The sequence below is a fragment of the Arthrobacter sp. HY1533 genome (genome assembly GCF_027568515.1).
Taxonomy (GTDB): Bacteria; Actinomycetota; Actinomycetes; order Actinomycetales; family Micrococcaceae; genus Specibacter.
The window spans coordinates 1-106,208 of record NZ_JANKZF010000018.1; the positions used below are offsets into that span (position 1 = coordinate 1).

At 67.2% G+C, this 106,208-nt stretch carries 103 protein-coding genes and 1 rRNA gene; 27 read left to right on the top strand and 77 right to left on the bottom strand.

Features of this window, described 5'->3' with window-relative positions:
* The 4 genes from PCK14_RS13810 to PCK14_RS13825 form a co-directional block, all read right to left on the bottom strand.
* A 16S ribosomal RNA gene (locus tag PCK14_RS13810) occupies nucleotides 1-86 on the bottom strand; the annotation flags it as partial.
* 519 nt (nucleotides 87-605) lie between these two features.
* Complete coding sequence (gene tyrS, locus PCK14_RS13815) at nucleotides 606-1,916, bottom strand: tyrosine--tRNA ligase (RefSeq protein ID WP_269939086.1); 1,311 nt, start codon at nucleotides 1,914-1,916, stop codon at nucleotides 606-608.
* Nucleotides 1,917-2,019: 103 nt separating this feature from the next.
* On the bottom strand, nucleotides 2,020-4,260 hold the full coding sequence (locus PCK14_RS13820; RefSeq protein WP_269939087.1) for a HelD family protein: 2,241 nt from the start codon (nucleotides 4,258-4,260) through the stop codon (nucleotides 2,020-2,022).
* Nucleotides 4,261-4,381: 121 nt separating this feature from the next.
* A complete protein-coding gene (locus tag PCK14_RS13825) occupies nucleotides 4,382-4,906 on the bottom strand; it encodes an adenine phosphoribosyltransferase (protein ID WP_269939176.1) in 525 nt (174 codons plus the stop codon).
* 127 nt (nucleotides 4,907-5,033) lie between these two features.
* On the opposite strand from PCK14_RS13825, the gene PCK14_RS13830 reads away from it, so the two are divergent.
* The gene (locus PCK14_RS13830; RefSeq protein ID WP_269939088.1) at nucleotides 5,034-5,693 is read left to right on the top strand and encodes a GNAT family N-acetyltransferase; all 660 of its coding nucleotides are present in this window, start codon (nucleotides 5,034-5,036) and stop codon (nucleotides 5,691-5,693) included.
* Here PCK14_RS13830 and PCK14_RS13835 read toward each other — a convergent pair.
* Complete coding sequence (locus PCK14_RS13835) at nucleotides 5,632-6,297, bottom strand: DNA-3-methyladenine glycosylase (protein WP_269939089.1); 666 nt, start codon at nucleotides 6,295-6,297, stop codon at nucleotides 5,632-5,634. The genes PCK14_RS13830 and PCK14_RS13835 overlap by 62 nt on opposite strands.
* A gap of 35 nt (nucleotides 6,298-6,332) precedes the next feature.
* Here PCK14_RS13835 and PCK14_RS13840 point away from each other — a divergent pair, with 35 nt between their 5' ends.
* The gene (locus tag PCK14_RS13840) at nucleotides 6,333-7,274 is read left to right on the top strand and encodes a DNA-3-methyladenine glycosylase family protein (protein WP_269939090.1); all 942 of its coding nucleotides are present in this window, start codon (nucleotides 6,333-6,335) and stop codon (nucleotides 7,272-7,274) included.
* On the opposite strand, the gene PCK14_RS13845 is transcribed toward PCK14_RS13840, so the two are convergent.
* Complete coding sequence (locus PCK14_RS13845) at nucleotides 7,210-7,701, bottom strand: winged helix-turn-helix transcriptional regulator (protein ID WP_269939091.1); 492 nt, start codon at nucleotides 7,699-7,701, stop codon at nucleotides 7,210-7,212. The two genes, PCK14_RS13840 and PCK14_RS13845, sit on opposite strands and share 65 nt — an antisense overlap.
* Nucleotides 7,702-7,801: 100 nt before the next feature.
* On the opposite strand from PCK14_RS13845, the gene PCK14_RS13850 reads away from it, so the two are divergent.
* On the top strand, nucleotides 7,802-8,707 hold the full coding sequence (locus PCK14_RS13850; RefSeq protein WP_269939092.1) for a DMT family transporter: 906 nt from the start codon (nucleotides 7,802-7,804) through the stop codon (nucleotides 8,705-8,707).
* Nucleotides 8,708-8,848: 141 nt separating this feature from the next.
* Nucleotides 8,849-9,310 carry a hypothetical protein gene (locus tag PCK14_RS13855; protein WP_269939093.1) on the top strand — a complete coding sequence of 154 codons (462 nt, stop codon included), beginning with the start codon at nucleotides 8,849-8,851 and terminating at the stop codon, nucleotides 9,308-9,310.
* A 61-nt stretch (nucleotides 9,311-9,371) separates the two neighbouring features.
* Here PCK14_RS13855 and PCK14_RS13860 read toward each other — a convergent pair whose 3' ends face one another.
* From PCK14_RS13860 to PCK14_RS13870, 3 genes are all read right to left on the bottom strand, one after another.
* The gene (locus PCK14_RS13860; RefSeq protein WP_269939094.1) at nucleotides 9,372-10,106 is read right to left on the bottom strand and encodes a maleylpyruvate isomerase family mycothiol-dependent enzyme; all 735 of its coding nucleotides are present in this window, start codon (nucleotides 10,104-10,106) and stop codon (nucleotides 9,372-9,374) included.
* Between the two features lie 83 nt (nucleotides 10,107-10,189).
* Nucleotides 10,190-11,620 (bottom strand): argininosuccinate lyase, encoded by a 1,431-nt coding sequence (gene argH / locus PCK14_RS13865; RefSeq protein ID WP_269939095.1) that lies wholly within the window; start codon nucleotides 11,618-11,620, stop codon nucleotides 10,190-10,192.
* A 6-nt stretch (nucleotides 11,621-11,626) separates the two neighbouring features.
* Entirely contained in the window at nucleotides 11,627-12,832 is a 1,206-nt protein-coding gene (locus tag PCK14_RS13870; protein ID WP_269939096.1) for an argininosuccinate synthase, read from the bottom strand.
* Between the two features lie 274 nt (nucleotides 12,833-13,106).
* Between PCK14_RS13870 and PCK14_RS13875 the strand changes: the two genes are divergently transcribed.
* Nucleotides 13,107-14,564, top strand: coding sequence for an aminopeptidase P family protein (locus PCK14_RS13875; RefSeq protein ID WP_269939097.1), 1,458 nt, complete (start codon nucleotides 13,107-13,109; stop codon nucleotides 14,562-14,564).
* Nucleotides 14,565-14,679: 115 nt separating this feature from the next.
* Here PCK14_RS13875 and PCK14_RS13880 read toward each other — a convergent pair whose 3' ends face one another.
* The 6 genes from PCK14_RS13880 to argC form a co-directional block, all read right to left on the bottom strand.
* A complete protein-coding gene (locus tag PCK14_RS13880; RefSeq protein WP_269939098.1) occupies nucleotides 14,680-15,216 on the bottom strand; it encodes an arginine repressor in 537 nt (178 codons plus the stop codon).
* Nucleotides 15,217-15,218: 2 nt separating this feature from the next.
* Nucleotides 15,219-16,196: an ornithine carbamoyltransferase gene (gene argF, locus PCK14_RS13885; RefSeq protein ID WP_269939099.1), complete on the bottom strand. Its 978-nt coding sequence runs from the start codon at nucleotides 16,194-16,196 to the stop codon at nucleotides 15,219-15,221.
* On the bottom strand, nucleotides 16,197-17,489 hold the full coding sequence (locus PCK14_RS13890) for an acetylornithine transaminase (protein ID WP_269939100.1): 1,293 nt from the start codon (nucleotides 17,487-17,489) through the stop codon (nucleotides 16,197-16,199).
* Complete coding sequence (argB, locus tag PCK14_RS13895; protein ID WP_269939177.1) at nucleotides 17,489-18,385, bottom strand: acetylglutamate kinase; 897 nt, start codon at nucleotides 18,383-18,385, stop codon at nucleotides 17,489-17,491. Before argB ends, PCK14_RS13890 begins: the two co-directional genes overlap by 1 nt.
* A 393-nt stretch (nucleotides 18,386-18,778) precedes the next feature.
* Nucleotides 18,779-19,948: a bifunctional glutamate N-acetyltransferase/amino-acid acetyltransferase ArgJ gene (argJ, locus tag PCK14_RS13900; protein ID WP_269939101.1), complete on the bottom strand. Its 1,170-nt coding sequence runs from the start codon at nucleotides 19,946-19,948 to the stop codon at nucleotides 18,779-18,781.
* Nucleotides 19,945-20,991, bottom strand: a complete 1,047-nt coding sequence (argC, locus tag PCK14_RS13905) for an N-acetyl-gamma-glutamyl-phosphate reductase (RefSeq protein WP_269939102.1) — start codon at nucleotides 20,989-20,991, stop codon at nucleotides 19,945-19,947. The genes argJ and argC overlap by 4 nt, the downstream gene beginning before the upstream one ends.
* Nucleotides 20,992-21,147: 156 nt before the next feature.
* Here argC and PCK14_RS13910 point away from each other — a divergent pair, with 156 nt between their 5' ends.
* The 4 genes from PCK14_RS13910 (at nucleotide 21,148) to PCK14_RS13925 (ending at nucleotide 28,231) form a co-directional block, all read left to right on the top strand.
* On the top strand, nucleotides 21,148-22,122 hold the full coding sequence (locus PCK14_RS13910; RefSeq protein ID WP_269939103.1) for a quinone oxidoreductase family protein: 975 nt from the start codon (nucleotides 21,148-21,150) through the stop codon (nucleotides 22,120-22,122).
* 60 nt (nucleotides 22,123-22,182) lie between these two features.
* Nucleotides 22,183-22,809 (top strand): MBL fold metallo-hydrolase, encoded by a 627-nt coding sequence (locus PCK14_RS13915; protein WP_269939104.1) that lies wholly within the window; start codon nucleotides 22,183-22,185, stop codon nucleotides 22,807-22,809.
* Between the two features lie 84 nt (nucleotides 22,810-22,893).
* Complete coding sequence (locus PCK14_RS13920; RefSeq protein WP_269939178.1) at nucleotides 22,894-26,826, top strand: Pls/PosA family non-ribosomal peptide synthetase; 3,933 nt, start codon at nucleotides 22,894-22,896, stop codon at nucleotides 26,824-26,826.
* A 28-nt stretch (nucleotides 26,827-26,854) separates the two neighbouring features.
* Nucleotides 26,855-28,231, top strand: coding sequence for a M1 family metallopeptidase (locus tag PCK14_RS13925; RefSeq protein ID WP_269939105.1), 1,377 nt, complete (start codon nucleotides 26,855-26,857; stop codon nucleotides 28,229-28,231).
* Here PCK14_RS13925 and PCK14_RS13930 read toward each other — a convergent pair.
* Nucleotides 28,228-28,929 (bottom strand): 4'-phosphopantetheinyl transferase family protein, encoded by a 702-nt coding sequence (locus PCK14_RS13930; RefSeq protein WP_269939106.1) that lies wholly within the window; start codon nucleotides 28,927-28,929, stop codon nucleotides 28,228-28,230. The genes PCK14_RS13925 and PCK14_RS13930 overlap by 4 nt on opposite strands.
* 52 nt (nucleotides 28,930-28,981) lie before the next feature.
* On the opposite strand from PCK14_RS13930, the gene ppk2 reads away from it, so the two are divergent.
* On the top strand, nucleotides 28,982-29,866 hold the full coding sequence (ppk2, locus tag PCK14_RS13935) for a polyphosphate kinase 2 (RefSeq protein ID WP_269939107.1): 885 nt from the start codon (nucleotides 28,982-28,984) through the stop codon (nucleotides 29,864-29,866).
* A gap of 60 nt (nucleotides 29,867-29,926) precedes the next feature.
* On the opposite strand, the gene PCK14_RS13940 is transcribed toward ppk2, so the two are convergent.
* The 7 genes from PCK14_RS13940 to pheS all read right to left on the bottom strand — a co-directional run bounded on the left by PCK14_RS13940 (nucleotide 29,927) and on the right by pheS (nucleotide 37,241).
* On the bottom strand, nucleotides 29,927-30,934 hold the full coding sequence (locus tag PCK14_RS13940; protein WP_269939108.1) for a hypothetical protein: 1,008 nt from the start codon (nucleotides 30,932-30,934) through the stop codon (nucleotides 29,927-29,929).
* On the bottom strand, nucleotides 30,931-31,287 hold the full coding sequence (locus tag PCK14_RS13945; protein ID WP_269939109.1) for a GntR family transcriptional regulator: 357 nt from the start codon (nucleotides 31,285-31,287) through the stop codon (nucleotides 30,931-30,933). Before PCK14_RS13945 ends, PCK14_RS13940 begins: the two co-directional genes overlap by 4 nt.
* A 30-nt stretch (nucleotides 31,288-31,317) precedes the next feature.
* Nucleotides 31,318-32,277: an alpha/beta fold hydrolase gene (locus PCK14_RS13950; protein ID WP_269939110.1), complete on the bottom strand. Its 960-nt coding sequence runs from the start codon at nucleotides 32,275-32,277 to the stop codon at nucleotides 31,318-31,320.
* Nucleotides 32,274-32,834, bottom strand: a complete 561-nt coding sequence (locus PCK14_RS13955) for a CGNR zinc finger domain-containing protein (protein WP_269939111.1) — start codon at nucleotides 32,832-32,834, stop codon at nucleotides 32,274-32,276. The genes PCK14_RS13950 and PCK14_RS13955 overlap by 4 nt, the downstream gene beginning before the upstream one ends.
* A gap of 235 nt (nucleotides 32,835-33,069) precedes the next feature.
* A complete protein-coding gene (locus PCK14_RS13960; protein WP_269939112.1) occupies nucleotides 33,070-33,537 on the bottom strand; it encodes a hypothetical protein in 468 nt (155 codons plus the stop codon).
* A 91-nt stretch (nucleotides 33,538-33,628) separates the two neighbouring features.
* Nucleotides 33,629-36,172 (bottom strand): phenylalanine--tRNA ligase subunit beta, encoded by a 2,544-nt coding sequence (pheT, locus tag PCK14_RS13965; protein WP_269939113.1) that lies wholly within the window; start codon nucleotides 36,170-36,172, stop codon nucleotides 33,629-33,631.
* A 4-nt stretch (nucleotides 36,173-36,176) separates the two neighbouring features.
* On the bottom strand, nucleotides 36,177-37,241 hold the full coding sequence (pheS, locus tag PCK14_RS13970) for a phenylalanine--tRNA ligase subunit alpha (protein ID WP_442864724.1): 1,065 nt from the start codon (nucleotides 37,239-37,241) through the stop codon (nucleotides 36,177-36,179).
* 181 nt (nucleotides 37,242-37,422) lie between these two features.
* Here pheS and PCK14_RS13975 point away from each other — a divergent pair, with 181 nt between their 5' ends.
* The 4 genes from PCK14_RS13975 to PCK14_RS13990 are packed head-to-tail and all read left to right on the top strand — an operon-like array spanning nucleotide 37,423 to nucleotide 39,789.
* On the top strand, nucleotides 37,423-38,073 hold the full coding sequence (locus PCK14_RS13975) for a hypothetical protein (protein ID WP_269939115.1): 651 nt from the start codon (nucleotides 37,423-37,425) through the stop codon (nucleotides 38,071-38,073).
* Nucleotides 38,070-38,621, top strand: a complete 552-nt coding sequence (locus tag PCK14_RS13980) for a hypothetical protein (protein ID WP_269939116.1) — start codon at nucleotides 38,070-38,072, stop codon at nucleotides 38,619-38,621. The genes PCK14_RS13975 and PCK14_RS13980 overlap by 4 nt, the downstream gene beginning before the upstream one ends.
* Nucleotides 38,618-39,142, top strand: a complete 525-nt coding sequence (locus PCK14_RS13985) for a hypothetical protein (protein WP_269939117.1) — start codon at nucleotides 38,618-38,620, stop codon at nucleotides 39,140-39,142. Before PCK14_RS13980 ends, PCK14_RS13985 begins: the two co-directional genes overlap by 4 nt.
* The gene (locus tag PCK14_RS13990) at nucleotides 39,139-39,789 is read left to right on the top strand and encodes an SIMPL domain-containing protein (protein ID WP_269939118.1); all 651 of its coding nucleotides are present in this window, start codon (nucleotides 39,139-39,141) and stop codon (nucleotides 39,787-39,789) included. Before PCK14_RS13985 ends, PCK14_RS13990 begins: the two co-directional genes overlap by 4 nt.
* Before the next feature lie 82 nt (nucleotides 39,790-39,871).
* Here the strand turns inward: PCK14_RS13990 and PCK14_RS13995 are convergent, their stop codons facing one another.
* Nucleotides 39,872-41,371: a long-chain-fatty-acid--CoA ligase gene (locus PCK14_RS13995; RefSeq protein ID WP_269939119.1), complete on the bottom strand. Its 1,500-nt coding sequence runs from the start codon at nucleotides 41,369-41,371 to the stop codon at nucleotides 39,872-39,874.
* Between the two features lie 196 nt (nucleotides 41,372-41,567).
* Between PCK14_RS13995 and PCK14_RS14000 the strand changes: the two genes are divergently transcribed.
* Nucleotides 41,568-42,677, top strand: a complete 1,110-nt coding sequence (locus PCK14_RS14000; protein ID WP_269939120.1) for an Rv2578c family radical SAM protein — start codon at nucleotides 41,568-41,570, stop codon at nucleotides 42,675-42,677.
* A 12-nt stretch (nucleotides 42,678-42,689) separates the two neighbouring features.
* On the opposite strand, the gene PCK14_RS14005 is transcribed toward PCK14_RS14000, so the two are convergent.
* From PCK14_RS14005 to PCK14_RS14015, 3 genes are all read right to left on the bottom strand, one after another.
* A complete protein-coding gene (locus PCK14_RS14005; protein WP_269939121.1) occupies nucleotides 42,690-43,241 on the bottom strand; it encodes a DUF4870 domain-containing protein in 552 nt (183 codons plus the stop codon).
* 172 nt (nucleotides 43,242-43,413) lie between these two features.
* Nucleotides 43,414-43,605 (bottom strand): DUF5302 domain-containing protein, encoded by a 192-nt coding sequence (locus PCK14_RS14010; RefSeq protein ID WP_269939122.1) that lies wholly within the window; start codon nucleotides 43,603-43,605, stop codon nucleotides 43,414-43,416.
* An 86-nt stretch (nucleotides 43,606-43,691) separates the two neighbouring features.
* Nucleotides 43,692-44,111: a (deoxy)nucleoside triphosphate pyrophosphohydrolase gene (locus PCK14_RS14015; RefSeq protein WP_269939179.1), complete on the bottom strand. Its 420-nt coding sequence runs from the start codon at nucleotides 44,109-44,111 to the stop codon at nucleotides 43,692-43,694.
* Nucleotides 44,112-44,251: 140 nt separating this feature from the next.
* Here PCK14_RS14015 and PCK14_RS14020 point away from each other — a divergent pair, with 140 nt between their 5' ends.
* On the top strand, nucleotides 44,252-45,481 hold the full coding sequence (locus tag PCK14_RS14020) for an MFS transporter (RefSeq protein WP_269939123.1): 1,230 nt from the start codon (nucleotides 44,252-44,254) through the stop codon (nucleotides 45,479-45,481).
* 107 nt (nucleotides 45,482-45,588) lie between these two features.
* Here PCK14_RS14020 and PCK14_RS14025 read toward each other — a convergent pair whose 3' ends face one another.
* The 4 genes from PCK14_RS14025 to infC all read right to left on the bottom strand — a co-directional run bounded on the left by PCK14_RS14025 (nucleotide 45,589) and on the right by infC (nucleotide 48,482).
* Complete coding sequence (locus tag PCK14_RS14025; RefSeq protein ID WP_269939124.1) at nucleotides 45,589-46,500, bottom strand: TrmH family RNA methyltransferase; 912 nt, start codon at nucleotides 46,498-46,500, stop codon at nucleotides 45,589-45,591.
* Between the two features lie 58 nt (nucleotides 46,501-46,558).
* Nucleotides 46,559-46,942 (bottom strand): 50S ribosomal protein L20, encoded by a 384-nt coding sequence (gene rplT, locus PCK14_RS14030; RefSeq protein ID WP_269939125.1) that lies wholly within the window; start codon nucleotides 46,940-46,942, stop codon nucleotides 46,559-46,561.
* Nucleotides 46,943-47,050: 108 nt separating this feature from the next.
* Nucleotides 47,051-47,245 carry a 50S ribosomal protein L35 gene (rpmI, locus tag PCK14_RS14035; protein ID WP_038467906.1) on the bottom strand — a complete coding sequence of 65 codons (195 nt, stop codon included), beginning with the start codon at nucleotides 47,243-47,245 and terminating at the stop codon, nucleotides 47,051-47,053.
* A 103-nt stretch (nucleotides 47,246-47,348) separates the two neighbouring features.
* The gene (infC, locus tag PCK14_RS14040) at nucleotides 47,349-48,482 is read right to left on the bottom strand and encodes a translation initiation factor IF-3 (RefSeq protein WP_333474361.1); all 1,134 of its coding nucleotides are present in this window, start codon (nucleotides 48,480-48,482) and stop codon (nucleotides 47,349-47,351) included.
* 262 nt (nucleotides 48,483-48,744) lie between these two features.
* Here infC and PCK14_RS14045 point away from each other — a divergent pair, with 262 nt between their 5' ends.
* Complete coding sequence (locus PCK14_RS14045; RefSeq protein WP_269939127.1) at nucleotides 48,745-49,152, top strand: DUF1844 domain-containing protein; 408 nt, start codon at nucleotides 48,745-48,747, stop codon at nucleotides 49,150-49,152.
* A gap of 111 nt (nucleotides 49,153-49,263) precedes the next feature.
* Here PCK14_RS14045 and PCK14_RS14050 read toward each other — a convergent pair whose 3' ends face one another.
* The 8 genes from PCK14_RS14050 to PCK14_RS14085 form a co-directional block, all read right to left on the bottom strand.
* Nucleotides 49,264-50,583 carry an MFS transporter gene (locus tag PCK14_RS14050; protein WP_269939128.1) on the bottom strand — a complete coding sequence of 440 codons (1,320 nt, stop codon included), beginning with the start codon at nucleotides 50,581-50,583 and terminating at the stop codon, nucleotides 49,264-49,266.
* Between the two features lie 60 nt (nucleotides 50,584-50,643).
* On the bottom strand, nucleotides 50,644-51,534 hold the full coding sequence (locus tag PCK14_RS14055) for an SseB family protein (protein ID WP_269939129.1): 891 nt from the start codon (nucleotides 51,532-51,534) through the stop codon (nucleotides 50,644-50,646).
* Nucleotides 51,535-51,537: 3 nt separating this feature from the next.
* Nucleotides 51,538-52,272: a bifunctional 1-(5-phosphoribosyl)-5-((5-phosphoribosylamino)methylideneamino)imidazole-4-carboxamide isomerase/phosphoribosylanthranilate isomerase PriA gene (priA, locus tag PCK14_RS14060; protein ID WP_269939130.1), complete on the bottom strand. Its 735-nt coding sequence runs from the start codon at nucleotides 52,270-52,272 to the stop codon at nucleotides 51,538-51,540.
* Between the two features lie 78 nt (nucleotides 52,273-52,350).
* Nucleotides 52,351-52,500, bottom strand: a complete 150-nt coding sequence (locus tag PCK14_RS14065; RefSeq protein ID WP_269939131.1) for a hypothetical protein — start codon at nucleotides 52,498-52,500, stop codon at nucleotides 52,351-52,353.
* A complete protein-coding gene (gene hisH / locus PCK14_RS14070) occupies nucleotides 52,500-53,189 on the bottom strand; it encodes an imidazole glycerol phosphate synthase subunit HisH (protein ID WP_269939132.1) in 690 nt (229 codons plus the stop codon). The genes PCK14_RS14065 and hisH overlap by 1 nt, the downstream gene beginning before the upstream one ends.
* Nucleotides 53,186-53,806 carry an imidazoleglycerol-phosphate dehydratase HisB gene (gene hisB / locus PCK14_RS14075; protein WP_269939133.1) on the bottom strand — a complete coding sequence of 207 codons (621 nt, stop codon included), beginning with the start codon at nucleotides 53,804-53,806 and terminating at the stop codon, nucleotides 53,186-53,188. The genes hisH and hisB overlap by 4 nt, the downstream gene beginning before the upstream one ends.
* Before the next feature lie 180 nt (nucleotides 53,807-53,986).
* Complete coding sequence (locus PCK14_RS14080) at nucleotides 53,987-55,084, bottom strand: histidinol-phosphate transaminase (RefSeq protein WP_269939134.1); 1,098 nt, start codon at nucleotides 55,082-55,084, stop codon at nucleotides 53,987-53,989.
* A gap of 72 nt (nucleotides 55,085-55,156) precedes the next feature.
* Nucleotides 55,157-55,606: a LysM peptidoglycan-binding domain-containing protein gene (locus PCK14_RS14085; protein ID WP_269939135.1), complete on the bottom strand. Its 450-nt coding sequence runs from the start codon at nucleotides 55,604-55,606 to the stop codon at nucleotides 55,157-55,159.
* Between the two features lie 274 nt (nucleotides 55,607-55,880).
* Between PCK14_RS14085 and lexA the strand changes: the two genes are divergently transcribed.
* The gene (gene lexA, locus PCK14_RS14090) at nucleotides 55,881-56,624 is read left to right on the top strand and encodes a transcriptional repressor LexA (protein ID WP_442864729.1); all 744 of its coding nucleotides are present in this window, start codon (nucleotides 55,881-55,883) and stop codon (nucleotides 56,622-56,624) included.
* Between the two features lie 70 nt (nucleotides 56,625-56,694).
* Here the strand turns inward: lexA and PCK14_RS14095 are convergent, their stop codons facing one another.
* A complete protein-coding gene (locus PCK14_RS14095) occupies nucleotides 56,695-58,722 on the bottom strand; it encodes an ATP-dependent DNA helicase (RefSeq protein WP_269939136.1) in 2,028 nt (675 codons plus the stop codon).
* A complete protein-coding gene (gene hflX, locus PCK14_RS14100; protein WP_269939137.1) occupies nucleotides 58,715-60,382 on the bottom strand; it encodes a GTPase HflX in 1,668 nt (555 codons plus the stop codon). Before hflX ends, PCK14_RS14095 begins: the two co-directional genes overlap by 8 nt.
* A 197-nt stretch (nucleotides 60,383-60,579) precedes the next feature.
* Here hflX and PCK14_RS14105 point away from each other — a divergent pair, with 197 nt between their 5' ends.
* Entirely contained in the window at nucleotides 60,580-61,209 is a 630-nt protein-coding gene (locus PCK14_RS14105) for a class I SAM-dependent methyltransferase (protein ID WP_269939181.1), read from the top strand.
* Here the strand turns inward: PCK14_RS14105 and dapF are convergent.
* The 7 genes from dapF to PCK14_RS14140 all read right to left on the bottom strand — a co-directional run bounded on the left by dapF (nucleotide 61,206) and on the right by PCK14_RS14140 (nucleotide 68,352).
* Complete coding sequence (gene dapF, locus PCK14_RS14110) at nucleotides 61,206-62,126, bottom strand: diaminopimelate epimerase (protein ID WP_269939138.1); 921 nt, start codon at nucleotides 62,124-62,126, stop codon at nucleotides 61,206-61,208. The genes PCK14_RS14105 and dapF overlap by 4 nt on opposite strands.
* Before the next feature lie 75 nt (nucleotides 62,127-62,201).
* Entirely contained in the window at nucleotides 62,202-63,131 is a 930-nt protein-coding gene (miaA, locus tag PCK14_RS14115) for a tRNA (adenosine(37)-N6)-dimethylallyltransferase MiaA (RefSeq protein WP_269939139.1), read from the bottom strand.
* On the bottom strand, nucleotides 63,128-64,618 hold the full coding sequence (miaB, locus tag PCK14_RS14120; protein ID WP_442864733.1) for a tRNA (N6-isopentenyl adenosine(37)-C2)-methylthiotransferase MiaB: 1,491 nt from the start codon (nucleotides 64,616-64,618) through the stop codon (nucleotides 63,128-63,130). The genes miaA and miaB overlap by 4 nt, the downstream gene beginning before the upstream one ends.
* Before the next feature lie 192 nt (nucleotides 64,619-64,810).
* Nucleotides 64,811-66,118 (bottom strand): lytic transglycosylase domain-containing protein, encoded by a 1,308-nt coding sequence (locus PCK14_RS14125; RefSeq protein WP_269939140.1) that lies wholly within the window; start codon nucleotides 66,116-66,118, stop codon nucleotides 64,811-64,813.
* A gap of 71 nt (nucleotides 66,119-66,189) precedes the next feature.
* Entirely contained in the window at nucleotides 66,190-66,714 is a 525-nt protein-coding gene (locus PCK14_RS14130; protein ID WP_269939141.1) for a regulatory protein RecX, read from the bottom strand.
* Between the two features lie 8 nt (nucleotides 66,715-66,722).
* On the bottom strand, nucleotides 66,723-67,775 hold the full coding sequence (recA, locus tag PCK14_RS14135) for a recombinase RecA (protein WP_269939142.1): 1,053 nt from the start codon (nucleotides 67,773-67,775) through the stop codon (nucleotides 66,723-66,725).
* 355 nt (nucleotides 67,776-68,130) lie between these two features.
* Nucleotides 68,131-68,352 (bottom strand): DUF3046 domain-containing protein, encoded by a 222-nt coding sequence (locus tag PCK14_RS14140; RefSeq protein ID WP_269939143.1) that lies wholly within the window; start codon nucleotides 68,350-68,352, stop codon nucleotides 68,131-68,133.
* A gap of 70 nt (nucleotides 68,353-68,422) precedes the next feature.
* Here PCK14_RS14140 and PCK14_RS14145 point away from each other — a divergent pair, with 70 nt between their 5' ends.
* Nucleotides 68,423-68,896 carry a MarR family winged helix-turn-helix transcriptional regulator gene (locus PCK14_RS14145; RefSeq protein ID WP_269939144.1) on the top strand — a complete coding sequence of 158 codons (474 nt, stop codon included), beginning with the start codon at nucleotides 68,423-68,425 and terminating at the stop codon, nucleotides 68,894-68,896.
* Nucleotides 68,897-69,001: 105 nt separating this feature from the next.
* Here PCK14_RS14145 and PCK14_RS14150 read toward each other — a convergent pair whose 3' ends face one another.
* The 6 genes from PCK14_RS14150 to dapA all read right to left on the bottom strand — a co-directional run bounded on the left by PCK14_RS14150 (nucleotide 69,002) and on the right by dapA (nucleotide 76,396).
* The gene (locus PCK14_RS14150) at nucleotides 69,002-69,442 is read right to left on the bottom strand and encodes a helix-turn-helix domain-containing protein (protein WP_269939145.1); all 441 of its coding nucleotides are present in this window, start codon (nucleotides 69,440-69,442) and stop codon (nucleotides 69,002-69,004) included.
* 146 nt (nucleotides 69,443-69,588) lie between these two features.
* Nucleotides 69,589-70,083, bottom strand: a complete 495-nt coding sequence (locus PCK14_RS14155) for a CinA family protein (RefSeq protein WP_269939146.1) — start codon at nucleotides 70,081-70,083, stop codon at nucleotides 69,589-69,591.
* A 1-nt stretch (nucleotide 70,084) separates the two neighbouring features.
* Nucleotides 70,085-70,687, bottom strand: a complete 603-nt coding sequence (pgsA, locus tag PCK14_RS14160; RefSeq protein WP_269939147.1) for a CDP-diacylglycerol--glycerol-3-phosphate 3-phosphatidyltransferase — start codon at nucleotides 70,685-70,687, stop codon at nucleotides 70,085-70,087.
* 52 nt (nucleotides 70,688-70,739) lie between these two features.
* Nucleotides 70,740-73,628, bottom strand: a complete 2,889-nt coding sequence (locus tag PCK14_RS14165) for an FtsK/SpoIIIE family DNA translocase (RefSeq protein ID WP_269939148.1) — start codon at nucleotides 73,626-73,628, stop codon at nucleotides 70,740-70,742.
* 168 nt (nucleotides 73,629-73,796) lie between these two features.
* Nucleotides 73,797-75,488: a ribonuclease J gene (locus PCK14_RS14170; RefSeq protein WP_269939149.1), complete on the bottom strand. Its 1,692-nt coding sequence runs from the start codon at nucleotides 75,486-75,488 to the stop codon at nucleotides 73,797-73,799.
* On the bottom strand, nucleotides 75,485-76,396 hold the full coding sequence (gene dapA / locus PCK14_RS14175) for a 4-hydroxy-tetrahydrodipicolinate synthase (RefSeq protein ID WP_269939150.1): 912 nt from the start codon (nucleotides 76,394-76,396) through the stop codon (nucleotides 75,485-75,487). The genes PCK14_RS14170 and dapA overlap by 4 nt, the downstream gene beginning before the upstream one ends.
* Nucleotides 76,397-76,483: 87 nt before the next feature.
* Here dapA and PCK14_RS14180 point away from each other — a divergent pair, with 87 nt between their 5' ends.
* Nucleotides 76,484-77,326: an SGNH/GDSL hydrolase family protein gene (locus tag PCK14_RS14180; protein ID WP_269939151.1), complete on the top strand. Its 843-nt coding sequence runs from the start codon at nucleotides 76,484-76,486 to the stop codon at nucleotides 77,324-77,326.
* A gap of 14 nt (nucleotides 77,327-77,340) precedes the next feature.
* Here PCK14_RS14180 and PCK14_RS14185 read toward each other — a convergent pair whose 3' ends face one another.
* From PCK14_RS14185 to PCK14_RS14215, 7 genes are read right to left on the bottom strand one after another with little or no spacing between them, the layout of a single operon-like run.
* The gene (locus PCK14_RS14185) at nucleotides 77,341-78,141 is read right to left on the bottom strand and encodes an alpha/beta fold hydrolase (RefSeq protein ID WP_269939152.1); all 801 of its coding nucleotides are present in this window, start codon (nucleotides 78,139-78,141) and stop codon (nucleotides 77,341-77,343) included.
* Between the two features lie 5 nt (nucleotides 78,142-78,146).
* Nucleotides 78,147-78,608, bottom strand: a complete 462-nt coding sequence (locus PCK14_RS14190; protein ID WP_269939153.1) for a hypothetical protein — start codon at nucleotides 78,606-78,608, stop codon at nucleotides 78,147-78,149.
* A gap of 4 nt (nucleotides 78,609-78,612) precedes the next feature.
* On the bottom strand, nucleotides 78,613-79,371 hold the full coding sequence (gene dapB, locus PCK14_RS14195; RefSeq protein ID WP_269939154.1) for a 4-hydroxy-tetrahydrodipicolinate reductase: 759 nt from the start codon (nucleotides 79,369-79,371) through the stop codon (nucleotides 78,613-78,615).
* 10 nt (nucleotides 79,372-79,381) lie between these two features.
* Entirely contained in the window at nucleotides 79,382-79,891 is a 510-nt protein-coding gene (locus PCK14_RS14200) for a molybdenum cofactor biosynthesis protein MoaE (protein WP_269939155.1), read from the bottom strand.
* Nucleotides 79,881-80,381: a MogA/MoaB family molybdenum cofactor biosynthesis protein gene (locus tag PCK14_RS14205; RefSeq protein ID WP_269939156.1), complete on the bottom strand. Its 501-nt coding sequence runs from the start codon at nucleotides 80,379-80,381 to the stop codon at nucleotides 79,881-79,883. Before PCK14_RS14205 ends, PCK14_RS14200 begins: the two co-directional genes overlap by 11 nt.
* Complete coding sequence (moaC, locus tag PCK14_RS14210; protein WP_269939183.1) at nucleotides 80,378-80,872, bottom strand: cyclic pyranopterin monophosphate synthase MoaC; 495 nt, start codon at nucleotides 80,870-80,872, stop codon at nucleotides 80,378-80,380. Before moaC ends, PCK14_RS14205 begins: the two co-directional genes overlap by 4 nt.
* Nucleotides 80,873-80,925: 53 nt before the next feature.
* Nucleotides 80,926-82,236 carry a molybdopterin molybdotransferase MoeA gene (locus tag PCK14_RS14215; RefSeq protein WP_269939157.1) on the bottom strand — a complete coding sequence of 437 codons (1,311 nt, stop codon included), beginning with the start codon at nucleotides 82,234-82,236 and terminating at the stop codon, nucleotides 80,926-80,928.
* A 135-nt stretch (nucleotides 82,237-82,371) separates the two neighbouring features.
* Between PCK14_RS14215 and moaA the strand changes: the two genes are divergently transcribed.
* Nucleotides 82,372-83,445, top strand: coding sequence for a GTP 3',8-cyclase MoaA (moaA, locus tag PCK14_RS14220; RefSeq protein ID WP_269939184.1), 1,074 nt, complete (start codon nucleotides 82,372-82,374; stop codon nucleotides 83,443-83,445).
* Between the two features lie 2 nt (nucleotides 83,446-83,447).
* Nucleotides 83,448-83,729: a MoaD/ThiS family protein gene (locus tag PCK14_RS14225; RefSeq protein ID WP_269939158.1), complete on the top strand. Its 282-nt coding sequence runs from the start codon at nucleotides 83,448-83,450 to the stop codon at nucleotides 83,727-83,729.
* 10 nt (nucleotides 83,730-83,739) lie between these two features.
* Here the strand turns inward: PCK14_RS14225 and PCK14_RS14230 are convergent, their stop codons facing one another.
* Nucleotides 83,740-84,816, bottom strand: a complete 1,077-nt coding sequence (locus PCK14_RS14230; protein WP_269939159.1) for a helix-turn-helix transcriptional regulator — start codon at nucleotides 84,814-84,816, stop codon at nucleotides 83,740-83,742.
* Between the two features lie 115 nt (nucleotides 84,817-84,931).
* Between PCK14_RS14230 and PCK14_RS14235 the strand changes: the two genes are divergently transcribed.
* Entirely contained in the window at nucleotides 84,932-85,237 is a 306-nt protein-coding gene (locus PCK14_RS14235) for a hypothetical protein (protein WP_269939160.1), read from the top strand.
* Here PCK14_RS14235 and PCK14_RS14240 read toward each other — a convergent pair.
* From PCK14_RS14240 to truB, 9 genes are all read right to left on the bottom strand, one after another.
* Nucleotides 85,234-86,592, bottom strand: a complete 1,359-nt coding sequence (locus tag PCK14_RS14240; protein WP_269939161.1) for a M16 family metallopeptidase — start codon at nucleotides 86,590-86,592, stop codon at nucleotides 85,234-85,236. The two genes, PCK14_RS14235 and PCK14_RS14240, sit on opposite strands and share 4 nt — an antisense overlap.
* Nucleotides 86,593-86,595: 3 nt before the next feature.
* Entirely contained in the window at nucleotides 86,596-88,836 is a 2,241-nt protein-coding gene (locus PCK14_RS14245; protein ID WP_269939185.1) for a polyribonucleotide nucleotidyltransferase, read from the bottom strand.
* A gap of 356 nt (nucleotides 88,837-89,192) precedes the next feature.
* Nucleotides 89,193-89,462: a 30S ribosomal protein S15 gene (rpsO, locus tag PCK14_RS14250; protein WP_269939162.1), complete on the bottom strand. Its 270-nt coding sequence runs from the start codon at nucleotides 89,460-89,462 to the stop codon at nucleotides 89,193-89,195.
* Nucleotides 89,463-89,624: 162 nt separating this feature from the next.
* Nucleotides 89,625-90,008: a VOC family protein gene (locus PCK14_RS14255; protein ID WP_269939163.1), complete on the bottom strand. Its 384-nt coding sequence runs from the start codon at nucleotides 90,006-90,008 to the stop codon at nucleotides 89,625-89,627.
* Between the two features lie 83 nt (nucleotides 90,009-90,091).
* Nucleotides 90,092-91,033 carry a bifunctional riboflavin kinase/FAD synthetase gene (locus tag PCK14_RS14260; protein WP_269939164.1) on the bottom strand — a complete coding sequence of 314 codons (942 nt, stop codon included), beginning with the start codon at nucleotides 91,031-91,033 and terminating at the stop codon, nucleotides 90,092-90,094.
* Nucleotides 91,034-91,100: 67 nt separating this feature from the next.
* A complete protein-coding gene (locus tag PCK14_RS14265; protein WP_269939165.1) occupies nucleotides 91,101-92,297 on the bottom strand; it encodes a GNAT family N-acetyltransferase in 1,197 nt (398 codons plus the stop codon).
* Entirely contained in the window at nucleotides 92,294-92,716 is a 423-nt protein-coding gene (locus PCK14_RS14270) for a hypothetical protein (protein WP_269939166.1), read from the bottom strand. The genes PCK14_RS14265 and PCK14_RS14270 overlap by 4 nt, the downstream gene beginning before the upstream one ends.
* Nucleotides 92,713-93,138, bottom strand: a complete 426-nt coding sequence (locus PCK14_RS14275; protein WP_269939167.1) for a hypothetical protein — start codon at nucleotides 93,136-93,138, stop codon at nucleotides 92,713-92,715. Before PCK14_RS14275 ends, PCK14_RS14270 begins: the two co-directional genes overlap by 4 nt.
* Entirely contained in the window at nucleotides 93,135-94,124 is a 990-nt protein-coding gene (truB, locus tag PCK14_RS14280; protein WP_269939168.1) for a tRNA pseudouridine(55) synthase TruB, read from the bottom strand. Before truB ends, PCK14_RS14275 begins: the two co-directional genes overlap by 4 nt.
* A 123-nt stretch (nucleotides 94,125-94,247) precedes the next feature.
* Between truB and PCK14_RS14285 the strand changes: the two genes are divergently transcribed.
* Both PCK14_RS14285 and PCK14_RS14290 read left to right on the top strand, forming a co-directional pair.
* Complete coding sequence (locus PCK14_RS14285) at nucleotides 94,248-95,027, top strand: hypothetical protein (RefSeq protein WP_269939169.1); 780 nt, start codon at nucleotides 94,248-94,250, stop codon at nucleotides 95,025-95,027.
* Nucleotides 95,028-95,258: 231 nt separating this feature from the next.
* Nucleotides 95,259-96,368 (top strand): ScyD/ScyE family protein, encoded by a 1,110-nt coding sequence (locus PCK14_RS14290; protein WP_269939170.1) that lies wholly within the window; start codon nucleotides 95,259-95,261, stop codon nucleotides 96,366-96,368.
* A gap of 156 nt (nucleotides 96,369-96,524) precedes the next feature.
* On the opposite strand, the gene rbfA is transcribed toward PCK14_RS14290, so the two are convergent.
* The 5 genes from rbfA to rimP all read right to left on the bottom strand — a co-directional run bounded on the left by rbfA (nucleotide 96,525) and on the right by rimP (nucleotide 102,186).
* Nucleotides 96,525-96,962, bottom strand: coding sequence for a 30S ribosome-binding factor RbfA (gene rbfA, locus PCK14_RS14295; RefSeq protein WP_333474360.1), 438 nt, complete (start codon nucleotides 96,960-96,962; stop codon nucleotides 96,525-96,527).
* 104 nt (nucleotides 96,963-97,066) lie between these two features.
* Nucleotides 97,067-99,970 (bottom strand): translation initiation factor IF-2, encoded by a 2,904-nt coding sequence (gene infB, locus PCK14_RS14300; protein WP_269939171.1) that lies wholly within the window; start codon nucleotides 99,968-99,970, stop codon nucleotides 97,067-97,069.
* Nucleotides 99,971-100,145: 175 nt separating this feature from the next.
* Complete coding sequence (locus PCK14_RS14305; protein ID WP_269939172.1) at nucleotides 100,146-100,427, bottom strand: YlxR family protein; 282 nt, start codon at nucleotides 100,425-100,427, stop codon at nucleotides 100,146-100,148.
* A gap of 154 nt (nucleotides 100,428-100,581) precedes the next feature.
* Nucleotides 100,582-101,553 (bottom strand): transcription termination factor NusA, encoded by a 972-nt coding sequence (gene nusA, locus PCK14_RS14310; RefSeq protein ID WP_269939173.1) that lies wholly within the window; start codon nucleotides 101,551-101,553, stop codon nucleotides 100,582-100,584.
* Between the two features lie 3 nt (nucleotides 101,554-101,556).
* Nucleotides 101,557-102,186, bottom strand: a complete 630-nt coding sequence (gene rimP / locus PCK14_RS14315) for a ribosome maturation factor RimP (RefSeq protein ID WP_442864732.1) — start codon at nucleotides 102,184-102,186, stop codon at nucleotides 101,557-101,559.
* A 169-nt stretch (nucleotides 102,187-102,355) separates the two neighbouring features.
* Here rimP and PCK14_RS14320 point away from each other — a divergent pair, with 169 nt between their 5' ends.
* The gene (locus PCK14_RS14320; protein WP_269939174.1) at nucleotides 102,356-104,458 is read left to right on the top strand and encodes a DUF4439 domain-containing protein; all 2,103 of its coding nucleotides are present in this window, start codon (nucleotides 102,356-102,358) and stop codon (nucleotides 104,456-104,458) included.
* Nucleotides 104,459-104,517: 59 nt separating this feature from the next.
* Here the strand turns inward: PCK14_RS14320 and PCK14_RS14325 are convergent.
* A partial coding sequence (locus PCK14_RS14325; protein WP_269939175.1) for an HNH endonuclease signature motif containing protein occupies nucleotides 104,518-106,208 on the bottom strand: 1,691 nt, incomplete at its 5' end.

A 106,208-nucleotide genomic window follows, 5' to 3' on the forward strand; every position in this document is an offset into this window, starting at 1 on the left:
CCCGCAAGCGGGGTTCATCGTTCGACTTGCATGTGTTAAGCACGCCGCCAGCGTTCATCCTGAGCCAGGATCAAACTCTCCGTTAATAACTAAACAGACACACACAACCACACCGGAAAAAGATGATGGCCATGTGCACTAAATTCGAAACCAGCTAAACGGCCAGCCGTCACCACAGGGGCGGCAACAACCAACCAAATAACCAATTCAATACAATAAATTGGTATCAATAAAACTTGGCACACTATTGAGTTCTCAAACAACAACTGCATTCGAGTACTTGCAATCCGTATTCTCCGGACTGGTTTTCATCGTTGCGATGGTCTAACTTTATTTCAATGGAAACTATTTTGTCCAATCCGCATTGTGTGCGGCTTGTCACTTCATGTTTTCCATAAAACCGTATTTTCAATTGTTTGAATTCAAATCGAAGAGTCGACTGTATTCATTCAGTTTGTTTAGGTTTTTGGCTTCTTGCGAGGTGGTGGGCTCTGCTCCGTTGCCGGAGTGGCTCAGCGTTGCGCAAGCAACAGATAGAACAATACACAGATGCCCGCCCCCAATGCAAATCGGGGGCGGGCAGGGTCTCGATCGACCGGTGAACGTCAGCCGGCGAGTTCAACCATGGCGAGTGTTCGCTTGCCACGGCGCACCAGCAGGTACTTGCCATGCAGTGCCTCGGGTGCACCAAGAACGGCGTCAAGATCTGTGACCTTGGCATTGTTCACGTAGGCGCCGCCCTCCCCCACCGTGCGTCGGGCTTCCGAGTTCGTCTTGGACAGTCCCGAGGCAACCAGGAGCTCGACAATGCCCAGGCCCGCGGCCGGCGCCGTGGCATGCGGCAATTCGCGGGTTGCCGATTCCAGCGTTGCAACATCCAGCTCGGACAGTTCGCCCTGGCCAAACAATGCAGCGGATGCCGCAATGACCTTCAGCGTGGCGTCCACGCCATGGACCAGTGAGGTCACCTGGAAAGCAAGGGTGCGCTGGCCTTCGCGGGCCTGCGGCTTTTCGGCAACAGCATCGGCGATGGCGGCGATCTCCTCGCGGGAGAGGAAGGTGAAGACCTTCAGGCGGTCCACCACGTCGGCGTCGGCCGTGTTGAGCCAGAACTGGTACATGTCGAACGGGCTGCACATGGCGGCGTCGAGCCAAATGGCGTTGCCCTCGCTCTTGCCGAACTTGGTGCCGTCCGAGTTGGTGATCAGCGGCGTGCCCAGTGCGTGCACCGAGGCGCCCTCCACCTTGCGGATCAAATCGGTGCCGCTGGTCAGGTTTCCCCACTGGTCGGAACCACCCTGCTGCAGGACGCAGCCGTACTGGCGGAACAGCTCCAGGTAGTCCATGCCCTGCAGGATCTGGTAGCTGAATTCGGCGTAGCTGATGCCCTCGTCCGAGTTCAGCCGGGAGGCAACAATGTCCTTCTTGATCATGGTGCCAACACGGAAGTACTTGCCCACATCGCGCAGGAAGTCCAGAACCGACATGGGCTCGGTCCAGTCAAGGTTGTTGACCATGCGTGCGGCGTTCTCGCCCTCGAAGGACAGGAAGCGCTGCACCTGGCCCTGCAGGTAGCCGACCCACTCGGAAACTGTTTCCTTGGAGTTCATGGTGCGCTCTGCCGTGGGGCGCGGGTCCCCCACCAGGCCGGTCGAGCCGCCCACCAGCCCCAGCGGCTTGTGGCCGGCGAGCTGCATGCGGCGCATGGTCAGCAACTGGACCAGGTTGCCCAGGTGCAGGCTCGGCGCGGTGGGGTCAAAACCGCAGTAATACGTGATCGGCGCGCCGGCGAGCAGCTCCTCGAGGGCTGCCTCATCGGTGGAGACCTGGACCAGGCCCCTCCACTTGAGCTCCTGCCAAACATTGGCGAAGCTGGAGTCGTTCTGGGGGACGCGGAGTTCTGTTTGCAAAGACACACCCCAAAATTACCAGCACGACGGCGTTTCTTCGCCATTGTGCCCGGCGCCGCCCCGGGTGTGTGTCCGGGCCGGGAGACGGCTCCCCCGGCCCGTGGGCCCGCTAGTGTTCGATGCCTGCCGGGAGCGGCTGCGAGGTCACCATGCGCAGGCGCTGGGTGGGCCGGGTCATGGCCACGTACAGGTCCCCGACCCGGCCGTTGGCGCCGGCCAGCAGGGCCGCCGGTTCAACGATGACAACGCCGTCGAACTCCAGCCCCTTGGCCTCGTGCGGGTCAATCACGACAATGTCCTGCTCCAGTGATCCGGCACCGTGGCCGATCCGGGAGCCGTAGACGGCCCGGAGTGCCGCAGCAGTTTCCTGCACCATGGCCGGCGGGGCAATCACGGCGACCAGGCCGCCGCCCACCGCGGCGGTTTCCTCGGGCATGGCGGCGACAACCTGGGCAACCACATCGGCTGCGGCGACGCGGTCAACGATGGGTTCCCATTCGCCGTCGCGCACGGCCTTGGGTGCCGAAACAACCTGTCCGGCGGCGTTGGCCATGCGCACGGCCGCCTTGGCAATCTGGGACGGCGTGCGGTAGTTGACCGTGAGCTCCTCCAGGGTCCAGCGCTCCCCCATGAAGGGAGTGAGTGCCTGCTGCCAGGACATGGCGCCGGCAGCGGAGCTGGTCTGGGCGATGTCGCCGACAATCGTGAAGGATTTAACGGGGCAGCGGCGCACCAGCAGGCGCCACTGCATGGGCGAGAGTTCCTGCGCTTCATCCACCACCACGTGGCCGTAGGCCCAGGTCCTGTCCGTCAGGGCCCGCTCCGCGCTGGTCTGGGAGGCACCTTCAACAATGTTGTAGTCAGCCAGCTGCTCGGCAGTCAGGATGCCGTCCACGCCGGAGTCCTCCAGCTGCTGGTTCATGTTGGAGATGGCTTTTTCGGCGTTGGCGAGGTCGCGCTTGCGCTGGGCCTCGGCGCTGGCCTGGGCCCGCCCGCCCGTGGCGTCCATGTCGCCGAGGAGTTCGGCTGCCTCATCCAGCAGCGGCACGTCCGACTCGCTCCAGGGCGCGCCGGCGCTGCGCAGCAGCAGGTCCCGCTGGTCTTGGCTGAAGCCGGGCGTCACGGCGGCCAGGATTTCCGGCTTGCTGAACATGTCATCGATGAGCTTCTGTGCCGTCATGGGCATCCAGCACAGGTTCAGCATGACGCGCACGTCGCGGGAGGAGCGCACGTCCTCGGCCAGGTAGGACCGGTCTGCGTTGTTGCCGGCGCCGGCGGATTCGATGTGCTCGCGCAACTGGTCCGTCAGCTCGCGCAGCAGTGTCTTGACGAAGGTGACGCGCGCGTCGTTGTGCGGCAGGCCCGTGGCCCGCGCCCTGTCCCGGGCGCGGCGCACCTGGCGGACGGTGAGGATCAGGCGGGTGCCTTCGACGTCGAGCCTGACATCCTCGCGGGGCAGGCGCTGGCGGTTGGCAACGGCGTTGGCCACCACCTGGGCCATGACGGGCCGGCCCTTCAGTTCGGCCGCCTCGGCGGATTCAGGGGCGGTGGCGCGGACGCCGGGGAACAAGTTGCCCACGCTGGCCATGACCACGCCGGTCTCGCCCAGGGAGGGCAGCACGCGCTCGATGTACTTCATGAACGCATTGGACGGGCCAACGAGCAGCACGCCGGCCGACTGCAGGCGTTCGCGGTGCGTGTACAGCAGGTAGGCGGCCCGGTGCAGGGCCACGGCGGTCTTGCCGGTGCCGGGTCCGCCCTGGACCACGAGTGCGCCACTGAGCGGTGAGCGGATGATCCGGTCCTGCTCAGACTGGATGGTGCCCACGATGTCATTCATGCGGCCTGTGCGCTTGGAGTTCAGGGCAGCCAGCAGCGCACCCTCGCCCTGCAGGTGTTCACCCTCTACGAGCATGGAGTGGTCCAGGACGTCGTCCTCAATGGCCTTGACGGAGCGGCCCTGCAGGAGCAGGTGGCGGCGGCGGCGCACGCCCATGCGTTCGAAGGCGGTGGCCTGGTAGAACGTCCCGGCCTCGGGTGCGCGCCAGTCCACCATGAGCTGGCGGAGGTCTTCCGAGAGCAGGCCGATGCGGCCAATGTAGCGGACCTGGTCGTCGTCCAGGTCAAGGCGGCCGAACACGAGCCGGTCATCCACGGCGTTCAGCTGGTTCAGGCGGTCCTCATAGAGCGTGGCGAAGGCATCACGTTCGGAGCGGTTCTGGTGCGTGCCCATGGACTTGGCACGGCGCACCTCGCCCAGCTGCGCAACTTTTTCGGCGCGGAGTTCATCCAGGCGTGAATAGAGGCCATCAACGTAGCTGCGTTCTGTGGCCAATTCTTCGTCATACATGCAAAGCTCCTGAATACGTAAGGCATGCCACCAAAAGGCGGACCGTCCAGTCTATCCCCCGCGCGGCCGGCCCGCCGCCCCGCCGCGAAACGGCGGGGCGGACAGTCACCGGACGCTGCGGCTACACGTGCAACAGGGTGTGGACCTCGCGGCCGGGGAGGTTGGCCCGGCCGGGCAGCCCGTCAATCTCCATCACGACGCCGATGCCGGCCACCACGGCGCCCGTGCGCTCAAGCAGGGACGCAGCCGCGCCGAGCGTGCCGCCCGTGGCGAGGACGTCGTCGAGAATTAACACACGCGTGCCAGCTGGCACGTCTTCCTGGTGCAGTTCCAGGGTGGCCTCGCCGTACTCCAGCGCGTAGCTTTCCGCGTACACCTCGCGGGGCAGTTTTCCGGCCTTGCGGATGGTGATGACACCCGTCCCGGTGGCGTAGGCGGCGGCCGCCGCGAGGAGGAATCCGCGGGCCTCAACACCGGCCACGGCGTCGAACTTTCCGGCGAAGTTGGCGACGATCGAATCCACCACCAGCTTGAAGGCGGCGGCGTCGGCAAAAACGGGGGTTAAATCTTTGAAAACAATGCCCGGCGCGGGGTAGTCGGCGACGGTTGCGCACAACTGCTCAACAACTGCGGAAACATGCGGGATTTCGGCTGTTTCAGGGGTGTTGGAAATGGGTGTTTCTGGGGCACTGGAAGTCTGGTTCACACAACAACGGTACAGGCTCTTGCCGGAGGGGTTTTCGCGGCCCGAAAAAGGTGCTTATATATTCTCCGTGCAACACAACATTTCACTTCCCGGACACGGTGTCCGGCTTGTGCCGCTCAGGCGTCGTCACGCGGCAGATTTGTTCCCCTACATCGATGTAGACATGTGGGCAGGGATGGCCTCGGAACGGCCCACGTCCAAGCGTGCCCTGGAACGGTTGTTCGCCTCCAGGATCGCCGACCCCTCCATCATTGCCTTTGCCGTCATCGACGACGATACCGGCACCGTGGCGGGAACCACGAGCCTGTACGACTATGTGCCGGAGCAGTCGCGCATTGAGCTGGGCATGACGTTTTTTGGCCGCAACTACTGGGGCCGCAACGTCAACGCCGCCTCCAAGCTGGCCCTGCTGGCCTTTGCCTTCGAGGAGCTGCTGGTGCACCGGGTGACGCTGCGCTGCGACGTCCGCAATGTGCGCAGCGCCGCGGCCATCGTGAAGCTGGGAGCCTCACACGAGGGGGTCCTGCGCGGCTACCGGCGCGGCCACGACGGCACCCGGGTCGATTCCAGCGTGTACTCGCTGCTGGAACACGAATGGCCGGCCTCGCGCTCCGGGCTGGTCCAGCGCCTCACCCCGGCAGACCTGCTGCCCGAGGTGACGGAGCTCATTGAGTTCTCGGAGCAGCTGGTGCGCGCCGACGCCCAGCACGCACCGCTCCCGGCCTGAACTTCGAGACCGTGGGCTCGCCGTCGAGCCAGAACCGCCAGGGATACTGCTCCGTTCCACCTGGCCCGCTGATGCCCACACGCGGCCCCGAACTCACATGCGTGGCCGGGGCCGCAGGCAGGCTGACGGTGACGGCGCCGCCAAGTGCGCCGATGCCGTTGTGTTCGCGGGCAAATCCCATGGCCTTGGCCAGCCTGGCCGGCCCTTGTGCAAGCTCGATGTCCGTTCTTGCCGTGGGGCGGCGCCGGCGCGCCAGTTCCAGGCCCTGGACAACCTCACCGGCCCGCAACAGGCAGCCAGAGGAGAGTCCCTCCGGGCGGCACACCAGGTTCGCGCTGAAGTGCATGCCGTAGCTGAAGTAGACGTACAGGTGCCCCGGCGGGCCAAACATGGCCGAGTTGCGCTCCGTCATGCCACGGTAGCTGTGCGATCCGGGGTCCGGATCGGCTGAATCGGCCGGGCCAAGATAAGCCTCCACCTCGGTAAGCCGGACGACGACGGGACCTTCCGCACTCTCATGCCGCACCAATGCGCCCAACAGGTACGGCGCCACCTCGGTGGCAGGTTGTTGCAGAAGTTCCAGGATGTCGATCGGGCGGCCCATGCACCCAAACTAGCAGGGCGTGAAAGAATTCAGCCATGCCCGAAAGCCTTGCGTTCACTTCCCCGTTCGAACCCGGAATCTTTGATTTTCTGGCGGCCCGTGCCGTGGCTGGCGTTGAGGAGGCCGGGCCCGACAGCTACGCCCGGACCATCATGCTGGCGGGCGGGCACGGCTGGTTCAAGGTCAGCTGGGACGGCAGCGCCCTGTGGCTGGAGCAGGACCTCGAAAACCCGCACGACGGCGCTGAACTCCTGTCCATGGTGCGGCACCTGTTCAACCTTGGCCACAACCCCGGGCCGGCCGATGCTGCTGTGGGCTCCCACCCGGCGCTCGCCGATCGCGTGGCATCCCTGCCCGGGATCCGCCTGCCCGGCTGCGTCGACGCGGACGAGATCCTGATCCGGGCCATGGTGGGCCAGCAGATCACTGTCGCGGCCGCCCGCACCGCACTGGGCCAGTTGGCGGCCCTGGGGCGCGAGTCCAGGCTGCCGCACGCAACCATGGTGCGATTCTTTCCCCGGCCGGCCGAGATTGCCGCCGGCGGCCGCGGGATCCTGCGGGGCCCGCAGCGGCGGATTGATTCAATTGTGGCCGTGGCGGGCATGCTGGCCGACGGTTCCCTGACGATCGGCCCCGCCGACACCGTTGACACCCTGGCGGCCAAGCTGCTGCCGATCCCCGGGATTGGGCCATGGACGGTGGGCTATGTTGCCATGCGGGTCCTGGGCAGCAGCGACATCTTCCTGCCGGGCGACGCCGCCGTGCGCAACGGCTACGGACTGTTGCGCGGGGACACCCTGGCCCAGGCCCGCACCATCAAGGCCCCGGAACTGTCGCGCATGGCGGAACAGTTGCGGCCATGGCGCTCCTACGCCACCTTGCACCTGTGGCGGGTTGCCGGGGAAAACGGCACTAGCGGCCGGCGGAACGCAGCTCCAGCAGGATTTCCGGCGATCGCGCGCGGCGCCAGCCAGTAGTCTCAACGGTCAACGGCCGGGCGCAATCCACACACCAATCCGCACTGTGGGATTCATTGCCGCACTCAAGGCAGTAAAAACGCATGGTGGCTCCCTGCTCCGGCGGCACAGTGTGCTTGCGTCCCCACAGGCTCAGGGCATGAAGAACCGGAAGGGTGTCCGCACCCTTCTCTGTCAGCACATACTCCACCCGGGGCCTCGCGGCGCCGGCATAGGCACTCTTAGCCAAGAGTCCATGCTCCACCAAGCCCGCAAGGCGTCCACTGAGGACTGAGTCAGCAATGCCCAGCGAATGCTTCAGCGTGTCGAAGCGGCGGTTGCCGGTGAAGATCTCCCGCAGGATGAGCACCACCCACGGATCCCCTAGCACGTCCAAGGTGCGTGCGATGGGGCAAGCCTGCCCCGACCAGTCCGATCTCAGCGCCATGGTTTCCCTCTTGTCGATTTCGTCGCGGAGCCATCGTCACACCGCCTGTTTTCAATGTTACTATCTTCAGCATAGCTACGCATCGATCTGGGAGACCGCCATGTCAGCAAAACGCGCCCCAACGGTATTGCCCATCGCGTCCGGGCTTTGCGTCGTGGTCCTGTGGGCCAGCGCTTTTCCGGCCATCCGGGCCGCCTCCCCCGAACTGGGCGTCATTGGGCTGTCCCTGGTGCGCTTGCTGGTGGCGGCCGTTGCCCTGCTGGCCCTTGCCCCGTTTCTCAAGGTCCGCCTTCCGGCCCGCCGGGACCTTCCCCTGATCATCGCCTGCGCATTCTTTGGCATGACCGCCTATCAACTGCTCCTGAATTGGGGCGAACTGTACGTTCCCGCCGGAACAGCCAGCATTATCGTGGCGTCGGCCCCGCTGGTCAGCGTCGGCATTGCCGCCTATTTCTTCAAGGAACGAATCTCGGGGATCAAGATTGCCGGCAGCGTGGTGGCAATTGCCGGCGTCGTTCTGGTGTGCCTGGCCCGCACAGGCGTGAGCCTGTCCGCGGCCGTGTGGATCGTGGTTGCCGCGATGGTGGTCCAGGGCATCTACCACCCCCTGACCAAGCCACTGCTGCGCCGGTACACGGGCATGGAGGTGGCCACCTACGGGATGGCGTTTGGCACGGTCATGACGGCACCATTTGTCCCGTGGGGAATTGCTGACATCTTCTCCGCCGGGACGCCCGCCTGGGTTGCTGCCATCTACCTCGGCTTGTTCCCCTCGGCGCTGGGATTTGTACTGTGGGGCTACGCCGTGGCACGGCTGAACGTGGCCGCCTCAACGTCCCTGCTGTACCTGGTCCCCCCGGTCGCCGTGGCCATCTCCTTCTTTTGGCTTGGCGAAATTCCCGTTGCCGGTGAACTGGCAGGCGGGGCCGTGGTCATTGCGGGGGTGGTGTGGCTCAGCCAGGGGGAACGGCTCATGGGCCGCCTGAAGGCCACGCCGGTGAAGTGAATCCCGTTGTCACCCATTCGCGGGACAATTCGTGCCGCAGGCACCTCCGGGACGGCCCTTGTGTCGGTTTCAGACCTAGAGTTCAAGTGTCCGGGCATCGCAGCCTCTGTGGCCGCGATTGACTCAGCACGAGGAGGGGCCGTGAAGAGGACAGACACAATGGAGCTGGCGGAAGCCTGGGGAACCGGTGTGGCACATCGGCCGGCGGAGGGCCGGGTGCACCATGCGCTGCTGGCAGCCGAACCCGAGCTGGCGGATTTGGTGGCCCGGTGCGTCGAGACAGCGGGCCCCGGCCACTGTGCGGACCACGGCACAATACAGGCCAGACTGCTGGCCATGTCCTGCACCCAGGTGCAAAACTGGTTCACTGCCCTGCGCCGCCCTACCGATGCCGCCCTTGTGGCCAGCATGGCGGCCCGGGACGGCTTCACGGAGCAGACGCTCTGGGACTTCCTCACCGGGGACCCCGGAAAGATTGCCGTTCATAACCGGCTGGTCCAGTTGCTTGACTCGGAGCTGGTGGAGGAAATCGTGGTTGGTTCCATCCGCCAGGGTTTCCACACCCCGGCCGACAGGCCATCGCGGACCGTTCAGCCACGGTGAACTTGCAGTAGTGGCCCGTCCCGGAGCCGAAATCGGCAACAACTGCAAGTTCAAGCAGAGGTCACTTGGCCGGGAACGCCGACGGCCAGGGCAGCAGCATGGGAAGCTCAACGGAATCGGCGGCGGCCTCGGCGCGCAGGCTGCCCATGGTGGGCGTGCGGCCGGCGAGCCAGGCGGTGATGTCGGTCAGCATGCCGGAGACGGACACGGCATTGGAGCCGTCGCCCACGGTCATGGGCGGCAGGGCCAGCGGCAGCAGCTTCAGGCGCAGCCCGTCCGGCACGCGCGCGGACAGGAAGTCGATCAGGTAGAGGCAGAATTCCTTCGACCATGTCTCGGGCCCGCGGCCCAACTGGAGGTCGGCCAGGTGGATGACGAGCTCGCGCCAGTACGCCAAGGCACCGTCGCGGACCACGCCGTCGCGGTAGCTGATGGGCAGGGACCACTGATCCTCGTCGAGCCCGTCCAGAACCGTCAGGGCGCGGGTGAATGCGCTGGAAATGTACTCGCGGTGCTCCTGGGCTGAGTGTCCGGCGTTCATCTCGATGGCCTGCGTGCGGCCGCCGGGGCCGCCGTCGTAGAACTCGATCTTTTCCCCGCGCAGCGCGTACTCCGCCTGCCGTGCCACGGCGTTGGAGACGTGGGCGATGTGCGCGAGCACGTGCCCGCGCGTCCAGCCGGGCAGCTCCGTGGGGGCCAGGACGTCGGCGTCCGTGAGTCCCCCAAGCTTTGAGCCCACATTGTCCGCCGCAGCCTTGAGGCGTTCCATGAGCTGTGCATTAGAAATATCAGTCATGAACCCAGCCTAGAGCAGGAAATGCCCGCATCCACCACGGATGCGGGCATTTCCTTGTGCACACCAGCTGCGTTCGACGCGGGTCAGGCCAGGAAGGCCCTGACCTCGCCCAGCTGCCCCTCAAGGGCGGCCAGCTGCGCCAGAACCGCGGACGGGGCGGTGCCGCCCTGCGCGTTGCGGCTGTTGAGCGAGCCTTCCGTGCTCAGGACGGTGCGGACCTCGGGTGTGAGGTGCGCCGAGATGCCGGCGTATTCCTCATCCGTGAGGTCCCACAGCTCCACGCCGCGGCCCTCGGCAACCTTGACGGCAGCACCGGAAAGCTCGTGGGCGTCGCGGAACGGCACGCCCTGGCGAACCAGCCATTCGGCAATGTCGGTGGCCAGGGCAAAGCCCTGCGGTGCCAGCGACTCCATGCGTTCGGTGTTGAACACCAGCGTGGCCATCATGCCGGAGACGGCGGGCAGCAGCAGTTCAAGGGTGTCGGCCGCGTCGAAGACGGGCTCCTTGTCCTCCTGCAGGTCCCTGTTGTATGCCAGGGGCAGGCCCTTGAGTGTTGCCAGCAGGCCGGTCAAATCGCCAATGAGGCGCCCTGCCTTGCCTCGGGCCAGCTCGGCCACATCGGGATTCTTCTTCTGCGGCATGATCGAGGATCCCGTGGAGTAGGAATCATGCAGGGTGATGAAGGAGAACTCCTTCGTGGCCCACAGGATCACTTCCTCGGAAATCCGGGACAGGTCAACGCCAATCATGGCGGCAACCCAGGCGAACTCGGCAAAGACATCGCGGGAGGCGGTGCCGTCGATCGAGTTCCATGCTGCGGAGTCAAAGCCAAGGTCGGCAGCCACTGCGTTGGGGTCCAGCCCCAACGAGGAGCCCGCCAAGGCACCGGAACCGTACGGCGAAACCGCCGCGCGCTTGTCCCAGTCCACCAGGCGCTGCACGTCGCGCAGCAGCGCCCAGGCGTGGGCCAGCAGGTGGTGGCTCAGCAGGATGGGCTGGGCGTGCTGCAGGTGGGTGCGGCCCGGCATGGCAACACCGTGGTGCGCCTTGGCCTGGGCAACCAGCGCATCGACCACGGAAAGCACGCCGGCGGCGATGATCCGGGCGTGGTCGCGCAGGTACATGCGCCCCAGCGTTGCAATCTGGTCGTTGCGTGAACGGCCGGCGCGGAGCTTGCCGCCCAACGCCGTCCCCGCACGCTCAATCAGGCCGCGCTCCAGGGAGCCGTGCACGTCTTCGTCCGACTCCGCCGGGCCGTAGGCGCCCGACTTCACATCGGCCTCGAGTTCCTCGAGGGCCTTGAGCATGCCTTCGAGCTCGGCAGCGTCCAGCAGGCCTGCAGTGTTCAACACACGGGCGTGCGCCTTGGAACCGGCAATGTCATACAGTGCCAGGCGCCAGTCGAAGTGCGTCGACTTACTCAGTGCCGCGAGTGCATCGGCGGGGCCGCCCTGAAAACGGCCGCCCCACAGGGCACCCTCGTTGGTTCCGTGGGTTTCGACAGGCTCAACCACCGGGTGCTACTGTCCTGCGACGCGCTGGTCGCGGGTGGAAGCAACCTTGGAAGACATGCCCCACAGCTCGATGAAGCCCTTGGCCTGCGACTGGTCGAAGGTGTCGCCGGTGTCGTAGGTGGCCAAATCGAAGTCGTAGAGGGAGGTCTCGGAGCGGCGGCCGTTCACGATGGCCTGGCCACCGTGGAGGGTCATGCGGATGTCGCCGGAGACGTACTTCTGGGTGTCTTCGATGAAGGAGTCCAAGGAGCGCTTCAGCGGGGAGAACCACTGGCCGTCGTAAACCAGCTCGGCCCAGCGCTGGCTGACAGTTGCCTTGAAGCGGGCCTGCTCGCGCTCCAGGGTGATGTCTTCGAGGTGCTTGTGGGCGGTGATGAGGGCCATGGCGCCGGGGGCTTCGTAGATTTCGCGGCTCTTGATGCCAACGAGGCGGTCCTCGACGACGTCGATGCGGCCAACACCCTGGGCGCCTGCGCGGCGGTTCAGTTCCTGGATGGCCTGCAGCGGGGAAACCTTGATGCCGTCAATGGCAACGGGCACGCCCTGGTGGAAGGAGATGATGACCTCGTCCGGTGCCGGCGGGAATTCCGGGGTGGCCGTGTAGTCGTAAATGTCCTTGGTGGGGGCATTCCAGATGTCTTCCAGGTAGCCGGTTTCGACGGCACGGCCCCAGACGTTCTGGTCAATCGAGTACGGGTTCTTCTTGGTGGTCTCGATGGGCAGGTTGTTGGCCTCGGCGTAGGCAATGGCCTTGTCGCGGGTCAGGGCCAGGTCGCGGACGGGTGCAATGCACTTCAGGTCCGGGCCCAGGGTCTGGATGCCGACCTCAAAGCGGACCTGGTCGTTGCCCTTGCCGGTGCAGCCGTGGGCAACAGTGGTGGCGCCGAATTCGCGGGCAGCCTTGACCAGGTGCTTGACGATCACGGGGCGGGAGATGGCCGAAACCAGCGGGTAGTGGCCCTGGTAGAGGGCGTTGGCCTTCAGGGTGGGCATGGCGTATTCGTTGGCGAACTCGTCGCGTGCGTCTGCAACGTAGGCTTCGACGGCGCCGCAGCCCAGGGCGCGCTGGCGGATGTCCTCGAGGGACTCGCCACCCTGTCCAACGTCAACGGCCACGGCAATAACCTCGGCCCCGGTTGCTTCACCGATCCAGCCAATGGCCACGGACGTGTCAAGGCCGCCGGAGTAGGCCAATACAATGCGCTCAGTCACTTTTTCTCTCCCTTTGTGTGTTGCTGGTCAAACGTGTGTTTCCCGTTGCACACCAGCATAGTGCATGATTATGCATTCTTGCTAAAAGATATTCACGGCGCGCCCGAAGCCCCCGTTCGGCGCGGGGACAGCCCCCGAAAACACCACAGGGCGGCGGCCGGCCTGCTGGCGCCGCACACGGAATCTGGGGCAAGATGGACGGCGAACAGATGTGGCCTGCCGCTTGGACGGCACGGGCCCAACATTAGCCGCGAAGCCCGGAGGATTTTCGAAAATGCCCGCAGATGAAGCAAGCCCCGCACCAGCCGCAGCAGCAGATGACCGGCGCATTCCGCGGCTGGCCAACGTGCCGGTCTTCACCGAGTACATGAGCCAAGGCTGGGGAACCCCTGACCGGACTCCCCCGGTGGTGGCCGGGGCCGCCGAGGCCGCGGGCCACCACCGCACCCGCCTTTCCGGCAAGTTCCCCGGCCAGGCGCTCGTGATTGGCGCAGGCACGGCGCCGGTGCGCGCCAACGACACCTTCTACGACTTCCGCCCCGACTCGGACTTCTACTGGCTCAGCGGCGCCTCCATCGAAGGTGCCGTGCTGGTCATGGCACCCTCCGGCAGCTCCCACGACGCCACATTGTTCATACCGGCGCCGTTCTACCCCGGAGACCCCCAGTTCTTCGCCAACGCAGCCCACGGCGAGCTGTGGGTGGGCTCGGCCCCCGACTTCGCCGACTGGCAGGATGCCCTGTCCCTGCCCGTGAAGCCCCTCACCGAGCTCGACGCCGGCATCACCGCGGCCATGCGCGCCGCCAACGGCACCCTTGCCGCGGGCGTCGTCGCCGCCGATCTGCGCAGCCGCCATGGCCTTTCCGCAGGCAAGGAGCTGGGCAGCACCCTGGCAGCGCTGCGCATGGTCAAGGACGACTGGGAAATTGCCCAGCTGCGTGAGGCCGTGGACCACACGGTCGCAGGCTTTGCCGAGGTGGTGGGTGAAATTCCCGCGGCCATCCGGGGCGGCGGGGAACGCTGGCTGCAGGGCACCTTTGACCGCCACGCACGCACGCACGGAAACGGGGTTGGCTACGCCACGATCGTGGGCAGCGGCAAGCACGCACCCACCCTGCACTGGGTCCGCTGCGACGGGCCGGTACTGGAGGACAAGGTGCTGCTGCTGGACATGGGCGTGGAGGCGAACAGCTTCTACACGGCCGATGTCACGCGCACCTTCCCGGGGTCCGGCACCTTCAGCCCCATCCAGCGCCAGGTCCACGACCTCGTGGAAAAGTCGCACCGCGCCGGCCTGGCCGCAGTGGGCCCGGGGCGGCCGTGGACTGACTTCCACCATGCCTCCATGGAGGTCATCGCCAACGGTCTCAACGACTGGGGGCTGCTGCCGGTCTCCGTGGACGAGGCCCTCTCCCCCAACGGCCAGCACCACCGCCGCTACCTGGTGTGCGGCGTGGGCCACCACCTGGGCCTGGACGTGCACGACTGTGCGCAGTCAACCCACGAGAACTACCAGGGTGCCACCATGGCGCCCGGGATGGTCTTGGCTGTGGAGCCGGGCCTGTACTTCCACGAGCACGATCTCACGCTCCCGCCGGAACTGCGCGGCATTGGCGTGCGCCTTGAGGACAACGTCCTCATCACCGCCACCGGTTCCGAGGTCATCTCGGACGCCCTGCCCATCACCGCCACGGGCATCGAAGCCTGGATGGCCCAGGCCCAGAAGCGCTAACCGCCGCGGTGGTTGAACCGACCCGGTGGTTGAACCGACCCGGTGGTTGAGCCTGTCGAAACCTGGTCTCGACAGGCCCTTGGTCTCGACAGGCTCGACCACCGCAGTCGTCCGGCTACGCCCCGGAGCCGGACTCCGCCGCGAACTGCAGGAAGCGCTCGGCAACTTCCGCCCCGCCGAGCGCGTCGCGGGTGATGACCATGACTGTGTCATCGCCCGCGATCGTGCCCAGGATGGACGGCATGACCGAGTGGTCGATCGCCAGGGCCAGGAAGTTGGCAGCCCCCGGGGGTGTGCGCAGCACGGCAATGTTGGCCGAGCCCTCGGCCGTGACCAGCAATTCCCCGCAGAGGCGAACCAGTCGGGTGTCCAGGAGCTCCTGGGATGAGGCCGAATGCACGCCGCGTTCCCCGCCCTCGCGCGGCAGGGCGTAGATGAGCCCGCCGTCCTTGCCGCGCACGCGGACGGCGCGCAGCTCCACGAGGTCCCGGGACAGTGTCGCCTGCCCCACCACGAGGCCGTCGTCGGCCAGCAGGCCCGCCAGCTCGGCCTGGGACCGCACAGCACGGCTGGCCAGCAGGGCCGACACGCGTGCCTGCCGCGCAGTCTTCGTGGCCGGCATGCCGGCCGGCTGGGATGGGGCCTTTGCCATGGCTAGGCCCCGGCCGTTCGCCCGCTGGCGGCGGCTGCATCGGCGGCGGACTTCTCCACGAGCCACACCATGAGCGCCTTCTGGGCGTGCAGGCGGTTCTCGGCCTCGTCCCAGACCACCGACTGCGGGCCGTCGATGACGGAGGCGGAGATTTCGTAGCCCCGGTAGGCGGGCAGGCAGTGCAGCACAATGGCGTTGGGCGCCGCCTGGGCCAGCGCTGCGTCGTCGAGCGCGTAATCCTTGAACAACTCAAGCCGCTGCGCTTTTTCCTCCTCCTGGCCCATGGACACCCAGGTGTCGGTGACCAGGACGTCGGCCCCGGCAACGGCCTGGGAAACGTCGGTGGTGATGAGCACCGAGCCGCCGGTCTGGGCGGCCCGTTCCTGGGCCGCGAGCACGACGGCGTCTGCCGGCAAATACCCGGCCGGTCCCGTGATGCGCACGTGCATGCCCGCCGTGACTCCGGCCAGAAGGTAGGAGTTGGCCATGTTGTTGGCCGAGTCCCCCATGTAGGTCATGGTCAGCCCGGCCAGCTCGCCCTTGTGTTCCTTGATGGTGAGCAGGTCCGCGAGCAGCTGGCAGGGGTGGTAGTCGTCGGAGAGCGCGTTGATGACGGGAACCTTGGAGTTGGCCGCCATCTCCTCAAGCCCTGCCTGGGTGTAGGTGCGCCAGACGATTGTGGACACCATGCGTTCAAGGACCTTGGCGGTGTCGGAGACGGACTCCTTGTGGCCGATCTGGGCCTCGCCGGGGTTGATGATGAGCGGGTTTCCGCCCAGTGCGGCGATGCCGGCGGCGAAGGAGACGCGGGTGCGGGTGGACGTCTTGTCGAAGATGACAGCGACGGTCTGCGCGCCCTGTCCATCCCCGGCAAAGGTGTCCCTGGAGTAGGGCGCCTTCTTCAGTTCGGCGGCCAGCTCGAGCACCTCGGCCTGCTCTGCGGGGCTGAGGTCGGTGTCAACAAGAAAGTGGCGTGTCATCTAGGCGCTCTTTTCCGGGTTTTGGGCGGCTGCTGTGGCAGTGGCGATGAGGGCGGGCAGTGCCGCCAGGAACGAGCGGGCCTGCTCCGCCGTGAGGTTCAGCGGGGGCGCCAGGCGGATGGTGTTGGGGCGCGGGGCGTTGACGATGAAGCCGGCCTCGAGTGCGGCAGTGACCACCCCGGCGGCGATGTCCTCGGTGAGGTCAAAGCCGATCAGGAGGCCGAACGCCCGGACGTCGGCCACGCCGTCGACCTTGGCCAGGCCCTCGGCGAAGACTGCGCTGACGGCTGCCACATTGGCCAGCACATTCTGCGTTTCCAGGACATGCAGGGTGGCCAGGGCCGCGGCGGTGGCCACGGGGTTGCCGCCGAAGGTGGTGCCGTGCTGGCCGGCGCTGAGCAGCCGGGAGGGGCCCTCGCCGAATGTGACGACGGCGCCGATCGGGAAGCCGCCGCCCAGGCCCTTGGCCAGGGTCATGGCGTCGGCGGTTTCGCCGTCGGGCAGGCCCACGAACCAGCTGCCCGTGCGGCCCACGCCGGTCTGGACCTCGTCGAGGATCAGCAGGGCGCCGTGTTCGCGGGTCAGCTCACGGGCAGCCTTGAGGTATTCGGCGGAGAGGGGGCGCACGCCCGCCTCGCCCTGGATGGGTTCGATGACCAGGGCCGCCACGGAGCTGTCCATGGCGTCGCGCAGGGCCTCGATGTCGTTGAAGGCGATGTGGCGAACGCCGGCGGGCATGGGCTCGAATGGTTCACGGTAGGCGGCCTTGGCGGTCATGGCCAGCGCTCCCATGGTCCGGCCGTGGAAGCCTCCCTCGAGGGCAAGGATGGTGGGGCGTTCCTTGCCGCCGTGGGAGCGGGCCAGCTTGAACGCGGCCTCGTTGGCTTCAGTTCCGGAGTTGGCGAAGAACACCTTGGAGCCGGCAGGGGCCGCGCTGAGCTCGAGCAGCTTCTCCGCGAGGGCGATCTGGGTGGGGCTCGTGAAGAAATTGGAGACGTGGCCCAGTGTGGCCAGCTGGCTGGAAATGACGGAGGTGACGAAGGGGTGTGCGTGGCCCAGTGCGTTGACGGCGATGCCGCCGAGCAGGTCCAAGTATTCCTTGCCGTCGGCGTCCCACACGAGGGCCCCGGCGCCGCGGACCAGGACACGCTGCGGGCTGCCGAAGACACCCATGAGTGATTCCTTGTAGCGGGACAGCCACTGCTCGCCGGTGCCGGTTCCGGTGACGGCTGCGGCGTTGGCGTTGGCCAACTCGGCTGCCTGCTGGCCGTCGTTCTGCTTGTTCTCAGTCATTAGCTTTCATCCTCATCCGGGAAAATCTGGGTCCCAATCCCTGCAAAAGTCATCAATTCCAGCAGCACCGAGTGGGCGCTGCGCCCGTCCACGACGGCGGCACGGGCCACCCCGCCGTCCACGGCCGCCAGGCAGGCGGCCATCTTCGGGATCATGCCGGACTCCAGCGAGGGCAGCATCTCGCGCAGGGCGCCCGCGCCAATCTCGCTCAACAGCGAGGACTTGTCCGGCCAGTTCGAGTACAGGCCTTCGACGTCGGTCAGCACCACCAGGCGCGAGGCGTTCAGCGCGATGGCCAGGGCGGCCGCGGCGGTGTCGGCGTTGACGTTCAGCACGGTGGAGGCGTCCCCCACCTCCGGGGCAACCGTGGAAATGACCGGGATGCGCCCGGCCTCCAGGAGGTCCAGGATGGCGCCCGGGTTCACGCCCACCACCTCGCCCACGAGGCCCAGGTCCACCGGCAGCCCGTCCACAATGGTGCCGGTGCGCTCCGCCTGCAGCAGTGCGCCGTCCTCGCCGGAAAGTCCGACGGCGTACGGCCCGTGTTCGTTGATCAGGCCCACGAGTTCGCGACCAACCTGGCCCGTGAGCACCATGCGCACCACGTCCATGGCTTCCGGGGTGGTGACGCGCAGCCCGCCCTTGAATTCGCTTTGGATGTCCAGGCGCTTGAGCATGGCGTTGATCTGCGGACCGCCGCCGTGCACCACCACGGGCCGGATGCCCACGTGGTGCATGAACACAATGTCCTCGGCGAAAGCACGTCGCAGCTCGTCGTTGATCATGGCGTTGCCGCCGTACTTGACCACCACCACGGTGCCGGCAAACTTCTGGATCCACGGCAGCGCCTCAATCAGCGTGCCAGCCTTGTCCTGTGCGGTTTCCACCGAAGACATCATGTTTTACCTTTCAATCCTGTTGTGTACTGCAATCACTGCTTCGCACCCGCCTCCCGGCGGAGGACCGGGATTCCCTCGGCCGCTTTCCGGCCAATCGGCCGCGGGCGGCCTCGGCCTCCCTGACGCGGCCTACGGAAACCCCGGCTCCCCCGCCGTCCGGCTCACGCTGCCGGCGTTTCCAACTCCCGTGGCACCCAAGCCGACCGTTGCTGCCAGGCGACTGGGCCGGCATTTTTGTAGCCCGGCGTAAAGGAGACGCCAAAGGCCGCTAGCGGCCGACGTGTCGGATAGCCGGGCGGAAAATGCCGGACAGTCGCCGGACCCAACCACGGGGACCCGGGGTCTCTGGGTCTCTGGGTCTCGACAAGCTCGACCACCGGCGCCACCGGGCTACGAGGAGTAGGCGCTGTTTTCTTCGACGTAGGCGTGGGTCAGGTCGTTGGTCCAGATGGTGGCCTCGGCCAGGCCGGCGTTGAGGTCGATTTCGACGAGGACTTCGCGGGGTGTGAGGTCCACGAGGTCACGGGAGTCGCCAATGCAGCCGTTGCGGCAGATCTGCACGCCGTTGATGCTGACGTTGATCTTGTCCGGATCGAAGACGGCGTCGGTGGTGCCCACTGCGGAGAGGACCCGGCCCCAGTTGGGGTCGTTGCCGAAGATGGCGGCCTTGAACAGGTTGGAGCGGGCCACGGCGCGGGAGACGATCTCGGCGTCGCGTTCGCTGTCTGCATGCTTGGTGGTGATGGCGATGTCGTGGCTGGCGCCTTCGGCGTCGCCGATGAGGTCCCGGGCCAGGGTGGCACAAACCTGGGTGAGCCCGGCGGTGAACTCCTCCATGTCGGGGAACGCCGTGGATGCGGCGGAGGCCAGCAGCAACACGGTGTCGTTGGTGGACATGCAGCCGTCGGAATCGGCCCGGTTGAAGGTGACGCGGACGGCGTCGCGCAGTGCGGCGTCCAGACCCTCGGCCTCAACGCCGGCGTCGGTGGTGATGACAACCAGCATGGTGGCCAGTCCGGGGGCCAGCATGCCAGCACCCTTGGCCATGCCGCCAATGGAGTAGCTCAGGCCGTCGGCGTTGGCCGGGGACGTCCAGAGCGCCTGCTTGTTGACAGTGTCGGTGGTCATGATCGCGGTGGCGGCGGCAGCCCCGCCGTCGTCCGCCAGGGATGCTGCTGCGGCCTCAACGCCGGGGAGGATCTTGTCCATGGGCAGCTGCTCGCCGATCAGGCCGGTGGAGCAGACGGCCACGTCGGTGGCAGAAATGCCAAGGACCTCGGCCACCTTCTCGGCGGTGGCGTGCGTGTTCTGGAATCCCTCGGGGCCGGTGCAGGCGTTGGCGCCACCGGAGTTCAGGACCACGGCGTCGACCCGGCCGTCGCTGAGGACCTGGCGGGACCAGTGGATCGGGGCTGCGGCGACCCGGTTGCTGGTGAAGACTGCTGCGGCGGCGCGTGAGGGGCCCTCGTTGACCACCAGGGCCATGTCGGGGTTGCCCGAGGCCTTCAGGCCCGCGGTGATGCCGGAGGCCCGGAAGCCCCGTGGTGTGGTGACGCTCATGGTGCTACTCCTTGGAAGGTGAGGCCGGTTGTTTCGGGAAGGCCCAGGGCGATGTTCATTGACTGCACAGCCCCGCCGGCGGTCCCCTTGGTGAGGTTGTCGATGGCGCAGCAAACCACCACGCGGTTCACGTGGGCGTCGTAGGCCAGCTGGATGGCGGTGTAGTTGGAGCCCTGGACGGACTTGGTGGAGGGCCACTGGCCCTCCGGCAGCACGTGCACAAACGGCTCCTCCGCGTAGGCGGCCTCCCAGATGTCGCGCAGGGCGGCGCCGGGGTTCTCCATGGCAGCAAACTCGGCGGAGACCTTGGCGGTGGCCGTGGTGAGGATGCCGCGGCTCATGGGGGCCAGTGTGGGGGTGAAGGAGACCTTTACGTCCAGGCCGGAGGCGTTGGAGAGCCCTTGTTCAATCTCGGGCGTGTGGCGGTGACCGCCGCCCACGCCGTACGGGCTCATGGAGCCCATGACCTCGGAGCCGATCAAGTTCACCTTGGCGGCCTTGCCGGCCCCGGAGGTGCCTGAGGCGGCAACAATGACCACATCGTCCGACTCAAGTGCGCCGGCGGCGAAGCCGGGCATGAGGGCCAGCAGGGAGCTGGTGGGGTAGCAGCCGGGCACGGCAACGCGCTTGGCGCCGCGGAGGCGTTCGCGGTGGCCGGGCAGCTCGGGCAGCCCGTAGGGCCAGGTGCCGGCGTGTTCGGAGCCGTAGAACTTTTCCCACGCGGCGGCGTCCTCGAGGCGGTGGTCGGCACCGGCATCGATCACCAGGGTGCTGGCCGGAAGCTGCGCGGCAATGGCGGCGGAGGCCCCGTGCGGAAGCGCCAGGAAGACGACGTCGTGCCCTGAGAGGTTTTCCACTGTGGTGTCGACCAGGATGCGGTCGGCCAGGGCGTGGAGGTTGGGGGCCAGCGTGCCCAGGCGGGTGCCGGCGTTGCTGTGGGCTGTGATGGCCCCGATGGTCACCCCGGGGTGGCTGGCCAGCAGGCGCAGCACCTCTCCCCCGGCATATCCGCTGGCTCCTGAGACGGCTACTGAAATTGTCATAAGTCGACTATACAGCAGAATTATTCAGTGATGCCGATATTTATCCACCCTACTTTTACCGCGTCCCGGTTTATTGCCTGCCGCAGCCCTATGATGATGGTGGGACCGGCCCGCCGGTTCCGGACACAGAAGATTCGAAGCTGATTTGGAGTTCCCATGACCGAGCACTGCAATGCCATTGTCGCCGCAAACCCCGGCGGACCGGACGTCCTGGAACTGGTGCAGCACCCCGTCCCCGTCCCCGGCCCCGGCGAATTGCTGGTCAAGGTGGCGGCCGTCGGCGTGAACTTCATTGAAAGCTACCAGCGCGAGGGCATCTACAAGGTCCCCTTCCCCTTCACCCCCGGCGCAGAGGCGGCCGGCACGGTGGCCGCGGTGGGGCCCGGGGTCACCTCGCACTCCGTGGGCGACCGCGTCGCCACGGCCGAGGGCATTGCCTGCTACGCCGAATACGCCATCTTCCCGGCTGTGGCGGCCCTGCCCGTGCCCTCAAACCTCCCGCTGGACATTGCCGCGGCACTCCCCCTGCAGGGCATGACGGCCCACTACCTGATGAACTCCACCTACCATGTGGAGCCGGGCCAAACAGTGCTGGTGCACGCCGGGGCCGGCGGGGTGGGCCTGCTGCTGACCCAGATGCTCAAGGAGCGCGAGGCCAGGGTCATCACCACCGTGTCCACGGAGGAGAAGGAAGAGCTGTCCCGCGTGGCAGGGGCGGACGAGGTGCTGCACTACGGCGACTTTGCCGCGGCCGTGCGCGAGTACACCGACGGCGTGGGCGTGGACGTGGTGTACGACGGCGTCGGGAAGGACACGTTCGACGGTTCCCTCGCGTCGCTGCGCACCAGGGGGACCATGGTCCTGTTCGGCGGGTCCTCGGGCCAGGTGCCCCCCTTTGACATCCAGCGCCTGAACGCCGGCGGCTCGCTGACCCTTGTCCGGCCCAAGCTGAACGACTACCTGCTCAACGCCCGGGAACGCATGTGGCGCTCCACCGAGGTGTTCAATGCCGCGGCCGCCGGAACCCTGACGGCGAGGATCGGGGCACGCTTCCCGCTGGCCGAGGCAGGTGCGGCACACACCGCCCTGCAGGGCCGCGCCACCACCGGCAAGGTGATCCTGCAGCCGTAGCCGGCCACAGTTTCTGCCGGACGCTGCCCACCGCTTGCGGACAAGTTTGAGGACACAACCATGAAGAGACTGCCCAACGGGGCCTTCCTGCTGGAAAAATCACGCGGCGCCAACGGCTATGTGGTGGCCAGCGGAGAACAGCTGGCCCTGATTGACCCCGGCATGGCCGGCGGCGCGTCCGGCGTGATTGCCGAACTTCGGGACGCCGGGATGCTCGGCGCGGTCCGCGACGTGCTGTTGACGCACTACGACGTGGACCATGCCGGTGCCGCCATGGCCGTGGCAGCGGCGGCCGGGGCAAGCCTGTGGATCACCCGGCTCGATGCCCAGGTGCTGACGGGGCAGGTGAGGCCGGCCACTGTTTTCCGGCGCCTCAGCACCTCCTTTGGCAAGCCTCGGCTGCCGGGGACGGTTTCCTACATTGGCGAATCGGCCGGCTTCCCCACGGGCGTTGAGGCAGTTCCGGCGCCGGGCCACACGCCCGGCCATGTGGCTTTCCGTTGGCAGGAATCACTGTTCTGCGGCGATGCCGCCCTGGTGCGCAGGGACGGTTCGCTGCGGCAGTTTCCCGGCTTCATCATCACCGACAAGCCCCTGGCCCTGCGGACCGCGGCCGCGCTTGAGGCCCTGGACGTTGACTGGGTGTGCCCGGGCCACGGCAGGCCCACCCGAAAATTGCGGTCCTAGGGCGGACGCCGCGGTCCGCGTTTGCCTGCCGTTAACCTTGCGTTGGTGTTGATGGTGGATGGTGGGCGCGTGAACCATCCCCCCATGCAACTGCCCAGCATTGCCCCCGCCGCCGCAGCCCAGTTCCTTCCCCAGATGCCCGGCAGCGCCCTGGCGCCGGAGCCGCGCACCCTGTGGGACATCGTCCGGGCCACGGCACTGCTCCACCCCGAGGCCACGGCGCTGGACGACGGCGTGAAGTCCCTCAGTTACGCCGAACTGCTCGCGGCCGTCAAGGACAAGGCACGGGAACTCGTGCAGGCGGGCCTGGGCCCCGGGGACCGGATAGGGGTCCGCATCCCCTCCGGCACCGCCGCCCTCTACCTCGCCATCCTGGGCATCATCTCCATCGGGGCCGCCTATGTCCCCGTGGATGCCGACGACCCCGAGGAGCGGGCAGCACTGGTCTTTGGCGAGGCGCAAGTTGCGGCCGTGCTGGTCGATCCGCTGGCCGGTGCGGCCCTGGTGCCCGCAGGGCAACGCCCGTCGCCGCATCCCGCGCCGCGGGAACCCCTGCCCACGGACGACGCCTGGATCATCTTCACCTCCGGCTCCACCGGCACCCCGAAGGGCGTGGCCGTCAGCAACCGCTCCGCCGCCGCCTTCGTCGACGCCGAGGCCCGCATTTTCCTGCAGTCCGCACCCATCGGCCCCGAGGACCGTGTGCTGGCGGGGCTGTCGGTGGCCTTCGACGCCTCATGTGAAGAAATGTGGCTGGCCTGGCGCCACGGGGCTGCCCTGGTGCCCGCGCCCCGGTCGCTGGTCCGCTCCGGCATGGACCTGGGCCCCTGGCTCATCTCGCACGGCATCACAGTTGTTTCCACGGTGCCCACCCTGGCCGCACTGTGGCCGGCCGAGGCACTGGAATCGGTGCGCCTGCTGATCTTTGGCGGCGAGGCCTGCCCGCCGGAACTCGCTGCCCGGCTTGCCGTCAAGGGCCGTGAAGTCTGGAACACCTACGGCCCCACCGAGGCCACAGTGGTGGCCTGCGCCGCACCCCTGGGCGGACCCGGTCCGGTGCGGATCGGCCTGCCGCTGAACGGCTGGGACCTGGCCGTGGTGGATCCGGCCGGGGCGCCGGTGGCGGAAGGGGAGGTGGGGGAACTCATCATCGCCGGGGTTGGCCTTGCCCGCTACCTGGATCCGGCCAAGGACGCCGAAAAGTACGCACCTATGCCGGCCTTCGGCTGGGATCGTGCCTACCGCAGCGGCGACCTGGTCCGGCTTGAGGGCGAGGGCCTGGTGTTCATGGGCCGGGCCGACGACCAGGTGAAGCTTGGCGGGCGCCGCATCGAGCTTGGTGAAATTGATGCAGCCCTGCAGTCGCTGCCGGGGATTTCCGGTGCCGCCGCCGCCGTCCAGGACACGGCAGGCGGAAGCCAGCTGCTGGTGGGCTACCTGGTCCCGGCCGCAGGCACTGACCCAGACCCCGCCGCCTTGCGCGCCCTGCTGGCCGAATCCCTGCCGGCAGCCTTGATTCCCCTGCTCACCTTCACCGATTCCCTGCCCACCAAGACCAGCGGCAAGGTTGACCGCAAGGCCCTGCCGTGGCCGCTGGAACAGGCCGGGGACAGCGGCGACTCCCTCGCCGGATCAGTGGACCCGGCCACGCAGTGGGTGCTCGACCAGTGGCAGTCGGTGCTGGGCAGCACACCGTCCTCGCTCGACACCGACTTCTTCGCCAGCGGCGGCGGCAGCCTGGCCGCAGCCCAGCTGGTCTCCGCCCTGCGCCGGCGCTACCCGCGCATCACGGTGGCCGACGTCTACTCCCACCCCCGCATTGGTGCACTGGCGGAACTGGCCGTCGGCTCCGCCCCTGCCGGGGCAGGGGACGACGCACCGTCCCGGACCGTGGGCAGGACCCGCCGCGGCTCGCAGGTGTTCCAAACGCTCATGGGCGTTCCGCTGCACATCCTGGTGGGCATGCGCTGGCTCACCTGGCTGCTGGTCCTGAACAATGTTGCTGCCGGGCTGGGCATCCTGCCCGGGGCACCCACCGTTTCCTGGTGGTGGGTGGCTGCCTCCTGGGCCGTCTTCGTCTCCCCGTGGGGGCGCATGGGGATCTCCGTGGTGTCGGCCCGGCTGCTGCTGCGCGGCGTCCGGCCGGGCAGCTATCCGCGCTCCGGCGGCGTGCACCTTCGGCTGTGGCTGGCGGAACAAATCGCCGACATGGCCGGTGCCGTCACCCTGGCCAGCGCACCCTGGGTGCCGTACTACGCCCGGGCGCTGGGTGTGAAGATGGGCAGGAATGTTGACCTGCACTCCGTGCCGCCCGTCACGGGGCTGCTGCGCCTGGCCGAAGGCGCCTCGGTGGAACCGGAGGTGGACCTGTCCGGCTGGTGGATCGACGGCGACTGGGTGCACATTGGCGAAATCTCCATCGGCGCCGGCGCCGTGGTCGGCGCCCGCAGCACCTTGATGCCCGGTGCGCGCATCGGTGCCGGCGCCCACGTGGCACCGGGATCCGCCGTGCGCGGCAAGGTCAAGTCCGGCGTGGTGGTCTCCGGCTCCCCCGCCGAACGCACAGGCAAGGCCAGGGACACTTGGCCGGGGCTGCGCACATCTGCCGGCTGGCGCCGTGAGCTCTGCTTTGCTGCCGCCTCCGGGCTCCTTTCCCTGCTGCCAATCGTTGCCGCCGCCGCGGCCGCAGCAATCGTCTTTGCTGCAATCAACGGCCAGCACTCGCTCTCCGCTGCCGCGCCCACTCTCCTGTGGGCAGTCCCCCTGGCAGCCCTGGCCTGGTTCCTTGTCCTGATGGTGCTGGTCCTGGCCACCGTCCGCCTTTTGGGATTGGGGCTGCGGGAGGGCCACTACCTCGTCCGCAGCCGGATCGGCTGGCAGGTGTGGGCCACCGAGCGTGTCCTGGACATGGCCCGCGACTTGCTGTTCCCCATCTACGCCAGCCTCTTCACCCCCGTGTGGCTGCGCCTGCTCGGCGCCAAGGTGGGCAAGAACGTGGAAGCCTCAACCGTGCTCCTGCTGCCGAAGATGACAACCATCGGCGCAGGCGCCTTCCTGGCAGACGACACCATGATCGCCTCCTATGAGCTGGGCGGCGGCTACATCCACATTGCACCCGCCAAGGTGGGCAAACGGTCCTTCCTGGGCAATTCCGGCATGGCCGCCGCCGGGCGCACCATGCCCCGCAATTCACTGGTTGCCGTGCTGTCGGCAGCACCCGCAAAGGCCAAGGCAGGCACGTCCTGGCTGGGCAGCCCGCCTGTGCGCCTGCGCCGCACCAACGTGGACACGGACAAGTCGCTGACCTTCAACCCGCCTTTTCGGCTGAAGGTGGCCAGGGCGTTGTGGGAGAGCTGCCGGCTGGTGCCGGTGGTCTTGACCGTGGGCATCGCGGCTGCGGTATTGGCCGTGTTCGACGCCGTCGCCCTCGCCTCCGGCTATTGGCTGGCAGCCGCGCTCAGTGGCGTCGTCATGATGGCGGCCGGCGCCGTTGCGGCTGGCAGCTCGGTGGCCGCCAAGTGGCTGCTGGTGGGCCGCATCAAGGCCGGCGAGCACCCCTTGTGGAGCTCCTTCATCTGGCGCAACGAGGTGGTGGACTCCTTCATTGAGCTGGTCAGTGCGCCCTGGTTTGCCCGTGCCGCCGTGGGCACACCCGCCATGGTGTGGTGGCTGCGTGCGCTGGGGGCCAAGATCGGCCACGGCACCTGGTGCGAGAGCTACTGGCTGCCCGAGGCAGACCTGGTCACCCTCGGCGAGAGCTCCACCATCAACCGGGGCTGCGTCATCCAGACCCACTTGTTCCATGACCGGGTCATGGCCATCGATGCGGTTACGCTGGAGGCGGGGGCCACCATGGGCCCGCACGGGGTGATCCTGCCGGCGGCCTGCATCGCCACGAGCGGCACCGTGGGCCCGGCCTCACTTGTCATGCGCGGGGAAACCGTCCCTGCCAGCAGCTACTGGATGGGCAACCCCATCAGCCCCTGGAAGGGTCCGGAATTCGCGGACCGCGCCTAATCCCACCGAATCGGACACCGACCACCGCATGAGATCCCCCCACCGCACATGGCCATCCACCCTGGCTCCCGAGGCAGGCCCGGCCGCCCCGGACCCGTACATTCCCGGGCACGGCAGCACCAGCTACACAGTGGAACACTACGAGCTGGTGCTGGACGTCCGCCTGGCCGGGAACCAACTCCAGGCGCGGGCCGTGATCACGGCCCGCGCCCTGGTTCCGCTGGCCACAGTGGACCTTGACCTCACGGGGCTGGGCATGGACAAGGCGTCAGTGGATGGCGTGCGCGTGGCCAAGCACACCCACCGGCAGGGCAGGCTGCAACTGCAGCTGCCCACAGCCGTGGAGGCCGGGGCCGCCTTCACCATGGACATCCGCTACAGCGGCTTCCCCTCCCCTGATGATGGCGCCTGGGGAGAGGTTGGCTGGGAGGAACTTCAGGACGGCGTGCTCGTGGCCGGCCAGCCCACCGGCGCCCCGACGTGGTTCCCCTGCAACGACAGGCCGGACAACAAGGCCACCTATGGATTCACCGTCACCACTGACGCCAACTACACCGCCGTGTGCAACGGCAGGCTCGTCTCGCACACCCGGAAGTCCAGCCGTGACATTTGGGTCTACGAGCAGGCAGAACCGATGGCAAGCTACCTGGCCACAGTGCAGATTGGGCGGTACGGCCTGCTGGCCCTGCCCGCTGCACAGGACCAGCAGCAGCTGCCCATCACTGTGGCCGTGCCCAAGGCGCTGGCGGCCCGGGCGGCCAGGGCGCTGGCCCGGCAGCGGGAAATGGTGGACGTCTTCACCCAGTGCTTTGGCCCCTACCCCTTCGCCGGCTACACGGTGGTGGTCACGGAGGACGAGCTGGAGATCCCGCTGGAGGCGCAGTCCCTTTCCATCCTGGGCCGCAACCACCTGGACACAGGCTGGGAATCGCAGCGCCTGATTGCCCATGAGCTCTCACACCAGTGGTTTGGCAACTCCCTGACCCTTGCGTCCTGGCGCGACATCTGGCTGCACGAGGGCTTCGCCTGCTATGCCGAGTGGCTATGGTCGGAAGAGAGCGGCTCCATGACGGTTGCCGAGCGTGCCGCCGCAGCGCATGCAAAGTTGCTTGCGGAGCCCGCCGGGCTGGCCGTCGGGGATCCGGGGGCCGAGAGAATGTTTGACGACGCAGTGTACAAGCGCGGCGCCCTGGCCCTGGAGGCACTGCGGTCCGCGGCCGGCGACGAGCTGTTCTTCGCGCTGCTGCACCGCTGGGTGGCGGAGAACCAACACGGCTCGGTCTCCACGCCGGCGTTCACGGCGCTGGCGGACCGGGTATGCGCCGGCGTGCCGGGCTTCAGCGCCCAGAGTGTCCTGGCGCCGTGGCTGTATCAGCAGGACCTGCCTGCGCTGCCACTCCCCTAGAGGCCGCCAGAGCGGCCGCCGTGCGCCAGCGCCACGGCGAATCCGTCGGGCAGCCCCAGCTCCCCCGGGCCCATTGAGCGCACCACGACGCCGGCCCAGGGGCCGTCCGCGGCACCGTCCGAGAACGCCGGAATGGTGGCGGGATCAGTGCGCAACCCCTGCCCGGAGTGCTTGGCCAACGCCTCCTTGCGCGCCCAGGCGTCCGCCCGCCAGGCATCACGTAGTGCCGGCGGCAACCCGCCCAGGCGCCGCTGTTCGGCCGGACTCAGCGCCACGCCGTCGAACCCGGGAAACCCAACCGAGGCAATGTGCTGGATGTCGACACCCAGCCGCAGGCCGTGGGCCGGCAGCATGGCCATGACGGCCCAGCCGCTGCTGCGCGACAGGCTGAGGGACACGCCGCCCGCCCCTCCGCGCAGCCGGTAGCCCGGGCGGCCGTGCGCCAGGTCCGGCCCGGACCCGCAGTCCGGGCACACGTAGGCGGTCTCGAGCGCGGCGGGTTCGCAGCCAAGCAATTCGGCGGCCGCGAGGCGCTGGGCGATGCGCCCGGCTAGGAATTCGCGGCGCGTGGCGGTGTCGGCAATGGTGTTGGCCCGGCCGTGTTCGGCCGGATCAAGCAGTGGCGCCAAATCCTGCCCGACGGCGGCCAGGTCAAAGGCGCGCACAATCGGCCCGGCTGCCGAAGCCCCGTTCACCATCCCAACACCTCCTGTCCACCTTTTGTCTTCCCGGCATCCGTAGGCTCTTGCCATGACTGAACCACGCCCCGATTTCACCGGATTTTCTGTGCTTGACAACGACGACGACGATCCAGTGCTGCTCGCCCCGGATGGCTCGCAGGTGGACACCTGGCGCGATGGCTACCCCTATGGTGCGCGGCTGGACCGGGACGCCTACGACACCGACAAGCGCCTGCTGCAGATCGAGTTGCTGAAGTTGCAGCAATGGATCAAGGCTACCGGGCGCAGGGTGGTGATCCTCTTCGAGGGGCGCGACGCGGCCGGCAAGGGCGGGACCATCAAGCGTTTCACCGAGCACCTGAACCCGCGCGGCGCACGCGTCGTGGCCCTGGAGAAGCCCAGCCGGCGCGAGTCGACGCAGTGGTACTTTCAGCGCTACGTTTCCCACCTGCCCAGCGCCGGGGAACTCGTGCTGTTCGACCGCTCCTGGTACAACCGGACGGGCGTGGAGCGGGTCATGGGTTTTTGCACCAAGGAGCAGTACGACGAGTTCATCCGCCAGGCGCCATTGTTTGAGCGCATGCTGGCCAACGACGGAATGACTGTCATCAAGTTCTGGTTCTCCGTCACGCAGGCCGAGCAGCGCACGCGCTTCATCATCAGGCAGGTGGACCCCGTCCGGCAGTGGAAGCTTTCACCCATGGACCTGGCCTCGCTGGACAAGTGGGATGCGTACACCTCGGCCAAGGAGCGCATGTTCAAGCGCACCGACACGCGGCATGCCCCCTGGACCGTCGTGAAGTCCAATGACAAGAAACGGGCCAGGCTTGAGGCCATGCGCCATGTGCTGAGCCTGTTTGAGTACACGGGCAAGGACCACGGGCTGGTGGGCGTGCCGGATCCGCTCATTGTGGGCCCGGCCTCCGCCGTGGTGGGCGAGGGCGAGGAGTTCTAGCGGCCGGCTATGCTCACACCCTGGAATCCACAGGAAAGAATCTGGCGTCCGGGGGCTGGGCTACACAGTCTGTTCGGTTGCGCTTGGGTGCGAACCGCCGTCGTGGTTGCGGTCGCGCAGGGCCAGCAGCAGGCTGGCCGCGGTGTCGGGATCACTGACCGTCACAGCGAATTGCTTGCCGCCCGTGGTGGTGAGAATGAGTCCGGGGCCGGCGCCCATGATGACGGCCGAGCGGCCGGGCATGACCCGGTAGCCCCAACCGCCCCACTCCATGGGACGCAATTCGGTGACCTCCACGGCCGCAACATCCTCGAGGCGGATGTGCTTGAGCGTGATGCGGCCAAAGGTGGAAACAATGCGCAGGCCACGCCAGTCGACGGTCACCTGCAGATGGGCAAGCAGAGCTACGGCAATGGTGCTCGCGAGCATGGTTCCAATGCCCAGCCAGGTGCTCGCGGCGTGGCCCTCCTGGAAGACCGGAATGAACAGCAAGCCCGTCACGAGCAGAAGTGCCGGCGGCACCCAGAGCAGCACCTTCGAGGTGATGGTGCGGGAGAAGGCCCCTGATTCCTGGGCGCCAAGCAGCATCCGGGCTTCATGGTGCGTCGTGGCGAAACGGGGTTTGGGGGCCAGGAAGTAGGGCACGGCGCCGTACAGGAATGAGGCCAGCAGGGCTGCAAGCCACCAGCCCAGGACGGCCTTGCCGGCACTGCCGGCCTGCAACGTCAGGCCTGCGGACAAAAGCCAGGTAACGGCCCCCATGCCCGAGGTCACGCCGGCAAATCCCACGATGCCGCGGAACGCTGCCGGGCGCAGGCTTCCAATGCATGCGGCGGCAAGCCCTGCTGCAGCCGGAATCCCGGTCAGCAGCAACGCAAGGGTCAGTGCGGCCCCGGTTTCCATGGTTCCGTCAGCTTCGCCGCTGCCGGACCAGTGTGAGGCAAGCTCAGTTGGCAGCTTGTCCCGCCATAGATACCAGCTCACGCCAACGACGGCCAGCGGCACCACCCCTGCCACTGCGGCCAACATCCGCCGCGCTGCGCCGGTCCCTCGCTGTAGTTCAGTCATGATTTTGCAACTCCCCCAATCAAACGCGCCACGTCCTGCCGGGACATTCCCAGCTTGCGCGCTTCTTCCAATAATTGTTCTGCCAGTTCGGTGAGCCGGATCAGTCCCGGGCCGGCGTCGTGGCGCACAAAGGCACCACGGCCCTGGCGCATCTCAATGACGCCCTCATCGCGCAGTTGCTTGTAGGCCCGCAGCACTGTGTGCATGTTGACCTGCAGCGCCGTGGCCAGGTCCCTGGCAGGTGGCAATCGCTCCCCAGGCGCCAGGGAACCCTCAACCACGCCCGCGCGGACTTGGATGGCAATTTGCTCCGCCAACGATAGTGCGGATGCGGCATCAACACGAAACAACATGTTTGCAATTCTATGCGAACAATGAGCGCACTACAACGTCGGGCGCGGCCGGGTGGCAATCTCCTCCACGGCGGCAACAAGCAGCGCCACAGACTTGGGCCCGCCGTGGCCTTCGCCGTCAACGATGGTGAGCTTGCTGCCTGGCCACCGCTGGTGCAGCCGCCACGGAGTGATGGCGGGGCCGCTGACGTCGCGCCGGCCGTGGATGAGGTGGCCGGGGATGCCGGCGAGTTCATGGACCCGGGCCAGGATTTCCTGCCCGCCGGCCGGAAACCCGTCATTGGACCAGTAGTGGGTGACCAGCAGGGCGAACGTCATGCGTGCGCGATCGTCCACGATGTACACGCCCGCCGATTCCGGATCATCCAGCGAAACATGCCAGGACTCCCACCGGTCCCAGGCTGCTGCTGCCAGCCGGGCGTCCTCCCTGTCCGCGCCGGCAAGCCTGCGCGCATAGGCGTCCACGGGCCGCTCCCCGGGACCGGGCCCCGACTCTGCGGCAAATTCATGCCAGGCCTCGGGAAAGATGCGGCCCACTCCACCGGTGATCCAGTCCACCTCCTCGCGTGAGGTTGTGGTCACGGCCATGAGCGCCAGGCCAAGAACCTGCCGGGGATGGGCCAGCGCGTAGGCGAGGGCCAGTGTGCTCCCCCAGGAAACGCCTGTCACAATCCAGGAAGTGATGCCCAGGTGTTCGCGGACCGCCTCAATGTCTGCGATCAGGGTCGCGGTCGTGTTCTCCGCCAAATGCGCCAGGTCGTCCTGCACGGCAGGTGTTGACTTGCCGCATCCGCGCTGGTCAATGCCAATGGTGAGGAACCGGTCCGGATCGTGCCGCTTGCGGTGGCCGCCTCGGCCCAGCGAACCGCCCGGCCCGCCGTGCAGGTACAGGACGGGAATCCCGGAGGGGTTTCCCGTCGCTTCAAAGTAGATGCTGGCATGCGGGACATCCACCCAGCCGTGCAAATCTTCCCGGCGACCGCTTGTCACAGCCGCACCCCTGCGCCGGTCCGGGGTGCCGTGCGGGCCCGGTGCCGCCTGACCGCCGCCCTGTTGGCACAGCGCACGGAGCAGTACTGCTGGCGCCCGTTGCGGGTGACGTCAACCACCACGTTGCGGCAGTCATCCCCCGCAGCGAGCCCGGCGGCACAGCGCCCCAATCGGCCCATTCCCCTCGTTGTCAGGTGGAGGGCGGTGCCGACGCTGATGACTGCCCGCAGAACATGCGGCAGGGTCTGGTTGTCGTCGCGGTAGTGCAGGTGCCAGCCCTCGGCATCGTGTTCGGTCAAGCGTGGATACGCCGCCGCGTGGGCCATCTGGGCATTCAGGAGCGCTGCGCGTTCCTGATTATTCGGTGCGTCGACCACCGTCAGCCAGGCATCCACCACGCCACGCACTCCCTCCAGATCTCCGTCGGTGGGGGTGAAGTCCATGGTCATGCCAAATTCCCGGGCCCGGGCAACAATGCCGGCCCGGTCCGGCGGGAAGTCATTGGCCAGTGATGCCGCGAGCAGGACGGCATATTCGCCGTAAGGGTTGAGATGCATAGTGCCATTACAGCATAGTGAAATGCATGACCTCAACGACTGTTTCAAAATCAGCACAAAGCGACGGGCATGCGGCGGCACATGAGCACGCATGGCACCTCGAGTCGGCGCACAACACCTCACAGGGCAGGGTGCTGTACTTGATCTGCCTGACGGGGTGCGGGGCCCGTCGAATTGACCTGCTTGGCTTCAACCCTGCGCTTCGGGAAGAGCTTCATTCGACTGCTGCCGGAAACTAGGGACGCCAGCGCACCCCGCCGTCCACGCAATAGGAATGCGTCAGCCGCACGCTGTCCAGGCACAATGCGTCGAAAAGTTCGCGGTCACCCACCGGCTCCGAAAGTTCCACCGTCAGGGGCACCCAGTCGTTGCTTTGGCACGAGTAGGCGCCCCCGGGCAGCGGCGCCACATCCACTTGAATGATGATCCGGCGGGCTTGCACCGTGACCTGTGGCGCCAGGACCTGGCCTGTCACGCCATCCGCGCAGCCTGCCCGGGACACCTCAAGCTGAAGAGTGGTGGTGTCCGGGGTGACCTTGGCCGGGTCGACAAGCCGCCATTCGGCGAAGTCGCCGGTCCCGGTGGCTGCACTGGTGGTGCTTCCGGGCGCCGGACCGGCGCCGGAGCATCCGGCCAGCGCGACTGCGCCAACGGCCACCACGAGCGCAACCCTTGAACACTGCCGGAGCCTGAAAGTGCGCATGCCCCATTATGGGGTTGCCGTCCGGGAACGAGAAAGGCCCCCGCTTGCCCGACCAGGGAAGGTCGGGCAAGCGGGGGCCTTGGCGGCAAGGTCAGCGCTGGGTGGCGCCGAACCTTTCGGCTGCCAGTTCCACGGCCGACGCGCGCGCGGCCGAGGCCTCGTCCGAAGTCAGCGTGCGGTCGGCTGCACGGAAGCGCATTCCGAAGGCGAGCGACTTGCTGCCCTCGGGGATGCCGGTGCCCTGGTACTCATCGAACAGTGCAACATCTTCCAGCAGCTCGCCGGCGCCTTCGCGCAGGGTCTCCAGCACTGCCTGTGCCGGGATCTCCACGGGAACCACCAGGGCTACGTCCTGCGTGGCCACGGGGAACGTGGAGATGGGCTTGGCCACGATCACGTCGGGGGCCTGGGCAAAGACCTTGTCCGCGTTGATCTCCATGGCCACCGAACGTGCCGGCATGTTCAGCTCGGCCAGCAGCTTCGGGTGCAGCTCTCCGGCGTAGCCCACCACGTCGCCGTTGCGCAGCGACAGCTGTGCGGCGCGGCCGGGGTGGAACGCCTGGTGCGAACCCTGGGTGACGACCAGTTCCACGCCCACGACGTCGGCGACCAGGCGGGCGGCGTCAACAGCGTCGGCCCAGTCCCAGGCCCGCGGCGTGTGGCCGGGGGCAGCAGGTGAGTCCTTGCCCGTGAACACGGCCGCCATGGTGAGCGGCTGGTACGGGATGCCGTCGTACAGGGCATCCAGCACGTCCTCGGAGGGCTTGACGCCCAGCGGGGGGATGGATGCGGTGCCGAGTGTGCCGTCCGGCAGGAACACCAGGCCTGACTCGAACAGGGCCAGGTCGTGGAAGCCGCGGGAGTGGTTGCGCTTGGCAATTTCAATCAGGCCCGGCAGCACCGAGGTGCGCAGGTAGCCGAATTCCTCGCTGAGCGGGTTGGCCAGCTTCACGGCACTGCGTGCGGCACCGGCCTCGGCCACGCCGAAGGTGTCGTTGGAAGCCTTGGACACGAACGGGTAGGCCAGGATTTCGGTCAGACCAGAATCCGCCAGGGCCTGCACCACGCGGCGGCGCTGCTGCTGCGTGCGCGAGTAGCCGCGGCCGGGAGGGGCCGTGGGCAGCGTGGCCGGGATGAGGTCGTAGCCCACCAGGCGGGCCACCTCCTCGGTCAGGTCGTCCTTGGTGGCCAGGTCGTGGCGCCAGCTCGGGGCAGCGACGGAGTAGCCGCCGTCGACCTTTTCCACCACTGCGCCGAGGTCCGTCAGCGATCCCATGACCTGGGACTGCGAGAACTCGATGCCGATGCGGGCCGAGGTGTAGCCCAGGGGCAGGAACACCGGCGCGGCCGGGGTCACGGAGCCGGCGTCGGTGGAGGTGGTTTCCTCCGTGCCGCCGGCCAGCTCAACGAGCAGGTCCACGGCGCGCTGGGCGGCAATGGCGGAAATGGCCGGGTCCACGCCGCGTTCGAAGCGCTTGGACGCCTCGGACGGCAGCTTGTGGCGGCGGCGCGAGCGCGAGATTGAGACTTCCTCGAAGTGCGCGGCCTCAATCAACACAGTCGTGGTCTCGGAGGAGACCTCGGTGGAGGCCCCGCCCATGACGCCGGCAATGCCGATGGGACCTGTGGAATCGGTGATCAGGAGGTCCTCGGCGTCGAGCTTGCGGACCTTCCCGTCAAGGGTTTCCAGGGTCTCGCCGGCGGCTGCGCGGCGCACCACAATGGTGCCGGCCACCTTGGCGGCGTCGTAGAAGTGCAGCGGCTGGCCGAGCTCAAGCATGACGTAGTTGGAGATGTCCACGGGCAGGGAGATGGAGCGGATCCCGGCCAGGCGCAGGCGCGAGGACATCCACGGCGGGGTGGGTGCCGCCGGGTTGATGCCGGACACGGTGCGGGCGACGAAGCGGTCGCAGCCGGGCTTGCCGTAGATGGGGGCGTCGTCGGAAAGATCGACGGCGTGGCCCTCACCGGAGGACGGCGTGACCGTCACCAGCGAGGCCGGGTCGGTGAACACGCTGTCCGTGGCGTGCGCGTACTCGCGGGCAACGCCGCGGATGCTGAACGCGTAGCCGCGGTCCGGGGTGACGTTGATTTCGGCGGCTTCGTCGTCCAGGCCCAGCAGGGCCAGCGCGTCGGTGCCCAGTTCCGGATCAAGGCCCAGGGTGGAGAGCACCAGGATGCCGTCGTGGTCCTCTCCAATGCCGAGTTCACGCACGGAGGCGATCATGCCGGCCGAGACGTGGCCGTAGGTCTTGCGGGGCGTGATGCGGAAGTCCCCGGGCAGCACGGCGCCGGGCAGGGTGACAACAACCTTGTCCCCCACCTCGAAGTTGTGTGCGCCGCAGACAATGCCCTGCACGCCTGAGGGGTCAATCCCGTCAATGTCCAGCGTCTGTGCGGCGCCCTCGGGCACCACGCGGACGGAGCACCAGTTGATGGTCTTGCCGTTGGACTGTGCCTCCGGCTCCTTCGACAGGACCTGGCCCACCACAATGGGGCCGCTGATCGTGTCGAGGGGGCGGTGCACATCCTCTTCTTCAAAGCCGACCTTCACAAGGTCGTTCATGACGTCTTCGGCAGTTGCTCCTGCCGGCACCTGCGCATACTCGCGCAGCCAAGTCAGTGGAATACGCACTTACTTAGATCTCCATCCCAAAGTGTTCGCTGAATCGTACGTCGCCCTCGATCATGTCGCGCATGTCGCCCACCTCATTGCGGAACATGAGGGTGCGCTCAATGCCCATGCCAAAGGCAAATCCTGAATATTCCTCCGGGTCGATCCCGGCCGCGCGGAGCACGTTCGGGTTGACCATGCCGCAGCCGCCCCATTCGATCCAGCGCGGTCCGCCCTTGGCGCCTGGGTGCCAGATGTCCAGCTCGGCGGAGGGCTCGGTGAAGGGGAAGAAGTTCGGGCGCAGGCGGATGCTGGCCTCGTCGCCGAACATCTGCCGGGCAAAGTGCTCAAGTGTTCCGCGCAAATCTGCCATGGACAGCTTCTTGTCGATGGCCAGGCCCTCGAACTGGTGGAACACGGGGGTGTGCGTGGCGTCGAGCTCGTCGGTGCGGAACACCTTGCCGGGGCACAGCACGTAGACGGGCAGTTCGCGTTCCAGCAGTGAGCGGACCTGCACCGGGGAGGTGTGGGTGCGCAGCAGCAGGTGCGCCTCGGGGGGCTCCACGAAGAAGGTGTCCTGCATTTCGCGTGCCGGGTGGTCGGGCTTGAAGTTCAGGGCGTCAAAGTTGAACCACTCCGACTCCAGCTCCGGGCCCTCGGCAATTTCCCAGCCCATGCCCACGAAGATGTCGCAGACGCGGTCCTGCAGGGTGGACAGGGGGTGGCGGGCACCGGCGCGGCGGCGGCGCGGGGCGGCCGTCACGTCAACGGTTTCCTCGATGAGGATGCGGGCTGCATCCTCGGCCTCGAGCACCTCGGTGCGGGCTGCGAGCGCCTTGGCAACCCGTCCGCGCGAGGCGCCCATGATCTTGCCGGCTGCTGCCTTGAATTCCTTGGCGAGCCCGCCGATCTCGCGGTTGGCCAGGCTCAGCGGCGACTTTTCGCCGGTGTGTGCCAGCCGCGCGGCCTTCAGTTCGTCCAGGGTGGCGGCCGCGGCAATGGCTGCGAGCGCGTTCTCGACGGCAGCGCCAATGGCGGCTTCGTCGAGCGGGTCCGGGACCGCTGCGGGTTCGGTGGTTGGTTCGGGCATTTCAGCCGTCCTTTGGGGCATGTCAGACATCTACAGTTTTTACCTAAGCTCGTGTGCGAGTAAGCGGCGGGGTAGCTCCTCCCGCCTGGTTCAGTCTAGTTGACTGCGCGTGCCTGTTTTGTATCCAGATCTTGGCCGGTTTGTGCCCCGTGGCGGGCGGTGCCTTGCTAGGCTGGCGCCCATGGGCTCACTCCGCAGCGCACGCACGACGCCGGCCTTCCGCCTTGCGCCGCTGTCCCGCCTTGCTCTAGCCGGCCTCGCCATGGGTGCAGTCCTGGCCCTCACCGGCTGCGATTCCCCCTACCTGCCACCTCCTGCCGCCATCCAGAAAAAAGTTGACTGCCTGGCCACAGTGCCTGGCTGGGCTGAGCTGCCTGCCAGCACCCCGCCTGCGAATTTGTCCGGCTCCGTGCCGGAAGGGTTCATTCCCGTGGATGTCATCACGTGCTCGCAGGACTACAGCGAAGCCGGCGGCGTGCCGCAGACCCTGGTGCGGCAGCAGCACCTGGAGGGCGACTACACAGCCCTGCTGGCAGCCCTCGCGAAGCCCAGCGCCCGCGGCGGCAGCGGCCCCTGCACGGCGGACATGGAGATTGTGCCGGGTTTGTGGCTAGTCAATGCCGCCGGGGAGGCAGTCAGCGCCACCTGGCCCACTGACGGTTGCGGCAAGACACGCGGACGGCCGGACACGGCCAAGGCCCTGGCGGGGCTGCGCAAGGGTCCCGTCGAGGTGTTGCTCGTGCCGGGCGCCGGACCCGCCCCGCAACCGGGGCCGGGGCCGAGGCCGACCGCTGCCCCAGTCACGTCCATGCCGCAGGGGGCCGTGCCGTGAGCCGCCACCGGGTCATGGGGCAGCTTTCCCGGGTGGTGGCTGCCGCCGTCGTACTGCTGCTGCTTGCCGGCTGCAACCCCCAAACCCAGTACCGGCCCGAACCGGCAGTCCTGCAGTCCGCCGTGGACTGTTCCGCGGCCACGGGCATGATGGCCAACCCCAGCGCCCCGGGCGCCTCCTTGAAGGGCAGGGTGCCTGACGGCTTTGTCCCCGTGGACGTGGTGCGCTGCACCTGGGCGCTTCCCGTCCTGTCCGCCCAGGCCACCACCTCCCCCGACGCCGTGGTGCGCGAGGACCATCTCTCCGGCGACTACGGCCCGCTGCTGGCTGCCCTGGCCGGGCCCAGCGACCGCGGCGGCGAAGCCGTCTGCATGGACTTGGCGGAGATCCTGCCCGAGCTGTGGCTTGTCAATGCGGCGGGGGCTGCCGTGAACGTTGCGTGGCCGGTGGACAGTTGCGGCTTCTCCAAGCCCGGCACGGCGGCCGCCCTGGAAAACCTCACGGTTGCCTCCAGCACCACTGTCCCTGCCAAGGAACCCGCAGCATGAAGACCTCATTGAAGATCCGCGCCGCCGCGAACGCGCTGAACCTGTCCACGGCCACGGGCCTGCTCCTGGCGGCCCTCACCGGCACGCGTGTTGCACGGGGCCCGGACGGCCTCTTCATTGGCAGCAGCTACACGCCCAGGCTGCCGCTGGCAGGGGCCTTCACCGTGGGCAATGTGGTGCTGTGCCGCGGCGGCCCGGGCGCCCTGGAGCAACATCCGGGGCTGTTGGCGCACGAATCCGGCCACGCCAGCCAATACGCCTGGTGCCTGGGCCTGCCGTTCCTTCCGCTCTACGGGGCCTGCGCGGCCTGGTCGCTGTGGCGCACGGGCGACCCGGGCAGCCGAAACTTCTTTGAACGCAACGCGGGCCTGGAGCGCGGCGGCTACCGTGAACTGCCCACCGTGGACCGCGGCCCGGCCGTCAGGAACTTTTTGCAGCGCCTTTCGTTTTTCAGGCAACACCGCACTGCCGCGGCAGACACACCGCCCGCCGCACCAACCACCGAAGGGAACCATCCATGAGCGAGTCCCCCGCCACCCCCGGCAGCATCACCGTCACGGGGCACGGCACCGTCCTGGCGGCACCCGACTGCTTCAACATCACGATCGGCATCGAGGCCGCCCGGCCCACCGTCCGCGAGGCCTACGCCAAGGCCGGGGCTGCGCTGAACGCGGTCACGGCCAAACTGCTCTCGCTCGGCGTGGCCCGGGAAACCATGAGCTCATCTTCCCTGGATGTCCGGGTCGACAGCCGCTGGCAGGACGGCGTTGGCACGGTGGTCACCGGGTACACGGTATCCAGCACCCTGGCCGTCACCCTGCGCTACGACCAGGGCGCGGATGAAATCATTGCGGCCGTGGTCGACGCCGGCCACGACAGTGTGCGCCTGAACGGCATGACCCCCGTGGTCTCGGACCCCTCGGCAGCGCAGGACGAGGCCCGGGCCGCAGCATGGGCAGACGCCCTCCACACGGCAGAGCTGTACGCCAGCCTGGCCGGGCGCCCGCTCGGCGCCGTGACCGACGTGGTGGAGGGACAGCTGCGCGATTCCGGGCCCCGCCCCATGATGGCCCGGGCCGCCATGGCCTTTCAGAGTGCCGACATGTCCATCGAGCCCGGCCAAAGCAATGTCACCATGACAGTGCAGGCAAGCTGGCAGCTGGGGTAGGCGGAGCTGTCGGTGATCGAGCCCTGCCGGTGATCGAGCTTGTCGAGATCCAGTCCCGACAAGCTCAGCCACAGCTGTCCCGCTAGGGCACCTTGATTTCGCGCTTGAGGATCTTGCCCGTGGGCCCCTTGGGCAGGGCGTCCATGATGACCACCCTGCGCGGGTACTTGTAGGCGGCCACCCTGGCCTTGACGAATTCCTGGATGTTGGCCGCGAGCGCCGCAAGATCATCCGCCCCGGCGGCACCGTCCTTGAGCGCCACGGCCGCACAGACCTCCTCGCCGTGGAAGTCGTCGGGCATGCCCACCACCGCGGCCTCGGCCACCGCAGGGTGCTCGTACAGCACCTCTTCAATTTCCCGAGGGTAGATGTTGTAGCCGCCGCGCAGGATCATGTCCTTCTTGCGGTCGACGATGAAGAACACGCCGTCCCCGTCCTGGCGTCCAAGGTCGCCCGTGTGGAACCAGCCGTCCACGATGGCCGCAGCAGTTGCCTCGGGGTTGTTCCAGTAGCCCTTCATGACATAGGGCCCGGCCACGGCAATCTCGCCAACGGCACCAGGCTCGACGTCGGCCCCGGCGTCGTCGAGCACGCGCAGCCGGGCGCCGGCAACCACGGTGCCGATGGAGCCGGCCTTGCGGATGCCGTCCACCTGGTTGAAGGACACCACGGGGGATGTTTCGGACAGCCCGTAGCCCTCCAGCAGCGTTGCCTCGAAGGTGGACTCGAATTCGTGCAGGATCTCCACGGGCAGGGCCGAGCCTCCTGAAGCGGCAAGGCGCAGGCTGCCGACGTCGTACTGCTCCCGCCCCGGGGCCCGCAGCAGGGCGATGTACATGCTGGGCACGCCCTCAAAAATGGTGACCTTGTCGCGCGCGATGATCTCCAGGGCCTTGACGGGGTCGAACCGCGGCAGGAGGGTCACGGTGGCCCCGGCCATGACGGCCGAATTGAGCGCACATGTCTGTCCGAAGATGTGGAAGAAGGGCAGTCCGCCGAAGATCACGTCCCCGGCCGCGAGGTTGAACAGGCCCACGGAGACCTCGGCGTTGCTGCGCAGGTTTTCGTGCGTGAGCTCCGCCCCCTTGGGCTTGCCCGTGGTGCCGGAGGTGTAGAGGATGACGGCGGTGTCGTCCTTCTCGGCCGGTGCCACCCCGGCCACCGGGTCAAGGGGTGCCAGCAGTTCCATGAAGGCGGCGTCGATGGGGATGACGTCCGTGCCGGCAGCCGCTGCACCGGCCGCAACCTCACCCATGACACCCTCCCAGGCGAACGCCAGCACAGCCCCGGAATCCTGCAGGTGGTACTCCACCTCGCGTGACTTCAGCAGCGGATTCAGGGGAACCACAATGGCACCGTGGCGCAGGATTCCGTAGTAGATGGGCGGCATCTGGGGCAGGTTGGGCGAGATGAGGGCCACCCGGTCCCCCGCTTTGATGCCGCGTTGGGCCAGGAGGGCCGCCACCTTGGCACTGAGGACCTCCAGCGCGCCGAAGGATATTTCAATGCCATCAAGCTTGATCGCAACCCCGCCGGGATTCCGTGCAGCAGATGCCGGGACAATTGTGGCCAGGTTGGTCATGAATGCTCCTTGAATACAGATGCCTGTGCTGTTGCGCCCGGCCGCTCCGGCTGGCTTCGCACACGGGGCGCCGTTGCCCCATGGCACCACAATAGCGCCACCGGACGTGACGCGCGGCACATTCCTACTCACGGGTAGCAAGAGGCCCTCTTCCGAAGGCATTGCCACGCGTTAGAATATATGTTCTAATCTAGGAATGCGGTGGACAAATCAGCAGCTCAACCAGCCACTCTTGACCGAACAGGCCCCGGCCACCGCGCCGTTGCTGCCCCTGGCAGGCCTGGTGAAAAGCGTCCAGACGCCGGAGTTTGCCGGCATCACCTTCCACGAGGTCTTGTCCAAGTCGGCCCTGAACAAGGTGCCGCCAAGCTCCACCATGCCCTTTGAATGGACAGTGAATCCTTACCGCGGATGCTCGCATGCCTGCGTCTACTGCTTTGCCCGCAAGAGCCACACCTACCTGGATTTTGACCCGGGGGTGGATTTCGACTCGCAGGTGGTGGTCAAGGTCAATGTGGCCCAGGTGCTGCGCAAAGAACTGTTCAAGCCCTCCTGGGGACGCCACCATGTTGCCCTGGGCACCAACACCGACCCGTACCAGCGCGCCGAAGGCCGCTACGGGCTCATGCCGGGAATCATCTCCGCCCTGGCCGATTCCGGCACACCGTTTTCCATCCTCACCAAGGGGACCCTGCTGGCCCGCGACATCCCGCTGCTGCGCCGTGCGGCCGCCGACGTCAGCATCGGCATGGGCATCTCCCTGGCACTGCTTGACGAGGATCTGGCCCAGAGGCTCGAGCCGGGGACCCCCTCACCCAAGGCACGCCTGGCGCTCATCTCCAAGCTGCGGGATGCCGGGCTGCCGTGCGGCGTCATGGCCATGCCCATCCTGCCCTGGCTCACCGACTCCGACGAGGCCCTTGACCAGCTGTTTGCTGCGCTGGCCCGCGCCGGAGCCACAGGCGTCAGCGCCGGCGCCCTCTACCTGCGGCCGGGCACGCGCGAATGGTTCATGCAGTGGCTGGCCCGTGAGCACCCGGCACTCGTTGGCCGCTACCGCCGCCTCTACGGCACCGGGGCCTATGCACCCAAGGAGTACCGCCAGTGGCTCGCCGCAAAGGTCAATGAGGCCAGGGCCCGCAACGGCTTCAGCGCCCAGGGGTTCGTCCACGATCCCCGGCAGGACGAGGCCAGGTACCCGTCAGGCAGCATGCCCGAAGCGTCCAACTTCCGCATTGGACACGAAAAGGCGGGAACCCCCGAAGGGATTCCCGCCTCTGCAGCCTTCTCGCCGACCTTGTTCTAGGCCGGCTGCGGGCTACTTGATGAATTCGATGGTGAAGGGGAACTTGTACGGCTGGCCGGCGCGGAACTTCTTGGGTGCGTCGATTGCGGCCATGATGTGGATGACGAACAAGGCGATTGAAGCCAGCCCAAGGACAATCGCGAGGATGATGCCCAGGACGGGGATCACCAGGATGAAGCTGGTGGCAATGCCCACAATGGCCCGCAGGATCGAGAAGTTCAGGTTGGCCTTGTGGTATTCGTCAACCAGGCTGCCCTTGCCCTTGTCCACCAGGAAGAAAATCAGGGCCGGGATCCAGGAGAAGAAGACGGACAGCCAGTAGTTCAACGTGACGTTGTTGGCGGGGTCCACGGCGCCTGCCTGGTACGGCTGCTGCTGGACCGGCGGCTGGCCGTAGGCAGGCTGCTGCTGGACGGGCTGCTGGTAGCTCGGCATTGTGGACTGCTCATAGCTGGGGGCCGCCGGCTGCTCATAGGACGGTGCGGCCGAAGCGGCCGCTGCGGGGGCGTCGTAGCCGGGGGGCGTCGGTTCGACGGGCGGCGTGGGGTTGCTGTTCTCGCTCATGTTTTCACTCCTCTAAGTGATGGACATTCGTGATTGACATTGCTGGACGGCCTGGAGCAGGTCCATGGCCGGCGCCGCCTGCGGCCCTGGCGTGCAGGGCCGTGAAGGCCGCAGGGGGCGGGAAATGCTGCGCCCGCCGCCTGCGGCATGGTCCGGGAGACGTTCCCGGCTGCTATCCGCTCTTGCGGCGGAATTCGCGCTTGTGCCCTGCCGCGCCGTGCGAGGCGTTGATCTTGGGGCCACCGGCGGCGGATACGCTGCCGTGCTGCTGGTTCTTCTTGTTTTCCAGGGCCTGTCGGAATTTTTCCTTGGTTTCCTCGGAAGCAGCCGTGGGGGGATGTTCGTCGTGGTTTTCACTCGTCATTGCACAACCTCCTAGTGGTGTTCAGCACCAGTCTGGCACAGGCCGGAGATTTATCAACACCCCGAACGGCTAATTGTGCCCAGTATTCACGCGGGCGCCACCGCGGCAAGCAGGGCGTGCACAATGGGAAGGTCCGCCGGAATCCAGCCCAGCTCCCGGATCTCCCTACCGGCAAGGTCAAGCCACCGCAATTCATCGTGGTCCTCGAGGGCCTCGGGTGTGCCTTCCGTCACCTCAACCAGCCACACACGCATGGCGGCGCCAGCGTTCAAGGGCCAGCCGCCCGGCGTCGGACCCGGCAACTCGGCACCCAGCGCCACCTGGACGTCCAGTTCCTCCGCGAGTTCCCGGTGCAGGGCCTCCACGGCGCCTTCACCGGGTTCCACCTTGCCGCCCGGAAACTCCCACATGCCGGCGAACTCCGGCGGTGCCGTCCGGCGCGCCGCCAGCAGCCGGCGGGGCTCAGCCAGGGAATCAAGCAGTGCAGCACCAACAATTTGTTTCATCTCATTCACCTGCCCAGTGTAGGGGGAACTAGACTACAAAGGGCATCAATATGCCCTTCCCGGCCCGGCCACGTGGCTCCGGCACCGCCCGCCCAGCACTGTGCGGCCGCGGAGAAACCCCACCCCTGCGAAAGTTGTTCATGACCCTGCCTCAGACCAAGAGCAGTTCCAAGCCCACCACGCCCTCACCCAACGTGGTGGCGTGGGCCATCCTGTCCCTGGCCATCGGCGGATTCGGCATCGGCACCACCGAATTTGCCATGATGGGCCTGCTGCCCAATGTGGCCGAGGGTGTGGGGGTCAGCGTCCCCACTGCCGGGCACGTCATCTCCGCCTATGCGCTCGGTGTTGTGGTGGGTGCGCCGCTGCTGGTGGCCATCGGTGCCAAGATGCCGCGCAAGACACTGGCCTTGGGGCTCATGGCCCTGTTCACCGTGGGCAACCTGCTCTCCGTGCTGGCCCAGGACTACACCACACTGTTGGTGACCCGTTTCATCGCAGGCTTGCCGCACGGGGCATTCTTTGGTGTGGCCGCCGTGCTGGCGGCCTCCATGGTGGCACCCACCAAGCGCGGCCGGGCCATCTCCATGGTCATGATGGGCCTGTCAGTGGCCAATGTGCTGGGCGTGCCGCTGGCGACCTTTGTGGGCCAGCAGTTCGGCTGGCGCTGGCTGTTCGTCCTGGTCGGTGGCATCGGCATCGTCACCATGGTTTGCATGTTCGTGTTTGTCCCTGCCCAAAAGGCCCACCCCGATGCGAGCCTGCGACGCGAGCTCGGCACACTCAAGCGCGGCCAGGTGTGGCTGACGCTGCTCGTGGGCGTCGTGGGCTTTGGCGGCTTCTTCGCCGTGTACACCTACGTTGCCAACACCATGACGGACGTGGCTGGCTTCGACGCCGGGTTCCTGCCCGTCATCGTGGGGCTGTACGGACTGGGCATGGTCGCGGGAAACTACGTGGGCGGGCGGATGGCGGACTGGTCAGTCATGGGCAGCATCTACCTCATGATGGGCTTCATCGCCGCCGTGCTGGTCATCTACGCCGCCACGGTCCACATCCAGTGGATGGCGCTGCTCATGATCTTCGTCATTGGCGCCTCAGGCGCCATGCTGGTGCCGTCGCTGCAGACGCGCCTGCTGGACGTCTCCCCCGGCGCCCCCACCCTGGCGTCGTCACTGAACCACTCGGCCCTGAACATGGCCAATGCGCTCGGTGCGTTTGTGGGCGGTCTCGTCATTACGTGGGGCTGGGGCTTCACCGCCCCGGCGCTCGTGGGTGCCGTCCTGGCCGTGCTGGGCCTGGCCATTGCCCTGTTCAGCGGCTTCCTGGACAAGGGTAGCCGGACAGGCCGCGCCGCCGTCGACGGCTGACAGCAACGGGCCGGCCGGCCCAAGCCAAAGGCCCGCAAACACCGTGTGGAGCCCGCCAAGTGCGCGGTCCAGATGGTGGTTGCGGGCCTTGTTGATTGGCCGGTGGGCTATTCGCCGCGGCGCTGGGCCCTGGCGCTGGCGTAGAGGCAGACGGTCGCGGCAGTGCCGAGGTTCAGTGATTCGGCGGAGCCGTAGACGGGGACGGCCACGCGGTGGTCGGCCAGCGCCTTCTCCTCCCCCGCCAGGCCCTGCGCCTCATTGCCGAACAGCCAAATGGTGGGGTCGGCCAGGTCGTACTGGGAATCCGGGATCTCCTGGTCAAAGGACCGCGCTGCGCTTTCGTCCTGCAGCAGGTCCAGGTTCAGGTGGCCGTAGCCGTCCGCGGCAAGGACGCCAACACCGGCAGCCTTGGCTGCCGCGACCACTTCAGCCGGGTCGGCGCCGAGCACCACGGGCAGGTGGAACAGGGAACCTGCGGTGGAGCGCACAGCCTTGGGGTTGTAGATGTCCACGCTCGAATGGGAGAAGATGACGGCGTCTGCTCCCGCGGCGTCGGCTGCGCGGAGCACTGTGCCTGCGTTGCCCGGGTCCTGCACACGGCACAGCATGGCGATGAGCTTGGGCTTGGCGGCGAGCACTTGTTCCAGCGGCACGTCCACAAAGTTGCACACGGCCACCACGCCCTGCGGGGAAACGGTGTCGGTCATCGCGGCGAGCACCAGCTCGCTGGCAATGCGCAGCTGCAGCCGCGAGCCCGGCGCGGAGGCCGATTCCAGCAGCTCGGGGAATTTCTTGAGGCATTCCACAGTGGCGTACATTGACTCGACCACGGGGGTTCCGCCGGCTGACAGGCAGTCGTGGTGGGCCCGGAGTGCCTCGCGCACGGCCTGCGGGCCCTCGGCCAGGAACTGGCGGCGCTTTAAACGCCCCGAGCGCCCGGTCAGCTTGGCAACATCCCTCACTCGATCTGCTCGAGGATTGGTCATTGCTTCTGCTGGCGGGCGCCCGGGTTCAATCATGTCTAGGACTTTATCAGCCGCTGCACACGATCAAGGAACCGAGAGGTTCCAGTGGAGACTACTTTGCTGCCGGAGCCGAGGTGTTGGCGGGCAGTGCAGCCTTGGCGATCTTGACCAGTGCTGCGAAGGCACCGGCGTCGTTGACGGCCAGGTCTGCCAGCATGCGGCGGTCAACCTCGATCTCAGCAGCCTTCAGGCCCTGGATCAAGCGGTTGTAGGTCAGGCCGTTGGCGCGGGATGCAGCGTTGATGCGCTGGATCCAGAGGCGACGGAAGTCACCCTTGCGCTTGCGGCGGTCGCCGTAGCTGTACACAAACGAGTGCAGCAGCTGCTCTTTGGCCTTGCGGTACAGGCGTGAACGCTGTCCGCGGTAACCCTTTGCGCGCTCAAGAACAACCCGACGCTTCTTGTGGGCGTTTACAGCCCTCTTCACACGTGCCACGTGCGTACTCCTTCAAGTTTTAAAGATCCCAAGCCAATCATGCCAGGGAAGGCTTTGATGAAATGGTGATGGTCCCGAACTGGAAACGTCACCGATTGACTTGCGAAATTAGATGCCGAGCATCTTCTTGATGTTGCGAACGTCTGCCTTGGCGACCAGGAGGTCACCCTTCAGGCGGCGCTTGAGGCTGGAGGGCTTGTGCTCCAGGTAGTGGCGGCGGTTAGCCTGCTGGCGACGAAGCTTGCCGGAACCGGTCAGCTTGAATCGCTTCTTTGCACCACTGTGTGTCTTCATTTTAGGCATGAGGACCTGTCTCCTTACGTATCCACCGGCGCTGCCTGTGGTTCTCTTGCAGCGACTGGTTGGGTCACTGTGTGGGTGTATTCACCGCTGAAAGGGATGAACTCTATTCAGCTGAGCTGGGGGTTTCGGCTGCCGGCTCGCCCTTTGCGGGGGCGGCCTTGGCGGCCGGCTTTGCTGCAGCCTTGGGGGCGGGCTTCGCGGCCGGCTTGGCGGCTGCGGGCTTTGCCATGGGCTTGGGCATGGGGATGGGCTTCGCAGCCACGGGCTTGGGAGCTGCGACGGGCTTCGCGGCCACGGCGGGCTTTGCAGCCACCTTGGCCGGCGCTGCCTTTGCGGGGGCAACCTTGGCCGGTGCCGCCTTGGCCGGGGCCTTGGCGGGAACGACGGCGGGAGCCGGCTTTTCGGCCGGAGCTTCCTTGGCCGGGGCTGCTTCGGCGGCGGGCGCCGGGGCAACTGCCGGAGCCAGTGCGGTTTCCGTGGCGGGCGCCTCGGGGGCGGCCTCTGCGGCGGGAACCTCAAGGTCCATGCCCAACTGCAGGCCCTGGGGCAGCAGGTCGGCAAGCGACTGCGTCATGGGGGCCTTGTTGTCGCGGTCCACGTCAACGCGGGCGGTGCCATTGGCAACTGCCTCGTTGTGGGCCTTTGCGTCGGCGCGCTGCTGGTTGCGGCGGGCCTCCGCCTTGGCCTCGGCCTTGTTCTTGAGCGGACCAATCACCATGACCATGTTGCGGCCGTCAATGCGGGGGCTCGACTCGATGATGCCGACCTCGGCCACATCCTCGGCGAACTTCTGCAAAAGGCGGATGCCCATTTCGGGGCGCTGCTGCTCACGGCCGCGGAACTGGATCATGGCCTTGACCTTGTCACCGGCACCGAGGAAGCGCAGTGCATGTCCGCGCTTGGTCTCGTAGTCGTGCTTGTCGATCTTGAGGCGGAAACGGATTTCCTTCAAGACGGTGTTGGTCTGGTTCTTGCGGGCCTCACGTGCCTTGACAGCGGCTTCGTACTTGTACTTGCCGAAGTCCATCAGTTTGCACACCGGCGGCTTGGCCGTCGGTGCTACCTCAACCAGATCCAAGTCGGACTCTGCTGCCAAACGGAGGGCGTCTTCAATGCGGACGATACCTACCTGTTCGCCTGCAGGCCCAACCAACCGCACCTCGGGGACGCGGATTCGATCATTGATGCGTGGCTCGCTAATGTGTGGCTCCTGTTGCCTAAAAGTGGTGAGCACCACCGGCAACGAAGAAGGCCTCCTATTGCCGGTGCAATGGAGGCCTCAAATTGGACGGCGCGGCAATACCTTGAAAGGAACTGCAGCTTGCTTCCTGGCGGAAGGCGCCGACCTGAACCAGACAACGCCAAGGAATGGGTCGAAAGGTGGGAGAGGACTCCACTTGCAAACCCGCTGCTGTCCCCTGGAATCCTGCCCTGTGACATTCGTCGTGGGGACAGGATCAAATAACAGCATCGAGTCGGTCTGTGACAAGCTTAGCAGTATGAACACCCCAGAGAACAATTCAGACTCCCGCAACACGTTCAGCGCTTACCAGGAAGAGGCATTCGGCGACGAAACCGCCGCTTCGGCGGTGCGCGACATTGCCGAGGTTCCCGCCATTGAGGTCATTACGACGGCGGCCGTCCACCTCATGAGCGCAGCGGCCGTCAAGTGCGGCCTGGCCGCCGGGCCGGACGCAGAGGAACTGAAGGACCTGGACGAGGCACGCAAGCTCATCACCGCCCTGGCCGGTTTTGTCACGGCCGCAGCTCCTGAAATCGGCAGCCAGCACGCCGGACCGTTGCGCGACGGCCTGCGCTCCCTGCAGCTCGCCTTCCGCGAAGCTTCCACCATCCCGGACGCGCCGGGCAAGGGCCCGGGCGAGAAGTTCACCGGAGCCGTCAACTAGTCCCCACGCCCTCCCACGCATAGTCCTGAATGTGAATCGAACCGGCAGTAGATGTCAACATTCCTCGCGAATGTTGACATCTGCTGCCGGTTCGATTTGTTTGGGGCGCACTTAGGCCGGGTCGGGCTCGCCGAGGAGCTCATCCTGCTCGTCGCCGGCCGCAACCATGCGGTTGCCGCGGCGGCGCCAGGCTGCCATGGCGAGCAGGCCGATGATGGCCAGGACACCGCAGATGGCGCCAATGATGGCAAAGCCGGACCAGGGGCCAATCCGGTCAATCATGAAACCGGCAAAGGGCGATCCCATTGCGCTGCCCATGGTCATTGAGGTGCCGTACCAGCCCATGGCCTCGCCCCGGCGCTTCTCGGCCACCAGGTCCGCAATGTGTTCGGCGCTGGAGGTCAGCACGGGGGCGCACAGCAGCCCGGGCAGGATCGACAGCAGGCCCAGCGTCAGGGCGTTCGTGGCGAAGCCCATGGGAATGACCAGGATGGCCATGGCCATCAGAAGCCACAGTGGGTTGATGGAGCGCTTGAGCGCGCCGTAGATGACCCCGCCCACAATGGATGCGCCGCACCAGAACAGGAACACGATGCCCAACTCGCTGGTCATGTCGTTGTGGCGCATGAGGGCAACCATGCCGACATTGACGCCGCTGAGCACCAGGCCGGCCCCGAGGGATGTGCCCAGGATGGCCAGGACGGCCACGTTGACCCAGCGCACGTTGTGCCTGGTCTTTCCCCACCAGCGCGCGGCCATGTTCTTGCCGGCAAAATCAGGGGCCGGCGCTTCCTCCACGACATGGTGTGGTTGGGCATCCTCTGCGCCGAGGGCCACGTGGGATCCCTTCTGGCCTGTCCGCGTGGGCGGGTTGAAGACCATCAGGAACACGCCCGCCAGGGAGGCGCTGACGCCAATGATGATCAGGCCCACCACTGTGTTGTTGGCGGCCAGCATGACGCCGGCTGCCGGCCCGATCATGAAGGTGATTTCCCCGCCCATTGAGTCAAGGGCGTAGGCCGTGCGGCGCTGCTCTGGCGGCACCATGACGCCCAGGGCCTGGCGGACCACGGAGAAGATCGGCACGGCAAAGAGTCCGCCAATGAGTGCCGCCACGATCAGCAGCTGGAAGTTCAGGAATGGTGCCACACTCCAGACCGTCATCTCGGCAACGATGGAAGGCACCAGGGCCCGTCGCAGTCCGTAGATGTCCACCATCCGGCCCCGCCAGGGTGCGCCAAACGCCATGCCGATCGTGATGGCCGCCGCCACCATGCCGGCCGAAGCAAAGTCCAACTTCATGGACTCCACCACGTGCAGCGTCAGCAGGACGCCGGCGGCTGCATGGGGAATGCGGGCAAACATGGCAACTATGAGCAGCCTGCGCACGGGCGCAACCGCGAGGATCTCGCGGTAGGCGGCAAAATTCACGTTGGAAACCACTCTCTCTTGTGAAACACCACAAGGGAGCCGCGCGGCGTTGTGGTGGGGTTACGTCTGGGGGTGCGGGTGCCTGAGCTTGACCTGGACGGAGTCAACGCCCTGGGCGAAGACTTCCTGGGCTGCCCAGATTTCCTGCAGCCCCGCGAGCACGCCATTGACAGCGGACTGGTCGAGCCCGGGCAAAAGGGTGATGGTGACACACAGTTCCGGTCCGGTTCCGCCTCCCCGCACCAACCGTCCCGACGGTTCAGTGTGGGTGTCCCAGAGGGAGTCTATGCCCTGTCCGGCGTCCGCGGAAATGCCGACCACGGAGGGGTTGCCAAGCGCGGCAACGGAGGATTCAAGCACCTGTTGCACGGCGGGATCGGCGTAGCTGGGAACCCAGTCATGCTGCTGGGCCAGGGCCCACATGGCGGGTCGGCGGACCACGAAGGGACGCTGCGATCCCGGGTCCAGAACCAGCAGCTGCGCCTCCTCTGCAACGGCCGAAAGTGCCGCACGTGCGGCGTAGACGGCCACCGGCCGCGCCTCGGGGTGCCACCGGGTGAGCGCCTCGGCGTGGGAGAAGGCAGGAAGGGCCCTGCGACCGTCGGGGCCCTGGAGCGTCACGAGTGCCATGTCCGACTCCTTGTCGGAGACAAGGCCGTTCTCGCCAATCTCCTGCTCCGCCAGCTGCGCGACAATCGGGATGAAGACGCGGGCGTGGGCCAGCGCGGCCACCACCTGCGCCTCGGTTCCGTCCCCCGAGGCGAGTGCCGCAAGTGCCCCGGCATAGGAGGAGTCCATGGCGCCGTCGTCCGCGTCAAAGTTGTGGTACTTCTCCTCGGACGGCAACTCGCGGCCCGCCCACGGCTGCCCGGCGGAGTCGGTGTTGCCGCCTGCCCCGGCCAGGGCGGCGGCGATGTGTCCGGGCAGCTGCTTCTTGGGCATCTCGGTCATGGGCTAGCGGCGGCCTGCAACATCCAGTGCCTGCGGCAGGGTGAACTGGCCCGAGTACAGGGCCTTGCCGATGATGGCGCCTTCAACGCCCTCGCCGACGAGTCCGCGCAGCACGCGCAGGTCCTCGAGGCTGGAGATGCCGCCCGAGGCAACCACGGGCTTGTCGGTGCGGGTGCACATTTCGCGCAGCAGCTCCACATTGGGGCCGCGCAGCGTGCCGTCCTTGGTGACGTCGGTGACCACGTAGCGGGTGCAGCCGGCGTCCTCCAGGCGGGCCAGGACCTCCCAGATGTCGCCGCCTTCCTTGGTCCAGCCGCGGCCGGCCAGGGTGGTGCCGCGCACGTCAAGGCCGACGGCGATCTTGTCACCAAAGCGCTCGATCGCGCGGGCGGTCCATTCGGGGTTTTCCAGTGCCGCGGTGCCCAGGTTGACGCGGCCCACGCCGAGTTCCAGGGCGGCTTCCAGGGAAGCGTCGTCGCGCAGGCCGCCGGACAGCTCAACCTTGACCGTGAGGGACTGGACCATGTCACGCAGCAGCTCCACGTTGGAGCCGCGGCCGAAGGCGGCGTCGAGGTCGACCAGGTGGACCCATTCGGCGCCGTCGTTCTGCCAGTTCATGGCTGCTTCCAGGGGCGATCCGTAGCTGGTTTCCGAGCCGGCCTCGCCCTGGACAAGGCGCACTGCCTGTCCGTAGGCCACGTCGACGGCGGGCAGCAATTCCAGGATGGGAGTGGTCATGGGGTCCTCAACGTTGGTGGTTTGGTGTGGCAGCGGCGCGGGTGGCGCTGCCGGTGTGGTCCGGCGCCCGGGCGGGCGCTACTGGGTGAACAGGTAGGCCGCCACGAGGGACATGACGGCGAGCAGCACAAAGCTGATGGGGATCCAGCGGGCAGTCTTCTGCTGGTAGAACGTGTAGGCGCCGCCGATCAGCAGTCCGGCCAGGCCCATCAAAAGCAGCGACCACATCAGTGCGCCGCCTGGGTGCTTGCGGACTTGGAGAGTGACAGGACCCAGTTGCGCAGCAGGCGTGCGCCTGCATCGCCTGACTTTTCCGGGTGGAACTGGGTGGCGCACAGCGGGCCGTTTTCCACGGCGGCGATGAACGGGGCACCGTGTTCGGACCAGGTCACCATGGGCGGGCGCATCTTGGGCTGCAGGACCTCAAAGTCCCACTTCTGCACGCCGTAGGAGTGCACAAAGTAGAAGCGCTCCGCCTCCACGCCCTCAAAGAGCATGGAGCCCTCGGGTGCCGTGACGGTGTTCCAGCCCATGTGCGGAACCACCTCGGCCGGCAGGAGCTCCACCGTGCCGGGCCACTCCCCCATGCCTTCGGACTGCAGGCCGTGCTCCACGCCGGCCTCGAACAGGACCTGCATGCCGACGCAGATGCCCAGCACTGGCCGGCCGCCGGCAACGCGGCGCCCGATCATGCGCAGTGCGTCGACTGCCTTGAGCTCGGCCATGACGGAGCCGAAGGCGCCCACGCCGGGAACCACGAGCCCGTCAGCGGTCAGGACGTCCTCGGGCTTGGCGCTGAGGGTGACCTCGGCGCCTGCGCGCTCCAGGGCGCGCACGGCCGAGCGCACATTGCCGGAACCGTAGTCCAGGACGGTGACTGTGGGCTTGGCGGTTGTTTCGGTGGCTGCGGAGCTCACAAAAGGCCCTTCGTGGAAGGAATGCCGGAGACGCGGGGATCCGGCTCGACGGCGGAGCGCAGGGCGCGGGCAAAGGCCTTGAACTGGGCCTCAACGATGTGGTGCGGGTCCCGGCCGGCAATGACGGTCATGTGCAGGCAGATCTGTGCGTGCAGCGTGATGGCCTCGAAGACGTGGCGGGTCAGGGAGCCGGTGAAGTGCCCCCCTATCAGGTGGTATTCCTGGCCGGCAGGCTCGCCGCCATGCACCAGGTAGGGACGGCCTGAGACGTCCACCACGGCATTGGCAAGGGCCTCATCCAGCGGCACGGTGGCTTCGCCGAAGCGGCGGATGCCGGCCTTGTTGCCCAGCGCTGTCTTGAGGCATTCGCCCAGCGAGATGGCGACGTCCTCCACTGTGTGGTGGGCGTCAATGTGGGTGTCGCCGGTGGCCTTGATGTTCATGTCGATCAGGGAGTGCTTGGACAGGGCCGTGAGCATGTGGTCGTAGAACGGCACGGAGGTGTCGATGGTTGACACGCCGGTGCCGTCGAGGTTGATCTCCACCATGACGCTGGATTCGCTCGTGGCCCGCTCCAAACGGGCTGTTCGTCCCTGGCCGGGAGTGCTCTCAGTCATTGCCGCTGTCCTTCGAATTGTGTGTCCGCCCGGACCACTGCAGGGCAGGGGCGGGCACGCGAACGGTCCATTGTGATTACCACCAGTTTAGGAGGCTGGGCATGGATATGCCCAAACCGTCCCGGGGCCGGAGGTGTGGCCCCTGAGTTGCCCCTGACGACGACGCCGCCCCCTGGGGCGTCAGGCGGAGAGGATGGCGCGCAGGCCCGTGAGGAACGCACTGGTTTCGGCTTCCGTGCCCGCCGTGACGCGCAGGTGTCCGGGGATGCCGACGTCGCGGATGAGCACACCTTTGCTAAGCAGCGATTCCCAGACGGCGTGGGGGTTCTCCAGCCCACCGAAGAACACAAAGTTGGAGTCGGAGGGGGCAGGCGTGAGTCCGAGCCCGGTGAGCTCGTTGACGATCCGGTCGCGCTGCACCTTGATTTGCTCCACATTGGCCAGCAGGGAGACCGAGTTGCGCAGCGCGGCAACGGCCGTGGCCTGGGTGATGGCGGAGAGGTGGTACGGGAGCCGGACCAGGCGCAGGGCGTCGGTGACCTCGGGGGCGGCGGCCAGGTAGCCGAGCCGCGCGCCGGCCAGAGCGAAGGCCTTGCTCATGGTGCGTGAGACCACCAGCCGCGGCCTGCCCTCAAGGAGGCTCAGGGCGCTGGGGGTTCCGGTGTGGGCAAACTCGGCGTAGGCCTCGTCCACGATGATGATGGCCTGTGATGCTTCGCCGGCCTCGTAGACTGCCTCCACAACATCCAGGCCCAGGGCGGTGCCCGTGGGGTTGTTGGGTGAGCAGAGGAACACGATGTTGGGCGCCTGCTCGCGGACCTGGGCTGCTGCCGATTCGGCCGAAAGGCTGTAGTCGTCGGCGCGTACTCCGGCGACGTAGCCGCTTCCGGTGCCGCTGGCGAGCAGGGGGTACATGGAGTATGTGGGAGGGAAGCCCATGACCCGGCGGCCCGGGCCGCCGAATGCCTGCAGGACTTGCTGCAGGACCTCGTTGGAGCCGTTGGCGGCCCACAGGTTCTCTTCGGTCAGGCCGTGGCCCAGGTACGCCGCCAGTTCCTGGCGCAACACGGTGAATTCGCGGTCCGGGTAGCGGTTGAGGCCATCCAGTTCGGCGGCAACGGCGGCCAGGATGGCGTCGCGGGCATCCGCCGGGACGCCGAAGGTGTTTTCGTTGACGTTCAGGAGCACCGGGACGTCCAGCTGGGGGGCGCCGTAGGGGTGCAGGCCGCGCAGGTCGTCACGGAGCGGCAATTGGGCTAAACGTTCAAACTGGTCCATGGCACCAGCTTAAATGCTGCCCGGGGCAAAGTCCGAAACCGTTACAGCATTCGGACACCCCCGCCTGCGCCGCTACTTGCGGAGGGGGATGTACAGGCGCTGGCCGGCCTGCAGCACGCCGCTGCCGAGGTCGTTCAGTGCCACGATGTCGCGCACCACGTCGCGGACGTCGCGGGTGGGGTCGGCCGCCCCTGCGATGCTGAACAGGCTGTCGCCCTGCAGCACGGTCACGGCTGCTGCATAGTCGTCCATGTCGATGGGTGCGTACGACGCCGAGGCCTGGGCCGGTGAGGCCACCGAGCCGAGCACAATGGCCAGTGCGGCGAACAGCATGACGGCCGCAACCGCCAGGGCCGGCAGGCCAAGGAGAATAAAACGGCCGCGCCGGGTGAGCTGCATCCGGCCGGTTCCTGCGGTGGCCGGGCGGGCCGCTGCCCCCTGCGCCACTGCGGCCGGGCTGCGGAAAACGCCGCCGGCGGGCCGCACATCAAAGTGTCCTGCGTTCATGGCTGCTGCATTCATGACTTCTGGTCCTTTCGCCGTGGATAACGATCCAGGCCAACTGCACCGCTCGGATCATAGTTCCATGCTTCACATCTTCGATAGAACGTATGTTCTATCTTTCTACTAGAACAGTTTTAGCACCTATGCACGACACTTGCCAAGACTAAATAGAACAAATGTTTGAAATCGGTGCCTGTGTGGCTTAAACTTGAGAAACAAGGATTGGCCCCACAAGCAGTCCACCAGCAGGCACTGACATTGTTCAGGGCAGCCACGAAAGGAACCCGGAACCATGGCGCTTCCAGAACCACCGCACCGCATTCCCCAGGCGCCCAGCCGCGCCGGCATGAAGGGCCTGACCGTGCGGCAGAAGAAGATCCTCGAGTGCATCCAGCGCTCCATCGCCGACAAGGGCTACCCGCCCTCGATGCGAGAAATTGGGGACTCGGTGGGACTGGCCAGCCTGTCCAGTGTCACGCACCAGCTGACCCAGCTGGAACGCCACGGATACCTGCGGCGGGACCCCAAGCGGCCCCGCGCCATGGAGGTCCTGATTCCGCTGGTCCTGGACAACGGCAAGGTGGAGATTGAGGGCGTGTCCGCCCCTGCCCAGCTGCGCAGCTCCAACGGGCTGAACTTTGCCGAGCTCAGCAGCTCCTCCGACACCGCATTTGTGCCGCTCGTGGGGCGAATTGCCGCGGGCGGCCCCATCCTGGCCGACCAGTCGGTGGATGACATCATGCCGCTGCCGCGCCAGATTGTGGGCAGCGGCGAGCTGTTCATGCTCAAGGTCCATGGTGATTCCATGATCGATGCGGCCATCTGCGACGGCGACTGGGTGGTGGTCCGCCAGCAGGCCACGGCCAACAACGGCGACATCGTCGCGGCACTGCTCGAGGACGAGGCCACTGTCAAGACGTTCCGCCAGCGCGACGGCCACACATGGCTGCTGCCGCAAAACACGCGCTACGAGCCCATCCTGGGCGACCACGCCACCATCATGGGCAAGGTCGTCTCGGTGCTGCGCAGCCTGTAGCGGCACACGGATACACAAAAAGGGGCAGGGCCCGGCATTGATGCCGGGCCCTGCCCCTTTTTGTGTGTGCCTACTTGCCCGAAAGCCTGCTGAGCGCGGACAGTGCCACGGCCCTGTCCTTGGTGGACCAGAACGGCGGGAGCGCCGCACGCAGGAATCCGCCGTAGCTGGCGTTGGCGAGGCGGGAGTCCAGGACGGCCACCACTCCCCTGTCGCTGCTGGAGCGGATCAGCCGGCCCACGCCCTGGGCCAGGCGCACGGCGGCGTGTGTTGCCGAGATGGCAATGAAGCCGTCCCCGCCACTTTGGGCCACGGCCCGGGCCCGGGCCGTGACCAGTGGATCGTCCGGGCGGGGGAAGGGGATCCTGTCGATGACCACTAGCCGGCAGGAGGCGCCCTGGACGTCTACACCCTGCCACAGGGACATGGTGCCGAACAGGCAGGTGTCCGGTTCGTCGGCGAACTCCTTGATGAGCCCGGACATGGACGAGTCGCCCTGGCACAGGATCTTGACCTTGAGGGTCTTGCGCAGCTTGGCTGCCGCATCCTCCGCGGCCCGGCGGGATGAGAACAGTGCCAGTGTTCCGCCACCCGCGGCGGTGATGAGGGCGGCCAGTTCATCCAGCTGCTCGGGCGAGGTGCCGAAGCCCGGCTTTTGCAGGTGCGCAGCCACGTACAGCATGCCCTGCTTGGGGTAGTCGAAGGGGGATCCGACGTCGGCCCCCGTCCACTTGGGTGCGCTGGGGCCCAGCAGGCCGAGCCCGCCGGCGGTGGCCTGGAACGACTCGCCGATGGCCAGGGTGGCCGAGGTGAGCACCACTGTGCGGTCAGCAAAGAGCCCCTCGCGCAGTTTCATGGCCACGCTCAGCGGGGCGATGTTGATGACGGCGGGCTCGCTGTCGTCGGCCTTCTGGTAGCCCTTGCCGGGGGCAAAGGTGCCGGGGCGGGAGGCCCACACAACCTCGCCCTCATCGTTGGCACCCAGCAGCCGTTCGCACAGGTCGAAGACCAGGTTCAGGCGTGAGCGGGCGATCGAGCGGCCGCCGTCCACGGCCGCGTTGCCGTCGGGCTTGGAATCGGACAGGGCCGCGCGTGCGGCGTCGCGCACCTGTTCAACGGCCTGGGACTGGGTGTCGTTGAGCCCGTTGGGCATGAGCCCTTCCGGGGTTCCGGCCAGGGCCAGGTCAAGGGCTGCGGCGCCACCCTGGAGGGCGTCAACCGGAACACCTGTGTGCTTGCGGGTGCTGGAGGCTGCGGCCTGGACCATTTGCACCGACAGCTGTCCTGAGACGGCACCGGTCACCCGGTCCTGCAGTTCATGGGCCTCGTCAACCACCACAACGTCATAGTCGGGGAGCACGGCAATGCCCTCGAAGGCGCTGATGGCCAGCATGGCGTGGTTGGTCACCACGATGTCGGCCTCGGCGCCTCGTGCGCGGGCCAGCTCGGAGAAGCATTCGGTGGCCAGGGGGCACTTTTGGGCACCCAGGCACTCCATGGAGGTGACCGAGACCTGCCGCCAGGCACGGTCCGTCACGCCGGGGACCAGTTCGTCGCGGTCCCCCGTTTCCGTGTCCTGTGCCCAGTCGCGGAGCCGAACGACTTCCTTGCCCAGCTGGGAGGTGGGGCCGGTGCCCGCCCCGGGCAGGTGGGCGACGCTCGTGTCCTCACCCAGAGAGAAGAGCGCTCCCTCCCCCGTGTCTTCCGTGGGGAAGCCGCCGCCGAGCTTTTGCTTGCAGACGTAGTTGCTGCGGCCCTTGACCAGGGCCACCTCAATGTGCCTCGGCAACACCGGTTCCAGGGCAGCCAAGAGGCGCGGCACGTCCCGGCCCACAATCTGCGCCTGCAGGGCCAGCGTTGCCGTGGCCACGACGGCGGGCTTGTCGCTCGTGAGCGCGTTGACTATCAGCGGAATCAGGTAGGCCAGTGACTTGCCCGTGCCGGTGCCGGCCTGGACCAGCAGGTGGTCGCCGGTTTCGATGGCCTCAACCACGCGCCGGACCATTTCATGCTGCCCGTCGCGGCGCTGGCCACCCATGGCCTCCACGGCACGGTCCAGCAGTTCCAGTGCCTGGGTGGTAAGTTCACGCTCAGTCATGCTGGATGAACGGCTCCACTTCGGCTGCGAGGTCTTCCCGGACCCGGACCTCGGCCAGCGTGCCGTGCTCACCATGTTCCAGGCTGATGATTTCAGCGTCGTTGCCGTGCAGCTTGTTCAGCAAGTCGCCGCGGTCGTAGGGAACCAGCAGCTTCAGCGTGACGCTGGGGTGCGGGATGCCTTCACGGATGGCCTCGAGCAGTTCCTCGATGCCCAGCCCGGTGCGGGCGGAGACCACCACAGTGCGCGGCTCGCGCTGGCGCAGCCGCTCGACGACGAAGGGGTCGGCGATGTCGGCCTTGTTCAGGATGATGATTTCCGGGATCTGCAGGGCCCCGACCTCACCAAACACGGTCCGGACGGCGGCAATCTGCCCCTCGGGGTCGGGGTGGGAGGCGTCCACAATGTGCAGGATCAAATCGGCATCCGCCACCTCCTCCAGCGTTGAGCGGAAGGCCTCGACGAGCTGGGTGGGCAGGAAACGCACAAAGCCCACGGTGTCCACGAGCGTGTAGCCCAGGCCGTCGGAGGTCTCGGTCTTGCGCACGGTGGGATCCAGCGTGGCGAACAGTGCGTTCTCCACCAGCACGCCGGCGTCGGTCAGGCGGTTCAGCAGCGAGGACTTGCCGGCGTTCGTGTATCCGGCAATGGCCACCGAGGGCACGCTGTTGCGCTTGCGGTTGGCCCGCTTGGTTTCGCGGGCAGGGCGCATGGCGGCAATCTCGCGGCGCAGCTTGGCCATGCGGGTGCGGATCTTGCGCCGGTCCAGTTCCATCTTCGTTTCACCGGGACCACGCGAGCCGATGCCGCCGCCGGCAGCACCGACGCGGCCGCCGGCCTGGCGGGACATGGACTCGCCCCAGCCGCGCAGTCGCGGCAGGAGGTATTCCATCTGGGCCAGTTCCACCTGTGCCCGGCCCTCACGGGACTGGGCGTGCTGGGCAAAGATGTCCAGGATCAGGGCCGTGCGGTCAATGACCTTGACCTTGACGACTTCCTCCAGGGTGCGGCGCTGCGAAGGGGCAAGGTCGCCGTCGATGATGACGGTGTCGGCGCCGGTGGCGTGGACAATGTCCTTGAGTTCCTGGGCCTTGCCCTGGCCCAGGTAGGTGGCGGGGTCCGGCTTGGCACGGCGCTGGACCAGGCCGTCAAGGACCTCGGAGCCGGCGGTCTCGGCCAGCGCAGCCAGTTCGCGCAGGGAGTTTTCGGCATCCGCCATGGTGCCCTGGGACCACAGGCCGGCCAGGACAACGCGCTCCAGGCGCAGCTGGCGGTACTCAACCTCGGTGACGTCCTCGAGTTCCGTGGAAAGGCTGGCCTGGCCCTGGCGCCGCAGGGCGTTTCGGTCGGCAAGATCTGACTGGTCACCGTCGAAGCGGCTGTGCTGGAAGTCCAGCGCGGACACGGCCTGCGCGGTTCCGGCCAGCGGCCGTCCGGACGGCGTGCCGCCGTGCGGGTCCTGTGCCTCGATGTCGCTGTCGGTGCGGGCGGCCCGGCCGGCTGCCGCATCCTTGGCCAGGATGCGGTCGATCACGGCCTCAATTTCGGCGGCGGACAGCTCCTGGCCCGGCTCTTCCGTGCCGTGGTCCGATGTTCCGTGGCTGCCGTGCGCAGGCAGCGTGTTGTCGTCGGAACTGTTGTGTGCAGGTGCGTTGGACATGTTCTCCTTATAGGCGCTTGCTTCAATCGTAGTCCGGCCCGCCCACACGCACACCTTTGGCGCCCCTTTCCTGTGGATAATTCACTTTCGGCGGCTCCGGCGCAGGGCCGGGCGGCACAGGCCGGCACACTTCCGGCCCCGGTCTTGGGCATGCCGAGTTACACATCGGGGCAATTGCGCACTAATCTGGCATGACTATGGGTGCAGATCATTACTTCAGTTCACAACCGTCCACGCCGATGAAGCGCCGCCCGCTCAGCGTGGTTCTGGCCGGCGAGGAGCGAAGCCTCCAGACGGCCGGGGGCATCTTCAGCCCCGACGGCGTTGACAAGGGCACCACCATCCTGCTCAACGAGGCTCCCCTGCCCGCCGCGGAGGGAAATTTGCTCGACATTGGCTGCGGCTGGGGCCCGATCGCCCTGAGCCTTGCCCTGCACTCCCCCGCGGCCACCGTCTACGCCGTGGACGTCAATGAGCGTTCCATCGAGCTCACGCGCGAGAACGCCGCGGCGCTCGGCCTGGGCAATGTGCATGCCTCAACGCCGGAGGACGTCGACCCTGACGTGCGCTTCGACACCATCTGGTCCAACCCGCCCATCCGGGTGGGCAAGGAAGAACTGCACTCGATCCTGCTCATGTGGCTGCCCCGCCTGGCCCACAACGGCAGCGCCTACCTTGTGGTGCAAAAGAACCTGGGTTCGGACTCGCTGCAGCGTTGGATTGCGGCCGAGCTGGGCGAACGGTTCCCCGAGGCCGGCTTCACGGTTGTCCGCCACTCGACGAACAAGGCGTTCCGGATCCTGCACGTCACCCGCACCAAGCCCTAGGCCAGCACGCCCTCGGCGACAATCACGGCCGGCCCGCTGAGCTCAACATGCTCGCGGCCACCGGCTCCGGGGAAGAAGCGTACGCCAACTACCCCGCCGGGAACGGCCACGGCCCAGTCGTTGGGTGCCCCGGCACCGGCCCAGAAGCGGGTTGCGGCGGCCGCCGCGCAGGCGCCCGTGCCGCACGACAGGGTCTCCCCCACGCCGCGTTCGTGGACGCGCATGCTGATGTGCCCGACGTCGTCCACCACGAGCGGCTCGGCGGGCACGGCGAATTCCACATTGGTGCCGTGCGGCGGCAGCGGGGTGACGGCCGGGGCGGTGGTGAGGTTCGTGCCGGCAAGTTCCTCAAGGTTGGCCAGCGCCACCACTGTGTGCGGGTTGCCCATGGTGATGGACACTGCCGGCCGCGCCACCTCAAGCCCTGCCGCCTCGACGAGGGAGTCGCTGCCGCTTTCCGTGGCTTCCTGCGGGTGGATGAACGCCCAGGGGCCCATGTCGACGCGGTAGCCGTCCGCTGTGCGGGCAACCACCTTGACGCCGCCGCGGGTGCCGATGGCGAGCTCCTGGCCGGCGTCAAGGGAAACAAGTCCCTGGGTGACCAGGAAGTGCACGAACACCCGCACGCCGTTGCCGCACATTTCCGAGAGGGAGCCGTCGGAGTTGTAGTAGTCCATGAACCATTCCGCGCCAGGGTTCTCCTCAAGCACGGCCGTGCCCTCGGGCAGGTGGCGGGAGGGTACGGCGCGGATCAGGCCGTCGCCGCCAATGCCGCGGCGGCGGTCGCACAGGCCGGCAACCTGCTCCGGCGACAGCCCGCGGACACCTTCCGGATCCGCCAGCAGGACAAAGTCGTTGCCGGTGCCATGGCCTTTGGAAAAGCGCATGCCTGTCAGGGAAGGTGTGCCATAAGTCATGCATCAATGCTAAGGCACGCCACGCACGACGCCGGCACCGGGCTGCCCCGTCCGGCCCGCCTGCGCGGGGCCTGCCTAGGCGCCGGCCACGCCGGAGTTGGCCACAAGTGCCTCCGCGGCACCGCCGAGCCCGGCCTGTGACCAGTCGAGCCATTGCACGCGCGGGTCCGCCCGGAACCAGGTGATCTGTCGGCGGGCAAACTGCCGCGTTGCCACGATGGTTTCCTCGCTGGCCCGGGCCACGGTGGATTCGCCGTCCAGCACGCGCAGGAACTGTTCGTAGCCCAGGGCCTTGCGTGCCGTGCGCCCCTCCCGCAGTCCTTCCGGGATGAGCGAGGCCACCTCGTCCATGAGCCCGGCATCGACCATGCCGTGCACGCGGGCGGCCAACCGCCCGTGAAGTTCGGCCCGGTCGCCGTTGAGGCCGATCTGGATGGTCGGCACGACGTATTGGCGCTCGGGCATGAAGGAGCTGAAGGGCCGGCCCGTGAGCTCAAAGACCTCCAGGGCGCGCACCACGCGCTTGGCGTCCCCAATGCGTTCGGCCGACACCGGGTCCACGTCCTGCAGCCGGGCCATGAGGACGGGCAATCCCCTGAGTTCGAGTTCGTGTTCCAGGGCAGCACGCACCGCCGGGTCCGTGCCGGGGAACTCGAGGACATCGATGGCGGCCCTGTTGTAGAGCCCGGAGCCGCCCACCAGGATGGGCAGCCTTCCGCGGGAGCGAATGTCCGCGATGGCGGTCCGTGCCATGTGCTGGAACGCCGCAACAGTGGTGTCCTCCCGGACGCCCAGGAAGTCCATGAGGTGGTGCGGGATGCCCCTGCGTTCGGCTTCGGGCAGCTTGGCCGTGCCAATGTCCATGCCGCGGTAGAACTGCATGGAGTCGGCGTTGACGGCCTCGCCGCCGAACCGTTCGGCCAGTTGCAGAGCAAGCTCCGACTTGCCGGAACCGGTGGGGCCCACGATCGCCACGAGGGGCAGGGACGAAGAGCCTTCGCTCACGTGGTGCGGACCGGCAGCGAGGGCATGCCCAGGCTCACGCTGGGCCGCACGCCGTCGGACGTGCCGCTGGCAACGGGCACGCCGCAGGACTCGGCCTGCGCCAGGTCCCAGGCGTCCCCGGCACGGGAGCGTCGCAGCCTGTAGTCGGCCGGGGTGGGGTCCGCCACGAGGTGGAAGGCCGCGGCCTCGGTGATGGTGACGGTGACCAGGTCGCCGGGGCGCGGCGCTTCGGCGCCGTCGGGGACGCTGAAGTGGACCAGGCGCTGGTCCTGGGCGCGGCCGGACAGGCGGTTCGTTTCGGTGGCCTTGCGTCCGGAGTCCGCCGTGACCATGACCTCGACCTCGCGGCCCACCTGCTTGGCGTTCTCCTCGGCGGCGATCCGGTCCTGCAGCGCGGTCAGGCGCAGGAAGCGCTCCTGGACCACTTCCTTGGGCAGCTGGTCCGGGAGGTCCGCCGCGGGGGTGCCGGGGCGCTTGGAGTACTGGAAGGTGAACGCGGTGGCGAAACGGGACTTTTCGACCACGTCCAGCGTTGCCGCGAAGTCCTCCTCGGTCTCGCCGGGGAAGCCCACGATGATGTCGGTGGAGATGGCGGCGTGCGGCATCTGCTCGCGGACCTTGTCAAGGATGCCCAGGAACTTGGCGGAGCGGTAGGAGCGGCGCATGTCCTTGAGGACCTTGTCGGAGCCGGACTGCAGCGGCATGTGCAGCTGGGGCATGACATTGGGGGTTTCGGCCATGGCGGCGATGACGTCGTCGGTGAAGGCAGCCGGGTGCGGGCTCGTGAAGCGGACGCGTTCCAGGCCCTGGATCTGCCCGCAGGCGCGCAGCAGCTTGCCAAAGGCCAGGCGGTCGCCGAACTCGACACCGTAGGAGTTCACGTTCTGTCCCAGCAGCGTGACCTCGATGGCCCCGTCGTCCACGAGGGCCTGGATTTCGGCGAGGATTTCACCGGGTCGGCGGTCGCGTTCCTTGCCGCGCAGGGAGGGCACGATGCAGAAGGTGCAGGTGTTGTTGCAGCCCACGGAGATGGAGACCCAGCCCGAGTACACGGAGTCGCGCTTGGTGGGCAGCGTGGAGGGGAACACGTCAAGGGATTCCAGGATTTCCAGCTGGGCGTCCGCGTTGTGGCGGGCGCGCTCCAACAGCACGGGCAGGGCGCCGACATTGTGGGTGCCAAAGACCACGTCCACCCAGGGGGCGCGCTTCTGGATCGTGTCACGGTCCTTTTGCGCCAGGCACCCGCCCACGGCAATCTGCATGCCGGGGTTGGACTCCTTGACGTGCGCCAGCATGCCCAGGTTGCCGTAGAGCTTGTTGTCGGCGTTCTCGCGGACGGCGCAGGTGTTGAAGACCACCACGTCGGGGCTGGGCCCCACGGGCTGGCCGTGGCCGTCAAGCTCGCCCGTGCCGCCGGCGTCATCGAAGGCGACCAGGCCCGCTGTCTCCAGAAGACCGGCCATGCGCTCGGAGTCGTGGACGTTCATCTGGCAGCCGTAGGTGCGCACCTGGTAGGTGCGCGCGGCGCCGGACGCACCTTTCGCGGGGGTGCCGGCTGCGGAGGTGCTGGATGCTGGTGCGGACGTATCAACGCTGTCTTGGATCAGGCTCACCGAACCAGCTTAAGACCTGCGGCGGCGGAACGGCTAAACCACCCGCCGGCATTGACGGTGCGGTTCTCAGTACCAGCCGACGGACTGCGAGTGGCCCCAGGCGCCGCAGGGCGAACCGTAGCGGTATTTGATGTAGCCCAGGCCCCATTCGATCTGGGTGCGGTAGTTGGTGAGCCAATCGGAGCCTGCGGAGGCGTACTTTCCGGGCGGCAGGGACTGGGCAATGCCGTAGGCGCCGCTGGAGGGATTGGTGGCATTGGTGCGCCAGTTGGATTCACGCTCCCACAGCATGTTCAGGCAGGAGAACTCCGAGGGTGCCCAGCCATAGGCGCCGAGCCTGCCCTGGGCGTAGGCCTTGGCGCCGGCGGGATCGTTTACGGCACCGCCGGGGATGTTGGGCAGGAGCACGTCCACGGGAATGTAGCCGTCGCCGGGGTTGGGGTCCACGGGGGCCGGGCCGGGGTTGGGGTTGCCCGGGTTGGGGTTGCCAGGGTTGGGGATGCCCGGATTCGGGGCAGGCGCCGGCGCCTGCTGCTGCTGTTCGGCGGCCCGGCGGGCGGCCTCCTCGGCGGCCTTGCGCTTGGCCTCCTGCGCCTGGTTGTAGGCAGCCAGGGCTTCCTGGCCCTGGCGGAATTGGGCCTCAACGGCCACTGTGGTGTTGTTCAGGGAGGCAAGCTGCGCGGTGAGCGTGGCACCCTGGGCCTTCTTCGCTTCAAGCTGCGCCGTGACGGCGGCCTGGGCGGCCACGGCCGCGTCGCTGGCGGCCTTGGCCTCGGCGGTCAATTCCGCCTGCGCCTGCTGGGCCTTGGCGCGGGTCTTTTCCAGGGCTGCCGACGCGGCCTGCGCCTCACTGGCCCTGGCCTGCTTGACGGCGGCCTGCTCGCCCACCTGGTGCATCATGTCCACGCCGTTGAGGTTCTCCGGCGATTCCAGCGCGGCGATGGCCGCAAACAATCCCAGGCCGGCCCCGCCTGTCTTGTAGCTTTGCACGGCGACAGCCACGGCGTCCTTCTTGTACTGTGCCGCTTCGCCGGCGGCCTGCCGGCTCTGGGCGTTCAGGAGCTGGACCTCGGCCGTGGCGGCGTCGAGCCTGCGCTGGGTCAGGGCCAGGCTGGCACCGGCCTTGACGGCTGACGCGCCGAGCTCGCCGGCCTTGTCCTCAAGAGAGTCCAGCAGGCCGTTGATGTTGGCAACCTCCGCGGCGGTGGCGGCCGCGTTGCCCTTGGCCGCTTCGACGTCGGCCCAGCTGGGAAAGCCCGACGGCGGACCCTCCTCCGCGGCGGCCGGCAGGGCGGCGATGCCGGAGGCGAGCAAAAAACCGGCCGTCACTGCGACGGCCAGGAAGTGGCGGATAGGGCTGCTGTGCTTGCTCATATGCCGCCAGCTTAGCGGTTTGTTGGCGATTGTGCGCCGTTTCGGCAGCCTGGCACGGCACAATGGCCGCATCAATCGCCGAGGCTCTCCTCGATGACCTCCCCCACAATGTGGAAGGAGATGGAGGGGTTGAAGCCCTTGCGGGCCAGCATGGCAACCCAGCGGCGCGTGTACTTGTCACGTTCGGCGCGGTCCCCCAGGTCCATGCCGGGGCGCAGCTTGCGTCGGACGAGGTCGCGGGCCTGGCTGCGCTCGGTGTCCTCGTCAACCTGCTCCAGGGCCTCCTCGGCAAGCTCGGGGTCGATGCCTTTTTCGGCGAGCTCGCGCCGCAGTGCGCCCCTTGCCAGGGACTTGTACGTGGACCGGCTGCGCACCCATTCCCGGGCGAATTCGGCGTCGTCAATGAGCTTGACTTCCTCGAAGCGGTCCAGCACGGCCGACGCCACATCCTCGGGGATGTGGCGCTCGGCCAGCTTCTGCGCCAGCTGGTGCCGGCTCTTGGCCGAGTTGGTCAGCTGGCGCAGCAGGATGGTCCTGGCCACCGCCGCCGGGTTGGCGTCGGGGTCCAGCTCCGGAGCGGGGCGTCGGGTGTTCATGCAGCGCCCTAGAAGCCGTCGACGGCCTTGAGCTTGGGAGCTTCCTCGGCCGCGGGCTCGGCGATGACGCCGACGCCAAGCTTTGCCTTGATGAGGCGTTCGAGTTCCTCGGTCAGCTCGGGGTTGTCCTTGAGGAAGCGGCGGGAGTTCTCCATGCCCTGGCCCAGCTGGTCGCCGTCGTAGGTGTACCAGGAACCGGACTTGCGGATGATGCCGTGCTCCACGCCCATGTCGATGATTCCGCCTTCACGCGAAATGCCCTGGCCGTAGATAATGTCGAACTCGGCGATCTTGAAGGGCGGGGCCATCTTGTTCTTGACGATCTTGGCCTTGGTGCGGTTGCCGACGGCGTCGGCACCTTCCTTCAGGGTCTGGATGCGGCGGACGTCGATGCGGATGGAGGCGTAGAACTTCAGCGCCTTGCCACCGGTGGTGGTTTCCGGGCTGCCGAAGAACACACCGATCTTCTCACGCAGCTGGTTGATGAAGATGGCTGTGGTCTTGGTCTGGCTCAGGCGTCCGGTGATCTTTCGCAGCGCCTGGCTCATGAGGCGCGCCTGCAGGCCCACGTGGCTGTCGCCCATGTCGCCTTCGATTTCCGCGCGGGGCACCAGTGCAGCCACGGAGTCAATGACCACCACGTCGATGGAGCCGGAGCCCACCAGCATGTCCATGATTTCCAGGGCCTGCTCGCCGGTGTCCGGCTGGGAGACCAGGAGGGCGTCCACGTCGACACCCAGCTTGGCGGCGTATTCGGGGTCCAGGGCATGCTCGGCGTCGATGAACGCGGCAATGCCGCCGTTCTTCTGCGCGTTGGCCACCGCGTGCAGTGCCACCGTGGTCTTACCGGAGGATTCCGGTCCATAGATCTCAACAACACGGCCGCGGGGCAGTCCGCCAATGCCCAGGGCCACATCCAGGGCGATGGAGCCGGTGGGGATCACTTCAATGGGCGCCCTGACGTCGTCGCCCAGGCGCATGACGGAGCCCTTGCCAAACTGCTTGTCAATCTGGGCCAGTGCTGCTGCCAGCGCTTTTTCACGGTCTGCGGGAGCGGCCATGATTCACCTCGGTCTTTCATTGAGTGCCGTTTCCGGCCCGCACTGCTGTGCGGTTGGCACTGCGGCGGTTGCTTGTTCAGTTGCAATGCCCCCGCCATGTGGACTTGGGCATTCTTTGCGTGCGTGCCGGTGGCCCGGCGTGCTGCTGGTGGAATGGGCCCGCGGGCTTCTTCCGATATTCAAACGCTAGTTCAAGGGTCTGACATTGTCGCCGTCTTCCACGCCCAGGGTGAAAAACTGTGGAGAACTTTCTTCTGCAGTCCACAGGCGCCACTGATATCAAGTGTAGCGCTCATCGAATAGATATTCGAACATGGACCGCCGGGGCGTCGGCGTGTCGCGGCCGCTGCGTGGGTCAGTTTTTGGGGGCGATGTCCCGGCCCAGCCACCTGGCCTGCGGGACGTCCTGGACGCGGCACACCTCCAGCCAGATCTCGCGCGGCTCAAAGCCTGCGCGCAGGGCCTCGCTGGCGGTGTTGCCGCCCACGCCGCCCAGCACCAGGTCCCGGGCCAGGACCCGGGAGTAGGAGGGGCTGAATTCGTCATCCATCAATCGCCAAAATTCGCTTACACGCACCCTGCCATTCTCGCACGGCCAGGGGCCCGCGGCAGGCACGGCGGCGGCTGCATGAGCCTAGAATTGTGGCATGAGAACTATTGCCGCGGAACAGCCGCCGGCCAGTGACGAAAAGCTCGCCGCCATTGAGGTCCTGGATGTCCAGCTGAGCCTGCTCTGGCGCCGCGCCCGCGCCATCAACCACCAGCTGACCCGCAGCGTGCACCCCGACATTGAGCCGGCCGCCTACGGGCTGCTGTCGGCTCTGCTCAACCAGGGTGCCATGCGCCTGACCGAGCTGGCCCGGCACATTGGGGTGGGCAAGCCTTCGGTGAGCCGGCAGATCACGTTGCTGGCCAGCCTGGGCCTGGTGCTGCGCACCACCGACCCCCGGGATGGCCGCGCCCAGCTCATTGACCTGACGGATGCCGGGCGCGAGAAGATGCGCTCGGTGCACCAGGGCCGGCAGCGCGCCTTCCATGAGCGCCTGGAGAACTGGGACGAGTCCGAGCTCACCTCCCTGGCCACACTGCTGGCCAAGCTGAACTCCGACTACGTGCGCTGAGCTGCCGGGCAGCCCCGGGCACAGAAAAGGACCCCGTCAAACTTGACGGGGTCCTTCAACAGCCTGTTGGGCCGCCAACACACGTGGCGGCCGGATCGGTGAAGCCTAGAATGCGTTGGACATGAGTCCCTTGCTCAATTCATCGGAGAGTTCCTCATTGAGGTCGCGGCCATAGCGTGCCGAGAATTCCTGGGGAACAGTGTCCGGGACAGCCACGCCTTCGGCAATGGCCAGACGGTCGCTCACTTCACGGAGCATGAGCGACAGCGGCACGTCCAGTGCGGAGCAGATGGAAGAAAGCAACTCTGAGGACGCTTCCTTCTGCCCACGCTCCACCTCGCTCAGGTAGCCCAGCGAGACGCGTGCATTGTGCGAAACTTCACGGAGAGTGCGGCCTTGACGTTGACGCACATCCCGCAGAACATCACCAATTTCGTGACGAAGCACCACCATTTTGCGCTCCTTCTGCTGCTGCGGTTGGACGTCTGCCAAACCCACATCCCGCCAGCGCACCACGCCGTTTACGGATACGGGTTGTTTCACCATCGGTATCGCCTTACTCCTCGTTCTATCACTGCGTTTCCTTGAATGGGCCGCCGCCCGGGATTCTCCCGAAAGCCGCCCTGCCCGCCCAGTGATTTCATCCTAGAGGGGATGTGACCACTTTGCGTTCACTATGACTAACTATCTGCTCACAATTTTTGTTCCCCGGCTGCCTTGACAACTTGTTCCAGCAGGGAAATGGCCTCCTGGGTGGCCTGCAGGCGGATCATTTCCCGGTCTCCGGCAAAGTGGTATTCATAGGGCTGGGCCTCCCCGTCGAGGGCAACCCCAATGTAGACGTGCCCCACATCCTTGCCCTGGTGGGGCTCCGGCCCGGCAACGCCCGTGGTGGAAATGCCCACCCTTGCACCGGCCGCCCGGCAGGCACCCAGGGCCATGGCGCAGGCCACGTCCGGGTCCACGGCGCCGCGGGAATCCAGGAGATCGGCGGGAACCCCCAGCAGCTGGGCCTTGACGGAGTTCTGGTAGGCGACCACACCGCCCTGCAGCATGCCCGAGGCGCCCGGGGCCCGGGCCAGTTCCGCGGCAACCATGCCGGCGGTGAGCGATTCGGCCGTGGCCACCGTGATGCCGGCAGCCACCGCCGCGGCAACGAGGGCTGACAACTGGGCCTCTTCCGCCATGCTAGCGGCCTGCCGTGCGCCCGGCCCGGCCGGAGTTGCGCAGCGCCATGGCCTTGACCACGTAGTCCACGCCTGTCACAACCGTGACGGCCAGGGCCGCCAGCATGATGACCAGGGCCACGACCGAGAGCCACGGCACGGCAGGGGTGACGGGCAGCAGGTAGACAAAGATGGCCACTGTCTGCAGCACTGTCTTGAGCTTGCCGCCCTTGGAGGCGGCCATGACGCCGTAGCGGATCACCACAAACCGCAGCAGGGTGATGCCGATCTCGCGCACCAGCATCAAGATGGTGACCCACCACCACAGCTCCCCCACCGCGGAGAGCATGATGAGGGCCGAGCCGATCAGCAGCTTGTCGGCAATGGGGTCGGCAATCTTGCCGAAGCTCGTGATGAGCCCGCGCGCCCGGGCGATGTCGCCGTCGAGCTTGTCGGTGTAGATGGCCACCACGAACAGGGCCACGGCCACCCAGCGCAGCGGGCCATAGGCGCCGCCGTCGGCCAGGAAGGCCCAGATGAAGAATGGCACCAGCACGATCCGCAAAAGCGTCAGGGCGTTGGGCAGGTTCCAGTTCGAAGGGCGCGGCGCCACCGATTCATTCACAGTGCAAGGCTATCTGCAAAGTGGCCCGCGGCGGCATTCCCGGCCCAGCCGCCTAGCGTCCGGTCAGCGACCATGCGTCCTCGCCGTCCTCGTCGTCGCCGCCGTCGGCACCGTCGTGGTACTCCACTGCCTGCGGGCGGTTGGCCAGGTCCTCGGCCACCAGGTCCCCGCCCCAGCCGTGGTTGGCGTTCGCGTTCTCGGCCAGCGCCTCGGTCATGGGGTCAATGGGGGAAGGTGCGACGGCGGCTCCACCCACCGCCGGGCCGTCGCCACGGATCGCGGCGAGGGTTTCGGCGAGGTCGTCGGGCTTGACCAGCACATCGCGGGCCTTGGAGCCCTCCGAGGGGCCCACCACGCCTCGGGATTCGAGCAGGTCCATGAGCCGGCCCGCCTTGGCGAAGCCAACGCGCAGCTTGCGCTGGAGCATGGAGGTTGAACCGAACTGCGTGGTGACCACCAGCTCGGTGGCCTGCAGCAGCAGCTCCAGGTCGTCACCAATGTCGTCCTCGATGACCTTCTTGGGCGCCTCGGCGGCCACGTCATCGCGGTACGTGGCCTGCAGCTGGCCCTTGACGTGGTCCACGACGGCCTTGATCTCGGCCTCGGTGACCCAGGCGCCCTGGACACGCACGGGCTTGGACTTGCCCATGGGCAGGAACAGTGCGTCACCCTGGCCCAGCAGCTTCTCAGCCCCCGGCTGGTCCAGGACCACGCGGGAGTCGGTGACGGAGGAGGTGGCGAAGGCCATGCGGGAGGGCACGTTGGCCTTGATCAGGCCCGTCACCACGTCCACGGAGGGGCGCTGGGTGGCCAGCACCAGGTGGATGCCGGCCGCACGGGCCAGCTGGGTGATGCGCACGATGGAATCTTCCACATCGCGCGGGGCCACCATCATCAGGTCTGCAAGCTCGTCCACGATCACCAGCAGGTACGGGTAGGGCTTGACCACGCGCTTGGAATCGACAGGCGGGTGCACATTGCCGGCCTTGACTGCCTTGTTGAACTCGTCAATGTGCTTGAAGCCGAAGTTGGCCAGGTCGTCGTAGCGGGTGTCCATTTCCCGGACCACCCACTGCAGCGCCTCGGCGGCCTTCTTCGGGTTCGTGATGATGGGGGTGATCAGGTGCGGCACGCCCTCGTACGCCGTCAACTCCACGCGCTTGGGGTCCACCATGACCATGCGGACCTCGTCGGGTGTGGCCCGCATGAGGATCGAGACAATCATGGAGTTCACGAACGAGGACTTTCCGGCACCCGTGGCACCGGCCACGAGCAGGTGGGGCATCTTGGCCAGGTTGGCCACAACGAAGCCGCCCTCGACGTCCTTGCCAACACCCATGACCATGGGGTGCTCGGTGCGGCGGGCGTTGGCGGAGCGCAGCACGTCGCCCAGGACAACAATTTCCTTGTCCGCATTGGGGATCTCGATGCCGATGGCGCTCTTGCCCGGGATGGGGCTGAGGATACGCACATCCGAGGAGGCAACGGCGTAGGAGATGTTCTTGCTCAGGGCCGTGACACGCTCAACCTTGGTGCCCGGTGCCAGCTCAATCTCGTAGCGGGTCACGGTGGGGCCGCGGCTGAAGCCGGTCACGGCGGCGTCCACGTTGAACTGGTTCAGTGTGTCGGTCAGGGCCGCAACCACTGTGTCGTTGGCGGCCGTGGCGTCCTTGCCGGGAGGGCCCGCGGGCAGGAAGTCGGATTCCGGCAGCGTGTAGGTGACGTCGCCCGAGAGCTGGAGCTGCTCGGAGCGTGCGGGGATGGGTGCCGGGGGCGCCAGCGGCGGGGCCGGGATCGACTGTGCCACGGCGGAGTCGAGGTCGTACACGCCGGCACCGGCCACGTTGGCCGTGACAATACCGATCGCCTCGGTGGCCGGTTCGCCGTCCTGGCCGTCAAACACGTCCGAGGACGTGGGCAGGCCCTGGCGGGCCTTGATCTTGTCCGCGGCCAGCTGGTCGCGGGTGGGCCGGCGGACGCCCGGGCGCAGGGAAGGCGCGGCCAACGGCGGCGCCTCGTTGCCGTCGTCGTCCAACTCGATGAGCGGGGTGGCGAAAGCCTCGGTGCCCAGCACGTCCTCGTACTCGGCCTCCTCGCGGGCCGCCTTCTGGCGGGCCCGCAGGCTGCGCGACTTCTTCTTGGCGGGGGCTTCGTCCCCGCCGTAGAGGTAGCTCTGGTCGTGGCCGTCACCGGTGGCGGCATCCGCGCCCGCGCCGGGCGTGCCCATGAGCTTGTCGTAGATGCCGCGCAGGCGGTCGGGGATGTGGCGCACGGGGGTGTTGGAGAGGACCAGGACGCTGGCGAAGGCGACCACTGAGAAGAACACCATGGCTGTCACGGAACCGAGCTTGGCCACGAGGCCCCCGGCGAGGGCACCCACCATGCCGCCGGCTGCGCTGAGCCCGGCGAAACCGTTGGAAATGTCGGGGTTGCCGGCGGCCACGTGGGCCAGGGCGCAACCGGCCACTGTCATGATGGCGAAGCCCAGGGCCACGCGGTTGTTGACGGGCATGTTGCCGGGTTGGCGGAACACCAGCACGGAGAAGACCAGGAACATGGGCGGCAGCAGTGCGGCAAACCAGCCAAAGGTGCCTTGGAAGACGCCCTGCACGGCGTCGGCCACGGGGCCGCTGAGCCCCCACCATTCAAATGTTGCAATGACCAGGGCCAGGACGAAGAACAGCAGCCCGGCGCCGTCTCGGCGTTCCTCGGCGGGCATGTGGCTCTTGTCGGTGCCCATGCGCCGCACGGCCCCGCCCACGAGATGGCCCAGGCCCTGCCAGAATCCGACGGCCAGGCGCACGGGCCACACGCGGTGGACCTCCACGGGTGCGGGGGTTTTGCTGCGGGGCACCGGCATCTTCGTGGTCTTGGGTGCGCGTGAAGACGCGCCACCCTTCTGACCGGAGGACGGACGGGCGGGGGAAGAACGAGTCGCCATGCCTCCACGTTACCGCCAGTGGCGCGCAACCATGCGGATTTCAGCGCCGAACGGGCCGTGGTGGACGGCACAGCGCCGGGGCAAAAATGACACCGGTCCCGCTTTCCGATCCCGAGATATCGGTGTCGGAAAGCGGGATCGGTGTCATTTGGTGCGAGAGACCGGAGGTTATGCCTCCAGGACCACCGGGATGATCATGGGGCGGCGGCGCAGCTTGCGGTTGACCCAGGTGCCGATCACGCGGCGCACCACCTGCTGGAGCTGGTGGGTGGTGTGGTCGGTGCTGGCCATGACGGCCTCTTCCAATGCGGCGGCGATCTTGGGCTTGATCTCGTCAAAGACGGAATCATCCTCGGCAACGCCGCGGGCGTGGATGTCAGGGCCCGTGACAATCTTGCCCGTGGCGCGGTTGACCACCGTGATAATGGAGATGAAGCCCTCATCGCCCAGCACGCGGCGGTCCTTCAGGTCCGCGTCGGTGATCTCCCCGACGCTGGAACCGTCCACGTAGACAAAGCCGCATTCCACCTGGCCGGTGATCGTGGCAACGCCGTCCGCCAGGTCGATCACGGAACCGTCGTCGGTCAGCAGCACGTTCTCGGCCGGCACGCCGGAGGAGATGGCAATCTTGGCGTTGGCGATCAGGTGCCGGGTTTCGCCGTGCACGGGCATGACGTTTTTGGGCTTGAGGATGTTGTAGCAGTACAGCAGCTCGCCGGCTGCGGCGTGGCCCGAGACGTGGACCTTGGCCGTGCCCTTGTGGATGACGTCGGCGCCAAGCTTGAGCAGGCCGTTGATGATCCGGAACACGGCGTTCTCGTTGCCCGGAATCAGGGAGGAGGCCAGGATGACGGTGTCACCGGTGCCCACCTTGATCTTGTGGTCGCCGTTGGCCATGCGGGACAGTGCTGCCATGGGCTCGCCTTGTGAGCCGGTGGACATGAGGACCACCTTGTTGTCCGGCAGTTCCCCCACGTTCTTCAGGTCAACCAGCACGTCCTCGGGCACGTGGAGGTAGCCGAGCTTGGCGGCGATGGCCATGTTGCGCACCATGGAGCGGCCCACGAAGGCCACCTTGCGCCCGTGCAGCACGGCCGCGTTCAGGACCTGCTGGACGCGGTGCACGTGGGAGGAGAAGCTGGCCACAATGATGCGGCGGTCGGCCTTGCCGAACAGGGCCTCAAGGGTGGGCCCGATCTCGGCCTCGCCCGTGGTGAAGCCGGGCACGTCGGCGTTGGTGGAGTCCACCAGGAACAAGTCAACACCCTCCTCGCCCAGGCGGGCGAAGTGGCGCAGGTCGGTGATGCGCCCGTCCAGCGGAAGCTGGTCCATCTTGAAGTCGCCCGTGTGCAGGACGTTTCCGCCTGCGGTGCGGATGAACACGGCCAGGGCGTCGGGGATGGAGTGGTTGACGGCCACGAACTCGCATTCGAACGGGCCCAGCTGCTCCACCTGCTCTTCCTTGACGGTGAGCGTGACGGGCTTGATGCGGTGCTCCATGAGCTTGGCCTCGATGAAGGCCAGGGTCAGCTGGGAGCCGATCAGGGGGATGTCGGCGCGCAGGCGCAACAGGTACGGCACGGCGCCAATGTGGTCCTCGTGCCCGTGGGTCAGGACCACGCCAACAACATCGTCCAGCCGCTCGGCAATGTAGGAGAAGTCGGGCAGGATCACGTCGACGCCGGGCTGGTCCTCTTCGGGGAACAGCACACCGCAGTCAACGATGAGCAGCTTGCCGTCCATTTCAAAGACGGTCATGTTGCGCCCGATCTCGCCGATGCCGCCCAGCGGGACGATCCGCAGCGTGCCGGGGGCCAGCTGCGGCGGTGTCCGCAGGCCGGGCTCGGTGGTCTGGGTCATGAGCGGAAGTCCATTCCGGCCTCGGCCAGGTCTGCCTTGATCAGGGCAATCTCGGCCTCGCCCGGTTCCACGAGGGGAAGGCGGACCACTGAGTTGGCCAGGACGCCCTGCCACTTGAGGATCTGCTTGACGGCCACGGCGCCCTGGACATGCCCCATGGTGGCGCGGATGACCGCGTCCAGCTCGAAGTGGATCTTGCGGGCGGTGACAAAGTCGCCTGCGGCCGCGGCGTCGATGAGGGCGCGGAACTGGGGCGCGGCCACGTGTGCGCTGACGCTGACAAGTCCGACGGCGCCGGCGGCCATGAGCGGCAGCGTCAGTCCGTCGTCGCCCGAGTAAACGTCGAGGTCCGTGTTGGCCAGCACGCGGCTGGTCTCGGTGAAATCGGCCTTGGCATCCTTGAGCGCCGTGATCCGCGGGTGGTTGGCCAGGCGGATGATGGTTTCCGTGAGGATGGGCACCCCGGCGCGGCCGGGAATGTCATAGAGCATCACGGGAAGTTCGGTGGAGTCGGCGATGGCCTCAAAGTGGGCCTGAATGCCGGCCTGGCTGGGCTTGTTGTAGTACGGGGTGACAATGAGCAGGCCGTCGATGTCCAGCTTGGCCGCGCGCTGGGACAGGCTGATGGAGTGGCGGGTGTCGTTGGTGCCGGTGCCGGCGATGACCCGGGCACGGCCGCCCACGGCGTCAATCACGGCCTGGAACATGCCCAGGTTTTCCTCGTCCGTCAGGGTGGAGGTTTCACCCGTGGTGCCGGTGACAAGGATGCCGTCGCAGCCGTCGTCGACCAGCTTGTTGGCCAGCTCGCCGGCGGCCTTGTAGTCCACTGCCCCATCGGCGGTGAAGGGGGTGACCATGGCGGGCACCAGTGTTCCGAAGGTGCGGGGTGAGATTTGAGTGACAGACATGCCTAAAACGTTACCTGTTGTTGGGCGTTTTCACGCAACCTTGACCATGCTGTGGGCACCCGCGTGGATGAGAATATACTTCCGGACATGGAGGTTTCGAAGATCGGGCGGATCTCGGCGGCGGCGGCCGTTGCGGCGGCCGGCGTGGCCGCTGCCGTGGGCGGGGTGGCGGTGCTTTTCCGCGAGGAGGGCAAGGCGGCGAAGGCGCATGTGGGCCACCGCCTGGGCGACCGCGGACCCGACGCCGACACCGTGTACTGCGCCGCCTGGGGAAACCCGCTGCGGCTGGCCGTGGCCGGGGACTCCGTCGCGGACAGCCTGGGCGCCACCACAGCCGAGGCGACCCTGGGCGCCAACCTGGCCCGTGCGCTGGCCGAGCATGCGCACCGCGCCGTTGAACTGCGCACCATTGCCGTGGTGGGAGCGCGCACCGAGGGCCTGCCCGCCCAGGTCAATTCGCTGCCCGAGGGCTTCCTGCCGGACATCACAGTCATCATTGTGGGCGGCAACGACCTCACGGGGCATGTGCCGCTGGCCGGTTCAATCCGGGCGCTCCAGGATGCCATTGCGCTGCTGCGCGGGCTGGGCAGCGAGGTGGTGGTGGGCACCGTGCCGGACTTTGACACGCTGCCGTCGCTGCCGCAGCCGCTGCGTGAGTTTGGCGGGCAGATGTCGCGCCGGCTGGCCGGGGCCCAGTTCAAGGCCGCCGCGGCCGCCGGCGCGCATCCGGTGCTGCTGGGCCGGGCCGTGCGCCAGATTTTCCTGTCAGACCCGCGCGACATGTTTTCCGTGGACGGCTTCCACCCCTCCAGCATGGGCTACCGTTCTGCGTCGCTGGCCCTGGTCCCGGCCGTCCTGGCAGCGTACGACGGCGGCCTGCCGCGGCCGGGTGCCGTGGCCGTGCCGCCGCTGCGCCCGGGCACCGACTGAGCCTGCTGACAGCCCTAGCGCTGGGGCGTGAGCGAGGCCAGGAACGGCAGCCACTCAGCCAGGATGGGCTGGGCCGGTATCAGGGTGTTGCCGTGGTTGCGGCCGGGCAGCTCCACGAAGCGGGCATTGGGCATGAGCTCCGCCGCCCTGCGTGAATCCTGGTGCCGGGACCGGTCCTGTGTGCCGGCCATGAGCAGCGCCGGGGTGGTGATGGCGGCCAGGGCCGACTCGGGGACGGGTGCGTCCGCCTGGGTCTGGGCGAAGTAGGCGCGCAGGGCTGCGGCGTCGTTCGCCAGGAAGGCGGCGCGCGTCTGGGCATCCAGGGGGCGCCCGATGCGTGCCTCCCAGCCCGCAACAAAGGCGGGCATGCCGCCGGTGCCGAGGGCGTCGTCGTACTCGGGGAAGAAGAGCCGGCCAATGCTGCCGGGGGCAATGCCGTAGCCGCCGCCCAGCGAGGTGAAGGACAGCATGCGTTCCGGGGCGGTGGCGGCCAGCGAGAAGCCCATGCGGGCGCCCACCGAGTAGCCGCCGTAGTGGGCGGCAGGGGCACCGGCGGCGTCCAGCACGGCAAGCGCGTCCTCCACGAGCGTCTCCATGGCGTAGGCCGCCGCCGTGTCCGGCTTGCCGCTGCGGCCGTGCCCGCGCAGGTCCATCGTGATGACGCGGAAGTCGTCCCGAAACGCCTTGGTGAAACCAAAGCCGCGCCAGATGGCCTTGCTCAGGGCGCTGCCATGGACCAGCAGGAGCGCCGGCCCCTCCCCCACGGAATCCCAGGCGAGTTCGACGCCGTCGGACGGGTTCTGCGCAACGGGCACGTGGATCAGGCCTTGGTGCGGTAAATGGCGATGGCGTCGCGCATTGCCTGGCGGGCGCGCTTGCGGTCGCCGGCGGCGTCGTAGGCGCAGGAGAGCCGGAACCAGGAACGCCAGTCCGACGGCGCGGCCTCGGCCTCGAGCTTGTACTTCTCAAATTCGGCGTCGGCGGCGGCCCGGACAATGCGGCCGCCGGGTGTGCGCGGAAGGTTGTCCTCGGGCAGCCCGCCCTCGGCCTCCAGGACCTTGGCCATGGCCTCGGTGGTGGCGCCGAAGCGCAGTTCGCTGATGAGCGCCCAGGCCGCCACGAAGGGGATCAGCAGGTACGCGGCGCCCAGAAGCTTGGCGGTCCAGTCGGGGTCGCCCATCAGCAGCAAGGAGCGCTGCAGCATGATGACCATGTAGAAGACGAGCAGGAGGGCGATCAGGCCCACCCAAATCTTGGTTTTGCTGAGCTTGAGCGCTGCCATGGCCCTAGCCCTCCAAATCGAGGTAGCCGTCCAGGCCCACCGTGAGTCCGGGGCGGGTGCCCACGGTGCGCACGCCGAGCAGCACACCGGGCATGAAGGATTCGTGGTTGAACGAGTCGTGGCGAATGGTCAGGGCCTCGCCGTTGCTGCCGAACAGCACCTCCTGGTGGGCCACGAGGCCGGCCTGGCGGACGCTGTGCACGGGGATGCCGTCCACGGAGGCGCCGCGGGCGCCGTCGAGCTCGGTTTCCGTGGCGTCGGGGGCGGCCGGGACGCCGGCTGCCTTGCGGGCGGCGGCAATGAGCTGGGCCGTGCGCAGGGCCGTGCCGGAGGGGGCGTCGACCTTGCGCGGGTGGTGCAGTTCAATGATTTCCACGGAGTCGAAGTAGCGGGCTGCCTGGGCGGCGAAGCGGGTGGCCAGCACCGAGCCCAGCGCAAAGTTGGGGGCGATCAGCACGCCGGCCTGCGGGTGCCCGGCGAGCAGCGCCTCCAGCGCGGCCAGGCGCCCGGCGTCCCAGCCGGTGGTGCCCACAACGGCGTGGATGCCGTGCTCCACGGCGAAGCGCACATTGGCCTCGGTGGAATCCGGCACGGTCAAATCGACCACAACCTGCGCGCCGCGCTCCAGGAGGACGTCAAGGGAGTCGCTGCGTCCCAGCGCCGCGACGAGCTCCATGTCGGCCGCCGCGTCGATGGCCGCAACGGCGGCCGTTCCCATTCGTCCCCTGGCGCCGAGCACGGCCACCTTCAGCAATTCAGTCATGCGTTTAAGCCTACTGGCTTTCGGCCCCGGGCTCGTCCGGCCCGTCCGGTTCACCTGGTGCGGTCCCCGGCACGGTGCCGGCGCCCACCCATTCCACGCCGCCGTCGGCAAAGAACTGTTCCTTCCAGATGGGCACCTCGGCCTTGATGCGCTCCACGAGGGCCGAACACAGCTCGAAGGCCTCGGCCCGGTGGGAGGAGGCCACGGCGCACACGAGCGCCGCGTCGCCAATCTCCAGGGGCCCCACCCTGTGGGCGACCCAGACGCGCACGGGGTGCCCGTCCGGGTCGCGGGCTCCGTCCGCGAGGGAGGAGACCACGTTGTTGAGCACGCCCAGCGCGAGCGGGTGGGCACTGTAGGACAGGCGCTGGACCGCGCGGCCGCCGTCGTGGTTGCGGACCACGCCGCTGAAGCTGACCACAGCCCCGGCGGCGTCGGATTCGACGGCGGCAATCGCGGCGTCGACGGAAATGGGGGCGGCGCTCAACAGTGCCGCGACGACCTCGACGTTAGTGGCCATGGTGGCCGCCCGCCTGCTCCAGCAGGTGCTTGATGATGGGGTCCAGCACGGCCAGCCCGTCCATGACGCCCGACGGCGAGCCGGGCAGGTTGACGATGAGCGTGGTCCCGGCCAGGCCGGCATGGCCGCGGCTCAGGGCCGCCATGGGCGTCTTGGCCAGGCCCGCGGAGCGGATGGCCTCCATGATGCCGGGGATCTCGCGGTCCAGCAGCGGCAGCGTCATTTCGGGGGTCTGGTCGTCGGGGCTCAGGCCCGTGCCGCCGCTCGTGATGACTACGGCGGGACCCTGGGCCAACACCGCGCGCAGGGCCGCTCCGACGGGGGCGCCGTCCGGCACCACGACGGGCGGCTGGGCGTCGAAGCCGTGCTCGCGGAGCCAGTCGGCAATGACGGGCCCGGTGCGGTCCTCGTATTGGCCCAGGGCGGCGCGGGTCGAGGCAATGACGACGGCGGCCGTCCCCAGGGAGGTGCCCGGCTCGCAGGCGCTCACTGCCGGGCCCCGGTTTCGGTGGCAGGGTTCCCGGGGCCGGGGCTGCCTGGGCCGGGGCTGCCTGCGGGGGCTACCCAGTCGCCGCTCTTGCCGCCGGACTTGGCCAGGACCTGAATGCCGGAGATGACGGCGTGCTTGTCCACGGCCTTGATCATGTCATAGACGCTCAGTGCGGCCACGGAAACAGCAGTCAGGGCCTCCATCTCCACGCCCGTGACGCCGCGGGTCTTTACCGTGGCCAGGATGGTGACGGTGGTTTCGCCGAGCTCAAAGTCAATCGTGGCCTTGGAGATGGGCAGCGGGTGGCACAGCGGGATGAGGTCCGGTGTCTTCTTGGCGCCCATGATGCCGGCCACGCGGGCCACGGCCAGGGCGTCGCCCTTGGGCAGGCCGCCGGAGCCCAGCAGGGCCATGACCTCCGGGGTCGTGGACACGGTGCCGGTGGCTGTGGCCTCCCGGGTGGTCACGGCCTTCTCGGAGACATCGACCATGGCGGCCGTGCCGTCGCGGCGCAAGTGGGTCAGTGCTGGGGAATCGGGGGTAGTCACAACAGCAATACTTCCACTTTTGCCCCGTGCTGCAATTCGGTGACCCCCGCGGGGATGCTGATGAGTGCGTTGGCCTGGGCCAGGGAGCCCAAAAGGTGGGACGATTCCCCGCCCACCTCGCGGACCGAGGGGGCCGCCTCAAATTCGGGGCCGGAGTAGACGCCACGGCGGATCTGGTGCTTGCCGGCGGGTGAGCTCAGGCCGTGTTCAAGAACTGCCACAACTCGCCGGCGCGGGACGGGTGCGCCCAGCAGCTCGGTCAGGGCCGGGCGCAGGAACAGTTCCAGCGAAACATAGGAGCTGACGGGGTTGCCCGGGAACGCCAGGAACGGCACGCCCCGGTAGCTGCCAAGGCCCTGCGGCCCGCCCGGCTGCAGCGCCACGGACACAAATTCCATCTGGGCCGCCGGCCCCGCACTGCCCAGCGCCATGCGCACCACCTCGAAGGCGCCGGCGCTGATGCCGCCCACCGAGATGACCAGGTCCGCACCGGGTATGCCCCCTGCTTCACTGCCTGCGGCGCCCAACTGGTCATCCAGCAGTGCCAGCAGCGCGGCGGGCTCGTCCCTGACCATGTGGGTGTGCAGCACCTCAACGCCGGCCTCTTCAAGGGCGGCGCCGAGCAGGGTCCCGTTGGCGTCAAAGATCATGCCCGGGGGCAGGCCTGCGGCCGCGGCGGGGTCGCCCGGTGACAGCACCTCGTCCCCCGTGGTGACAAGAAGGACGCGCACCTTGCGCCGCACCGCCAGTGACGTGCAGCCCAGGGCGGCGGCCAGGCCCAGGTGTGCGGCGTTCAGCACAGTGCCGGCGGCGATGGCCAGGCTGCCCCGGGCCACATCGGAGCCCTGGCTGCGCACAAAACGGCCGGCCGTGGTGGCAGGCAGCTCCACGGAATCACCGGGGTCGGCAAAGAGCGAAGGGACGGCGGCTTCCACGGGCACCACGGCATTGGCGCCGCGCGGCAGCATGGCCCCGGTCATGATGGGGGCGGCGGTGCCGGCTTCCAGGTCGCGGGGAACGGCACCCGCAGCTATGGTCTCCGCAACCCGGTAGGAGGTTGATTTGGCAGAATCAGCCGAAATCGGTTGTACATCATCGACCATGACGGCGTAGCCATCCATCTGGGAATTGGCGAACGGCGGCAGGTCCACGGGGGCCATGAGGTCCGCTGCCAGCACCCGCCCGCGGGCCAGGCCCAGCGGCACCTCCGTGCCGCCGTCGTGCGTTGCCGAGAGGGGCCCTCCGGCCCAGCTGCGGCGCAACAGCCGCTCAACGGCTTCCTGGTGTTCTGCGACTGTCCTGCGCATGGCATCCTTCCAACCGGCGCCGGACGGCACCACTGCCCCCATCCTAGGCGAGCGGCCCGGCAGGGCGCCGGAACTCAATAAATGGCGTAGCGTTGAACCATGGAGAGCAAAAGCGTGGCCCTGGGCATCCCGGAAATGCGCCCCGGCACCGTCGGCGCGCCACGGACAGGCGGCGATGCGTCAGGCCTGCTGGACCAGTTCGGCCGCACGGCCACCGACATGCGCCTGTCGCTGACGGACAAGTGCAACCTCCGCTGCTCGTACTGCATGCCGGAGGCCGGCCTGGAATGGCTGAAGAAGGACAAGCTGCTCACTGCCGACGAAATTGTCAGGCTCGTGGGGCTCGGCGTGGACCGGCTGGGCGTGCGCGAACTGCGCCTGACCGGCGGCGAGCCTCTGGTGCGGGCCGACCTCGTGGAGATCATTGCCGCCCTGCGCCGCAACCACCCGAAGCTGCCCATCTCGCTGACCACGAACGGCGTGGGGCTGGCCAAGCGGGCCCAGGCGCTGGCCGACGCCGGGCTGACGCGGCTCAACGTCTCCATGGACACCCTGCGCCACGACGCCTTCCTTCAGCTCACGCGCCGCCCCTTCCTTGACCAGGTCCTGGCCGGCATCGAGGCTGCGGCTGCGGCCGGGCTGACGCCGCTGAAGATCAATGCGGTGCTGCTGCGCGGCATCAACGACGCCCACGCCGCAGAGCTGCTGCAATGGTCGCTGGACCGCGGCTACGAGCTGCGCTTCATCGAACAAATGCCGTTGGACGCAGACCACGGCTGGACCCGCGAGGGCATGATCACGGCGGCGGAGATCCGTGACCTTTTGGCCGCTGACTTTGACCTCTCCGCCGACCCCCGCGCCCGCGACGGCGCCCCGGCGGAGCGCTTCGAGGTGCGCAGGCACGGCTCCGCGGAGCTGCTGGGCACCGTGGGCATCATCGCCTCGGTGACCGAGCCGTTCTGCGCCGACTGCCGCCGCACCCGCATCACGGCCGAGGGCAAGGTCATGAGCTGCCTGTTCTCCCGCACCGAAGTTGATTTGCTGGCCCTGTTGCGGGCCGGTGGTTCCGCGGCCGACGACGACGCCGTCGCCGCCCGCTGGCAGGACGCCATGTGGGCCAAGCCGCGCGCCCACGGCATGGGCCACCCCGGGCTCGGCGACGCCGACTTTGTGCAGCCTGACCGCAGCATGAGCGCCATCGGAGGATGAGCATGTTCGTACGTTTTTTTGCAGCGGCAGCCGCAGCCACGGGCGTTGAGGAGCAGCGGGTGGACCTCGCCGCGCTGACCACATCCGGACCCTTCACGCTTGCGGACCTGTCCGGGCTGCTGGCCGCAAGCTTCCCGGCGTCGGCCTCGGCGGGCACTCCCCCGCTGGGTGAAATCCTGACCCGCTGCAGTTTCCTGCTCAATGAGGTGGCCGCCCGGGACCTGTCCACGGAACTCTCCCCCGGCGACGTTGTGGACGTGCTGCCGCCCTTCGCCGGCGGCTGACAACACCCTCCTACGCCAGGGGCCCCAGTGCCAGGGCCAGGAGGGCGCCCCTGCTTTGGACTCCGCACTTGGCAAAGAGCGACTTGAAGACATCCTGGGCCGTGTACCTGCTGATGGCCATGGCGCGTGCCAGCGCTGCCGTGTCCGCCCCGCTCGCGGCCAGTTCCAGCAGTTGGCATTCACGCGGGCTCAGGGCGAAGCACCGTTCGAAGACCTCGATCCGTTCCGAGGGCAGGGCGTCCTGAATGGTGACGGCAATCGGCGCAGGGGCTCCGGCAACGCCCGTCGTCATCCTGGCGGCTGAAAGGCTGGCCCACACCCCGTCTCCCACATGGACGCGCGAGCGGGCCGGATGGGCGTCGACGCCGCACTCCACCGCCAGAAGCTGCGCAGCCACGTTCAACACCTCGGCCGGCACACCCTGGTGCGGGCGCGGTGCCCGCTGCAACAGTTCGAGCCACGGGGCCGCCGATTCGGTCTGGCTCACAATGGACAAGTCGTCGGCCAGCACGAGCACGGCCTGACGGTGGCCCGGCGTTGGACCGTCCGGGGCGCCGCGCTGGAACTCCCGGGCGGAGCATTGCCGCAGGCCCGTGGCAATCGCCGCCGCCATGGATTGCAGGACCTGCGCTTCGGCGCGGGAAAAGTCCGGCTGGCCCTGCACCCGCCACAGTTCGAGCCAACCCCACAGGCCCCAGCGGTCGGCAAAGGCAACGGACAAGACGTCCACCACCCCGAAACGGGACAGGAGCGGCCACAAGGCACTGCGGGCCGGCTCATCCCCCGTGGCCTGCTTCAGGGACACCGCACGCGAGGGGTTGCGCGGCAATGATGTCCACCGGTTGACGGGGGTCCGGTAGCGCAGGGAGATCAGCGCCGGCAGCTCCCCGGCAAAAGGGCCCTGGGCCATGGGTGCAATCCCGACGGTGGTGACGGGGTCCGCCAGCGGCCAGACCCAGGCGTCATGACCGACGACGGCGTGCAGCTGCGCCAGGACCCCGGTCCGGTAGGCGTGGCTGTCCAGCCGGGCATCCCCCAGTGCCACGATCCGCTCCAGGCAGCGGTGCAGGGCCCATTCGCTGGTCATGATTCCAGTATGCGCGCCCACACAGACTGGGCATGGATTCCCAGATTTGTGGGATGGTGCCACGCTGCCCGCGGGCCTAGCCTCAAGGCATCAGTTCCCACGAAAGGAAAGGGCAATGCACACCTTGCAGATTGAACACGGCATCAAGGACTTCGGCATGTGGCTGGGGGCCTACCAGGCCGATCCGCTGGGGCGTGCCGCCTCGGGGGTTCTCGCCGAACGCGTGTACCGGCCAGTGGGCGAGGACCACTACGTGGTCCTGGACCTGGATTTCGCCACGGCCGGGGAGGCTGAGCTGTTCCTGGGGCGCCTGAGGTCGCAGGTGTGGTCCACACCGGCAGCTTCCCCGGCACTGGCCGGCGGACCCAAGACACGCATCGTTGAACAGCTCAGCCTGCCCGTGCCCAAGGGCGGGTCCTAGAGGCCGAACGTCTCGGTCTCGTCGAAGGGGCCAACCACTGTGATGGTCCGCGGGGCTGCGGCCAGCTCGCGGGCCAGCTCCTGGACCTCGGCGGCCGTGACCTGGCGGATGCGGGACAGGGATTCGTCAATGTCCTGGAATTCGCCGGTGACGAGTTCCGCCCGGCCCAGGCGGGACATGCGTGATCCGCTGTCCTCCAGGGCCAGGACGATGCCACCGGAGAGCTGGCCCAGGGCCTTCTTCAGTTCCTCGTCCGAGACGCCGTGCTCGGCCAGCTTTTCCAGTTCCTCGGTGAGCAGGCCAATGACCTGGCCCACCTTGGCCGGGGCGCATCCGGCGTACATGCCGAAGTAGCCGGTGTCGGCGTAAGAGGAGGCGAAGGAATAGGTGGAGTACACCAGGCCCCGCTTCTCGCGGATCTCCTGGAACAGGCGCGAGGACATGCCGCCGCCCAGGACCGAGTTGAGCACGCTCATGACGTAGCGGCGGGGGTCCGTGGCGCGCAGTGACGGGCAGCCCATGATGATGTTGGCCTGCTCCACCTGGCGGTTGACCACGTGCAGCCCGGCGGTGCCGGTAACCTCGACGGGTTCGCTGGAGCGGCGGGGCACGGGTGCCACGCCCTCGTCCAGGGACCAGCCGGCGGTGCGCAGGGCGTCCATGACCATGGCGCACACGGCATCGTGGTCAAGGCCGCCGGCGGCCGTGATGACGAGCGTCTCGGGCCGGTAGTGCTTTTGGTAGTGCTCCCACACTGATGCGCGGGGCACTGCCATGATGGCTTCGGGGGTGCCGCCGATGGGGCGGCCCAGGGCGTGGCGGCCCATGACGGCCTCCACAAATTTTTCGTGCGCCACGTCGGTGGGGTCGTCGCCGTCCATGGCGATTTCCTCCAGGATGACGTCGCGTTCCTGCTCCAGCTCGGCCGGGTCAATCACGGCTGAGGTGACCATGTCGGCAATGACGTCGATGGCCATGGGCAGGTCGGTGTCGAGCACGCGTGCGTAGTAGCAGGTGCTTTCCTTCGCCGTTGCGGCGTTGGATTCGCCGCCCACCTCGTCAAAGGCGGAGGCGATTTCCAGGGCCGTGCGGCGCCTGGTCCCCTTGAACAGCAGGTGTTCAAGGAAATGGGTTGAGCCGTGTTGGCCCTCGGTTTCATCCCGAGAGCCAACACCAACCCAGAACCCGATTGTCGCACTGCGCTGTCCGGGCATGGACTCGGTAAGGACCCGCACACCGCCGGGCAGGACCGAGCGGCGCACTACTGCGCCGCCGGCCTGTCCGGAGATGATGGTTGAGTCACTGCCGTTGTGTCCGTCGGCAGCGCTGAGAAGCGGCAAAAGGGTGATCGCCATGAATTATTCAGCAGCACCTTCGGTAGCTGCTTCTTCGACGGCGTCCTCGTCCTCGGCAACAACCGGGGAGAGGGAGAGCTTGCCGCGGTCATCGATCTTGGTGATTTCCACCTGGATCTTCTGGCCGACGGAAACCACGTCGTCAACGTTGTCCACGCGCTTGCCGCCCGAGAGCTTGCGCAGCTCGGAGATGTGCAGCAGGCCGTCCTTGCCAGGGGTCAGCGAGATGAACGCACCGAAGGTGGTGGTCTTCACGACCGTGCCCAGGTAGCGTTCGCCGATCTCGGGGACCTGCGGGTTCGCAATGGCGTTGATGGCGGAGCGGGCAGCGTCGGCCGAGGGGCCGTTCGTTGCACCGATGTAGACCGTGCCGTCATCTTCAATGGAGATGTCGGCGCCGGTGTCTTCCTGGATCTGGTTGATCATCTTGCCCTTGGGCCCAATGACCTCGCCGATCTTGTCAACCGGGATCTTGACCGCGATGACGCGGGGCGCGAACTCGGAGAGCTCGTCCGGCACGTCAATGGCGCTGGTCAGGACGCTCAGGATGTGCAGGCGTGCTTCGCGTGCCTGCTTCAGTGCGGCGGCCAGGACGGAGGCGGGGATGCCGTCGAGCTTGGTGTCCAGCTGGATGGCCGTGACGAACTCGGCGGTGCCGGCAACCTTGAAGTCCATGTCGCCGAAGGCATCTTCGGCGCCGAGGATGTCGGTCAGGGCCGCGTAGCGGGTCTGGCCGTCAACCTGGTCGGAAACCAGGCCCATGGCGATGCCGGCAACCGGTGCCTTCAGGGGCACACCGGCGTTGAGCAGCGACAGGGTCGAGGCACAAACGGAACCCATGGAGGTTGAGCCGTTGGAGCTCAGTGCCTCGGATACCTGGCGGATGGCGTAGGGGAATTCTTCACGCGAAGGCAGCACGGGCACGATGGCGCGTTCTGCCAGGGCGCCGTGGCCGATTTCGCGGCGCTTGGGCGAGCCCACGCGGCCGGTTTCACCGGTGGAGTACGGCGGGAAGTTGTAGTTGTGCATGTAGCGCTTGCGCGTTACGGGGCTCAACGAGTCAATCTGCTGTTCCATCTTGAGCATGTTCAAGGTGGTGACGCCCATGATCTGGGTTTCGCCACGCTCGAAGATGGCCGAGCCGTGCACGCGGGGAAGAACCTCAACCTCGGCGGTGAGCTGGCGGATGTCCGTCAGGCCACGGCCGTCGATGCGGATCTGCTCGGTGAGGATGCGCTGGCGGATGACCTGCTTGGTCACGGAGCGGAATGCTGCGGACAGCTCCTTCTCGCGGCCTTCGAAGGCACCGGCCAGGGCGGCCAGGGTCTCGTCCTTGAGCGCGTCGGAGGCGTTGTCGCGCTCCTGCTTGTCGGCGATGGAGAACACGGCGGCCAGCTTGGTGGCTGCTGCGGACTCGACGGCTGCGTAGGCGTCATCCTCGTAGTCCAGGAAAACGGGGAATTCAACCGTGGGCTTGGCGGCGCGTGCTGCCAGGTCTGCCTGTGCCTCGCACAGGGCCTTGATGAACGGCTTGGCAGCCTCGAGGCCCTCGGAAACGACCTCTTCGGTGGGGGCCTGGTGGCCCTGTTCCTTGATGAGGTTCCAGGAGTTGTCGGTTGCTTCGGCTTCAACCATCATGATGGCGACGTCGTCACCGGCAATGCGGCCGGCCACAACCATGTTGAACACGGCGTTTTCCAGCTCGGAGTGCTTCGGGAAGGCAACCCACTGCGGGCCCTGTCCGTCGTCGATCAGGGCAACGCGGACGCCGCCGATGGGGCCGGAGAACGGCAGGCCGGAGAGCTGCGTGGACATGGAGGAGGCGTTGATGGCCACCACGTCGTAGAGCACGTCGGGGTTGATTGCCAGGACCGTGACAACGATCTGGACTTCGTTGCGCAGGCCCTTGACGAATGCCGGGCGCAGCGGGCGGTCCATCAGGCGGCAGGCCAGGATGGCCTCCGTGGAGGGACGGCCTTCGCGGCGGAAGAAGCTGCCCGGGATGCGGCCGGCTGCGTACATGCGCTCTTCAACGTCAACCGTCAGCGGGAAGAAGTCGAAGCCTTCGCGGGGGTGCTTGCCGGCCGTGGTGGCGGACAGCAGAACGGTGTCTTCGTCGATGTAGACCATGGCAGCACCTGCTGCCTGCTGGGCAAGGCGTCCGGTTTCAAAGCGGATGACGCGCTTGCCAAAGCGGCCGTTGTCGATAACGGCCTCTGCGTACTGAATCTCGGGACCCTCCATAAGAAGAGTCACCTCCATTTCCTTCGTAGATGTTCTTCGTTTGAACCCTGCCGGAAACAGCTGCGCATCCGTCCCAGGACACCACCGGATCGTGCTGTGGCTCTCTGTACGACACCCGGTCTTCGATCGAGGCCCACGGGCATGGAAGCAACGTTGTGCTTCTTCCCGGAGGCCACTACCGAGGACCGCGAATGCGTGGATGCGTCGGCTGCGCCCATTGGCGGCAGGGGCGTGCGCAGCCCCGACGGGGCCGCCCACTCTTTCACAATATAGGTTCCTACACTGTGAAAGGCGGCCTTCCCGCTCCGTGCGACACAAGTGTCGCAGTAGGGGAAGGCCGCCTTTAAGTCACATGACTAGCGGCGCAGGCCGAGACGCTCGATGAGCGCACGGTAGCGGGTGATGTCCGTGTCCTTGAGGTAGCCAAGCAGGCGACGACGGCGACCAACCAGGGCCATCAGGCCGCGGCGGGTGTGGTGGTCGTGCTTGTGCATCTTCAGGTGCTCGGTCAGGTCAGAGATGCGACGCGAAAGCATTGCAACCTGAACCTCAGGTGAGCCGGTGTCGCCTTCGCTGGTTGCGAATGCCTGCATGATTTCTTGCTTTACAGCGGCTTCAAGTGCCACAAGTAACTCCTATGATGTGCCGTGAACATGTGAGCTGTTTCCGAACGCCGGTTTCCCGGCGCGAACACAGTTGAATCCAGCCACCACGGACTGCAGCCGGATTCCAACCTTCAGTTTAGTCCAGAGAGTGCGCTTCTGTCGAAGCGGGGGTGCGGCGGCCCGTCAGGAGTTCTCGTGGAGGCACAGGATGTTGCCGTCGGGGTCCTTGAACCAGGCGGCCCGCTCCGAGCCCAGGATGCAGACATGGTCCACTGTCTTGAGGTCCGGGAGGTCGTAGTCCTCAAAGACCACGCCCTTGCTGCCGAGTTCGCTGATGACGGCGGCGATGTCGTGGACCTCGAAACTGGCGGCTGTGTGCGGGGAGGGGGTGGCCGCGGGGTCGCTCAACAGGGCCAGGGATCCGTCCCCGGCCAGCGTGAAGACCAGGTTGCCGTCCATGGCCTGGCCCTGGAACGGAAGTCCCAGGGAATCCTCGTAGAACTTCCGGGACCTCTCGCCGTCGGTCACGGGAATGATGGTTGTCAGCGGGCTGGATGAAAGTGACATGGGATGCCATCCTCGATGGGAAATGGAACCCTCCCATTTTACGTCCGGCGCGCCCGGGCAGGACCTGTCCGGGCCGTCATTTTTCAGGCCAGGACGGTGCGGGCCTCGACCACGTCGTGGTGCATTTGCTCAATGAGCGCCTCGGGGCCGGTGTAGGCGACCATGCCGCGCAGCCGCCGCACGAACTCGACCACCACGTGCTGGCCGTACAGGTCGAAGGCCTCCACGGGTTCCTCGGGGCGGTCGATGACATAGGCCTCCACCTGGCGGGACACGCCCACGAAGGTGGGGTTGGAGCCAACGGAGATGGCGGCCGGCCAGCGGTGGCCATGGGCGTCCGTCAGCCAGCCGGCGTAGACACCGTCGGCCGGGATGCTGCCGCACGCATCGGGTGACAGGTTCGCCGTCGGGAATCCCAGTTCGCGGCCGCGGGCGGCGCCGTGGACCACTTCCCCGCTCATGGTGTGGTTGCGGCCCAGGACCTGCGCCGCTGTGTCCACCTCACCCTTGGTCAGGGCCTCGCGCACCCAGGTGGAGGACCAGCGGCGGTCGTGGCCCTCGTCGTTGACAACCACGACGTCGAAGCCAAGTTCGGCGCCGAGGTCCACCATGGTCTGCAGGTCGCCGGAGTTGCCCTTGCCGAAGCGGACGTCGTGGCCCACCACCACGGCGCAGGCGCGCAGGCCGTCCACGAACACGCTGCGGACAAATTCCTCCGCGGTCTGCTGGGCAAAGTCCAGGCTGTAGGGCATGACCAGCACGCCGTCCAGGTCCAGGGCGGCCATGGCCGCGAGCTTGTCGGCCAGGCCCATAATCTGGGCGGGCGCTGTCTCGGGGCGGTGGACCTGGGCCGGGTGCGGGTCGAAGGTCAGTGCAACGGAGCGCCCGCCTCGGGCGGCAGCCTCTGCACGCACCTGGGCCAGGACCTCCTGGTGCCCGCGGTGCAGCCCGTCAAAGTTGCCAAGGGTGACCACGCAGGGGCCAAAGTCACGGGGAACCTCGGCCAGGGAGTTCCAAATGTGCACTGCTACTTCCTCATCCGTTGCGTTGCGTGGGTCCGGCAAACTGCGGGGTTGCCGCGACTTCTAAAGATTACCTGTTGACGGGCGCCGGGCCGGTCCACGGCTCCTGCGGTGTTTGCGGCTCGCCCGCCGCAAGGGACAACACCCAGCGGTCCCCGGGTGTTCCCCTGTCGTCGTAGCCGCCGCGCAGCTGCCCGTCGAAGTGGAAGCCAAGCTTCCAGGCCAGCTTGCGGCTGCCCCAGTTGGGCACCAGCGCATGCCAGTGCACCCATTGCACGTTGAGCTGGTTGAAGGCGTAGTCGAGCAGCAGGCGCATGGCCGCCTCGGCTGCGCCGGTGCCGCGTGCGTGCTCCCCGAAGTTCAGGCCAATCGCGGCAGCCCCCGGCTTCTTGCACTGCAGGTCGATTGTGCCCAACAGCATGTCAGTTGCGGGGTCGGCGACGGCGAAGGTGAGTAGTTTCCCGCTCTTCCAGCCGTCGGGGGTGAACTCCTTGATGAAGAATTCGGCGTGGTCCAGGGTGTAGCCCAGCGGCACCGTGGTCCAGCGGACCGCCTCGTCGTTGATGCAGTTTTCCACCAGCACAGGCGCGTCGGCCATGGTCAGGGCCCGCAGCACCACCTTGTCACCGCGCAGCACCGGGATGACCGGTTCCGGGTCCAGTTCAGCGGCCGGCGCCGGGGCACCACCACGGGCGGCCCATTGTGCGGCGGTCTGGCTCAGGATCACGCCGTCGGAGACCTTGGCGTCCACATGCCCGTAGCCGGGGATGTGTGCCGCCTGGCCGAAGCCGCTGCGGGCGGCGAGCCCGGTGCTGGCGTCGTTGCCGGCAGTGCTGCGCCAGTGCAGGATTTCCAGGCCGAGGCCCTCGAAGGCCCAGGTGCACAGAAGTTCAATGGCGCGCGCCGCACTTCCCGTGCCCCGCCCGGCCGGCAGCATCTTGATGCCGACGCTGGCCGATCCCCCGCCGTCGGTGGAGAACACGTCCTGCAGGCTGACGGTGCCGATGACTTCCTCGGCGCCGTCGTGCTGTTCGACGACGGCGAAGCGCAGCTGGTTGCCGCTTGTCCAGCCGGCGGCGATGTGGCCGTCGATGAGCTCAGCGGCCCGCGCGGTGTCCATCTCGGCTTCGGAGGCGGCCCACTTCACGTTCAGGGGGTCGCGGTTGATGGCGGCGAACGCCGGGGCGTCAGCCGCTGTGAAGCGGCGCAGCAGGGTGGGGGTGCCGCCCAGGCGCGGATCGACCAGGGTCTGTTCCTGTGTCATCATTTGGCGTCCCGGTGGCGGTAGAGCCAGATGAGGCCAATGATGGGCAGCAGCAGGGGCACGAAGCCGTAGCCGCGGCCGAACATGCTCCACACGGTGGCGTGCGGGAAGGCAGCGGGGTCGAACACGCTCAGCGCGCCGACCACCAGCACGCCCAGGAGCTCGACGCAGATGGCAGCGGTGGCCACGAGCGCCCAGCGGTGGCCGGGCTTGGCCAAGGCAATGGTGGCCACAATGTAGACCACGGCGGCGAAGGCCGAGAGCAGGTAGGCCACGGGGGCGTCGGCAAACTGGGTGGCAATCTGGTAGCCGGCACGAGCCGTGGCCGAGACGGCGAAGATTGCGTACACGGTGATCAGGAGCCGGCCGGCGCCTGTGGTCCGTCCGTGCGGGGCCGTGGCGGCCCGTTCAGTGGTTCTCATAGTCCAAGTCCAAGTTGTAGGGGAAGCAGTGCGTGTGCGGCGGCGGGCATCTGGGCCGCGGTGCCGTACCAAATTTGGGCCATGCGGGCCACCATGACGGCCACAGTGACGCCCACGGCGCCCATGACGTAGTTGGACCAGTGGGTGCGTTCCATCATGGCCCAGTAGAAGCCGGCCACGGGCAGCATGGCAGCGGTGAACATGTAGCCCCAGAACTCCCAGGCCTCGCCAACCAGCGATCCGGGCCCGGCCAGCCGAATGGCCGAGGCGACTGCGTAGACCAGGATGAAAAGTTCGACGGCGGCCAGCGCCAGGATGGTGATGTCGTTGGGCTTCTTCTTCATCACCGCGGCAACGAAGCACACGATGGTGGAGGCCACCCCGACGATGGCGCCGGCGATGAACCAGCCGTCAACCGTCACTGGGCATCCTCCGCCGGCGCGGCGGCGGTTTCGGCCTTGGCTGCCGGCTCGGGGTCCGGCGGGAAGACGAGGATGGGTTTGGCGTGCCGGCCGGCGTCGGCCAGCAGGGCCACGAGGGTGCCGTCCGGGGAGAACGCGGCCGCGGGCGCATCGGCCGTGTGGGTGCCTTCGGCGCTGGCCGGGATCCGGCGGCCAAAGGACAGCTCGATGGCTTCCTCGGCCGTGAGCTCGCGGACCGGCATGAGGGCGCGGGCGGCGTCGGCAATGTCCAGGATGCGCAATTCCCCGGCCAGCTCCTCGATGGTGCGGGCCTGCTCCAGGCTGTAGGGGCCAACGGCGCTGCGGCGCAGGGCCGTGAGGTGGCCGCCAACGCCCAGTCCGGCACCGAGGTCCCGGGCAAGGGCGCGGATGTAGGTTCCCGAGGAACAGCGCACGGTGACGTCAATGTCCACGTACGTGGCGCCGTCGGCCATTCCCTGCACGCCGTCAGTCTCCCCCGAGGGGGCGACTGTGCCGCGGCGGATGTCCAGGATGTCGAAGCTGTGGATGGTCACGGGCCGGGCGGCAAGCTTGACGTCCTCGCCGGAGCGGACCCGGGCGTAGGCGCGTTCGCCATTGACCTTGATGGCGCTGACGCTGCTGGGGACCTGTTCGATGGGGCCGCGCAGGGCGGCGATGCCGGCCTCAATGGCCTCGTCGGTGACGGCGTCGGTGGGGGTGGTGGAGGTAACCTCGCCCTCGGCGTCATCGGTGACCGTGGAGGCGCCGAGCCGGATGGTGGCCTGGTAGGTCTTTGAGGTGCCCACAATGTAGGTCAACAGGCGCGTGGCCTTGTTGATGCCCACCACCAGGACGCCGGTGGCCATGGGGTCCAGGGTGCCGGCGTGGCCCACTTTTCGGGTCCCCGCCAGCCTTCGCATCCGGCCAACCACGTCGTGGCTGGTCCATCCCTGCGGTTTGTCTACAATTACCAGTCCAGAAAGCACGCTTTGAAGTATATCTGCTCCCCGCCCTCCCCCATGGTGAGTTGTGCCCATCGCGGCAGGAACGGCCGGCAATTAGTCTATTGACTGGAATAACCAGCGCCGACACATCACCAACGGAGAACCATGAAGCACACAGCAGTTGCCAGCCCCAAGCGCCCCCTCGCCGCACTCGGCGTGGCCGCGGCCCTCGCCCTGGCCCTGACCGGCTGCCTGCCCGGAGCCGGAGGGGCCAAGTCCTCCGATTCTGCCCCGCCGGCCCCGCAAAGCTCCGCAGCTGCGGATGGTTCGGCCACCTCCGGGGAACGCGGCGGCGGGGATGCCAGCTCGCCCGCCAGTGCCGCACCGGCGTCGGATGCGGCCAAGCCCGCCGCCGCCGGGAAGCTGACGGAGCCCGGCACCAAGCTGAAGCTCGGCGAGGTTGCCTACACCCACAGCAACAGTGGCAAGAGCGGCGATGCCGACTACAAGGAAGCCACCTACGAGACCAAGGTCACCAAGATTGTCCAGGGCAGCGAGGCAGACCTGGCCAAGTTCAAGGATGCCGCCAAGTTTGCCGGCCAGGTCCCGTACTACGTTTTCACGGACCTGGTGTTGACGTCGTTGAACAAGCCTTCTGCAGGCATCAGCGACCCCCGCGTCCAGGGCCACCTCAAGGACGGCACCGAGGCGCAGAAGCTGATCGTGTTTGGATCGATGGACCAGTGCGACTCCACCGACTTCGACACCGAGGGCGACGGCGACGCGTTCAGCTACGCGGTGGGCTCCACGAAGACCACGTGCTCGGTGTTCCTGGCCCCCGCGGGCGATGCCGTCACGAGCGCCAGTTACGACGATTCCAGCTTCAACTATGAGAGCTACAAGGACAACAAGTTCCGCGACAACCCGGTGGTCTGGGGCAACTAGTTCCCGCGTGCCAAAAACCATCGTTGACCTCCCCGACAGCCCGGTCCTAGGCTTGGCGCATCTGCGGCAAACGATTCCCAAGGTTTGCCGCGGCCGTTGACGAATGCAGGTTCTGGGGGACAGCCATCCGATTCGCCCTTGCGGCAGGCCGCCCGGCCCGGGCAAAAAGCCCGGGCCGGCACCCTATTTACCGCCCGACATCACCGGGCCATCCCATCAGGGAGCACACCCATGAGGAACAGAATTGCGGCCATTGCTGCCGCCTGCACCTTTGCATTGACCGTTTCAGCCGGGCCGGCGCTGGCCCAATCCGGCAACAGGCCGGGGCATGGCAATCACCACCCCTCCCCCGTGACGGAGGTTGCCAGCCGGCTCATCAGCCCGCTCAAGGTGGCCTTCGGACCGCGGGGCAGCCTGCTGGTTGCCGAATCCTTCGCCGGGCAGCTCAGCAGCTTTTCGGCGTCGGGCGCCAAGACCACGCTCGTCAATGCGCCGGGCCAGGAGATCGCCGGCGTTTCGTACGCCAATGGCACCACCTACTACTTCAACAATGACCAGGGCGCGGGTCCGGAGCCCGGCGCGGAATTGCTGCCGGCCCGCCTGATGGCCATGGACCACGGCGGCAACATCCGCCAGATTGCGGATCTGAGCGTCTTTGAGGGGCAGAACAACCCCGACGGAAGCACCGTTTACGGGGTGCGGGACGCGGCTCCGGAGTGCCTTGCACAGGCACCCTACCTGCAGGCCCTGGGCGAAGTCTTCTCCCATCCCTACGCCTCCGCCCCGGCAAGCAACGGCGTGTACGTGGCCGATGCCGGAGCCAATGCCCTCCTGCATGTCAGTGATTCCGGGCGCGTCAAGCTGGTGCGCGCATTGCCTGCGGAACCTGTTGTGATCGACGCGGCCTTTGTGGCCATCGCCACCGAGATGGGCATGGCAGTTCCCGAGTGCATGATGGGTCTGAACTACTATTCGCAGGCCGTCCCGACCGATGTTGAAGTCAACGGGCAGTGGCTGTACTACACGGTTTTGCCAGGCGTCCCGGGCGAGGCACTGGGACAGGGCAAGGCCTACAGGACCAACCTGAACAGTGGCACAACGCAGCTGCTTGCCCAGGGCCTTTTGGCACCGACGGGAATTGCCGTGGACCGCACCAACAATGTCTACGTGGCGCAGCTCTTCGGTGACGGCGTGAGTGTCCTGAAGAACGGCAAGGCCACCAACGTGCTGCCGGCCGCCATGGTCTCCGACGTGGAGATCAGCGGCACCACCATGGCAGCCCTGACCAACGCGCTCAATGAACAGACTGGAGGCAGCCTGGTCAGGATGGGCCTGCGCTGACGCCGGCCCCGGAGCAGAAGGCAAAAAAATACGACGGCGGGCGGGCACCAGGGGGCAGTAATGGTTGCCGGGCGCCCGGGGGGGGGGAAAGTGGCCTGAAACATTTCGCAATGAAAGGTTCCCGGCCGCCGTCGGGCCTAAAAAGTGGACTGAAGCCTAGGCTTCTTCGTCCTCGTCGGCCGGAGCCTTGTAGGGGTCGGCCTCGCCGGCAAATTCGGCGTTGGCGGAGAGCTCGGCCAGCTTGGCGTCGCGTTCCTTGGCAACCCGCAGCAGGGCCTCCAGGTTGGAAGCGTTCTCGGGGATCTCGTCCGCGATGAACTCCAGCGTGGGGGTCAGGCGGACTGTGATGTTGCGGCCAACTTCGGCGCGCAGCACGCCCTTGGCGCGCTCCAGGCCAATCTTGGCTTCGCTGTTGGCGGTCTCGTCGCCGAAGACCGTGTAGTAGATCGTGGCGTGCTGGAGGTCGTTGGTGACGCGCGCATCGGTGACGGTGATGCCCTCGACACGGGGATCCTTGACCTTGGAGCGCAGGCCCTCGGCCACGACAACCTTGATGCGCTGGGCCAGCTTGGACGCGCGGGCTGAATCAGCCATTGTGTACTCCTTGAAAGTGGAATGCGGAATGGTGTTGAGACCATCCTAGGGAACAAAAAGCCGGCTGGGCGCCCAAGTGGACGCCCAGCCGGCCCGTACTTTCGCTATGCGCGCGGCTTCTCGCGCATTTCGAAGGTCTGGATGATGTCCTCGGTCTGCAGGTCGTTGAACGAACCCAGGCCGATGCCACACTCGAAGTCGGTGCGGACTTCGGTTGCGTCATCCTTGAAGCGCTTGAGCGAGTCAACGGTGAGGTTGTCGCCAATGACCTTGCCGCCACGAAGCACACGTGCCTTCGTGTTGCGTCGGATGATGCCGGAGCGGACGATCGAGCCGGCAATGTTGCCGTGCTTGGAAGAACGGAACACTTCGCGGATTTCCGCGGTACCCAGTTCAACTTCCTCGTACTCGGGCTTGAGCATGCCCTTCAGTGCAAGCTCAATGTCATCGATGGCGCCGTAGATGACCGAGTAGAAGCGCATGTCAACGCCCTCGCGGTCAGCCAGTTCGGCAACGCGCTCGGCCGGCTTGACGTTGAAGCCGATGATGATGGCGTTGTCCACCGTGGCCAGGTTGACGTCGTTCTGCGTGATGGCACCCACACCGCGGTGGATGACGCGCAGCTGCACGCCTTCGCCAACATCGATCTTGAGCAACGAGTCTTCCAGTGCCTCGACGGCACCGGACACGTCACCCTTGAGGATGAGGTTAAGGGTGTCAACCTTGCCGTCAGCGACGGCCTGGTCGAAGTCTTCCAGGCTGATGCGCTTGCGGCGCTTGGCCAGTGCGGCGTTGCGGTCGGCTGCTTCACGCTTTTCAGCGATCTGGCGGGCCGTGCGCTCGTCGCCGGTGACGAAGAACGTGTCACCTGCACGGGGAACGTTGGACAGACCCAGGACCTGGACCGGACGTGAAGGTCCGGCCTCGGAGATGACGTCACCGTTCTCGTCGAACATGGCACGGACACGGCCGTGTGCGGTGCCGGCAACAATCGTGTCACCGACGTGCAGGGTACCGGACTGGACCAGGACGGTGGCCACGGAACCGCGGCCCTTGTCCAGGTTCGCTTCGATGGCAATGCCTCGGGCGTCCTTGTTCGGGTTGGCGCGCATGTCCAAGGCGGCATCGGCAGTCAGCAGCACAGCTTCGAGGAGTTCCTCGATGTTGATGCCGTTGCGGGCCGAGACGTCCACGAACATGGTGTCGCCACCGTACTCTTCCGGAACCAGGCCGTACTCGGTCAGCTGGCCGCGGATCTTCTCCGGGTTGGCGCCTTCCTTGTCGATCTTGTTCACGGCAACCACGATCGGCACGTTGGCGGCCTGTGCGTGGTTGAGTGCCTCAATGGTCTGGGGCATGACGCCGTCATCCGCGGCAACAACCAGGATGGCGATGTCGGTGACCTTGGCACCACGGGCACGCATGGCGGTGAACGCCTCGTGGCCGGGGGTGTCAATGAAGGTGATGCGGCGGTCGGTGCCTTCGTGCTCGTGTTCGATCTGGTAGGCACCGATGTGCTGGGTGATGCCACCGTGCTCGCCGGCAACAACGTCCGACTTGCGGATGGCATCCAGCAGGCGGGTCTTACCGTGGTCAACGTGACCCATGACCGTGACAACCGGCGGGCGGACCTCGAGATCCTCGTCGCCTTCTGCTTCGAGCTCGGCATCGAAGTCGATGTCGAAGCTGCTGAGCAGTTCACGCTCTTCGTCCTCGGGGGAGACAACCTGGACCTTGTAGCCCAGTTCCTCGCCCAGCAGGGCAAAGGTGTCTTCATCCAGGGACTGCGTGGCCGTGGCCATTTCGCCCAGGTGGAAGAGCACGGTGACCAGTGCTGCCGGGTTCGCCTCGATCTTGTCGGCGAAGTCGGTGATGGAGGAGCCGCGGCGCAGTCGGATGACCGTGCTGCCGTCTCCGCGGGGAACAGTTACGCCACCCAGCGAAGGAGCACTCATCTGCTCCAGTTCCTGGCGCTTGGCACGCTTCGACTTGCGCTGCTTGCCACGACCTGCGCCACCCTTGCCGAAGGCACCCTGGGTGCCGCCGCGTCCGCGGCCGCCCTTGCCAAAGCCACCACCGGCGGGAGCTCCACCGGGAGTGCCGCCCGGCGTTGCGCCGGGAGCACCTGGACGGCCGCGACCCGGAGCACCGGGGCGGTCGGTTCCGCGGCCGGGCGCAGCGGGGCGCTCGGTGCGGTTGGGCATCATGCCGGGAGTGGGGCGGGGTCCGCCGGGACGCGGAGCGCCCGGACGGGGTCCGCCTGCACCGGGGGCACCGGCCGGACGCGGAGCGCCGGGACGGGGTCCACCTGCGCCTGCAGCGGGGCGGGGGCCACCCGGACGGGGGCCGCCTGCTCCGGCTTCAGGGGTGCGGGGTGCGCCCGGGCGGGGCATGCCCTGCGAGGTTGCGAACGGGTTGTTGCCGGGACGGGGCCCTGCTCCACCAGCCGCGTTGCCGGCGCCGGCCGGACGGGGTGCGCGGCTGTCGCTGCGGTTTTCGTTACGGTTTTCGCTGCGGCCTTCGGGGCGCGCGCCGGAGCGCGGCATGCCCTGGGACGTGGCGAAGGGGTTGTTGCCGGGGCGCGGGGCTCCGGGTGCAGCAGACTTCGCTGCTGCTGCCGGGGCAGGCGCAGCGGGTGCTGCCGCTGCGGCGGGAGCTTCGGCAACGGGCGCCGGAGCGGCCGGTGCTGCCTTGGCGCCGGGCTTGGCGGCCGGGGTGGCTGCCTTGGGGCCGGGCACTGCTGCGGGTGCTGCCGGGGCAGCGGCTGCCTCAGCCTGGGGAGCCGGAGCCTTGGGGGCTGCTGCCGCCGGGGCGGGCGCAGCTGCAGGCTTGGATTCGGCAGCGCCTGCTGCCATGGGGAATGCGTCGCGAAGCTTCTTCACGACGGGGGCCTCAATGGTCGATGATGCAGAGCGGACGAACTCGCCGAGCTCCTGCAACTTGCTGACTGCTTCTTTTGAGGTGATGCCGAGCTCTTTTGCAAGCTCGTGTACGCGGGCCTTGGCCACATTACTCCTGTCTCGGCCCGCACCGGACAGGTACGAACCGTTTAATTCTTACTGCAACATTCCACGTCGGAATGGGCGGTATGAGAGAGCACAAAGATGCTCATTTTTGGGCACTCATCGCTGGGTACTCATCGGGTTTCCATCGGTTTTCTGACCCGCTTTCACAAAGGGACAATTAGGTTCGTATATCGGGATCCGCCACGAGTGGCAGTTCGTTGGCGGCAAACGCTTCGACGCCGCCCACGTTGACGACGCCCGGGAGGGCCCTGCCAACGGCGCGGCGCTTGATCGCCAGCTTCCAACATTCCGGATCGGGGTGCAGCCATGCTCCCCGGCCAGGCAGGCGGCGTCGCAGGTCCACCGTGGCCCCTGTTTCACCAGAGTCCATGGTTGTCCTGGCCAGCCGCACCAGATGTTGCCGGTCCCCCACTTTCCTGCACCCTATGCACGTCCGCACTGCGGTGCCGGCTCCACCAGTTTCGCGCGTCGTGTGATCCGACTGCGCTGAGACTGCTTTCTTTGCCAACGGTGCTGTGCCTTCAGGTGTTTTGGGTGTCAGGGCGGTTTTGGGCCCGGGTCTTTCTATTCTACCGCGCCGCAACGGCGCAGACCTAAACCGCCGCGGCGTCGGAGACGATGTCGATGCGCCAGCCGGTGAGCTTGGCGGCCAGGCGGGCGTTCTGCCCCTCCTTGCCGATGGCCAAAGACAGCTGATAATCGGGGACAACCACGCGGGCAGAGCGTGCAGCCTCGTCGACGATCGTGACCGAAATCACCTTGGACGGGGAGAGTGAATTGGCGATGAAAACGGCCGGGTCTTCGTTGAAGTCCACGATGTCGATCTTTTCATCGTTCAGTTCGGTCATGACGGCGCGCACGCGCGAGCCCATTTCACCGATGCACGAGCCCTTGGCGTTGACGCCGGCCTTGTTCGCTTGGACGGCGATCTTGGTGCGGTGTCCGGCTTCGCGGGCCAGCGCCACGATCTCCACGGTGTTGTCGGCGATCTCCGGAACTTCCATTTCGAAGAGCTTGCGGACCAGGCCGGGGTGTGAGCGGGACAGGGTGATGGAGGGGCCCTTCAGGCCCCGGTGCACATCCACCACAAAGGTGCGGATGCGGTTGCCGTGGCGGTAGTCCTCGCCGGGCACCTGCTCGTTCGGGGGCAGCACGCCTTCAACGGCACCCAGGTTGACCTGGATCATGTTGGGGTTGTTGCCCTGCTGGATCTGGCCCGAGACCAGTTGGCCTTCCTTGCCCCGGAACTCGCCCACCACGGCGTCGTCCTCAACGTCGCGCAGGCGCTGCAGGATGATCTGGCGTGCCGTGCTGGCAGCGATGCGGCCGAATCCCTTGGGGGTGTCGTCGAACTCGCCGATAGCGGCGCCGTCGTCGTCGAGCTCGGCGGCCCAAATGGTGACGTGGCCGGTTTTGCGGTCAAGTTCGGCGCGGGCCAGGTCGTGGCAGCCGGGCGACTTGTGGTAGGCCATCAGCAGGGCCTGCTCGATGGTGGGGATGAGCTTGTCCAGGGGGATTTCCCGCTGGCGCTCCAGTTCCCGCAGTGCGCTCATATCAATGTCCATAGCTCAGCTTCCCTCTCCATCAGCCGCGTCGCCGCTGGCCGGTTCAAATTCCAAATCAAGCTCCGCCTCGTCCAGGCGGGCAAATTCCAGTTCAACAACACCACGGCGGATCACCGCAAACGCGATTTTCTCCGGCTCACCCTGCTTGGCTTTCATGCCCTTCTTCACCGGCAGCTCGGGCCGGAACAGTATGCCGTCTTCTTCCACTGCCAAGACGCGGCCCATGAAGTTCTCGCGGTCCGAGGCATTGACCTTGACCATGCGGCCCAGGGCGCGGTGCCAGTGCCGGGGCTCGGTCAGCGGGCGGGTTGCGCCGGGGGAGGAAATTTCCAGGTCGTAGGCGTTGCCGTCGTCGTGGGGATCGGTGTCCATCACGTCGGAGAGCTCACGCGAGATGGCGGAAATGGCATCGAGGCCAACCCCGCCTGCCTGGTCTTCGGTCAGGTCAACGACTACCGAGACGGTCCTGTGGGAGCCGGCAAAGTGCACCTTGACTTCTTCCAGGTACAGGTCCGCGGCGGCCACGGTGGGGGCCAGGAGCGCATGGAGCCGGGCGGCTTCAGCGACGGGATCCATGGCCGTTGGCCTGTTCCCTGAGCGTGCGGCCACTTTTGGCCTGTCTGGCTTGGTCATGAAAACGCACGCCTCCCTATTGATGATGTTGTAGTTATACAGCCTACCGAGTTTCGCTTCATGCCGCAGACCGGATCGGGTGTGAGCCTGAACGCACCACGCCCTGTTCCGGGCACCACGGCCCTGACAGTGTGCACTGTATAGCGCGAACATGAGATGATCAACAGTTGTGACCAACCCACTTTCCCCGCCTGACGCCGACACCTCCAACACCGCGTCCCACGGAGACAAAAAGACCCGGAATCCCCGCAAGGGCCCGCGCCGAGCCACGGCTCCTGCGGGCGCCCCGGCAAGCTCGGCCAAGGCGGCGCCTGCCCTGTTGACCGTGGGCGCCGACGGCATGGTGGTCCCCTCCCCCCGCACCCCACTTTCCATGGACGACGCCGGGCACTCCCCCGCCGAGGACGGGGACACAGAAGCAGGGACAGTCGAGTGCGGTGCCGTCGAGGACGGCCCGGGTGAGAGCGTTTCAGTCGACGCCGTCGAGACACGCGCCGACTCAGCTGCCGAGACCCACGCCGAATCAGCTGCCGAGATTGACGATGCCGTCGCAGAGACCGACGAATCTGTCGAACCTCAGCCGGTAGAGGCGGATTCCGACGAAGCACCGGAAACGGATGCTCCCGCGTCTCACGATGACTCCGATGCACCCGCCGATGCAGACGCCGGAAACAAGAACGAGGATCCCGAGCCGGTCGCAGAAGCAGACACCGCAGAATCCACTGCATCTGCGACCTTGCCTGTCGACGGAAGCCACGAAACCGTCTCCGAGAGCGCTGAGGCGGACGAGGAAGCCCCGGAAACGGACGCTCCCGAATCTCCCGATAACTCCAAAGAAAGCGCTGACGCCGGAACCAACCACGAGGATCCCGAGCCAGCAGCAGATGCAGACAGCGACGCCAGCGAACCCACTCCGACTGAAGCCCAGGACGCAGCGCCGCTGTCGCGACGTGAAAGGCGACTTGCCGAGCAGAGGGCCGTGCCCGGCGTCGAACCTTCCGAGAAAGCCGTAAACGAAGCAGAGACCAGGGAATCCGGTCCGGCCGCCGTTGCCGCTTCTGCTTTCGCCGACAGCCCGGCCACGGCTACCGCCACCGCCACCGCCACCGCCACCGCCACCGCCACGACCCAGCCGGCCAAGCCAGCCGGGGAACGGAAGAGCTTCGCGGCAATGGTCAAGGGGTTGCTTGTCCTTCTGGTGATTGCGGTGGTCGTGGCCGCCACAGGAACGGTGCTGGCCGGGCAGAAGGATGACGTTGTTGGGCCGTCGAGCACCGAGGTGAATCGACAGGCTGCGTGGGAGCGGACTACTGCACTTCTGGTCCAGGCCACGGAGCTTGGCAAGTCCACGTCCACGCCAAAGTTGCAGGAGGCGCTGGGCAAGACGGCAGCAGATCTGGCCGCCCAGGCGGCAGCGCTCGGAAACGGCCTGCCACCAGCAACGGCCGTTTCCACGACCTCGGCAACTGCGGCTGCATCCGCATCCGCATCCGTGTCAGGCTTGGTGATCGGCTTGAAAGCCAGCGGAAGTGAACTGTTGAACAACGCTGCGTCTGCGGACCAGGCCATGGGCCGGGTTTTTGCCGCTGCAGGCACCAGCCAGCTCTTGCAGGGCCAGCAGCTGGGGTCGGCAATTGGCAGCGCTCCTGCCGCGTCGGAACTCAGCGCAGCGCGAGTCAACTTCCCGCAGCCGTCCGGCCCCCAGTGCAGTTCAACCTTGGATCCCCGGCCCGGGGTCACAGTCGATTCAGCCTTGGTCGCGGCTGCCCATGGTGAGCAAAAGGCGGTCTACGCATATCAAGTGGCGACCACGCGCTTCGCGGAACCGCAGTTTGGCAGGGCCTCGGAAATGCTGCAGCGGCACCAGCAGAAGCTGGACCTGCTGAATGCCGAGCTCACGGTCCGATGCCTGCCGCTCGCCGTTCCTGTGGCCGGTTTCGCCTTGGATCCATCGTTCACGTCAGCTCCCGCACCGGCACTGGCCGGATTGGAAGCCGAGCTGGGCGCCATCTATGCCGACCTCGCTGCGCTCAGCACACCTGCAGCCGCAGAAGTACCGGCGGTCAGCGAGTCGTCCGCCAGCGCCCGCCCGGTCGCCTCGGCCGCGGCTTCCAGCTCCGAAGTTGAAAAGGTGCAGCCGGCGGCTTCGGACGTTCAGGCCGCCAACAATGGTCTGCTGCGTCAAATGTCCGTGGCGTGGCTGCTGGATTCATCGGCAGCACAGCTCTATTGGGGCGGAACGGTTGGGCCCCTGGCGGGGATGAAGCCGTAGTCCAATGACGTTGGTGAGGGCCTCGATCTGTGGATCGGGGCCCTTTTCCGTTGTGGTGGTTAGGGGTGTTGTTGTGGGGTGAGGCCGTGGTGGTAGGTGTTGCGGCGTGGTGTTTGGGTGTGGTCGATGATCCAGGGTGGGGTGAACCAGGGAGTGCCGTTGATGAGCTGGATGCTCCAGTCGCTGGTGTGGAGCAGGGTGTGGTGGTGGCTGCAGAGCAGGCAGCCGTTCTCAACGCTGGTTTCCCCGCCTGCCTGCCAGGGGATGATGTGGTGGGCTTCGGTCCAGGTGGCCGGACTGGTGCAGTCCGGGAAGGAGCAGCCCAAATCCCGGGCGTACAGGATGCGGCGTTGGGCTGGCAGGAAGAGGCGTTGGGTGCGGCCGGCGTTGAGGATTTCCTGGCCTTGGCCGTAGACGATCCGGGTGATCTCCGGATCGCACAGGGCGGTGTCGAACAGGCGCAGCGGCAGGGGCCCGTTGAAGGTGGTGTTGATGGTCCCTGCCCCGCCGGGCGCAAACGCTTTCTCCAGTTCGGTCTGGGAGCAGGAGAGGATCAGTTGGGCTTTCAGGCCGCCGTTGCGGGGCAGTTTCCCGGTGCGGGAGGCCAGCTTCACGCAGGAGATGAGCCCCTCCAGCAGTTGCTGCCCGCGGGTGCGGGTGTCCTTCACCGCCGGGTCCGTGCTGGCCGGATCGATCGAATCCAGCCCGGCCAGGGTCTGCTCCACCCGGGCCTCACAGGCATCCCCGATATCCATGGCACCGTTGGTGTCCCCGGTGTTTGTTGCGGCCAGGGTGGTGGCCAGGGCGTTGGCGGCGGTGTGGTCTTGCCAGATGTTGAAGGTGTCGTCCCGGTGGGTCACCGGCCACCGGGTCGGTGCGTCTTCGAAAATGTCGAAGAAGTCACTGTTGTTGGTGGTGGGGGTGGTCCAGCCGTGGGTGGCGGGTTCGGTGGGGAGCCAGAACCAGTCCTGGCCCTCATACACCGGTGGTGTCGCATACTCCGGTGCCTCCGGGGGCCGGGCAGGGATCTCCCACGGCTCCAGCCGTCGGCCCCACCACCCCACACCAGCAGTGACGCCACCCCCGCCAGCAGGCTCGCCGGCAGCAATTCCTGGCCCTGGAGGGTCCGGCTGCTCCGGGGCATCCGGCGGCTCCGACTGCACCAGCGTCATGGCTGGATCCGGCATGTCCGCACCATCCGGTGGTTTTGGATCATCTGGTGGCCCTGGCGGGTCCGCTTCCTCTGCCGCAGCGGGTGCTCCCGCATCCTCTGGTGGTTCGGGCCACCGGGGACGGCCGGGTTCCGGGCAATCGGCCGCTGGTGGGCCTGGCTGTGCCGTCGCCGTGGCGGTGGAGGGGAACAACCCGGCCACAGCGCCCAGGCCGTCCAACAGGCTCGGTTGCCCCGCACAGCCATCAACCTCGCTGCCAGCCCCGCCGCCGTCCGTGGTGGTTGGGTTGGTGTTGATGGTGTCGATGTTTTTGTGTTTGTTGGGGTTGGTGAACCCGTCCAGGGCGGCCATGAGTTCCTCATGCTGCACAAGTGTCACGGCCCCGTGGAAACTGATCAGCCCGTTGCGGGGCCGGTGGAAGAACAATCCTTGTTTCGCGAGCAGTTCCGCGTGGCTGGGCTTGTGCCCGTCAGGGTCAATATGGCCCAGGATCTGGTTCCCGACCGTGCGCACAAAATCCGGGCCCTGCACCCGTGCGGTGTCCACCAAGGATTCCTCCACCAGCTCCAGGGTCTCGG

Bases quoted from the DNA above. Each gene is read 5' to 3' on its own strand.
- PCK14_RS13820 (WP_269939087.1), bottom strand. From the start codon at position 4,260: ATGTATGACGAAGAATTGGCCACAGAACGCAGCTACGTTGATGGCCTC.
- PCK14_RS13835 (WP_269939089.1), bottom strand. From the start codon at position 6,297: ATGGGCCGCCCGATCGACATCCTGGAACTTCTGCAACAACCTGCCACC.
- PCK14_RS13840 (WP_269939090.1), top strand. From the start codon at position 6,333: ATGCCCGAAAGCCTTGCGTTCACTTCCCCGTTCGAACCCGGAATCTTT.
- PCK14_RS13845 (WP_269939091.1), bottom strand. From the start codon at position 7,701: ATGGCGCTGAGATCGGACTGGTCGGGGCAGGCTTGCCCCATCGCACGC.
- PCK14_RS13850 (WP_269939092.1), top strand. From the start codon at position 7,802: ATGTCAGCAAAACGCGCCCCAACGGTATTGCCCATCGCGTCCGGGCTT.
- PCK14_RS13860 (WP_269939094.1), bottom strand. From the start codon at position 10,106: ATGACTGATATTTCTAATGCACAGCTCATGGAACGCCTCAAGGCTGCG.
- PCK14_RS13875 (WP_269939097.1), top strand. From the start codon at position 13,107: ATGCCCGCAGATGAAGCAAGCCCCGCACCAGCCGCAGCAGCAGATGAC.
- PCK14_RS13880 (WP_269939098.1), bottom strand. From the start codon at position 15,216: ATGGCAAAGGCCCCATCCCAGCCGGCCGGCATGCCGGCCACGAAGACT.
- argF (WP_269939099.1), bottom strand. From the start codon at position 16,196: ATGACACGCCACTTTCTTGTTGACACCGACCTCAGCCCCGCAGAGCAG.
- PCK14_RS13890 (WP_269939100.1), bottom strand. From the start codon at position 17,489: ATGACTGAGAACAAGCAGAACGACGGCCAGCAGGCAGCCGAGTTGGCC.
- argB (WP_269939177.1), bottom strand. From the start codon at position 18,385: ATGTCTTCGGTGGAAACCGCACAGGACAAGGCTGGCACGCTGATTGAG.
- argJ (WP_269939101.1), bottom strand. From the start codon at position 19,948: ATGAGCGTCACCACACCACGGGGCTTCCGGGCCTCCGGCATCACCGCG.
- argC (WP_269939102.1), bottom strand. From the start codon at position 20,991: ATGACAATTTCAGTAGCCGTCTCAGGAGCCAGCGGATATGCCGGGGGA.
- PCK14_RS13910 (WP_269939103.1), top strand. From the start codon at position 21,148: ATGACCGAGCACTGCAATGCCATTGTCGCCGCAAACCCCGGCGGACCG.
- PCK14_RS13915 (WP_269939104.1), top strand. From the start codon at position 22,183: ATGAAGAGACTGCCCAACGGGGCCTTCCTGCTGGAAAAATCACGCGGC.
- PCK14_RS13920 (WP_269939178.1), top strand. From the start codon at position 22,894: ATGCAACTGCCCAGCATTGCCCCCGCCGCCGCAGCCCAGTTCCTTCCC.
- PCK14_RS13925 (WP_269939105.1), top strand. From the start codon at position 26,855: ATGAGATCCCCCCACCGCACATGGCCATCCACCCTGGCTCCCGAGGCA.
- PCK14_RS13930 (WP_269939106.1), bottom strand. From the start codon at position 28,929: ATGGTGAACGGGGCTTCGGCAGCCGGGCCGATTGTGCGCGCCTTTGAC.
- ppk2 (WP_269939107.1), top strand. From the start codon at position 28,982: ATGACTGAACCACGCCCCGATTTCACCGGATTTTCTGTGCTTGACAAC.
- PCK14_RS13940 (WP_269939108.1), bottom strand. From the start codon at position 30,934: ATGACTGAACTACAGCGAGGGACCGGCGCAGCGCGGCGGATGTTGGCC.
- PCK14_RS13945 (WP_269939109.1), bottom strand. From the start codon at position 31,287: ATGTTGTTTCGTGTTGATGCCGCATCCGCACTATCGTTGGCGGAGCAA.
- PCK14_RS13955 (WP_269939111.1), bottom strand. From the start codon at position 32,834: ATGCATCTCAACCCTTACGGCGAATATGCCGTCCTGCTCGCGGCATCA.
- PCK14_RS13960 (WP_269939112.1), bottom strand. From the start codon at position 33,537: ATGCGCACTTTCAGGCTCCGGCAGTGTTCAAGGGTTGCGCTCGTGGTG.
- pheS (WP_442864724.1), bottom strand. From the start codon at position 37,241: ATGCCCGAACCAACCACCGAACCCGCAGCGGTCCCGGACCCGCTCGAC.
- PCK14_RS13975 (WP_269939115.1), top strand. From the start codon at position 37,423: ATGGGCTCACTCCGCAGCGCACGCACGACGCCGGCCTTCCGCCTTGCG.
- PCK14_RS13985 (WP_269939117.1), top strand. From the start codon at position 38,618: ATGAAGACCTCATTGAAGATCCGCGCCGCCGCGAACGCGCTGAACCTG.
- PCK14_RS13990 (WP_269939118.1), top strand. From the start codon at position 39,139: ATGAGCGAGTCCCCCGCCACCCCCGGCAGCATCACCGTCACGGGGCAC.
- PCK14_RS13995 (WP_269939119.1), bottom strand. From the start codon at position 41,371: ATGACCAACCTGGCCACAATTGTCCCGGCATCTGCTGCACGGAATCCC.
- PCK14_RS14000 (WP_269939120.1), top strand. From the start codon at position 41,568: ATGCGGTGGACAAATCAGCAGCTCAACCAGCCACTCTTGACCGAACAG.
- PCK14_RS14005 (WP_269939121.1), bottom strand. From the start codon at position 43,241: ATGAGCGAGAACAGCAACCCCACGCCGCCCGTCGAACCGACGCCCCCC.
- PCK14_RS14010 (WP_269939122.1), bottom strand. From the start codon at position 43,605: ATGACGAGTGAAAACCACGACGAACATCCCCCCACGGCTGCTTCCGAG.
- PCK14_RS14015 (WP_269939179.1), bottom strand. From the start codon at position 44,111: ATGAAACAAATTGTTGGTGCTGCACTGCTTGATTCCCTGGCTGAGCCC.
- PCK14_RS14020 (WP_269939123.1), top strand. From the start codon at position 44,252: ATGACCCTGCCTCAGACCAAGAGCAGTTCCAAGCCCACCACGCCCTCA.
- PCK14_RS14025 (WP_269939124.1), bottom strand. From the start codon at position 46,500: ATGATTGAACCCGGGCGCCCGCCAGCAGAAGCAATGACCAATCCTCGA.
- rpmI (WP_038467906.1), bottom strand. From the start codon at position 47,245: ATGCCTAAAATGAAGACACACAGTGGTGCAAAGAAGCGATTCAAGCTG.
- PCK14_RS14045 (WP_269939127.1), top strand. From the start codon at position 48,745: ATGAACACCCCAGAGAACAATTCAGACTCCCGCAACACGTTCAGCGCT.
- PCK14_RS14055 (WP_269939129.1), bottom strand. From the start codon at position 51,534: ATGACCGAGATGCCCAAGAAGCAGCTGCCCGGACACATCGCCGCCGCC.
- priA (WP_269939130.1), bottom strand. From the start codon at position 52,272: ATGACCACTCCCATCCTGGAATTGCTGCCCGCCGTCGACGTGGCCTAC.
- PCK14_RS14065 (WP_269939131.1), bottom strand. From the start codon at position 52,500: ATGTGGTCGCTGCTTTTGATGGGCCTGGCCGGACTGCTGATCGGCGGC.
- hisB (WP_269939133.1), bottom strand. From the start codon at position 53,806: ATGACTGAGAGCACTCCCGGCCAGGGACGAACAGCCCGTTTGGAGCGG.
- PCK14_RS14080 (WP_269939134.1), bottom strand. From the start codon at position 55,084: ATGGACCAGTTTGAACGTTTAGCCCAATTGCCGCTCCGTGACGACCTG.
- PCK14_RS14085 (WP_269939135.1), bottom strand. From the start codon at position 55,606: ATGAATGCAGCAGCCATGAACGCAGGACACTTTGATGTGCGGCCCGCC.
- lexA (WP_442864729.1), top strand. From the start codon at position 55,881: ATGGCGCTTCCAGAACCACCGCACCGCATTCCCCAGGCGCCCAGCCGC.
- PCK14_RS14095 (WP_269939136.1), bottom strand. From the start codon at position 58,722: ATGACTGAGCGTGAACTTACCACCCAGGCACTGGAACTGCTGGACCGT.
- hflX (WP_269939137.1), bottom strand. From the start codon at position 60,382: ATGTCCAACGCACCTGCACACAACAGTTCCGACGACAACACGCTGCCT.
- PCK14_RS14105 (WP_269939181.1), top strand. From the start codon at position 60,580: ATGGGTGCAGATCATTACTTCAGTTCACAACCGTCCACGCCGATGAAG.
- dapF (WP_269939138.1), bottom strand. From the start codon at position 62,126: ATGACTTATGGCACACCTTCCCTGACAGGCATGCGCTTTTCCAAAGGC.
- miaB (WP_442864733.1), bottom strand. From the start codon at position 64,618: ATGAACGTCCACGACTCCGAGCGCATGGCCGGTCTTCTGGAGACAGCG.
- PCK14_RS14125 (WP_269939140.1), bottom strand. From the start codon at position 66,118: ATGAGCAAGCACAGCAGCCCTATCCGCCACTTCCTGGCCGTCGCAGTG.
- PCK14_RS14130 (WP_269939141.1), bottom strand. From the start codon at position 66,714: ATGAACACCCGACGCCCCGCTCCGGAGCTGGACCCCGACGCCAACCCG.
- recA (WP_269939142.1), bottom strand. From the start codon at position 67,775: ATGGCCGCTCCCGCAGACCGTGAAAAAGCGCTGGCAGCAGCACTGGCC.
- PCK14_RS14145 (WP_269939144.1), top strand. From the start codon at position 68,423: ATGAGAACTATTGCCGCGGAACAGCCGCCGGCCAGTGACGAAAAGCTC.
- PCK14_RS14150 (WP_269939145.1), bottom strand. From the start codon at position 69,442: ATGGTGAAACAACCCGTATCCGTAAACGGCGTGGTGCGCTGGCGGGAT.
- PCK14_RS14155 (WP_269939146.1), bottom strand. From the start codon at position 70,083: ATGGCGGAAGAGGCCCAGTTGTCAGCCCTCGTTGCCGCGGCGGTGGCT.
- PCK14_RS14165 (WP_269939148.1), bottom strand. From the start codon at position 73,628: ATGGCGACTCGTTCTTCCCCCGCCCGTCCGTCCTCCGGTCAGAAGGGT.
- PCK14_RS14170 (WP_269939149.1), bottom strand. From the start codon at position 75,488: ATGACCCAGACCACCGAGCCCGGCCTGCGGACACCGCCGCAGCTGGCC.
- dapA (WP_269939150.1), bottom strand. From the start codon at position 76,396: ATGTCTGTCACTCAAATCTCACCCCGCACCTTCGGAACACTGGTGCCC.
- PCK14_RS14180 (WP_269939151.1), top strand. From the start codon at position 76,484: ATGGAGGTTTCGAAGATCGGGCGGATCTCGGCGGCGGCGGCCGTTGCG.
- PCK14_RS14190 (WP_269939153.1), bottom strand. From the start codon at position 78,608: ATGGCAGCGCTCAAGCTCAGCAAAACCAAGATTTGGGTGGGCCTGATC.
- dapB (WP_269939154.1), bottom strand. From the start codon at position 79,371: ATGACTGAATTGCTGAAGGTGGCCGTGCTCGGCGCCAGGGGACGAATG.
- PCK14_RS14200 (WP_269939155.1), bottom strand. From the start codon at position 79,891: ATGGCCACTAACGTCGAGGTCGTCGCGGCACTGTTGAGCGCCGCCCCC.
- moaC (WP_269939183.1), bottom strand. From the start codon at position 80,872: ATGGTCGATGTCTCCGAGAAGGCCGTGACCACCCGGGAGGCCACAGCC.
- PCK14_RS14215 (WP_269939157.1), bottom strand. From the start codon at position 82,236: ATGCGCAGGACAGTCGCAGAACACCAGGAAGCCGTTGAGCGGCTGTTG.
- moaA (WP_269939184.1), top strand. From the start codon at position 82,372: ATGCGCCCCGGCACCGTCGGCGCGCCACGGACAGGCGGCGATGCGTCA.
- PCK14_RS14225 (WP_269939158.1), top strand. From the start codon at position 83,448: ATGTTCGTACGTTTTTTTGCAGCGGCAGCCGCAGCCACGGGCGTTGAG.
- PCK14_RS14230 (WP_269939159.1), bottom strand. From the start codon at position 84,816: ATGACCAGCGAATGGGCCCTGCACCGCTGCCTGGAGCGGATCGTGGCA.
- PCK14_RS14235 (WP_269939160.1), top strand. From the start codon at position 84,932: ATGCACACCTTGCAGATTGAACACGGCATCAAGGACTTCGGCATGTGG.
- PCK14_RS14240 (WP_269939161.1), bottom strand. From the start codon at position 86,592: ATGGCGATCACCCTTTTGCCGCTTCTCAGCGCTGCCGACGGACACAAC.
- PCK14_RS14245 (WP_269939185.1), bottom strand. From the start codon at position 88,836: ATGGAGGGTCCCGAGATTCAGTACGCAGAGGCCGTTATCGACAACGGC.
- PCK14_RS14255 (WP_269939163.1), bottom strand. From the start codon at position 90,008: ATGTCACTTTCATCCAGCCCGCTGACAACCATCATTCCCGTGACCGAC.
- PCK14_RS14265 (WP_269939165.1), bottom strand. From the start codon at position 92,297: ATGATGACACAGGAACAGACCCTGGTCGATCCGCGCCTGGGCGGCACC.
- PCK14_RS14270 (WP_269939166.1), bottom strand. From the start codon at position 92,716: ATGAGAACCACTGAACGGGCCGCCACGGCCCCGCACGGACGGACCACA.
- PCK14_RS14285 (WP_269939169.1), top strand. From the start codon at position 94,248: ATGAAGCACACAGCAGTTGCCAGCCCCAAGCGCCCCCTCGCCGCACTC.
- PCK14_RS14290 (WP_269939170.1), top strand. From the start codon at position 95,259: ATGAGGAACAGAATTGCGGCCATTGCTGCCGCCTGCACCTTTGCATTG.
- rbfA (WP_333474360.1), bottom strand. From the start codon at position 96,962: ATGGCTGATTCAGCCCGCGCGTCCAAGCTGGCCCAGCGCATCAAGGTT.
- nusA (WP_269939173.1), bottom strand. From the start codon at position 101,553: ATGGACATTGATATGAGCGCACTGCGGGAACTGGAGCGCCAGCGGGAA.
- rimP (WP_442864732.1), bottom strand. From the start codon at position 102,186: ATGACCAAGCCAGACAGGCCAAAAGTGGCCGCACGCTCAGGGAACAGG.